The 115,343-nt window shown below is 70.1% G+C and carries 95 protein-coding genes (2 of these 95 cut by a window edge); 64 read left to right on the forward strand and 31 right to left on the reverse strand.

Annotated features, from left to right (window positions below; all coding sequences use genetic code 11):
• The 7 genes from ACGFIV_RS22210 to ACGFIV_RS22240 form a co-directional block, all read left to right on the forward strand.
• Nucleotides 1-31, forward strand: the end of a protein-coding gene (locus tag ACGFIV_RS22210) for an L-fuconate dehydratase (RefSeq protein WP_358547951.1). Its footprint begins 1,283 nt before the window's first position; 31 of the gene's 1,314 nt are visible here — the last part of the coding sequence; its start codon lies off the left edge, out of view; its stop codon occupies nt 29-31.
• A gap of 39 nt (nt 32-70) precedes the next feature.
• Nucleotides 71-817 (forward strand): SDR family oxidoreductase, encoded by a 747-nt coding sequence (locus tag ACGFIV_RS22215; protein ID WP_358547954.1) that lies wholly within the window; start codon nt 71-73, stop codon nt 815-817.
• A 142-nt stretch (nt 818-959) separates the two neighbouring features.
• On the forward strand, nt 960-1,991 hold the full coding sequence (locus tag ACGFIV_RS22220) for a sugar ABC transporter substrate-binding protein (protein ID WP_358547957.1): 1,032 nt from the start codon (nt 960-962) through the stop codon (nt 1,989-1,991).
• Entirely contained in the window at nt 1,991-3,490 is a 1,500-nt protein-coding gene (locus ACGFIV_RS22225; protein ID WP_358547960.1) for a sugar ABC transporter ATP-binding protein, read from the forward strand. Before ACGFIV_RS22220 ends, ACGFIV_RS22225 begins: the two co-directional genes overlap by 1 nt.
• A complete protein-coding gene (locus ACGFIV_RS22230; RefSeq protein WP_358547963.1) occupies nt 3,487-4,530 on the forward strand; it encodes an ABC transporter permease in 1,044 nt (347 codons plus the stop codon). The genes ACGFIV_RS22225 and ACGFIV_RS22230 overlap by 4 nt, the downstream gene beginning before the upstream one ends.
• Before the next feature lie 130 nt (nt 4,531-4,660).
• Nucleotides 4,661-5,638 (forward strand): aldo/keto reductase, encoded by a 978-nt coding sequence (locus ACGFIV_RS22235; protein WP_358547966.1) that lies wholly within the window; start codon nt 4,661-4,663, stop codon nt 5,636-5,638.
• A gap of 28 nt (nt 5,639-5,666) precedes the next feature.
• Nucleotides 5,667-6,512, forward strand: a complete 846-nt coding sequence (locus tag ACGFIV_RS22240; RefSeq protein ID WP_358547968.1) for an amidohydrolase family protein — start codon at nt 5,667-5,669, stop codon at nt 6,510-6,512.
• A 50-nt stretch (nt 6,513-6,562) separates the two neighbouring features.
• Here ACGFIV_RS22240 and ACGFIV_RS22245 read toward each other — a convergent pair whose 3' ends face one another.
• The 3 genes from ACGFIV_RS22245 to ACGFIV_RS22255 all read right to left on the reverse strand — a co-directional run bounded on the left by ACGFIV_RS22245 (nt 6,563) and on the right by ACGFIV_RS22255 (nt 7,903).
• A complete protein-coding gene (locus tag ACGFIV_RS22245) occupies nt 6,563-7,027 on the reverse strand; it encodes a hypothetical protein (protein ID WP_358547971.1) in 465 nt (154 codons plus the stop codon).
• Nucleotides 7,027-7,557, reverse strand: coding sequence for a helix-turn-helix transcriptional regulator (locus ACGFIV_RS22250; RefSeq protein ID WP_358547973.1), 531 nt, complete (start codon nt 7,555-7,557; stop codon nt 7,027-7,029). The genes ACGFIV_RS22245 and ACGFIV_RS22250 overlap by 1 nt, the downstream gene beginning before the upstream one ends.
• 151 nt (nt 7,558-7,708) lie before the next feature.
• Nucleotides 7,709-7,903, reverse strand: coding sequence for a hypothetical protein (locus ACGFIV_RS22255; RefSeq protein ID WP_358547976.1), 195 nt, complete (start codon nt 7,901-7,903; stop codon nt 7,709-7,711).
• A gap of 692 nt (nt 7,904-8,595) precedes the next feature.
• Between ACGFIV_RS22255 and ACGFIV_RS22260 the strand changes: the two genes are divergently transcribed.
• Complete coding sequence (locus ACGFIV_RS22260) at nt 8,596-9,180, forward strand: superoxide dismutase family protein (protein WP_358547979.1); 585 nt, start codon at nt 8,596-8,598, stop codon at nt 9,178-9,180.
• A gap of 35 nt (nt 9,181-9,215) precedes the next feature.
• Here the strand turns inward: ACGFIV_RS22260 and ACGFIV_RS22265 are convergent, their stop codons facing one another.
• From ACGFIV_RS22265 to ACGFIV_RS22280, 4 genes are all read right to left on the reverse strand, one after another.
• A complete protein-coding gene (locus ACGFIV_RS22265) occupies nt 9,216-10,838 on the reverse strand; it encodes a serine/threonine-protein kinase (RefSeq protein WP_392837387.1) in 1,623 nt (540 codons plus the stop codon).
• A gap of 76 nt (nt 10,839-10,914) precedes the next feature.
• Nucleotides 10,915-12,189, reverse strand: coding sequence for an MFS transporter (locus ACGFIV_RS22270; RefSeq protein ID WP_392837389.1), 1,275 nt, complete (start codon nt 12,187-12,189; stop codon nt 10,915-10,917).
• Nucleotides 12,190-12,284: 95 nt separating this feature from the next.
• Nucleotides 12,285-13,061 (reverse strand): CPBP family intramembrane glutamic endopeptidase, encoded by a 777-nt coding sequence (locus ACGFIV_RS22275; protein WP_392837391.1) that lies wholly within the window; start codon nt 13,059-13,061, stop codon nt 12,285-12,287.
• A 395-nt stretch (nt 13,062-13,456) separates the two neighbouring features.
• Entirely contained in the window at nt 13,457-14,938 is a 1,482-nt protein-coding gene (locus ACGFIV_RS22280) for a hypothetical protein (RefSeq protein ID WP_358547991.1), read from the reverse strand.
• Between the two features lie 461 nt (nt 14,939-15,399).
• On the opposite strand from ACGFIV_RS22280, the gene fxlM reads away from it, so the two are divergent.
• The 6 genes from fxlM (at nt 15,400) to ACGFIV_RS22310 (ending at nt 23,363) form a co-directional block, all read left to right on the forward strand.
• Entirely contained in the window at nt 15,400-16,644 is a 1,245-nt protein-coding gene (gene fxlM, locus ACGFIV_RS22285) for a methyltransferase, FxLD system (protein ID WP_358547993.1), read from the forward strand.
• 69 nt (nt 16,645-16,713) lie between these two features.
• A complete protein-coding gene (locus ACGFIV_RS22290) occupies nt 16,714-16,908 on the forward strand; it encodes an FxLD family lanthipeptide (RefSeq protein ID WP_358547995.1) in 195 nt (64 codons plus the stop codon).
• A gap of 77 nt (nt 16,909-16,985) precedes the next feature.
• Nucleotides 16,986-20,066, forward strand: coding sequence for a lantibiotic dehydratase (locus tag ACGFIV_RS22295; RefSeq protein ID WP_358547998.1), 3,081 nt, complete (start codon nt 16,986-16,988; stop codon nt 20,064-20,066).
• A gap of 8 nt (nt 20,067-20,074) precedes the next feature.
• Nucleotides 20,075-21,271, forward strand: coding sequence for a lanthionine synthetase C family protein (locus ACGFIV_RS22300; protein WP_358548000.1), 1,197 nt, complete (start codon nt 20,075-20,077; stop codon nt 21,269-21,271).
• Nucleotides 21,253-22,221 carry a thiopeptide-type bacteriocin biosynthesis protein gene (locus tag ACGFIV_RS22305; RefSeq protein ID WP_358548003.1) on the forward strand — a complete coding sequence of 323 codons (969 nt, stop codon included), beginning with the start codon at nt 21,253-21,255 and terminating at the stop codon, nt 22,219-22,221. The genes ACGFIV_RS22300 and ACGFIV_RS22305 overlap by 19 nt, the downstream gene beginning before the upstream one ends.
• A gap of 2 nt (nt 22,222-22,223) precedes the next feature.
• On the forward strand, nt 22,224-23,363 hold the full coding sequence (locus ACGFIV_RS22310; protein WP_358548005.1) for a hypothetical protein: 1,140 nt from the start codon (nt 22,224-22,226) through the stop codon (nt 23,361-23,363).
• Nucleotides 23,364-23,558: 195 nt separating this feature from the next.
• On the opposite strand, the gene ACGFIV_RS22315 is transcribed toward ACGFIV_RS22310, so the two are convergent.
• Complete coding sequence (locus ACGFIV_RS22315; protein WP_358548007.1) at nt 23,559-24,254, reverse strand: ATP-binding protein; 696 nt, start codon at nt 24,252-24,254, stop codon at nt 23,559-23,561.
• A 257-nt stretch (nt 24,255-24,511) separates the two neighbouring features.
• Here ACGFIV_RS22315 and ACGFIV_RS22320 point away from each other — a divergent pair, with 257 nt between their 5' ends.
• Entirely contained in the window at nt 24,512-25,366 is an 855-nt protein-coding gene (locus ACGFIV_RS22320) for a helix-turn-helix transcriptional regulator (protein ID WP_358548010.1), read from the forward strand.
• A gap of 24 nt (nt 25,367-25,390) precedes the next feature.
• Complete coding sequence (locus ACGFIV_RS22325) at nt 25,391-25,606, forward strand: DUF397 domain-containing protein (protein WP_358548012.1); 216 nt, start codon at nt 25,391-25,393, stop codon at nt 25,604-25,606.
• Nucleotides 25,607-25,698: 92 nt separating this feature from the next.
• On the opposite strand, the gene ACGFIV_RS22330 is transcribed toward ACGFIV_RS22325, so the two are convergent.
• From ACGFIV_RS22330 to ACGFIV_RS22345, 4 genes are all read right to left on the reverse strand, one after another.
• Nucleotides 25,699-26,370, reverse strand: a complete 672-nt coding sequence (locus ACGFIV_RS22330; protein WP_358548015.1) for a FadR/GntR family transcriptional regulator — start codon at nt 26,368-26,370, stop codon at nt 25,699-25,701.
• Nucleotides 26,371-26,435: 65 nt separating this feature from the next.
• Nucleotides 26,436-27,467 carry an MBL fold metallo-hydrolase gene (locus ACGFIV_RS22335; RefSeq protein WP_392837396.1) on the reverse strand — a complete coding sequence of 344 codons (1,032 nt, stop codon included), beginning with the start codon at nt 27,465-27,467 and terminating at the stop codon, nt 26,436-26,438.
• A complete protein-coding gene (locus tag ACGFIV_RS22340) occupies nt 27,464-28,624 on the reverse strand; it encodes a steroid 3-ketoacyl-CoA thiolase (RefSeq protein ID WP_358548021.1) in 1,161 nt (386 codons plus the stop codon). The genes ACGFIV_RS22335 and ACGFIV_RS22340 overlap by 4 nt, the downstream gene beginning before the upstream one ends.
• An 84-nt stretch (nt 28,625-28,708) precedes the next feature.
• On the reverse strand, nt 28,709-29,383 hold the full coding sequence (locus ACGFIV_RS22345) for a TetR family transcriptional regulator (RefSeq protein ID WP_358548024.1): 675 nt from the start codon (nt 29,381-29,383) through the stop codon (nt 28,709-28,711).
• A gap of 186 nt (nt 29,384-29,569) precedes the next feature.
• Here ACGFIV_RS22345 and ACGFIV_RS22350 point away from each other — a divergent pair, with 186 nt between their 5' ends.
• From ACGFIV_RS22350 to ACGFIV_RS22370, 5 genes are all read left to right on the forward strand, one after another.
• Nucleotides 29,570-30,655: an acyl-CoA dehydrogenase gene (locus ACGFIV_RS22350; protein ID WP_358548026.1), complete on the forward strand. Its 1,086-nt coding sequence runs from the start codon at nt 29,570-29,572 to the stop codon at nt 30,653-30,655.
• Nucleotides 30,655-31,809 carry an acyl-CoA dehydrogenase family protein gene (locus ACGFIV_RS22355; RefSeq protein WP_392837399.1) on the forward strand — a complete coding sequence of 385 codons (1,155 nt, stop codon included), beginning with the start codon at nt 30,655-30,657 and terminating at the stop codon, nt 31,807-31,809. Before ACGFIV_RS22350 ends, ACGFIV_RS22355 begins: the two co-directional genes overlap by 1 nt.
• Before the next feature lie 51 nt (nt 31,810-31,860).
• Nucleotides 31,861-32,811, forward strand: coding sequence for a bifunctional MaoC family dehydratase N-terminal/OB-fold nucleic acid binding domain-containing protein (locus ACGFIV_RS22360; RefSeq protein WP_358548032.1), 951 nt, complete (start codon nt 31,861-31,863; stop codon nt 32,809-32,811).
• Entirely contained in the window at nt 32,811-33,218 is a 408-nt protein-coding gene (locus tag ACGFIV_RS22365) for a MaoC/PaaZ C-terminal domain-containing protein (protein WP_358548035.1), read from the forward strand. The genes ACGFIV_RS22360 and ACGFIV_RS22365 overlap by 1 nt, the downstream gene beginning before the upstream one ends.
• Nucleotides 33,219-33,281: 63 nt before the next feature.
• Nucleotides 33,282-34,454 carry a lipid-transfer protein gene (locus tag ACGFIV_RS22370; protein WP_392837401.1) on the forward strand — a complete coding sequence of 391 codons (1,173 nt, stop codon included), beginning with the start codon at nt 33,282-33,284 and terminating at the stop codon, nt 34,452-34,454.
• Nucleotides 34,455-34,561: 107 nt separating this feature from the next.
• Here ACGFIV_RS22370 and ACGFIV_RS22375 read toward each other — a convergent pair whose 3' ends face one another.
• The gene (locus ACGFIV_RS22375) at nt 34,562-36,274 is read right to left on the reverse strand and encodes a hypothetical protein (protein WP_392837403.1); all 1,713 of its coding nucleotides are present in this window, start codon (nt 36,272-36,274) and stop codon (nt 34,562-34,564) included.
• 377 nt (nt 36,275-36,651) lie between these two features.
• Between ACGFIV_RS22375 and ACGFIV_RS22380 the strand changes: the two genes are divergently transcribed.
• From ACGFIV_RS22380 to ACGFIV_RS22395, 4 genes are read left to right on the forward strand one after another with little or no spacing between them, the layout of a single operon-like run.
• Nucleotides 36,652-37,698, forward strand: a complete 1,047-nt coding sequence (locus tag ACGFIV_RS22380; protein ID WP_358548044.1) for an ABC transporter ATP-binding protein — start codon at nt 36,652-36,654, stop codon at nt 37,696-37,698.
• Nucleotides 37,691-38,356 carry an ABC transporter permease gene (locus ACGFIV_RS22385; RefSeq protein WP_358548047.1) on the forward strand — a complete coding sequence of 222 codons (666 nt, stop codon included), beginning with the start codon at nt 37,691-37,693 and terminating at the stop codon, nt 38,354-38,356. Before ACGFIV_RS22380 ends, ACGFIV_RS22385 begins: the two co-directional genes overlap by 8 nt.
• Nucleotides 38,353-39,024 (forward strand): ABC transporter permease, encoded by a 672-nt coding sequence (locus ACGFIV_RS22390; protein ID WP_358548050.1) that lies wholly within the window; start codon nt 38,353-38,355, stop codon nt 39,022-39,024. Before ACGFIV_RS22385 ends, ACGFIV_RS22390 begins: the two co-directional genes overlap by 4 nt.
• Before the next feature lie 44 nt (nt 39,025-39,068).
• Entirely contained in the window at nt 39,069-39,980 is a 912-nt protein-coding gene (locus ACGFIV_RS22395) for an ABC transporter substrate-binding protein (RefSeq protein WP_358548053.1), read from the forward strand.
• An 85-nt stretch (nt 39,981-40,065) separates the two neighbouring features.
• Here the strand turns inward: ACGFIV_RS22395 and ACGFIV_RS22400 are convergent, their stop codons facing one another.
• A complete protein-coding gene (locus tag ACGFIV_RS22400; protein WP_392837406.1) occupies nt 40,066-41,982 on the reverse strand; it encodes a Xaa-Pro dipeptidyl-peptidase in 1,917 nt (638 codons plus the stop codon).
• Between the two features lie 565 nt (nt 41,983-42,547).
• On the opposite strand from ACGFIV_RS22400, the gene ACGFIV_RS22405 reads away from it, so the two are divergent.
• The 5 genes from ACGFIV_RS22405 to ACGFIV_RS22425 all read left to right on the forward strand — a co-directional run bounded on the left by ACGFIV_RS22405 (nt 42,548) and on the right by ACGFIV_RS22425 (nt 46,040).
• Complete coding sequence (locus tag ACGFIV_RS22405; RefSeq protein WP_392837408.1) at nt 42,548-43,144, forward strand: hypothetical protein; 597 nt, start codon at nt 42,548-42,550, stop codon at nt 43,142-43,144.
• Nucleotides 43,145-43,401: 257 nt separating this feature from the next.
• Nucleotides 43,402-43,647 (forward strand): hypothetical protein, encoded by a 246-nt coding sequence (locus ACGFIV_RS22410; protein WP_358548062.1) that lies wholly within the window; start codon nt 43,402-43,404, stop codon nt 43,645-43,647.
• Complete coding sequence (locus ACGFIV_RS22415) at nt 43,644-44,003, forward strand: hypothetical protein (protein ID WP_358548065.1); 360 nt, start codon at nt 43,644-43,646, stop codon at nt 44,001-44,003. Before ACGFIV_RS22410 ends, ACGFIV_RS22415 begins: the two co-directional genes overlap by 4 nt.
• Before the next feature lie 471 nt (nt 44,004-44,474).
• Nucleotides 44,475-44,954, forward strand: coding sequence for a flavin reductase family protein (locus ACGFIV_RS22420; protein ID WP_358548068.1), 480 nt, complete (start codon nt 44,475-44,477; stop codon nt 44,952-44,954).
• A gap of 192 nt (nt 44,955-45,146) precedes the next feature.
• The gene (locus ACGFIV_RS22425) at nt 45,147-46,040 is read left to right on the forward strand and encodes a maleylpyruvate isomerase N-terminal domain-containing protein (RefSeq protein WP_358548071.1); all 894 of its coding nucleotides are present in this window, start codon (nt 45,147-45,149) and stop codon (nt 46,038-46,040) included.
• 145 nt (nt 46,041-46,185) lie between these two features.
• Here ACGFIV_RS22425 and ACGFIV_RS22430 read toward each other — a convergent pair whose 3' ends face one another.
• Nucleotides 46,186-46,782, reverse strand: a complete 597-nt coding sequence (locus tag ACGFIV_RS22430) for a MarR family winged helix-turn-helix transcriptional regulator (RefSeq protein WP_358548075.1) — start codon at nt 46,780-46,782, stop codon at nt 46,186-46,188.
• A 60-nt stretch (nt 46,783-46,842) separates the two neighbouring features.
• Here ACGFIV_RS22430 and ACGFIV_RS22435 point away from each other — a divergent pair, with 60 nt between their 5' ends.
• Entirely contained in the window at nt 46,843-47,253 is a 411-nt protein-coding gene (locus tag ACGFIV_RS22435; RefSeq protein WP_358548078.1) for a cupin domain-containing protein, read from the forward strand.
• 212 nt (nt 47,254-47,465) lie between these two features.
• Here the strand turns inward: ACGFIV_RS22435 and sppA are convergent, their stop codons facing one another.
• The 6 genes from sppA to ACGFIV_RS22465 all read right to left on the reverse strand — a co-directional run bounded on the left by sppA (nt 47,466) and on the right by ACGFIV_RS22465 (nt 57,512).
• The gene (sppA, locus tag ACGFIV_RS22440) at nt 47,466-49,157 is read right to left on the reverse strand and encodes a signal peptide peptidase SppA (RefSeq protein ID WP_358548081.1); all 1,692 of its coding nucleotides are present in this window, start codon (nt 49,155-49,157) and stop codon (nt 47,466-47,468) included.
• A gap of 115 nt (nt 49,158-49,272) precedes the next feature.
• Nucleotides 49,273-51,522, reverse strand: coding sequence for a 1,4-alpha-glucan branching protein GlgB (gene glgB / locus ACGFIV_RS22445; protein ID WP_358548123.1), 2,250 nt, complete (start codon nt 51,520-51,522; stop codon nt 49,273-49,275).
• Between the two features lie 161 nt (nt 51,523-51,683).
• Complete coding sequence (locus tag ACGFIV_RS22450; protein WP_358548084.1) at nt 51,684-52,223, reverse strand: hypothetical protein; 540 nt, start codon at nt 52,221-52,223, stop codon at nt 51,684-51,686.
• 67 nt (nt 52,224-52,290) lie between these two features.
• The gene (locus ACGFIV_RS22455) at nt 52,291-53,721 is read right to left on the reverse strand and encodes an aminoglycoside phosphotransferase (RefSeq protein WP_358548087.1); all 1,431 of its coding nucleotides are present in this window, start codon (nt 53,719-53,721) and stop codon (nt 52,291-52,293) included.
• Nucleotides 53,718-55,454, reverse strand: a complete 1,737-nt coding sequence (gene treS / locus ACGFIV_RS22460) for a maltose alpha-D-glucosyltransferase (RefSeq protein WP_358548089.1) — start codon at nt 55,452-55,454, stop codon at nt 53,718-53,720. The genes ACGFIV_RS22455 and treS overlap by 4 nt, the downstream gene beginning before the upstream one ends.
• Before the next feature lie 30 nt (nt 55,455-55,484).
• A complete protein-coding gene (locus tag ACGFIV_RS22465; RefSeq protein ID WP_392837414.1) occupies nt 55,485-57,512 on the reverse strand; it encodes an alpha-1,4-glucan--maltose-1-phosphate maltosyltransferase in 2,028 nt (675 codons plus the stop codon).
• Between the two features lie 434 nt (nt 57,513-57,946).
• Here ACGFIV_RS22465 and glgP point away from each other — a divergent pair, with 434 nt between their 5' ends.
• The 14 genes from glgP (at nt 57,947) to ACGFIV_RS22535 (ending at nt 77,731) form a co-directional block, all read left to right on the forward strand.
• Nucleotides 57,947-60,547: an alpha-glucan family phosphorylase gene (glgP, locus tag ACGFIV_RS22470; RefSeq protein ID WP_358548093.1), complete on the forward strand. Its 2,601-nt coding sequence runs from the start codon at nt 57,947-57,949 to the stop codon at nt 60,545-60,547.
• Nucleotides 60,548-60,664: 117 nt separating this feature from the next.
• Entirely contained in the window at nt 60,665-62,818 is a 2,154-nt protein-coding gene (locus ACGFIV_RS22475; protein ID WP_358548096.1) for a glycogen debranching N-terminal domain-containing protein, read from the forward strand.
• A gap of 22 nt (nt 62,819-62,840) precedes the next feature.
• On the forward strand, nt 62,841-63,983 hold the full coding sequence (locus ACGFIV_RS22480) for a glycosyltransferase family 4 protein (protein ID WP_358548098.1): 1,143 nt from the start codon (nt 62,841-62,843) through the stop codon (nt 63,981-63,983).
• 69 nt (nt 63,984-64,052) lie between these two features.
• Nucleotides 64,053-64,826 (forward strand): enoyl-CoA hydratase-related protein, encoded by a 774-nt coding sequence (locus tag ACGFIV_RS22485; protein ID WP_358548100.1) that lies wholly within the window; start codon nt 64,053-64,055, stop codon nt 64,824-64,826.
• Nucleotides 64,827-64,983: 157 nt separating this feature from the next.
• Nucleotides 64,984-65,352, forward strand: a complete 369-nt coding sequence (locus ACGFIV_RS22490) for a hypothetical protein (RefSeq protein ID WP_358548102.1) — start codon at nt 64,984-64,986, stop codon at nt 65,350-65,352.
• Nucleotides 65,349-66,584, forward strand: a complete 1,236-nt coding sequence (locus tag ACGFIV_RS22495) for a DUF6395 domain-containing protein (RefSeq protein ID WP_392837418.1) — start codon at nt 65,349-65,351, stop codon at nt 66,582-66,584. Before ACGFIV_RS22490 ends, ACGFIV_RS22495 begins: the two co-directional genes overlap by 4 nt.
• Nucleotides 66,581-67,423 (forward strand): M55 family metallopeptidase, encoded by an 843-nt coding sequence (locus ACGFIV_RS22500; protein WP_358548108.1) that lies wholly within the window; start codon nt 66,581-66,583, stop codon nt 67,421-67,423. The genes ACGFIV_RS22495 and ACGFIV_RS22500 overlap by 4 nt, the downstream gene beginning before the upstream one ends.
• A 3-nt stretch (nt 67,424-67,426) precedes the next feature.
• On the forward strand, nt 67,427-69,055 hold the full coding sequence (locus tag ACGFIV_RS22505) for an FAD-dependent oxidoreductase (protein WP_358548111.1): 1,629 nt from the start codon (nt 67,427-67,429) through the stop codon (nt 69,053-69,055).
• Between the two features lie 3 nt (nt 69,056-69,058).
• Nucleotides 69,059-69,583, forward strand: a complete 525-nt coding sequence (locus tag ACGFIV_RS22510) for a YbaK/EbsC family protein (protein ID WP_392837422.1) — start codon at nt 69,059-69,061, stop codon at nt 69,581-69,583.
• Between the two features lie 401 nt (nt 69,584-69,984).
• Nucleotides 69,985-72,216 (forward strand): protein kinase, encoded by a 2,232-nt coding sequence (locus tag ACGFIV_RS22515; RefSeq protein ID WP_392837424.1) that lies wholly within the window; start codon nt 69,985-69,987, stop codon nt 72,214-72,216.
• Nucleotides 72,213-74,360 (forward strand): serine/threonine-protein kinase, encoded by a 2,148-nt coding sequence (locus ACGFIV_RS22520; protein ID WP_392837426.1) that lies wholly within the window; start codon nt 72,213-72,215, stop codon nt 74,358-74,360. Before ACGFIV_RS22515 ends, ACGFIV_RS22520 begins: the two co-directional genes overlap by 4 nt.
• Before the next feature lie 83 nt (nt 74,361-74,443).
• Nucleotides 74,444-75,667, forward strand: coding sequence for a serine/threonine-protein kinase (locus ACGFIV_RS22525; protein ID WP_358550815.1), 1,224 nt, complete (start codon nt 74,444-74,446; stop codon nt 75,665-75,667).
• Between the two features lie 321 nt (nt 75,668-75,988).
• Entirely contained in the window at nt 75,989-76,768 is a 780-nt protein-coding gene (locus ACGFIV_RS22530; protein WP_358550817.1) for an electron transfer flavoprotein subunit beta/FixA family protein, read from the forward strand.
• A gap of 9 nt (nt 76,769-76,777) precedes the next feature.
• Nucleotides 76,778-77,731 (forward strand): electron transfer flavoprotein subunit alpha/FixB family protein, encoded by a 954-nt coding sequence (locus ACGFIV_RS22535; protein WP_392837429.1) that lies wholly within the window; start codon nt 76,778-76,780, stop codon nt 77,729-77,731.
• Nucleotides 77,732-77,840: 109 nt separating this feature from the next.
• Here ACGFIV_RS22535 and ACGFIV_RS22540 read toward each other — a convergent pair whose 3' ends face one another.
• Nucleotides 77,841-79,055, reverse strand: a complete 1,215-nt coding sequence (locus ACGFIV_RS22540; protein ID WP_358550821.1) for an MFS transporter — start codon at nt 79,053-79,055, stop codon at nt 77,841-77,843.
• Between the two features lie 382 nt (nt 79,056-79,437).
• The gene (locus ACGFIV_RS22545) at nt 79,438-79,947 is read right to left on the reverse strand and encodes a TetR/AcrR family transcriptional regulator (protein ID WP_358550823.1); all 510 of its coding nucleotides are present in this window, start codon (nt 79,945-79,947) and stop codon (nt 79,438-79,440) included.
• A gap of 57 nt (nt 79,948-80,004) precedes the next feature.
• On the opposite strand from ACGFIV_RS22545, the gene ACGFIV_RS22550 reads away from it, so the two are divergent.
• From ACGFIV_RS22550 to ACGFIV_RS22560, 3 genes are all read left to right on the forward strand, one after another.
• Nucleotides 80,005-81,165, forward strand: coding sequence for a cysteine desulfurase family protein (locus tag ACGFIV_RS22550; protein WP_358550825.1), 1,161 nt, complete (start codon nt 80,005-80,007; stop codon nt 81,163-81,165).
• Between the two features lie 5 nt (nt 81,166-81,170).
• Entirely contained in the window at nt 81,171-82,106 is a 936-nt protein-coding gene (locus ACGFIV_RS22555; RefSeq protein ID WP_358550827.1) for a MerR family transcriptional regulator, read from the forward strand.
• A 309-nt stretch (nt 82,107-82,415) separates the two neighbouring features.
• Complete coding sequence (locus ACGFIV_RS22560) at nt 82,416-83,810, forward strand: DUF2079 domain-containing protein (RefSeq protein ID WP_392837433.1); 1,395 nt, start codon at nt 82,416-82,418, stop codon at nt 83,808-83,810.
• Between the two features lie 251 nt (nt 83,811-84,061).
• Here the strand turns inward: ACGFIV_RS22560 and ACGFIV_RS22565 are convergent, their stop codons facing one another.
• The 3 genes from ACGFIV_RS22565 to ACGFIV_RS22575 all read right to left on the reverse strand — a co-directional run bounded on the left by ACGFIV_RS22565 (nt 84,062) and on the right by ACGFIV_RS22575 (nt 87,314).
• Complete coding sequence (locus ACGFIV_RS22565) at nt 84,062-85,372, reverse strand: multiprotein-bridging factor 1 family protein (protein ID WP_392837435.1); 1,311 nt, start codon at nt 85,370-85,372, stop codon at nt 84,062-84,064.
• Nucleotides 85,373-85,527: 155 nt separating this feature from the next.
• Entirely contained in the window at nt 85,528-86,151 is a 624-nt protein-coding gene (locus tag ACGFIV_RS22570) for a 2'-5' RNA ligase family protein (RefSeq protein WP_392837437.1), read from the reverse strand.
• A 119-nt stretch (nt 86,152-86,270) separates the two neighbouring features.
• Nucleotides 86,271-87,314: a DUF695 domain-containing protein gene (locus tag ACGFIV_RS22575; protein WP_358550835.1), complete on the reverse strand. Its 1,044-nt coding sequence runs from the start codon at nt 87,312-87,314 to the stop codon at nt 86,271-86,273.
• 223 nt (nt 87,315-87,537) lie between these two features.
• On the opposite strand from ACGFIV_RS22575, the gene mnmA reads away from it, so the two are divergent.
• Nucleotides 87,538-88,608, forward strand: a complete 1,071-nt coding sequence (mnmA, locus tag ACGFIV_RS22580; protein ID WP_358550837.1) for a tRNA 2-thiouridine(34) synthase MnmA — start codon at nt 87,538-87,540, stop codon at nt 88,606-88,608.
• A 45-nt stretch (nt 88,609-88,653) separates the two neighbouring features.
• On the opposite strand, the gene ACGFIV_RS22585 is transcribed toward mnmA, so the two are convergent.
• From ACGFIV_RS22585 to ACGFIV_RS22595, 3 genes are all read right to left on the reverse strand, one after another.
• Nucleotides 88,654-89,289: an MBL fold metallo-hydrolase gene (locus tag ACGFIV_RS22585; protein WP_358550839.1), complete on the reverse strand. Its 636-nt coding sequence runs from the start codon at nt 89,287-89,289 to the stop codon at nt 88,654-88,656.
• 134 nt (nt 89,290-89,423) lie between these two features.
• Nucleotides 89,424-89,549 carry a hypothetical protein gene (locus ACGFIV_RS22590; RefSeq protein ID WP_358550841.1) on the reverse strand — a complete coding sequence of 42 codons (126 nt, stop codon included), beginning with the start codon at nt 89,547-89,549 and terminating at the stop codon, nt 89,424-89,426.
• Between the two features lie 119 nt (nt 89,550-89,668).
• Entirely contained in the window at nt 89,669-91,849 is a 2,181-nt protein-coding gene (locus tag ACGFIV_RS22595; protein ID WP_358550843.1) for a peptidase domain-containing ABC transporter, read from the reverse strand.
• A gap of 176 nt (nt 91,850-92,025) precedes the next feature.
• Between ACGFIV_RS22595 and ACGFIV_RS22600 the strand changes: the two genes are divergently transcribed.
• From ACGFIV_RS22600 to ACGFIV_RS22645, 10 genes are all read left to right on the forward strand, one after another.
• A complete protein-coding gene (locus tag ACGFIV_RS22600) occupies nt 92,026-93,033 on the forward strand; it encodes a methionine synthase (protein ID WP_392837442.1) in 1,008 nt (335 codons plus the stop codon).
• 142 nt (nt 93,034-93,175) lie between these two features.
• Nucleotides 93,176-93,628 carry a hypothetical protein gene (locus ACGFIV_RS22605; RefSeq protein ID WP_358550847.1) on the forward strand — a complete coding sequence of 151 codons (453 nt, stop codon included), beginning with the start codon at nt 93,176-93,178 and terminating at the stop codon, nt 93,626-93,628.
• Between the two features lie 192 nt (nt 93,629-93,820).
• A complete protein-coding gene (gene ligA, locus ACGFIV_RS22610) occupies nt 93,821-96,064 on the forward strand; it encodes an NAD-dependent DNA ligase LigA (protein WP_358550849.1) in 2,244 nt (747 codons plus the stop codon).
• A 266-nt stretch (nt 96,065-96,330) separates the two neighbouring features.
• Nucleotides 96,331-98,397 carry a putative bifunctional diguanylate cyclase/phosphodiesterase gene (locus ACGFIV_RS22615; protein ID WP_392837445.1) on the forward strand — a complete coding sequence of 689 codons (2,067 nt, stop codon included), beginning with the start codon at nt 96,331-96,333 and terminating at the stop codon, nt 98,395-98,397.
• A 169-nt stretch (nt 98,398-98,566) separates the two neighbouring features.
• Entirely contained in the window at nt 98,567-98,866 is a 300-nt protein-coding gene (gene gatC, locus ACGFIV_RS22620) for an Asp-tRNA(Asn)/Glu-tRNA(Gln) amidotransferase subunit GatC (protein WP_358550853.1), read from the forward strand.
• Entirely contained in the window at nt 98,863-100,353 is a 1,491-nt protein-coding gene (gene gatA / locus ACGFIV_RS22625) for an Asp-tRNA(Asn)/Glu-tRNA(Gln) amidotransferase subunit GatA (RefSeq protein WP_358550855.1), read from the forward strand. Before gatC ends, gatA begins: the two co-directional genes overlap by 4 nt.
• A gap of 17 nt (nt 100,354-100,370) precedes the next feature.
• On the forward strand, nt 100,371-101,702 hold the full coding sequence (locus tag ACGFIV_RS22630) for an AAA family ATPase (protein WP_358550857.1): 1,332 nt from the start codon (nt 100,371-100,373) through the stop codon (nt 101,700-101,702).
• Nucleotides 101,702-102,340, forward strand: coding sequence for a DUF4276 family protein (locus tag ACGFIV_RS22635; RefSeq protein ID WP_358550859.1), 639 nt, complete (start codon nt 101,702-101,704; stop codon nt 102,338-102,340). The genes ACGFIV_RS22630 and ACGFIV_RS22635 overlap by 1 nt, the downstream gene beginning before the upstream one ends.
• On the forward strand, nt 102,333-103,841 hold the full coding sequence (gene gatB, locus ACGFIV_RS22640) for an Asp-tRNA(Asn)/Glu-tRNA(Gln) amidotransferase subunit GatB (RefSeq protein WP_358550861.1): 1,509 nt from the start codon (nt 102,333-102,335) through the stop codon (nt 103,839-103,841). Before ACGFIV_RS22635 ends, gatB begins: the two co-directional genes overlap by 8 nt.
• Before the next feature lie 218 nt (nt 103,842-104,059).
• Entirely contained in the window at nt 104,060-106,174 is a 2,115-nt protein-coding gene (locus tag ACGFIV_RS22645; RefSeq protein WP_392837449.1) for a VanW family protein, read from the forward strand.
• 6 nt (nt 106,175-106,180) lie between these two features.
• Here ACGFIV_RS22645 and ACGFIV_RS22650 read toward each other — a convergent pair whose 3' ends face one another.
• On the reverse strand, nt 106,181-107,341 hold the full coding sequence (locus tag ACGFIV_RS22650) for a PQQ-dependent sugar dehydrogenase (RefSeq protein WP_358550865.1): 1,161 nt from the start codon (nt 107,339-107,341) through the stop codon (nt 106,181-106,183).
• A gap of 82 nt (nt 107,342-107,423) precedes the next feature.
• On the opposite strand from ACGFIV_RS22650, the gene ACGFIV_RS22655 reads away from it, so the two are divergent.
• The 5 genes from ACGFIV_RS22655 to ilvC all read left to right on the forward strand — a co-directional run bounded on the left by ACGFIV_RS22655 (nt 107,424) and on the right by ilvC (nt 114,854).
• Nucleotides 107,424-108,332 carry a 2-hydroxyacid dehydrogenase gene (locus ACGFIV_RS22655; protein ID WP_358550867.1) on the forward strand — a complete coding sequence of 303 codons (909 nt, stop codon included), beginning with the start codon at nt 107,424-107,426 and terminating at the stop codon, nt 108,330-108,332.
• Nucleotides 108,333-108,584: 252 nt separating this feature from the next.
• Nucleotides 108,585-111,230 carry an EAL domain-containing protein gene (locus ACGFIV_RS22660; protein ID WP_392837452.1) on the forward strand — a complete coding sequence of 882 codons (2,646 nt, stop codon included), beginning with the start codon at nt 108,585-108,587 and terminating at the stop codon, nt 111,228-111,230.
• Between the two features lie 230 nt (nt 111,231-111,460).
• Complete coding sequence (locus ACGFIV_RS22665) at nt 111,461-113,251, forward strand: acetolactate synthase large subunit (protein WP_392837454.1); 1,791 nt, start codon at nt 111,461-111,463, stop codon at nt 113,249-113,251.
• A gap of 40 nt (nt 113,252-113,291) precedes the next feature.
• Nucleotides 113,292-113,816 (forward strand): acetolactate synthase small subunit, encoded by a 525-nt coding sequence (gene ilvN, locus ACGFIV_RS22670; RefSeq protein ID WP_358550873.1) that lies wholly within the window; start codon nt 113,292-113,294, stop codon nt 113,814-113,816.
• A 51-nt stretch (nt 113,817-113,867) separates the two neighbouring features.
• The gene (gene ilvC / locus ACGFIV_RS22675) at nt 113,868-114,854 is read left to right on the forward strand and encodes a ketol-acid reductoisomerase (protein ID WP_358550881.1); all 987 of its coding nucleotides are present in this window, start codon (nt 113,868-113,870) and stop codon (nt 114,852-114,854) included.
• Between the two features lie 80 nt (nt 114,855-114,934).
• Here ilvC and dacB read toward each other — a convergent pair whose 3' ends face one another.
• Nucleotides 114,935-115,343, reverse strand: partial view of a D-alanyl-D-alanine carboxypeptidase/D-alanyl-D-alanine-endopeptidase gene (dacB, locus tag ACGFIV_RS22680; RefSeq protein WP_392837457.1) — the 3' portion only. Its footprint extends 1,151 nt past the window's final position; the window shows 409 of its 1,560 coding nt (coding positions 1,152-1,560); its start codon lies off the right edge, out of view — the gene reads right to left on this strand; it ends in the stop codon at nt 114,935-114,937.

Raw genomic sequence — 115,343 nt, forward strand, 5'->3', positions numbered from 1 at the left:
CGCGGAGAGCGGCGCTCTGGAGTCGGCGTGAGGCCGGAGAAAGTGCCGGAGGAAGAGATGGAGAAGTCAGATGAGTGAGTTCGGCGGACTCACCGCGCTGGTCACCGGCGGCGGTTCCGGCATCGGCCTCGCGACGGCGACCCTGCTCGCCGACCGGGGTGCCCGGGTGGCATGCCTGGACGTCAACCCGCCGGGCGATCCCTTCTTCGGCGTCAAGGCAGACGTCACCGACGACGCCGGGGTGCGCGCGGCGGTCGCCGGCGCGGCGGAGCGCCTGGGCGGCATCGACATCCTGGTCAACAACGCCGGAATCGGCGCGGCGGGCACGATCGAGCAGAACCCCGACGAGGAGTGGTTCCGCGTCCTCGACGTGAACCTCCTCGGCATCGTCCGGGTGACGCGGGCGGCGCTGCCGTACCTGCGGGAGTCCGCCCACGCGTCCGTGGTCAACACCTGCTCGATCGCGGCCACCGCCGGTCTGCCCAACCGGGCGCTCTACAGCGCGTCCAAGGGCGCCATCCTGTCGCTCACGCTGGCCATGGCGACCGACCACCTCGTGGAGGGCATCCGGGTCAACTGCGTCAACCCGGGCACCGCCGACACTCCGTGGGTGCAGCGACTGCTCGCCGCCGCGCCGGATCCCGACGCCGAACGCCGGGCGCTGGAGCGGCGCCAGCCCATGGGGCGGCTCGTGAGCGCCGAGGAGGTGGCCGCCGCGATCGCGTACCTGGCGAGCCCCCTCGCGAGCGGTACGACAGGCACCGTGCTGGCCGTCGACGGCGGCATGCACGGGCTACGCCCCCGCCCGAAGTCCTAGGGTTCATCAAGCCCCTGGCGCCGGAGACCCGACCGGCGGCTCAACAGATGAGACAGACCCGGGCCGCTCTCAGGAGCGTCCCGCCCCCCCAACTCCCGTTGAATAGAGGCGACAAGTGAAAATACGATCGTCGGCCACGTGCGTGGCTCTTTTCGCGGTCACCATGACGCTGTCGGCATGCGGGTCCACCGGCTCGGCGACCCCCTCGGCCTCCGCCGGGGCCGGTTCCGCCGCCACCGGTGGCAAGGTCGGCGTCGACTTCCCCCGCGCCGACTCGGACTTCTGGAACTCCTACAACAAGTACGTCCCCAAGCTGGCGAGCGAGCTCGGCATGGACCTGATGCCGCCCACCAACTCCCAGAACGACGTGTCCAAGCTGGTGTCCAACACCCAGGCGCTGGTGAGCCAGGGCGCGAAGGCCATCGTCATGGCCCCGCAGGACACCGGGGCGATCGCCACCACGCTCGACCAGCTCGCGAGCAAGAAGATCCCGGTCGTCACCGTGGACACCCGGCCCGACAAGGGCGAGACCTTCATGGTGGTCCGCGCCGACAACCGGGCGTACGGCGAGAAGGCCTGCAAGTTCCTCGGTGAGCAGTTGAAGGGCAAGGGCAAGGTCGTCGAGTTCCAGGGGTCGCTGGCGTCGGTCAACGGCCGTGACCGCTCGGAGGCGTTCGCCGAGTGCATGAAGGCGAACTACCCGGGCATCACGGTCTTCGCCGAGCCGACCGAGTGGGAGGGCACCAAGGCCTCGGCCGCGTTGCAGACCCGCCTCACCCAGCACCCCGACATCAACGGCATCTACATGCAGGCCGGCGGCGTGTTCCTCGCCCCGACCCTGCAACTGCTGAAGTCCAAGAACCTCCTGGTGCCGCCGACCGACCCCAAGCACATCTTCATCGTCTCCAACGACGGCATCCCGCAGGAGTTCCAGGCCATCCGGGACGGCGAGATCGACGCCACGGTGTCCCAGCCCGCCGACCTGTACGCCAAGTGGGCGCTCTCGTACGCCAAGGCGGCGCTTGAGGGCAAGGCCTTCGCTCCCGGGAAGACCGACCACGACAGCACGATCGTCGACGTGGGCGGCGGCCGGCTGGAGGACCAGCTCCCCGCGCCGCTGGTCACCAAGGACAACGTCGACGACCGCAACCTCTGGGGCAACCAGGTCAAGTGATGCCGGAATCCACCACCCCGGCCGTGGAGGCCCGGAGCGTCACCAAGCGCTTCGGGCCGACGACGGCACTCGACGACGTGGGGATCGTCATCGGACAGGGCGAGACCCACGCGCTGGTCGGCCGGAACGGGGCCGGCAAGTCGACGCTGGTCTCGATCCTCACCGGCCTCCAGCGTCCCGACCAGGGCGAGGTGCTCTTCCAGGGCGGCCCCGCCCCCGGCATCGCGGACCGTGACGGCTGGCGCGGGCAGGTCGCCTGCGTCTACCAGAAGTCCACGATCATCCCCACGCTCACCGTCGCGGAGAACCTCTTCCTCAACCGCCAGGCGGCCCACGGCCCGATCAACTGGCGCTCGCTGCGGGCCCGCGCCCGCGACCTGCTCGACCAGTACGGCGTGGACGTCGACGCCGGCCGCCTCGCGGGCGACCTCGACGTCGAGCAGCGCCAGCTCCTGGAGATCGCCCGTGCGCTGTCGTTCGGCGCGCGGTTCATCATCCTGGACGAGCCGACCGCGCGGCTCGACGGCCCGGCCATCGAGCGGCTCTTCGACCGGATGCGGGCATTGCGGGCCCAGGGCGTGACGATGATGTTCATCTCGCACCACCTGGAGGAGGTGTACGAGGTGTGCCAGTCGGTCACGGTCTTCCGCGACGCCCGGCACATCCTCACCAGCGCCGTCGGCGAGCTTCCGCATGACGAGCTGGTCGCGGCCATGACAGGGGAGGCCGCCGCCGGCTACCAGGCCCGCGCCCGTACGGCCGACGCCAGGGCGAAGGTCGTGCTCAGCGCGGAGAAGCTGTCGCTGGCCGGGCGCTACCAGGACGTGGACCTCACCGTCCGCGCAGGGGAGATCGTCGGGCTCGCCGGCTCGGGCAGCAGCGGCAAGATCGGCCTGGCGGAGACGCTGGTCGGCCTGCAGGCCGCCGACAGCGGTCAGGTGACGATCAACGGGGGCCGTCCCCGCCCCGGGGACGTCACCTCGGCGCTGCGCGCGGGGCTCGGGTTCGTCCCCGAGGACCGTCATAAGGAGGGCTTCGTGCCGTTGCTCTCCATCGCCGAGAACGCGACCCTTCCGATCGCCCACAAGCTGGGACGGTTCGGAGCGGTCTCCCCGGCCGCGCGGCGGGCGAGGGCCGAGCGGATGATCGACGAGCTGGCCATCAAGACCACCGGCCCGTCCCAGCCCGTCGGGGATCTCTCCGGGGGGAACGCGCAGAAGGTGGTCATGGCGCGCGCGCTCGCGGACGACCCGACGGCGCTCGTCGTGATCAACCCGACCTCGGGGGTGGACGTGCGGGCGAAGCAGGCGCTGCTCGGCGCCGTCGAGGACGCCGCAGAACGGGGCGCGGGAGCCGTGCTGGTCTCCGACGAGCTGGACGACCTGCGCATCTGCGACAGGGTCGTGGTGATGTTCCACGGCCGGGTGGTCAAGGAAGTGCCACGGGGCTGGGCCGACGCCGAGCTCGTGGCGGTCATGGAAGGTGTCGACGCACGATGACTGAAACGACCGTGGCCTCACCCGGCACACCGGGCGGACCCCCCGGCTCTGCGGGCAAGACGCGTTCGGGACCGCCCGTGGTGCGGCTCGCGCGGTTCCGCGACCTCGCGCTCGTTCCCGCCATCCTGGTTCTGATGGTCGTAGGCGCGCTGCTCGAACCGGCGTTCCTCAGCGGCGACAACCTCACCAACGTGCTCCAGCAGCAGACCGAGCTGTCCCTGCTGGTGCTGGCGGAAGCGATGATCCTCATCGCCGGTAAGTTCGACCTGTCACTGGAGTCCACCGTGGGGCTCGCCCCCGCGCTGGGCGTCGGGCTGGTCATCCCGGCGGCCTCCAACGGCCTCGGCACCGACTGGCCGGCCGCGCTCGGGATCCCGATCTGCCTGCTGATCGGCGTGCTCATCGGCGCCTTCAACGGGCTGCTGATCCTGCGGTTCAAGCTGTCGGCGTTCATCGTGACGCTGGGCATGCTGATCGTGCTGCGCGGCCTGCAGATCGGTTTCACCGGCGGGCAGAACCTGTTCGCGCTGCCCGAATCGTTCCTGTACCTCGGCAACGCGCGCTGGCTCGGGCTTCCGGCGTCGATCTGGATCTGCGGGGTCGCCTACCTCGCCGGCATCGTCACCCTCGGATATTTCCGGCACGGCCGGTCGATCTACGCCATCGGCGGCAACGTCGACGCGGCCCGCGCGGCGGGCGTACGTACCGACCGGGTGGTCTGGGTGGTGTTCATGATCGGCGGGTTGCTCGCGGCCCTTTCGGGGCTGCTGATGACCGGCCGGCTCGGCTCGGTGTCGGCCGCCCAGGGCGACGGCATGATCTTCACGGTGTTCGCCGCGGCGGTCATCGGCGGGGTCAGCCTCGACGGCGGCAAGGGCACGTTGTTCGGCGCGCTCTCTGGCGTGCTGGTGCTCGGCCTGATCAACAACATCCTCACGCTGGCCGGCGTCTCGGCGCAGTGGATCCAGGCCATCTACGGAGGAATCATCCTCGTCGCCCTGATGCTGGCCCGGGTGACCAGCGGAAAGGCGCAGGACTAGGTGGGCCGGGCCGCACGTACAAGGAAGCGAGGGACGTCGTGACGCAGTGCCTCGCCCTGCGCACCCGGCTCAGGCCGGGATCCGATGGATGCCGCTCGTGGAGGCCGGTCCGATGACGAAGGAGACGTGAGTGGAGCACGGGATCGTCGGCCGGGGAGCCCGGGTGACCGCGTTCGGGCTTGGCACCGCGCCGATCGGCAACCTGTTCTCGGCGATCAGCGACGAACAGGCCGGGGAGACGGTCGAGGCGGCCTGGGCCGCCGGGGTCCGCTACTTCGACACCGCCCCGCACTACGGGCTCGGGCTCTCCGAGCGCCGTCTCGGCGCCGCGCTCCGCGACAGGCCGCGTGAGGCGTACACGCTGTCCACCAAGGTGGGCAGGCTGCTGGTGCCCTTCTCGGCCGGCGGGCGCGACGACCAGGGATTCGACGTGCCCGCGGCATACCGCAGGGTCTGGGACTTCTCCCGCGACGGGGTACGCCGCTCGATCGACGAGAGTCTCGAACGCCTGGGACACGACTCGCTCGACATCGTCCTGATCCACGACCCCGACGACCACTGGGCGGAGGCGGCCGGCGAGGCCTACCCGGCGCTGGCCGAGCTCCGCGACGAGGGCGTGATCAAGGCGATCGGGGTCGGCATGAACCAATGGGAGCTCCCGGCGCGCTTTGTCAAGGAGACCGACCTCGACCTGGTCATGCTCGCCGGGCGCTACACCCTGCTCGACCAGTCGGGCGCGGCGGAACTGCTGCCACTCTGCGAGGCGCGCGGTGTGTCGGTGTTCGCGGCGGCGGTGTTCAACAGCGGGCTGCTCGCCACGCACGACGCCACAGGCACGTACGACTACGGGCCCGCGCCGAGTGACCTGGTCGAGCGGACACGGCGCATCGCCGCCGTCTGCGAGCGGTACGACGTGACGCTCCCGCAGGCGGCCCTGGCCTTCCCCGCGCGGCACCCGGCCGTGACCTGCGTGGTCGCCGGCGCCCGATCGGCCAAGGAGGTCGAGCGCAACGCCGCCCTGGCCACGACCCCGGTCCCCGCCGCCCTGTGGACCGCCCTCGCCGACGAATCCCTGATCCCCGCCCCGGCCACGCACCCCCACCGATGATCGCCGACCCGACCATGGAGACCCATCGATGATCGACGCGCACCACCACCTGTGGGACACCACGCGCCGCGAGTACCCGTGGATGGCGGGCGAGGCGCTCGCGCCGCTGCGCAGGCCGTACGGCATCGACGACCTGCGGCGCGAGACCACGGCGGCGGGCGTCGAACGCACGGTTCTGGTCCAGACGACCAGCTCGGCCGAGGAGACCGAGGAGTTCCTGGCGACCGCCGCCGCGTCGGGCGGGCTGATAGCGGGGGTCGTCGGGTGGGTGGACCTGACCGATCCCGGCGTCGCCGACGAGCTCATGCGGCTGCGCACCGGCCCGGGCGGCGACCTGCTGGCCGGCATCCGGCACGCCGTGCAGGACGAGCCGGATCCCGCGTGGCTCTCCCGCCCGGACGTACGGCACGGCATCCGTGCGGTGGGTCAGGCCGGGCTCGCGTACGACCTGCTCGTGCTCACGCCGCAGCTCCCGGCGGCCATAGAGATCGTCAGGGACCTGCCGGGGGTCCGCTTCGTGCTCGACCACGCGGCCAAGCCCCCGATCGCGTCGGGCGCCACCGAGCCGTGGGCGAGCGGGATCAAGGCCATCGCCGAGTCGCCCAACGTGACCTGCAAGCTGTCCGGCCTGGTCACCGAGGCCACCTGGACCGACTGGGACTCCCCCCGCGTCGCCCCCTACGCCGACCACGTGCTGTCGTGCTTCGGCCCCGACCGCGTGATGTTCGGCTCAGACTGGCCCGTCTGCGAACTCGCCGCATCGTACGGACAGGTGACCGACCTGGCCCGCGCGCTCACCACCGCCCTCAGTGAGAACGAGCGCGAACAGTTCTTCACCACCACAGCGCAGACGGCGTACGCCTTGCGTGTTTGATCGGGGTCCCGGTCCGCGCGAACCGAAAGGGAAAGGTGCGGGGTCTCTTCCTAGCCGGTGACATCCGGTTTGAGGCCACGGGCAGGACGGAGCATCGGCAACTGGAAGCCGTGTACGCGCAGGCGGCCCAGGACCGTCTGCAGTCCCTCACGCATGTAGGGGTACACCTCCACCCAGGCAACCTGGTCACCGAACACCTTTAGCGAGGGGGTGCCTTCGGTGAACGCGGCCTCCCGGCCGGAGTCACGGGGGCCGTAGGTCACCACCATCGATATGGCGAACGTGACAACGGTCTCGTCATCGTCGTCCAGGACCTCGCCGGTCAGGTCGAACTTGTAGGAAAGGGAGCCGTCGGCGGTGGCGGCCGCCGCGCGGAGCTCCAGCTGAAGCCTGGACCCGCTCCCAGGCTTCAGCCTCTCCCCGGAGAAGGCCACGGGCGCGATGTCCTGCAACTCGACGCGGTCGCTGATCCTCTTGACGAGATCGGCGGGGTCTTCTCCCGCGTGCTCGCTCATCACGTCACCAGCGAGCTCGTGCCGAGAGAGATGTACTGGTCCGGAGAGGGAACTCGTGGATCCATGGGGTGTACTTCGGCCTCCAGCCGGATGCTCTCCGTGCTTCCGATGGGTGCCGACTTCCATTGGATCAGCAGGGGGCGCCCCTCGGCCTCGCCCGTCAGGAAGACGCCGGATGAGGTGGCCTGAGGGCGCTTGACGCGCCAATCGTGGCTCACCGGGCGTACGGCACGTTGCTCGACCGCGGCGCGTCGTGGCTCACCCGCGGGCACCAGTCGGATGTCCGCTTCGAACCCCATGGCGTGCAGGTAGTCCGCGAGGGTGTCTATCCGGAGGTTTCCGTCTCCGCGGAAGACCTGGTTTACGGCCGAACGACGAAACCCGAGCCGCTTGGCGAGATCACTCTGCGAACCCCCGAACAACTCCAGGGCCTGATGGAGAATCGAGAGAACTTCATGACGGAGCCGGGCCGCTGCCAGAGCTCTGGCACCCCTTGTGGTGGCCGCGAACCGCTCATACAGGTTTCTCACGACGCCAGATCCTCCTTCCTCACCCAGATGGCCTCGTCTATATGCATCCTCGGTGTCTTCAACGACCTCTTGAGGAACCCGCTGGTGATACGGATGGCGTTGGCAGGGGAGGCGGGGACGTCGAAAAATGGCAGCCGGACATCGCCCGCTTTTATCTCTTTATGCCATCACGAAGGTCGTTGAGCTCACGAGGAATGGCGAGCGAGCCTGTGTATGCATATCGCTCGAATCTCACGAGGATATCGGCGAGCCGTTTCGCGTCCTTCTGGCTGCGCGATTTTTCGAGCCTCGCGATGAACGCGTCGGCCCTGGCCTCTCCTTCACGGGTGCGTGCCGCCTCGATCATCTTGGCCGACCCCCGTTCGTAGTAGATGCGACCGCAATCGGGACACGCGCTTCGCTGTACAGTCAAAACTGTACCTCCTGGGGGGCCGCTTGTCTTCAGTAGAAGTCAAAGGATCAACCTTGACACAGAAGATTGCGATGGTGTGCTCGATTGCCGCTAATGCCCTGGATTCCAGGGCTCCCGCAGGGGCTAATTAGCCGCCTTGTAGTGGAATGTTCTGTATGCGCACTCGTACGAACGCATTGCTGCCGCTGGCCGTCGGGTTTGGCACTGCCTAGGTTTGGGGGAGTAAGCGGCGCCCGATATTGTGTCTTGTGGATTGCCGAAATTTGGTACCTGGGTATATTGCCTGGTTGATCTGTCATCGCTGCCGCGGCGTTCTGACGCGAGGTTCGCCTGTAAGACCATGAGTCGGTCCTGATCCGATGCCGCCGTCGCTCCGGATCGGGTGGGCTTGATCGCCAGGGTGTCGTTGCCGGTGCGTTCGCTGGGGCTGGTCGATCGGGGTTCCCGCGATCGTCGATGTCCATTCCAGGGGTGGAGCGCTCGGAAGGGTCCGGGGGTGGCCTCTGGTCGACGTGGCTGGTGATTGCGTACTTTTAGCGTGGTATTGGCTGAAATTAGCCCGATGTCGGGTATATCTGAAAATGCTGCCGAAGGGGCGGTCTGAATAAAGCGGGGGAGATCTCATAATGGTGGTGCGCAATGGGGTCGCGGCCATGTTGCTGCCGTTGGCGTTGCTTGATACGGGCGCCTTGGTCGCGAAAGCTCAGGCGGAGCCTGTGAGCACTGGTTCGGAGCCGGTACTGGCGCTGGGGAGATTTGGGGCGTATGTGCCGGGGCAGGTGGCCGTCACCTACGACCAGAAACTCGTTCCCGCCGGTGCCGCGGCGGCCGTGGCGTACGTGGCCTCGGGGGACGCGCTCGCTTACGTGCAGTTGAAGGCGCATGGGCTTCTTCCGAACCGCAAGTACGGCGCGCACGTGCACAACAACAAGTGCGGAGCGAAGGGCGACGACGCGGGGCCGCACTACCAGCACACGCAGGATCCCGTCACTCCCTCCACCGACCCCAAGTACGCGAACGCGCGTAACGAGATCTGGCTGGACTTCACGACCGATGCCCAGGGCAATGGATCGTCGCGCGCGGCGATGGACAGGAAGTTCACCGACCGGCATCCGCAGTCGGTCGTGATCCATGCCGAGCACACCCACACCGGAGCAGGTCACGCCGGCCAGGCGGGCGCCCGCCTCGCCTGCGTCGACGTCGGTTTCTGAGACGCGGCCGGGGACGGGGGCACGGGTGGGCGTGGTCAGGAGGATCGGGAGGCGGTGCCGGTGTAGCGGGAGGATGTCTCGCCCGGTCGGGTGACGCTGAAGGCCACCTGGTCGGAACCCTCGGGGGAGATCTCCACCGTGCTGGGGTAGCACTGGTCGCCCCGCACCTGGTCGAGCCGGAAGGCCGCCGTCGTGGCCTGTCCTTCGAGCCTGGTCAGCCGGCCCGTGCAGTGCAGGTCCGCACCCCACCGCATGGTCCCCGGCCCTGTGGCGCCCTTCAGCCAGATCTCCACGGGGAACACCCGCCCGGCGGTCGGATGCTGGGCGCTGCCGGTCCACCGGCCCGCGTACGTGAAGCCGGCGGGCGCACCCGGAGAGGCGTCCCTCGTAGTGACGAGGTCCGCCGCCCACAGCGTGACCCCGATCGCCGCGGCCGAGAGGACGGCGACCACGGCGACGAGTGCGCGCCACCTGGTGGCCGGACGGGCCGCGAGACCGGGGCTGGTCTCCGGGTGGCCATGACCGCCTACCTCCCGCCCTGAGGTGACGGTGGCCAAACCCTCGTGACCGGCGGTCCGCGGTGCGAAGGTGAGGGTCGAGGGGCCCTGGTGGTGGTCGTCCTCGGGGGTGAAGGTCAGGGTCGAGGGGCCGTCGTGGCCGGGTTCCAACGGGGTGAAGGTGAGCGTTGAGGGGCCCTGGTGGGGGGCCTCGGCCGGGGTGACGGGGTGGTGGTCGTCTTCGGGGGTGAAGGGGAGTGTCGCCGGGCCGTCGTCCACGGTGGAGGGGGGCTGTGAGGCCAGGGAGGCGCCGGTTTCCAGCACCTCGCCGGGCGACTGGGCCGGGAGGGGCGCCGCACCCTGGCCGAGGAGGCGACGCAGCACATCATCGGCGCTCGGCCGCAGGGACGGGTCCTCGGCCAGGCAGGCGACCACGATTTCGCGCAGGGGCCCGGTGAGCGCGTCGAGGTCGGCCTCGCCGAACAGGATGCGGCCCAGGGTCGCCTCGAAGGAGTCGGCGGCGTACGCGTGCCGGCCGCTGGCGGTGAAGGCGACCGTGAGAGCCCATCCGAACATGTCCGCCGAGGGCCCGGCGCGCTCACCCTTGAGCTGTTCCGGCGACAGGTAGGCGGGCGTGCCGATCGGCACCCTCCCCGTGGTGGCCGTGGTGTTCATCAGCCGCGATACGCCGAAGTCGATGACGCGCGGCCCGTCGGGGCCGAGCAGGACGTTCCCCGGCTTGAAGTCACGATGGACGACGCCCGCGCCGTGGATGGCCGCCAGCGCGGTGGCGGTGCCGACGGCCAGGCGGTCGAGCGAGCCGCCCGTACGGGGGCCCTCCGTCGTGATGTGCTGCTGGAGCGAGAGGCCGTCCACGTACTCGCTGACGATGTACGGCCGGTCGCCGTCGAGGTCGGCGTCCAGCACCTGGGCGGTGCAGAACGGCGCCACCCGCCGCACCGCCTCGACCTCGCCGATGAACCGGCGGCGCGACTTCTCCTCGTCCAGCCGTGAGTGCATCAGCTTCACCGCGACGGGGGAATCGTTGGGGGAGCGGCCGAGGAACACGACCCCCTGGCCGCCCCTTCCGAGCCGTCCCTCCAGCCGGTAGCCACCGAGCTGCTCGGGGTCTTCGGCGCGGAGGGGGGCCAGGTGAGACATGTGCAATCCCTACCAGATGTGGCACCTTCGATCGCGGATGGACGCAGATCCGCCACGCGACGGGCAGGGACCGGCGTCAGGACGGCCGGTGCTCCGTGGCCTTCGTCTCCTCGGGCTCGGAGGCGGGCCGGGCCTGGTAGCGGGCGAAGGCGGGCAAGGTCAGGCCGATGAGGGCGGCGCCGGCGATGGTGGTCAGGCCACCGCTCACGGCGCTGAAGGTCGGGGACACCAGCGATCCGACCGCGCCGGCGCGGAAGTTCCCGAGCTCCGGGCAGCCCACGCCGACGACGTGGTTGGCCGCGCTGACCCTCCCGCGATAGCGGTCGGGCGTGGCGACCTGGACGATGGTCGTGCGGAACACCACGCTGAGCACGTCGGCGGCGCCGGCGACGGCGAGCAGGGCGAGGGCGAGCCACAGGTCGTGGGCCAGGCCGAAGCCGGCGAGACCGGCGCCCCAGACGGCGCCGGCGGCAAGGATGGCCAGTCCTTGGCGGGACACCTGCCCGACCCATCCGGACAGTGCCGTGCCGAGGATGCCGCCGACCGCGACCGCGGAGGTGAGCAGGCCGAGCGTCTCCGCCGCACCACCGAAGCGCTCGGCGTTGATCACGGGAAAGAGCGCGAAGGGCATCCCGAGGATCGTGGCGTTCATGTCGGCGAGGAACGCTCCGCCGAGGATCCGGTTACGGCCGATGAACCGCAGCCCCTCGCCGACCGCTCGCAGGCTGGGCCGCGTGCCGCCGCCCTCGGGCGGCATGGCCGGCAGCCGGGCGATCCCGTACAGGGCCGCGGCGAAGCTGAGCATGTCGACGAGGTAACACAGCTTCAACCCTCCTGCGGCGGCTATCACCCCGGCCAGAGCGGGGCCGATCGTCGCGCTGAAGTGGAAGGTGAACATATTGAGCGCGGCTCCGGCGGGAACCCGTTCGGCCGTGAGCAGCCGCGGCAGGAAGGTGCTTCTCGCGGGACCGTTCACGGCGCTCAGCACGGACTGGACCGCGACCAGGCAGTACAGCAGCCACAACTGGTCGAGGTCCATGAACGCCTGCACCGCGAGCACGGCCGACACTCCGGCCAGGCAACCGCTGGTGACCAGCACCAGCTTCCGGCGGTCGAAGGCGTCGATGAGCGACCCTCCGGCCAGCCCGAACACGATCGCGGGCAGGGCCGAGGCGAGGCCGACCGCGCCGACGGCGATCGCGGAGCCGGTGAGGACGTACACCTGCAGGACGACCGCGAAGCTCGTCATCTGACCGCCGACCGCCGACAGCGTCGACCCCGCCCATAACCGCCGGAAGGCGGGTGACTCCTTCAGGGGCCGGATGTCCATGAGCAGGCGTCGCTCAGCCATGGCCTTCTCTTTCAGGGGGCGTCAGTGCCGGCGCGGGCTTTTCGCACAGGGCGGGCCTCTCGCGGTCCGCTCGGCTCGCGCGCCGTCCGGTCAGCTTAGGGGGGCGCGGCGTCGTTCGCAGGGGTCCTGGGGCGGCGCAGGAGGATGAGGCCGAAGACCAGGAGGATGACGTCCTGGGCGACCAGGATGGGGATCTTCGGGACCGCTCCTGTGGCGGCGAACAGGTCGGTGGCCATGTGCAGGACCATGAGCGGCCAGATGGTGCCGGTCCGATGGCGGAGCGCGGCGTAGCCGACGCCGAAGCAGAACGCGCCGACCGCCTGCGAGGCGACGAGGGCGGGGTTCTCGCGGAAGAGGATGTTGCTCAGGTGGGCGGCGCCGAACAGCGCCGAGCCGAGCAGGGCGGAGCTCAAGACCCCTGTCGGACGCAGCACGTGGGGGATGACGCCACGCCACATGGCCTCTTCCATGAAGCCGGTGAGGGCGTATCCGACCACGAGCATGGTCAGCAACCCGGGCTCGACGGGAGCGAAGCCCGCCACCAGCGGGGTGAAGACGAGGAGGGCCGGGAGGACGAGCAGGCGCAGGTCGCGCCACTGCCGCGGCGGGGTGAAGCCGGCCGCGTGCCATCCTCCGAAGCGCATCACGAGCACCGTGACCAGGACGACGAGAGGGATCATCGTCACGAGCGACTGGGCCGTCCCCGACCAGTGCGGCACGATCGCCTTCACGGCGAGGCCGGCGACGAAGGTCGTCAGCATATACCCGACATAGAGCAGCAGTGCGCGTACGCGGGGGCGGCGGGCGAGGTGGGCTGCGGTGCGGAGGCGTCCGCGCGGCTGGGGGGCGACGGCCGGGCCGGTCGTGGTCATTGCGGGTTCCTTGCGGTGGCGCTCAAAACGTACATATAGGGCAGACGTGACACCCTATATCTGGATAGGTGGCATGGGGAGAGGGAGTATGTTTCATCGCAGAAGCTGATATATCGGGCTAAATAGCGACAGAAATCCAAGCCGCCGAAGTGGTTCCACGACCTGGGACCACCGCGCGCATCGGCGGTCGCGCCCCGGCTACGAGACAGCCCCGTCCCCTGCCAGACGAGAGTCGGACGCGCGGGGACCTGAAAGGCTCTCGATCAGCGAGCGGAGCACGGCGTTGCCCGGCCTTTGGAATGGCCTGGCGCCCGTCGAGTACGTTGATCAGCGCCAGCGCGCACGGGCTCGCGGAGCGAGTTGCGGGAGAGTGCCTGGGCGAGGCACAGATGGGTTCAGGCGGTTGTGAAAGCTTCGGCGAACTCGCGGACTTTGGGCTGGTTAGGCCATCTTTGGGTGAGCTGGGTATGCAGGGGGCGGAGCTCAGCGACGACGTGCAGTGATCTAGCGCGGTGGGCTTCGGAGAGGGCTGCAAGGGCAGCGATGGCGGCGGCGTCGGGGGTGTCGGTAGCGGCGTGAGCGGTGCCGATGCGGGCCAGGTGCAGAGCGCGGTCGCGATGGTGGGTGGTCGGAAGACCGGTCAAACGGGCGTTGAGGATGGTGATGGCATTGGCGGGCTGTCCGCCGACCATGTAACAGGTGGCACGTTGCAGGTCTGCCCAACCGGGGCCGTAGAAGCGCAGGTAGGCAGGCTCGTCGGGAGAGGCGGACTGGGCGAGCAGCGCGTCGGCGGCGTCGAGTTTCGCGGTGTCGATGATGCCGGTAGCGGCGCTGCTACGTGCTTGGTAGAGGTGTGCGACAGCCTCCAGCGCAGGGGGGATTGTCCACAGTGTGCGGGCACGTTCGGCCAGGTTGTTCGCGCCTTGGTGATCTCCGGCGTCCAGAGTTACGGAGGCGTTGCGGAGCACCATGTAGGCGGCCATGGCCGTGTCTCCACCTGCGATCGCCCAGCTGGTGGCCCGCTCGGACCAGCGTCGGCAAAGGGTGAGGTCGCCGCGTTCGCGATGAAGCCAGCTGATGTGTTCGGCGAATTCGGCTTTGACCAGGCGTAGTTCCGTCTGGGTGGCCGGGGCGGAGGCGTCGAGGAGGGCGTCGATGTCGCGGAGTGCTTCGACCAGCGCGGTGATGTGCTGGGCGGGGGCCATGAGGTGGTGGCCGGCCTGGTGCGCGGCGAGCGTCGCGCGGAAGCGACCGGTGGGACCGGTTTCTGCCGATGCGGGGAGGGCGAAGGAGGCGGGCAGGAGCGCGGCCAGTCCGCCGGTGGCGATGAGGGCGGCGAAGTCCCTCCGGGTCAGTTTCAAGATCAGGATCCCTTCGCCGATTCCGGTATGGAGTGTCACAACGGCGTCGACGTCTTCAGGGTACGGGCCGGCGGGCGGGATGGGCAGTTCGGAGAGCAGGTCGCTGAGGACGGAGTAGGGCACGGTGACCGGGGAGCCGGCCGGGCGTCGGCGTGGCCCGACTAAGAGGTCGTCGATCAGGCACCCGTATAGCCCGGCCAGTCGCTGCAAATCCAGCATGGACGGCGGGCGTGCCGAAGCCGAACGGGATGTGCCAGGGCCGCCCCATTTCTCCCAGTAGGAAATGTTCTTCGCGGTCTTGACGACCGGATCGGGGAATCGGGCGTTGAACGCGTCGGCGGCTTGGGATTGTGACATACCGTTCGCATGCCGATAGGCGGCCAGCGAGGTGAGGCCAAAACGCTCGAACAGGGCAGCGGCGATCTGGTCGATCGGGGTGTTCTCGCGCCGCAGGCTCTGGGCCAGGTCCTTAATCTGCCCGAGGTGTGCGGCTGCGGTCATCTCACCGTCCTTCACGCGTGCATGTTCGCAGGACTCACCTCAACGGTAGCGTCTTGGGCCGTGTCACGCTGTCCCCCAATATGGGGGACAGCACGACCCTGTGCTCCTCCGGATTGGGGGAAGGCAGATCCTCGGCAGAGCAGTTGGATGAGAGATGTCCAGCAACACCGAGAGGACCGCCCTGTGATTGCCCCGCATCTATCTGCCCGGCCTCGGATCGCGTCGGACCCTGCCATGAACGTTCTGCCGGCACCCGGCGTGGTTGAGCCAAAAGCTCGCCGCTCTGCTCGCCGAGGGCCACCAGCTCGCAGGCGGTCGGCGCGTCGTTCCCCTCGTCGAACAGCGGGTCTCCAGCGGTCGTAGCTGAGTGGTAGAAGGCTTCTACGTGACACCGATCGCCACGGCGGCGGCCGAAGGATGGCCCGAGAAGCCAGTCGGCCTGCCAAACCGGCACACATCAAGACAGGGAGTGCCGCATGACTCAGACGGTTGAGATGTCCGAAGACTCCGACCAAGCGGGGAAGATCCGCGATGCTCTGACGGATAAGCTGCGTGCCAAGGGCTTGATCACGTCGCCGGTAGTAGAACGGGCCTTTCGTGTGGTGCCGCGGCACGAGTTCGCTCCGGCCGGCACATCGCTGGAGGTCGCCTACAACGCCGACGACTCGGTGACGACCAAGACCGACGAGCACGGCGCGGTCACCTCCTCGATCAGCGCGCCGTTCATCCAGGCCAGGATGATCGAGCAGGCGGAGATCGGGCCAGGCATGAGCGTGCTGGAGGTCGGATCCGGGGGTTACAACGCCGCGCTGCTGGCCGAAGTCGTCGGCCCGGAGGGTCGTGTCGTCAGCGTGGACATCGACCCGGAGGTGACCGCCCGGGCCAGTGCCCTGCTGGACGCGGCCGGGTACGGCAGCCGGGTCCGGGTCGTGCTGGCCGACGCCGAGCACGGTGTCCCCGAGCCCGGGCCATTCGACGCGATCATCGTGACGGTCGGAGCGTGGGACATACCGTCGGCCTGGCTGGAACAGCTGGCCGGGGACGGAGTGATCGTCGTGCCGCTGCGAATGAACGGGATCACCCGCTCGATCGCGTTCCACCAGCAGGGAGACCACCTGGTAAGTACGTCCGCCGAAGTGTGCGGGTTCGTCCCGATACAGGGCGACGGGGAGCACTCCGAGCGGGTCTTCCTGCTCCCTGACGCCCAAGGCCGCAACGTCAAGTTGCGGTTCGACGACGGGGTACCGCAGGAGCCGGGCCTGCTGGACGGGGTGCTGGCGACCGAACGTACGGCGGTGTGGTCCGCCGTCACGATCAATCACGGGGTGTCGTTCGCCGACCTGCACCTGTGGTTCGCCGGTTTCCTGCCCGGCTTTTGCAAGCTGGCCGCCGACAAGGGGACCGAGCTGGACCAGGAGCGGGGGAACTGGTTCCCCTTCGGTGTCGTGCGGGGAGACTCCTTCGCCTACCTGGCGGTGCGCCCGGCCCTGGAGGGCGCCGGAGTGGAGTTCGGGGCGCGCGCCTACGGGGCGCACGGCAAGGCGGCCGCGACCGCGATGGTCGAACAGATCCAGGCATGGGACCGGCAGGCCCGGTACAGTCCGGCGCCCACGTTCGCCTTCTGGCCGACTGGCAGCAACCGCGCCCAGATTCCTGACGGCTCGGCGGTCCTCAACAAAACCCATGGTCTGGTCACGATTTCCTGGCCCACAGTGGGCTGAGCAATCGCGCGCACGCGCGGGCCAGGATGCACCACACCCAACCCCCTATGGAATGAGGAGTGTGATTCGATGGCTCCATCGCTGACCCTCGACGCCACCGAGGCCCTGGACTCCACGGCCGCCGCCGACGAGGAGTTCGAGCTGGACATGCGCGTGGTGGAGGCCACCACGCCTCTAGTGATCATGATGTGTGACACCAACGACGGGTGCGGCAGCACGTGCGGCACCAGCGCGTGCAGCACCAGCTCCAACGACCCGGTCTGAACCACCATCCCTCTGCCGCCGGTGCCTGAGTCTGGCGCCGGCGGCGCGGTTCATCCCCGGCTGAGGAGGCGATCACGGTGACCGTACCACTGCGCTACCAGCACACCGGCCTGGTGATGGTGCGCGCGACGACAGACCCAGGCGACCTGGACCCGCCGACGCACCTGGAGGTGTCCGACCCGGCCGCGATCGAGCACGAAGGCCGGGCATGGCTGGCGAAGCTGTGGTCCCGCGGCGAGATACGCGAGGCGCTGCGGATGGCCAGCCCCGTCCTTGGGGCGCGCATTGACCAACTCCTCGCCGAAGGCACCGGCCCGGCGCCCGTCAAGGAGCTGCGCCGTGCCATCGTGTCCGCCGCGTCCTACCTGTTGCGCTGGCAGCGGCGCGCTACCCCGTTCGGGCTGTTCGCCGGCGTCGCCCCCGCCATGGTCGGGCCCACCATGGCGAAGGTCGGCGCCGAGCACCGGGCGGTGGTGCGGGCGGACGCCGAGTGGCTCACGATGCTGATCGACCAGGTCGAGCGGCACCTGGAGTTGCGCGCGCGGTTGATGGTGATGGCCGACAGCGCCGGGATTGTGCGCGATGGCCGCTTCATCGTGACCGCGCGGGCACAGGTGGGTGCCCGGACTCCCGGGCCCTTGCGTGATGCGTCGGTACGCCACACCCGGCCCGTGCAGTTCGCGCTGGCCAGGGCCGCCTCGCCGATTCAGTTCGACGCGCTCGCCGTGGAGTTGGCCGCCCGGTTCCCGGGCACCTCACCGGACAAGGTCCGCGCCTTGCTGCACGGCCTGGTCGACCAGGGCATCCTGATCACCAGCCTGCGTCCGCCGATGACGGCCGCCGACGGGTTGGCCCACCTGATCGGCGCGCTGCGCGCAGCCGGCGGAGAACGACTGACCGACATCGCGGCGCTGCTATCCCGACTGGAGGAGATCAGCGAGCAACTGGCCCGCCACAACGCCTGCGCCGACCCCGGGAAGGCCGCAGCGATCCGGGTATCGGCCACCGAACAGATGACCGCGCTCGCCCCCGGCGCCGGGCACGTGCTGGCCGTCGACGTGCGGCTTGACGCACAGATCGCCATCGCCGAGCGCGTGCTGTCGGAGGCCGCACGCGTCGCCAGCGTCCTGGTGCGGCTGACCACTCAACCGTTCGGCTCCGCAGCTTGGCTGGACTACCACGCCCGGTTCCGTACCCGCTATGGGCCCGGCGCTGTGGTGCCGGTGCGGGAACTGGTGGCCGACTCCGGGCTCGGTTACCCCGGCGGGTACCTCGGCGCGCCGCGCGCCCGGCCCGGCTGGCGGGTGCTGACCGAGCGCGACGCCGCTCTGCTGGAACTCATCCAGAAGGCCGTACTGGAGGGGGCCGAGGAGATCGAGCTGACCGAGGCCGACGTCCAGGCGCTGACGGTGGGCGAGCACGCCGACATCGTGCCGCCACAGCGCATCGAGCTCGGCGTCACACTGCACGCCACCTCCACCCAGGCGATTGAGGCCGGAGAGTTCGAGCTGCGCGTCATCGCCGCGCCCCGCGCTCATACCAGCATGGCTGGACGGTTCGCCTACCTGCTCGACGACGCCGACCGCGAACGGTTGGCCGCGTCCTTCACCACAGACGACGAGGACGCCGAAGTCGCGGTGCAGTTGTCCTTCCCCCCTCGCCGACCGCACAACGAGAACGTGGTGCGCGTCCCACGGCTTGTCCCCGACGTGGTGTCCCTGTCGGAGCATCCTGATAACGGCGTGATCGGCGTGGAGGACTTGGCCGTCACCGCCGACGCCGACCAGATGTATCTGGTTCAGCGGTCCACCGGGCGGCGCGTGGTCCCCCGGATACCGCACGCGCTGGACACCTCCCTCCAGAGCCCGACCCTGGCCCGGTTCCTCGCCGAGGTCGCTGACGCACGCAGTGCGGTATTCGGCCCCTTCGATCCCGGTGCCGCCCGTACCCTGCCTTACATTCCGCGTATCCGCTACCGGCGCACCGTGCTGGCCGCTGCCCGTTGGATTCTCACCTCCACCGACCTGTTGGGCACCTCGGCATGCGAAGCCTGGGATGCGGCGCTGTACTCCTGGCGGCAGCGGTGGCGGGTCCCGGCAAGGGTCGTGTTGTGCCTGGCGGAGCTGCGTCTGCCGCTCGACCTGGATCAGGGACTGGACCGCACCCTCCTGCGGACCCGGTTGGACAGAACCGGGCGGATCGAGCTGCAAGAAGACGGCGCGCCCGGCGGTCAGAGCTGGATCGGGAGGCCGGCAGAGCTGCTGATCCCGATGACCGCGATCACCCCTCCGCAGCGCAGGCCCCCGGCAACCGCAGCGCCGGGAGCTGTCCTTCGGCCGGGTGGCTCCGCTTTGGTGCACGCCCAACTGGTGGGCAACCCCGCACGGTTCGACCAGATCTTGACCACGCACTTGCCCGCGTTCGTCGACGAGTTCCCCGGGCTGGTCGAGCGCTGGTGGGTGCGGCGGCACCGCGACATGATCCGGCCCGAGACCGATCAGCACCTCGCCCTGTTCCTGCGCCTTGCCTCCCCCGACCAGTACGGACCGGCGGTCGCGCGCCTGGCCGGCTTCGCCGCCGACCTGGAGGCGCGCGGCCTGCCCGCCCAGCTCACCCTTGCCTCCTACCCGCAACATCTCGCCCGCTACGGCGAAGGCCCAGCGCTGGCAGCGGCCGAGCAGGTATTCGCCGCCGACACCGCGGCCGCCATCGCGCAGATCACGATGGCTGAGGCCGCCGGGCTTCCCGGCCAAGCCCTGGCCGCCGCGTCGATGGCGCAACTGGCCGCGGCTTTCGCCCCGGACACCGAATCCGGATACCGGGCGCTGATCCAGTGCCTGAAACAGGGCAGTGGGCCGTTGGAGCGGACGCTCCGCGACCACGCACTCCACCTGGCCGACCCCGCCGATGGTTTCCAGGCCGTCCGCGCTGCGCCGGGCGGCGACGCGGTGGCCGCCGCATGGCGCGCCCGGGATGCGGCGCTGACCTGCTACTATCGCGCGCTCGCCGAGCAGCGCGACCCGGCCACCGTGCTGCGCACCCTGCTGCACGAGCACCACGTGCGGGCTCTCGGCGTCGACCCGGTGTTTGAGAAGATGACCGGCCGCCTGGCCCGCGCGGCCGCGCTGCGCCGTCTGGCGCTGGCGGGTGCCCGGTGAACCCCGGCGTGAACACCGGCCTGGTGGCGCTCACCGCCGACGAGGCGACCGGCCAGTCCCTGGCGACCGGGATGGCCGGGGCCGCACTGCTGCATATCGAGCGGGCCCTGAACGGCTCCGGGGATTGGGCGAGCGCACGCGCGGCAATCCAGCAGGCCGCGGCCGGGCCGATCGACACTGCCGAGCACGCGGGACTGTTCTACGGGGCGCCGGCCATCGCCTTTGTGCTGCACGCCGCAGCCTCGGACGGGCGTCCCCGCTACCGTGCGGCGGCCACGACCCTGGATGGGTACGTACTCCGCCTGGCTCACCGGCGCCTGGCCACCGCCGCAGGCCGGATGAAGCGCGGCGAGACGGCAACGTTCGGCGAATACGATCTGTTCTACGGGCTGACGGGAATCGGCGCGCTGCTACTGCGTCATATGCCCGGCAGCGACGCACTCGCCGACGTCCTGCGCTACCTCACCCGGTTGACACAGCCGCGCCACCAGGATGGGCTTGAACTGCCGGGATGGTGGGTGGCGCACGACCCGGACCCGATCCTGCCGACCCCCGGAGGGCACGCGAACTTCGGGATCGCGCACGGCGTGGCGGGCCTGCTCGCCCTGCTTGCACTCGCCACCGCACGCGGCCATGTGGTCGACGGCCAAACCGAGGCGATCGAGTACCTGAGCGCCTGGTTCGACCGGTGGCGGCAGGACTCGGCTGAGGGGCCGTGGTGGCCGCAGTGGGTCACCCGCCAGGAGCTGCGCACCAGCCGCCTCGCCCAGGACGGGCCCGGGCGACCGTCCTGGTGCTATGGCGCGGTCGGGATCGCCCGCGCCCAGCAGCTCGCCGCCATCGCCACCAACGATCCGACCCGTCGCAAGGTTGCGGAGGAGGCCCTTGCCGCTTGTCTGACCGACCGGCAGCTCCACCGGATCACCCAGATGGGACTGTGCCACGGAATGGCCGGGGTGTACCAGACAGCCTACCGGGCTGCCCGCGACGCGCAGAGTCCCACGATCGGGGCACGGCTTCCTGCGGTGGCCGCCGCGCTGACCAGGTACGCGACCGCCACTCAGAACCACAGCGACGACATCGACGACATCGGCATCGGGACCGGGTTGCTGACTGGAGGCGCCGGGGTGGGCCTGGCGCTGGAAACCACGCGGCACACCACGCCGCCACGCTCGGGATGGGACGCATGCCTGCTGATCGTCTGACCGCCGCCCCGCCCTATCAGATCGCAGCAGGCGTGGGCGCGGTGCTCGCGGGCGCCAGCCTTGAGTCCACTGCGACCGCCAGCGGCATCGACCCCGCAGACCTCGCCGAAGCCCTACAGGTGTATCAAGCCGCCGGGCTCGCCGCCCTTGAGCGGCGCGCGGACAAGCAGTGGTATCAGCTGCGCGTTCAGTTCCCCGACTGGAGCACCGCTGAGAGCGCCGGCGCGGCGCGGCTCGGGCCGGGCCTGGACCAGCTCCAAGCCAGTGGAGCCGTGGCCGGATGGTGGTTCCTGCGCAAGCACCCCTGCTGGCGGGTTCGCCTGCGCGGCGCGGACACCGCAGAAGTGGACGGGGTGTTCGACGAGCTGACCGCAGCCGGGGTGCTCACCCGCTGGTGGCCGACCGTGTACGAGCCCGAAACCACCGCCTTCGGCGGCCCGGCCGGAATGTGCGCCGCCCACGACCTGTTCTGCGCCGACAGCCGCGGCGTGCTGAACTACGCCCGCCAGAGCGCACCGGGCCTGGGCCGCCGAGAACTGTCGGTCCTGCTGATCAGCGCCCTGCTGCGCGCGGCCGGGCTGGACCGGTTCGAATGCGGCGACGTCTTCGACCGGGTGGCCCAGCTGCGCCCCGCACCCTCGCATGCCGATGTCGCGCGCGTTGATGAACTGGCCACCAGCGTGCGCACCCTGCTGGCCGTACCCGCACAGGCCGGCAGCGCGCTGTTCGCGCCCGGCGGTCCGGTCGCGTTCGCCGCGCCCTGGATCGCCGCGTTCGAAGCCGCCGGCAGCCAGTTCGGCCACGCGGCGGCGGAGGGCAGGCTTGACCGCGGGGTGCGCGCCGTCCTCACCCACGTTCTGATCTTCCACTGGAACCGGTTCGGCCTGTCGGCCACCACTCAAAGCATCCTCGCCCGCGCAGCGACCGCAGCCCTCCTGCCTCGGAGCTGACCATGGACATCACGACGCTGAGCGCCGCCGCGCGCCGCTTCCCGCTCCTCGGCCGCCCCCGCCCGGCCTGCCCACCGCTCCCCGAGCGGGTGAAGGAGATCTGCGAGATCGCAAGCACCGCCGGACAACAAGGCGCGGACGTCATGCACCACGCGGCGCACGCCCTGAACAAGGCCGCGCTGCTGGCCAGCGACTGCGGCCTAGAGGACCTGGCCCGCGACCTGTGCTGGCAGCACATCAACCTCTACCGAGTGGCAGGCCTCCGGCTCACTGTGCGGCAGGCCAGGTACATGCTCGAACCCGTCCTCAACCTTGCCCGGCTCCAAATCCGCGCCGACGCCGGCGGGCAGGCCCTGCGACTTCTGGAAGCGATGTACCAGGCTGTCACGGCGAACACCGACCTGGTCGTCGACAGGAACACACTGCCGCTGGCCAATCTCACGGGCACGCGACAGGAGCACCGCAACCTGCGCGAATGGGTCTGGATGCACTATCTCGCGGACGGGATCCGTGCCCTGGCTCTCGCAGGCCGCTGGGACGACGCGGTCGCCCACGCCGAAGCACACCGGGGGATCGGACGGCACCTCATGGAGGGGCGGCAAGCCACGATCATCGCCCACTGCCTACACGGTGCCCTGCCAACGGCCCGCGCGGTACTGGCGGACAGTACGCCGACGCAACCGTGGGAACATCAGGTCGCTTCCTGCTTGAATGTGATGTGCGCGGACCCAAACAGGGCATCGATCAGCCAGGAAGTCGCAGCGATGGTCCGACACTTCCTCGAACAGGAGCCGGTGCCCGGCTACGCGGTCTTCCGGGCTCGGCTCGGGCTGACCGTGGTCAGCCTCGCTGGCGCCGCTGACCCGGAGGCGGCCGACGGCGTACTCGCCCGGGTGACGGCCGAGGCGATCGAGGCAGGTGATGGATACGCCGCACGCGACATGCTGGGTTATCTCAGCACCCGCACGGGCCTGACGAACATGCAGCGCGATGCGCTGTCCGAGCTGGTGACCCGCTCCGGGCTGGGATCTGGGACGCTGCCAGAGTCTCTGCTCAATTCGCTCGTCAACTCGGCGGAGGTCGCGAAAGAGGCGTTGGCCGCGTCGATGGTGCGGCCGGATCGTCCGGCCATCAGGCCATGACGAGGTCAGAGAGGTCTGAGCAGGGGGCGTCTCGGTCGTAGCCGTACCAGAGGCGGTCGGGGCGGTGCGGCAGGCTGGCTAGGTCGTGGGAGTAGGGCGGGCGGCCACACCAGCGGCAGCTGAGCGGCATGGGTGGCCGCTCAGGGTGCCAGCGGACCCGGATGACACGCGGGTTTCTGCTGAGGTTGTGCAAAGTCAGACCCCAGGGGCTGGAGTCGGTGACAACTCGGCCCAGGTAATGGTCTTGTGACGGCCGATGGTGAAGTCCCAGCACTCCGCCACCGCGTCGATTAGGCGCAGGCCCCGGCCTCGAAGATCAAGCTCGTCTAGCGACCCGGCCCAGTCCGGCAACTCCACCCCGTCCAAGGGGCGGAGCCGGGGGACGCCTTCTCCTCCGTCGTCGATCACCTCGATACGTACCCGGGTGCCGACGTGGAGGACATAAACCGTGACGGACCCGCCCGGAAGCGACGATCGCGAATGTTGAACGCTGTTGGACACCAGCTCGGAAACCACTAGCATCGCCGAGTCCAGCACCGGATCCCCGCTGAGCAGTTTCCGTATGAACGTCCGCGCCACACTCACCTGATCGGGGTTTCCGGCGAAGGTGATGAAGCCCGCGATCGTCCGCGGGGGCGGCGTCGGATCGCCCTCACGGCACCAGCCTTCGTGTCCGACCTTGTCCTCCGCGCCGATCCGGCGGGACTCACCCGAGCAGGTAGCCCGTACCGCCGGGACCAGCCCCAGGTTCTCACCGCTGCTGACAGGTGAGTGGCGCGTGAGCGGTACCTCGTTGTGGAGGCCGTTGATGCCCGCCACCTCACGTTCGAGCACTTGCAGCGCCCGCACCCCCGCGCCCAGCAGCTCGACTTGCCTGACCTCTTGTCTCACCTGCGACCTCCTTGCATTCGTGGCTGCCTTGCCGGAGTTCCGAGCAGGTGTCTTTCCACGTCCAGACGCGAGCTGATGTCACCTTGCGCCTCCACCTCAACCCCTTCCTTCATGCCGCATGCATCCGGAGAGTGTTGTTCCGGTGACCAAGAGTCTTACATGGGCTGTGAATATTTACATGGGTAATGGTGAAAGTTGGCAACGCTGGGTAGGCGTTAGGTAGCCTTCTGCAAGATTCAGTGGCATGGGGTGATCGCATGAGCATCAAGCGCGGCATGACTTTGCGTGCGCAGTGGCTGGGGCGTGAGCTCAGAGAGTTGCGAGAAGCCGCTGGGCTGACGGCCAGTGAGGTCGCTGGCTACATCGAGCGCACAGGAGCCACTGTCAGTCGATTCGAGGCCGGCCTTTACCCTGCCCGGACTTCGGATGTCCAGGTCCTGCTGAACCTCTACGGCGTAGATGATCCGCAGCGGAGGGACAACTTGGTGCGACTTGCGACCGAGGTATGGCAGACAGGGTGGTGGGAAAGCTATTCAGACGCTCTGTCTAAGAACACCATTGACTACGCCTGGATAGAGTCGCGGGCTCGACTTGTCCGCTCGTTCGATGCGTTGGTCGTCCCCGGCCTGTTACAGACCCGCGCGTACATGGAAGCGGTGATCAGCGCTGCTGATCCCGATGCGTCTGCCGAGCAGATGATGTCGTGGGTACGGTTCCGGCTCACACGTCAGCAGGTACTCACCGACCGTGAACCGCCTCACATCGAGGCCATTCTGGACGAGAGCGTCCTACATCGTGCGCCTGGGGCATTGGAGACCATGGCGTCGCAGCTTTCATACCTGATAGACCTGGCCGAACGCCCCACCGTCGACATCCGAGTGCTGCCTTTCGCGTCCGGAGCACATGCCAGTCCTGAAGGCGCCTTTATGATCTTCGAGTTGCCGTCACCTTACCCGGATGTCGCTTTCGTAGACACTCCCGCAGGCGGCATCTATGTTGAAACGCGGGGCGTACAACGGCTTGAGACGAAATATCGGCACATCAGGCGCAGAGCGTTGGACCCGGATGAATCTGTCGGGCTGATCCGAGCCGCTGCGGACAGGTACGCATAGACCCCCTAACTAGTAGGAGAGAGCATGTCGACTGAGTCACGGGCTGAGGTTGCGTGGCACATCAGTAGTTTCAGTCCCAATGGGGGTGGTGACTGTGTTGAAGCCGGTCCCGTTCTCGACGGGAGTGGGCGGATCGCCGTACGGCACAGTCATCAGCCCGATGGTCCAGCCATCCTCTACACCCAGTCCGAGTGGAAGGCATTCCTCGCAGGTGTCCGCATCGGCGAGTTCGACTTCTAAGCGTGCTTATCCGTTCGGTGTGGCCGCCCTTGGTCAGCGTCTTTCGAGGAAGGTGGCCTCCTGCTGAGCGCCGCCGCGAGGCCTGGTGGAGGTCACAGGGCCCTGCGGAGCCATTCTTCGACGCCGGCGACGTGAACGGTGGCCCAGGCGCGGGCGACGTCGGGCTGGTGGCCGGCGATCGCCTCGTAGATCGCCATGTGCTGCTCCCTGGTCTTCACGGTGGCCCCCTCCTGGGTGAGGCCCCGCCAGATGCGCGCCCGGGTGGTGGGACCCGACAGGCTCTCGATCAGCGAGCAGAGCACGGTGTTGCCCGACCCCTTGGCGATGGCCTGGTGGAAGTCGAGATCGTTGGCCACGAGCTGCTCGATGTTGGGGTCCTCCGGCAGGGCCTCAAGGATCATCCGCAGTTCCTCGACGCCCTCCGGGCTCATGTTGGCCGCGGCCATCGCCGTCGCCGACGGCTCCAGGATGCGGCGGACCTGGAAGAACTCCAGCACGGTGTCGTCGCGGTGGAAGTCGACCACGAACGAGAGGGCGTCGAGGAGCAGCCGGGGCTCAAGGCTCGTGACGTACGTGCCGTCGCCCTGGCGCACGTCCAGCACGTTGATCAGCGCCAACGCGCGCACGGCCTCGCGGAGCGAGTTGCGGGAAAGGCCGAGCCGTTCGGCGAGGTCGGCCTCCTTCGGCAGCCTCGCGCCGGGGGCGAGCTCACCCGAGACGATCATTCCCTTGATCTTGTCGATCGCCGCGTCCGTGACCGCCACGGAGTCACCACCCCTAGAGTTGCGCAGTTCAAGCCCATACATCCGATGTCTAGGAGTGTATGCCGTCAGTGTGTCGCGGCTGTGAACCGTACGGGATCGCCGGGAGCACCAGGCTCGCGACGGATCAGGCCGCGGACCTCCAGCGTGCGCAGGTGCGCGGCCGCCTCGCCCGCCGCCATGCCGCGCTGCATGGGCGCGAGGTCGGCCCAGGGGCGATTCCAGGTCATCCGCTCGGCGACGTCCCAGATGGTCGGTGAGGCCGGGGAGAGCCCGGCCAGCAGCTCGCGCACCTGGACCAGCTTGTCCTCGTGGTGGGCGCGGATCTCGGCCGCGCGGGTGCCGACGTCGGGGAACGTCCACTCATGGGCGGGAAGGGCCTCGGCGCTCCCGAGGCCGCCCACGCGCTCCAGGGAGGTCAGGAAGTCGCCCAGCGGGTCGACGTCGGTCCTGTCGTACGGATAAATCCCGATATGGGGGGTGATGCCAGGCAGAACGTGGTCCCCGGTGAAGAGCCGGTCCGCGTCCTCCAGGTGCAGGCAGACGTGGCCGGGTGTGTGTCCGGGGGTCCAGACCGTACGGAGCCTGCGGCCGGGCAGGTCGATCAGGTCGCCGTCCCTGAGCTCCAGGTCGGGTACGGCGGGTGGGTCGGGACGGCCGGACAGGGCCACCGCGTCCGCGTCCGATCCCGCGCCCGCCCGGCGCATCATGTCGGCCTGGAAGTTGCGGTGTGACCCCTCGGCCAGCTCGTGGATCAGCCGTACGAGCGCGGCGTCCGCCTCGTGCATGGCGATCCAGCCGCCGGACTCCTCGCGCACCCGCCCGGCGAGCCCCGCGTGGTCGGGGTGGTGGTGCGTGACGACCACCCCGCGCACCGTGCGGACGTCGATGCCCAGGGTGGCGAGCCCGTCCCGGAGCGCCAGCCAGGCGTCCTCGTGGTTCCACCCGGCGTCGACCAGCACCGGCCCGGCCGGGGACTCGACGGCGTACACCAGCGTGTACCCGAGGGGGTTGCCGGGGATCGGCACCGGGACGCTCCACACCCCGCCGCCGAGGTCGGCGGGCCGCTGCGCGCTGTACGGCCTGCGGCGCGTCTTCACACGCGCTCAAGAACGGTCGCGGTCGCGAGGGCGCCTCCGGCGCACATCGAGACCAGGGCGGTCGAGGTGTCGGATCTCTCCAGCTCGTGGAGGGCCGTGGTGATCAGGCGCGAGCCCGTCGCGCCCACCGGATGGCCGAGCGCGATGGCCCCGCCGCTCACGTTGACGTGGTCCATGTCAGGCTGGTGGACACTCGCCCACGACAGCACGACGGCGGCGAACGCCTCGTTCACCTCGAACCTGTCGATGTCGGCCACCTTCATGCCCGACATGGCCAGCGCCTTGGCGGTCGCGTCCACCGGCCCGTCCAGGTGGTAGTACGGCTCGGCGCCGACCAGGGCCTGGGCCAGGATGCGGGCGCGCGGGCGCAGGCCCTGCCGGGCGGCGGCCTCCTCGCTCATCAGCAGCACGGCCGCCGCGCCGTCGGAGATCTGGGACGACGTGCCCGCGGTGTGTAACGCGTTCTCGCCGAGCACCGGCTTCAGCCTGGCGAGCCCCTCGGCCGTGGTCTCGCGCAGGCCCTGGTCCCTCGCGACCGTACGGCTCTCACCCGTCGGCCGTCCGTCGTCGTCCAGCACGGGGGCGGCAACCGGGATGATCTCGCGCTCGAACCGGCCGTCGGCCCACGCCTTGGCCGCGAGCCGCTGTGACCGCGCGCCGAACGCGTCGAGCCGCTCGCGCGTGAGCCCCCGGCGCTTCGCGATGCGCTCGGCCGCGTTGAACTGGTCGGGCATGTCGATCGACCAGTCGTCAGGCCGGGGCTTGGCGGGGAGCACGTTGCTGCCGAGCGGCTGGCGGCTCATGGCCTCGACGCCGCAGGCCACGCCGGCGTCGATGACGCCCGCCTGGATGAGCGCCGCGACCAGGTGGACGGCCTGCTGGGACGAGCCGCACTGGGCGTCCACGGTCGTCACGCCCGTCTGGTACGGCAGGCCCGCGTACAGCCAGGCGTAGCGGCCGATGTGCCCGCCCTGCTCGCCCGCCTGGGTCACGCACCCGGCGAACGCCTGGCCGATGGTCGAGGGGTCGACGCCGGACTTCTCGACCACGCCTCTCATGGCCGTCGCGAGCAGCACCTGCGGTTTGAGCCCCGAAAGCCAGCCGGCGCGCTTGCCGATCGGGGTGCGTACGGCCTCGACGATCACCGGCGTGCCCATGCGGGCCTCCTCAACGTCCGAACGTTGTTCTAGCCGAGACTGTAACGGGTTCTATTTTGACGTGGAAGTCCCCGGTGGCGGGGCTCAGCGGCCGAAGTCGCTGAGCAGGCGCCCGGCGGCGATCTCGATGCGGCGCTGGATCTGCTCGTAGGTGCGGCGGCCGCGCAGCATTTCGAGCAGCTCGTGCACCCAGATGCTCGCCAGCGAGCCCGCCAGGGCGAACTCCTCCTCGGTCGCCGACTGCGCGGTGAGGCCGTTGCCCGACACGCGCAGGAGCAGGCCGGCCATGCGGTCGCCGAAGGGGGTGTCGACCTCGGCCATGATCAGTGAACGGATCAGCGCGTCGGCCAGCTCGGGCTCGCGCATGAGACCGCGGGTCGCCCGCATGAGCACGTCGACGGCCCTGCCCGCGGGGGAGGCCGCGCTCGGCGGACGCCGCTCGATGCTGCTCTCAAGCAGGTCGAGCTCCTCGCCGACGACCGCGACCACCAGGTCCATCTTGGAGGGGAAGTAGCGGTAGAGAGTGCCGAGGGCCACCCCGGCGCGCTCGGCGACGGTCCTCATCTGCATGGCCTCCACGCCGCCGCGTGACGCGAGCGCGGCGGCGGCCTGGACGATGCGCTTGCGCCGCTGGTGCTGGCTGCGCGTGCGGACGCCGGAGGAGACCGGGGCCGCCGGAGGCGGGTGCGCCACGTGATCGTCGCCGTCGGGCCCGGTGGGCGCCGGGACGGCTGTGGTGCCGGCATGCGGAGTGCGCATAAGAACACGTTACCGGATTACTCGCAGGTAGGCCTTGTTACTCACCGGTCACAACGAATGCCGGTCTTCCATGACGTTTGTGTTGCGAGCAGATATCCGGTGGTCTCTCCGGAAATGCCCCTGGACAGATATTAGAATCTGTTCTAGTTTGCGGCTGACCAGGTCATGCCACCCCCTGGAGCGACGATGGACTTCACCCTGGACGAGACGCAGGCAGAGCTGAGGGAACTGGCCGCGCGCCTGTTCGGCCGGGAGGCCACGCAGGAGCGGCTCGCGGACCACGAGAAGGGCGGGCGGCCGTACGACGCCGGGCTCTGGGAGGGGGTGGCGCAGGCCGGGCTGATCGCCGCCTGCCTGCCCGAGGAGGCGGGTGGCGCCGGGCTGGGCGCGGTGGGGCTGGCCGTGATCCTGCGCGAGGCTGGGACGAAAGTGGTCCCGGCCCCGATCCAGGACAGCCTGGTCGCGGCGATGGTGATCGGCCGGTACGGGTCCGCGGAGCAGCGCGAGAGGCTGACCCGCCTTGCCGAGGGCGAGATCGTGCTGACCGCCGCGCTCCTGGAACCGGGGCGGGACCTCGGCGCGACGCCCCTGACGACGTCCCGGCGATCGGGCGACGGATGGGTGCTTTCCGGACGCAAGACCATGGTGTCCTACGCCGCCGAGTCCGAGGCCATCCTGGTGCCCGCCGAGACCGAGCACGGCACCGGCCTGTTCCTGGTGAGGCCCGGGGACGCGGCCGTACAGGCCGTGCCGGCCTCCACCGGAGAGCCCACGGCGGCCGTCGTCTTCGACGACGCCCCCGGTGAGCCGGTCGGCGAGCCAGGAGGCGCGGCGTACGGCACGCTGCGGCTGCTCATGCTGGTCGCGATCACCGCCAGTGCCTCCGGCGTGCTGGCGGGGGCACTGGAGCTGACGACGGAGTACATCAAGACGCGCAAGCAGTTCGGCCGCGCGCTGGCCGAGTTCCAGGCGGTGACCGTGCAGATCGCGGACGTCTACATCGCCGGGCGGGCGCTCGACGTGGCGGTCTGGTCGGGCGCGTGGCGGGTCGACGCCGGCCTCGACGAGGAGGCCGAGCTGGACCTGGCCGTCGCGGCGCACACTGTGACCGACGCCGCGCTCGCCGGCCTGTACACCTGTCAGCACCTGCACGGCGGGATCGGCCTCGACGTGACGTACCCGCTGCACCGCTACTTCGCCTGGGGCAAGCATCGTGCCCACCTTCTCGGTGGCGTGGAGGCCCGGCTCGACACGATAGGAGCGCTCGTCTGATGCTGATCGACCTCACCTCCGAGCAGAAGCGGCTCCGTGCGGAGCTGCGCGACTACTTCACCGCGTGCCTGACCGGCGAGGACCGCAGGAAGATCGCCCAGGACCCGTTCGGCCAGGCGTACATCGAGCACTGCCGCAGGCTCGGCCGCGACGGCAAGCTCGGCCTCGGCTGGCCCAAGGAGTACGGCGGCGCCGGCCTCGGGCCGCTGGAGCAGCAGATCTTCGCCAACGAGATCGCCCGCGCCGAGGTGCCGTACCCGATCATCACGCTGCAGACGGTCGGCCCCACCCTGATGCAGTACGGCACGGCGGAGCAGAAGGAGTTCTTCCTGCCGAGGATCCTCGCGGGGGAGTGCCACTTCGCCATCGGGTACAGCGAGCCGGGAGCCGGGACGGACCTCGCGTCCCTGCGCACCACGGCCGTCAGGGACGGGGACCACTACGTCGTCAACGGGCAGAAGATCTTCACCTCGGGCGCGCACTACGCCCAGTACATCTGGCTGGCCGCGCGTACGGACCCGGAGGCCAAGAAGCACCGGGGCATCTCGATGATGATCGTCGACACCACCGATCCGGGATACTCCTGGACGCCCATCATCACGATGGACGGGCGCCACCACACCAACTCGACCTACTACGCGGACGTGCGTGTGCCCGCGGACATGCTGGTCGGTGAGGTGAACAAGGGCTGGGACCTCATCGTCAACCAGCTCAACCACGAGCGGGTCACGCTCGGCCCCGCCGGGAACATCGCCCATGTGTACGACAGGTTCGTCGCGTGGGCCCGGCGCACAGGGGCGATCGAGGAGCCGGCGGTGCGGCGGGCCATCGGGCGTGTCTACGCCTACTTCCGCACCAACGAGCTGCTGAACTGGCAGGTCGCGGCCAACATGGACCTCGGCTGGCTGGGCGCCCCCGACGCCTCAGCCACCAAGATCTACGGCTCCGAGCGCATGCAGGACGTCGGCAGGATCGTCGGCGAGGTGCTCGCCCGGTACGGCGACCCGTCCGACCCGGAGACCGCCGCGTTCGTCGACGTGCTGGACCACGGGGTCAAGGGCGCGGTCGTGCTGACCTTCGGCGGCGGGGTGAACGAGGTCCAGCGCGAACTGATCGCGATGCTCGGCCTCGGCCTCCCGCGACCGCCTCGATGACGCCCTTCCCATGACCCGGCCCGAGGGCCACCGCAGCGCTGAGGAGAGACAGTGACGGTTGAGTCGAGCGTCCACGAGCGGCTGACCGCCCTGGCGGAGCGGCAGATCGCGGCGGGTGAGGTACGGGGGGTCGCCGCCACCGACCCGGTGAACCTGCCGATGATCCACCACTGGACGGACGCGATGGGGGACGCCAACCCCGTCTACACCGACGAGAAGTTCGCCGCCGGGAGCGTACACGGGGAGATCGTCGCGCCGCCCGCGATGGTCCAGGTGTGGACGATGCCGGGGCTGCGGCGCGACAAGGGCGTGGCGAGCCCGGTGGACGGCGTGCTCGCCCTGCTGGACGAGGACGGCTTCACCGGGGTCGTGGCCACCAACTGCGAGCAGACCCACCACCGCTACCTGCGGCTGGGGGAGCGGCTCACCCCCGCCACCCGGATGACGGGCCTGTCGGGCCCGAAGACCACGGCCCTCGGTGTCGGATATTTCGTGACATGGGTGGTGACCTGGTACTCCGAGGCCGAGCCGGTGGCGGAAATGATGTTCCGGGTACTGAAGTTTCGCCCCCGGGAGAAGAAAGCAGCGCCCGAAGCGCGGGAGCCGTACCCCCTGAAGCCGGCCGTCAACAGGGACACGGCGTTCTTCTGGGAGGGTGTGCGGCAAGGCGAGCTACGGATCCAGAAATGCGGCGACTGCGGCGAACCGCGGCATCCGCCGGGGCCGGTCTGCCCGTCGTGCCGGTCGGTCAACCGGTCGTACACCGTGGCGAGCGGGCTCGGCGAGGTCTACAGCTTCGTCGTCCACCACAACCCGCCCGTTCCCGGGATCCGGACGCCTTTCGTGGTGGCCGTGATCGAACTACTCGAAGGTGTGCGCATCGTCGGCAACGTCGTGGGATGCGCGCCAGAAAAGGTGGGTATCGGTATGCCGGTGCGTGTGACATACCGCGAGATGGACGACGACCTCGTCCTGCCGTTGTGGGAACCCCGGGAGCCGTGATGCGCACATTGACGGAAGACGAGATCGAGTGCGGGGCGGCGCTCCCGCTCCTGCGCGTCGAGCTGAGCCCGACGATGGTCATCTCGACGGCGCTGGCCACCATGGACTACACACCCGTACACCACGATGTGGAGATCGCGCAGGCTCAGGGCTCCAAGGACATCTTCCTGAACATCCTGACGACCATGGGGCTGGTCGAGCGCTACGTCACCGACTGGGCCGGGCCCGAGGCGCTGATCCGTGGCATCAACGTCCGGCTGGGCGTGCCCGCGTACGCGGGTGACGCGATCACCTTCAGCGGGACGGTCGCGTCGCGCGAGGGCCGCGAGGTCTCCGTCGACGTGCGCGGCACGGTCAGCCTGGGCGACCACGCCACCGGCACCGTCCGCTTCTTCCTCCCCGGCTGAGCCGCCGCCGGCGGAGACGTCGCCAGGGCTGTCACAAGGGTCGCCATCAGAAGGGCACATCACGTGTACTCGCTTTCCGGCCGTACGGCCGTCGCGGGCGTCGGCGCCACCGAGTTCTCCAAGGATTCCGGCCGTTCGGAGCTCCAGCTCGCCGCCGAGGCCGTCCTCGCCGCGCTCGACGACGCCGGGCTGCCGCCGTCCGAGGTGGACGGCCTGGTCACCTACACGCAGGACAGCAACCAGGAGATCTCGGTCGCCCGCGAGGCCGGGATCGGCGACCTGTCGTTCTTCTCCCGGGTCCACTACGGGGGAGGGGCCGCGTGCGGGACGGTCCTGCACGCCGCGATGGCCGTCGCGACCGGGGTGGCGTCCACCGTCGTCTGCTACCGGGCCTTCAACGAGCGGTCCGGGCGCAGGTTCGGCCAGCCGGACGCCCGGCTCGGCGGCGAGCCCTCGTCGCAGGGCATGGAGATGAGCTGGCACGTGCCGTACGGGCTGATGACGCCGGCCGCCTGGGTCGCGATGTTCGCCCAGCGGTACATGCACACCTACGGCGCGACCTCGGAGGACTTCGGCCGGGTGGCTGTGGCGATGCGCCGCCACGCCGCCGCGAACCCGGCGGCGTGGTTCTACGAGAGGCCGATCACCCTGGAGCAGCACCAGCGGTCGAAGTGGATCGTGGAACCGCTGCACCTGCTGGACTGCTGCCAGGAGAGCGACGGGGCCGTGGCCCTGGTCGTCACCTCGGCCGAGCGGGCGAGGGACCTGCGGCGGTCCCCGGCGATCGTCACTGCCGCCGCGCAGGGGTCGGGGGCGGGGCAGATGATGATGACGAGCTTCTACCGCGATGACATGTCCGGCCTGCCGGAGATGGGGGTGGTGGGACGCGGCCTCTGGGAGATGTCGGGAATGTTGCCTGATGACATCCAGACCGCCATTCTCTACGACCACTTCACGCCATTCGTGCTGAGCCAGCTGGAGGAGCTGGGGTTCTGCGGCAGGGGAGAGGCCAAGGACTTCATCGCCGGCGGCGGCATCGAGATCGACGGTCACCTGCCGGTGAACCCGCACGGCGGGCAGCTCGGCGAGGCGTACATCCACGGCATGAACGGCATCGCCGAGGCCGTGCGCCAGATCAGGGGAACGTCCGTCAACCAGGTGCCCGGCGTCCAGAACGTGTTGGTCACCGCGGGCACCGGCGTCCCGACAAGCGGCCTCATCCTCTCCCAGGACTGACCGCTCGTCCGGCGACGTCTCCCAAGGAGACGCCTCTGACGGTAAGCCCTCTGAAGGTGAGCCCTCTGACGGTGACGCCTCTGAGGGTGACGTCGGCCGGACGTCGGTCAGGGGGTGACGATCGTGGGGACCGCGAAGAACACGATCATCGCGATCGCGACGCAGAGGATGAACCCGGCCAGCTCCCAGAGCCAGTCGTAGTGGTGCTCGCCCAGCTTGATCGGCTTGGGCCGGTCGTGCCGGTGTGGCCGCGCCGCCTGCCCGGGTTCCTTCCCCGCCGCCGTGGCCCGCTTGGGCACACTCACCGCCGTGGCCGTCGGGGGCTCGGGGTCAGGGTCCGGGGTGGGCAGGCCGTCCACCACGGTCTGCTCGGCCGGCTCCGCCGGCGACGTGTCGCCGGACGCCGGGGACCCTTCGCCGGCAGCGGTCTCTGTGGACGCACTCGTCTCGGTAGAGGTAGGCGTCTCAGCGGACGTGAGCGTTTCGGCGGACGTACGTGTCTCGGCGGACGTACGTGTCTCGGCGCCGGTCGTTTCGGTGGTGGCGAAGGTGCGCCGGAGGGTGGGCCAGTTCCTGGTGGCCAGCGCCTCGCTGAAGGACGACTTCGCGGGCGCCGGGCCGCGCCCGGTATGTGACGAGCCGTCCAGGGCCGGAGCGCCGTCCTGCGGGGGAGCCGCAGGCCCCGTCGACGCCACCAGGGAGTCGGGAAAGACGGTCGGCGGATCAGACGCCGCGACCAACACGTCGGGGGCCGTCAGCACGTCCGGGACCGCCGGTACGTCCCGGACCGTCGGCTCGGGGACCGCGAGTGTCTCCGGGACTGCCAATGCCTCGGAAACCGCTCGTGTCTCTGGGACTGCCAGTGTCTCCGGGACCGTAAGGGTCTCCGGGGTTACCGGGGCGGTCAGAGGAACCGGAGCGGTCAGGGGAACCGGGGCGGCGAGGGGGGCCGGGGCGGACTTACCAGACCGGCGGCGGCGGGATCTCGGGAGACCGTTCGGTGCTCCGGGGCGTGATGCCCGGATCCTCGGCATCGGCTCGGTGGTCGCCTCGTGCCCGGATCCGCGGCCGGGCTCGGGAGGCGACAGCTCCTTGGCGGGGAAGACGCCGGTGTTGGTGATGGGATCGGGCTCGGCGAGGGGCAGCGGCCACCTGGGCGTGGTTGGCCAGAGCCGCTTGCTCGCCGATCGCGCGCCACCGCCGGCCGTACCGGTCTCTGCGGGGATCGCGCTGAGGATCGACACCCGCAGGGCCCCCGACGGCCGGCGCCAGGGCAGCCGGGCCAGGGCATCCTCGGCGGGCCCGATCGCGAGGCCCGCGTACACCTCGGCCACCTGCGGCGGCACGACGGCTCCTGACCGCGTGGCGGTCACGGCGGCGGCGAGGGAATGGGTGAACCGCCGGCGGGCGGTGAGCTCAAGCTGCTCGGCGGTGTCGGCCGCGACGTCGAGGACCCAGGCCAGCTCGGCCGTGTCCAGCCCGCAGACCGCCGACAGCAGGAGCACCTCGCGCTGGTGGGGGCGGACCTCACGTACAGCCCGCTCGACCAGCGCGGTCGCGGGGTCGGCGACGGGATCGACCGACGGCGGGACGTAGGTGACGTCGCGCCGGTAGATCTCACGGCGCGCGAGCGCGTAGAGCGCGGCGCGCGGGGGCTCCACCACCGGAACATTGGTGAGAACGGCCGTCAGCGCGTCGGCGGCGGAGGCGGTGTCGCCGAGCTGATCGTGGCAGTACGCGAACAACCCGGCGGCGTGACGGTCGTAGAGCTCGGCGACCAGCTCGCCCCTGGGGCGCTGATCGATGAGCGATGAAGTCACAACCGCTCCTCTGGAATTCTCGTGCGGGCTGGAAGGTTTGGCCTGGCTGAGGGGGATAGGGAGGGGGAGCCAATCATGCCAAGGCCCTCCCGGGGAGTCGCACTAATCGATGCCACTTTGATAGATATCGCGAAAGTACCAGGAAGAAGCGGCCGGACAGCGAACATTCGAACCTTTCTGAAATGCTGACAAGTCGGTATGACGGTTGTCTTGGGACAGATTGCTGAAGATCCCCATAGGGTGTGTCGGGAAAGATCAAGTGGACCTGCGGTCGGACCGTCACCTACCGTGGGGGCTGCCGAGCGGGTGGTAGCTGCGCGCAGCCGACTCGACGATTCCGGGCCACGCGGTCCCGGCCGAGAAGCACGAGGTCGTGCGTGATCACATTTGAAGGCGTAACCAAGCGCTATGGCGACGGCACGGTAGCCGTCGACAACCTCAACCTCCAGGTTCCCACCGGGGCCATAACCGTCTTCGTGGGGCCGTCCGGCTGCGGTAAGACCACGTCGTTGCGCATGATCAACCGCATGATCGACGCGACCGAGGGGCGCATCCTCCTCGACGACCAGGACATCCGGAAGATCGACCCGCCGACCCTGCGCAGGGGCATCGGCTACGTCATCCAGCAGTCCGGCCTGTTCCCGCACCGCAAGATCGTGGACAACGTCGCCACCGTGCCCTACCTGCTCGGATGGGACAAGAAGAAGGCGCGCGAGCGGGCGATGGAGCTTCTTGAGCGCGTCGGGCTCGACACCAAGCTGGCCGGGCGCTACCCCTTCCAGCTCTCCGGCGGCCAGCAGCAGAGGGTCGGGGTGGCGAGGGCCCTCGCGGCCGACCCACCGGTGCTGCTCATGGACGAGCCGTTCAGCGCTGTGGACCCCGTCGTGCGCACCAGCCTGCAGGACGAGCTGCTCCGGCTCCAGGCCGAGCTCCAGAAGACGATCGTGTTCGTGACCCACGACATCGACGAGGCGATCAAGCTGGGCGACACCGTCGCGGTGCTGCGCGTCGGCGGTCACCTGGCGCAGATCGCCGACCCCGCGACCCTGCTCGCCGAGCCCGCCGACGCCTTCGTCGAGGGGTTCCTTGGCAAGGACCGCGGCATCCGGCGCCTGTCCTTCGTCCCGGCCAGCGGCATCGAGGTGCGGTCCGAGCCCGGCGTGGCCGGCTGGTCGGTGGTCCTGGACGACGACAACCGGCCGACCGGGTGGCGTGCGGACGGCGCCGGCGGCGTGAACGGGCTCCAGCCGTTCGGGACCTTCGACCTGAAGAAGGACTCCCTGCGCGCCGCGCTCGACGCGGCGCTGCTCGCGCCGTCCGGCTGCGCGATCGCGGTGGACGGCGACGGCAGGTTCGCCGGGGTCGTCACCAGGGACGCGCTCGACGCGGCCCTCATCCGGAGCACGGGGGTGGCCGATGGGTGACGGCGAGCCGCTGGTCCGCTGGGACTGGATCGGCCGCAACTGGCCCAGCATCCAGACGCTGCTCGTCGACCACGTCGTCATGGCGGTCGTGCCGGTGCTGCTGGGGCTGGTCATCGCCCTGCCCCTGGGCCTCGCGAGCGCGCGCTGGCGCGTGCTCTACCAGCCCACGGTCGGCCTGATGAACGTCGTCTACTCGCTGCCCTCGCTGGCCGTCTTCATCGTGCTGATCCCGCTGACCGGGCTGGCGGAGCGGGCCACGGTGATCATCCCCTTGACCTTCTACTCCCTCGCTGTGCTGATCCCGTCGGTGGTGGACGGGCTCGGGGCGGTGCCCGACCACGTGCGCCAGTCGGCCGTGGCGATGGGCTTCGGGCCGTTGCGGCGGCTGCTGCAGGTCGAGCTGCCCATCGCGGTGCCCGTCGTGCTCGCCGGCCTGCGGGTGGCGACGGTGTCCAGCATCAGCCTCGTCAGCGTCGGCGCGCTGGTCGGGCGGGGCGGGCTCGGCTACCTGTTCATCGACGGATGGCAGCGCCAGTTCTACACGCCGATCGTGGTGGGCATCGTGCTGGTCGTGGCGCTCGCCGTGCTCGCCGACGGCCTCATCGTCCTCGCGCAACGCCTGCTGACCCCCTGGGCCCGTGCGAGGAGGACGACATGAACTGGCTGATCGACTTCTTCGGCGACGCGGCGAACTGGTCGGGTCCCGGGGGCATCCCCACCCGGCTCCTGGAGCACATCGAGTTCTCCGTGGTGGCGCTGTTCCTGTCGATGGTCGTCGCGATCCCGCTCGGCCTGCTGATCGGGCACACCCGGCGGGGCGCCGTCCTCGTCGTGGTCGCCGCGAACGCCGCCCGCGCGCTGCCCACCCTGGGCCTCGTGGTGCTGATCGTGCTGCTGGCCGGGGTCGGCACGACCTGGCCCGTGCTGATCCCCCTGGTGGCCCTCGCGATCCCCCCGATCCTGGTCAACACCTACGAGGGCATCCGGGGCGTCGACGAGGACCTGCGCGACGCGGCGTACGGCATGGGCCTGCGCGGCCGCCAGGTGCTGACGAAGGTGCTCGTCCCGGTGGCGTCGCCGCTGATCCTGCTCGGCCTGCGCGTCGCGGCGATCCAGGTGGTCGCGACGGCCACCGTCGCCGCGTACGTCGGCCTGGGCGGGCTCGGCCGTTACATCATCGACGGGCTGGCGACCAAGGACTTCCCGAGCACGATCGGGGGAGCGGTCCTCGTCGCCGTGCTGGCGTTGATCGTGCAGCTCGCCTTCTCGCTGCTGCAGCGCGTGGTGGTCTCCCCCGGGGTGAGCCAGCGCGTGAGGGTCCGCTAATCTCTACATTACCCCCTGATTTGGAAGGGAATTAAATGAGGCGAATGATCACCACCGCGGCGGTCGCTCTGACCGCGGTGTTCACCCTAGGCGCGTGTGGTGGCGGGGACCCGCTCGACACGACCAGCAGCGTCAGCGCGGCCCCCAGCGCGTCCGGTTCCGGTGGCGGCTCCAAGGTCGTCATCGGTTCCGCCAACTTCCCCGAGAACGTCCTGCTCGCCTCGATCTACTCCCAGGCCCTCACGGCCAAGGGCGTGCAGGTGGAGGAGAAGTTCAACATCGGCAGCCGTGAGGTCTACTACGACCAGATCAAGACCGGCGCGCTGACCGTGCTTCCCGAGTACAACGGCGGCCTGCTCAGCTTCATCGACCCCAAGAGCACCGCGGCCAGCACCGATGACGTCAACACCGAGCTCAAGTCGAAGCTCCCCGCCGAGCTGGAGCTCCTCGACTCCTCGACCGCCCAGGACAACGACTCATTGACGGTCTCCAAGGAGACCGCCACGAAGAACAACCTGACGACCATCGAGGACCTGGCCAAGGTCGCCAAGGACTTCGTCGTGGGCGGCCCGCCCGAGTTCAAGAAGCGCCGCGAGGCCCAGTTCAAGGACGTGTACGGTCTCACGTTCAAGGAGTGGAAGCCGACCGACGCGACCACGGCCGACGCGCTCAAGAGCGGCACGATCCAGGTCGGCAACGTCTTCACCACCGACCCCAAGCTGCTGATCAACGGTCTTGTGTCGCTCCAGGACCCGAAGAACGTCTTCAGCGCCCAGAACGTCACGCCGCTGATCAACAAGGCCGGCGCCGACGACACCGTGCGCACGACCCTGAACGCCATCTCCGCCAAGCTCGACACGAACGCGCTGGTCGACCTGATGAAGCGCGTCGCCGTCGACAAGGACGACCCGCCCGCGGTCGCCAAGGACTGGCTCACCCAGAACGGTCTCGTCTGACCTCGCCGAGGCCCGCCACGACGCGAGCCGGGGCCCGCACCGTGAAGGTGCGGACCCCGGCTTTCTGTTCAGTAGAGGCGGTTCATCAGTAGAGGCGGTTCTCAGGCACGGGCAGGTTCTGCTGCTGCGGGCCGTGCCACTTGACCTTGTCCTTCGCCAGGTCGAGCAGCAGGGAGCCGAGGGCGAGCGGGAACTGCACCTTGCTCTTGCTGAGGTCGATGGTGACGTTCGCGCCTGTGGCCCTCTCGCCGCTGTAGGTCGAGTCGGTTCCGGCGATCACGAAGCCCAGGCGGTGACCCTTCTTGAAGACGTAGTCCTGCGGCAGGGTCTCCCACTTGACCGTGCCGTACTCACCCGGGGTCATCGGTGAGGACGTACTGAGCGAGTCGCGGTTCTGCACGTCGATCCAGCCGCGTGCCACGATCTCCAGCGGGCGGGTGGCGAGGTTGTTGACGACCTTCCTGTAGCAGCCGTCGTCGGAGGCCGTGCTCTCGCCGTGGCAGGTCTCCTCGGTCAGGGTCGTCACACCCTGCCCTCGGCGCCAGTCGATCCGGGTGTCCTCGCCGAAGTCGACGATGAGCGCGGTCAGGTTCGACGTGGGCTTGTCGAGGGCGACGCGCAGGTCCACGACGGGCGTACCGGACAGGCGCAGGTCCACCGGCAGCGCACCGGTGGTGTACGCCACCCGTCCCGGCTTGTCGGTGCCGACGTCGGCCACCATCGCGTCCTCGGACTGGCGGACGTCGGTGAACGTGGCCGTCGTGTTCTTCTTGGCGGGGAGCAGCCCGAGCGAGCCGTCCGCCGCGGGGTGGAGGGGGATCTTCACGGCGAGCGGCGCGGGCCAGTCGGGCTGGGTGATCCAGCCGGTCGGGGTGGTCTGCACGTCGGCGCGGGGCTCGCGCATGATGCCGTTCTGCACGCCGAGCAACCAGAAGTCGAACCAGCGGTGCAGCGTGTCGACCCACAGGTCGCGGCGTCCGTCGAAGTCGAAGGGATCCACGTGCTGGTACTGCCCGACCCAGATCTTCCGGGGCACCTTCCTGTCGGCCAGGGCCTGCCACCACTTGGAGAAGTTGTCCGGCTTGACGTTCAGGTCGTTGACCGTGTGCACGGCGAAGACGCTGGCGTGCACCTTGGAGGCGTCGGCCAGCGAGCCGGCGATGTAGTCGCGCTCGGCCCAGAAGGCGTTGTAGTTGCCGGTGTCGTCGCCGTCCTCGGCGTCCAGGCGCGCCCGTGCCGAGGCGCACTTGGCGATCGGGTCGGTGTCGATGACCCTCGCCAGGTACGACATGTAGTCGAAGTTGTAGATCACGCCGTTGGAGCGCTGGTACTTGTACCAGGAGCTGATCGCCGAGATCGGGACGATGGTCTCCAGCCCCTCGACGCCGGTGGCCGCGACGGCGTTGGCCAGCGTGCCGTCGTAGGACTTCCCGATCATCGCGGACTTGCCGGTGGTCCAGTCGGCGACCGCCGGCGTGCCGTCCTCACGGTAGGCGGTGGCCCGGCCGTTCAGCCAGTCGATGACGGCCTTGCCGCCCAGTACGTCGGCCCGTCCGCCGACGTCGGGACACCCATCGGACCTGGTGGTGCCGATCATGTCGACGTTGAGCACCGCGTACCCGCGCGGGACGAAGTAGTTGTCGTAGAACAGGGGGAACTTGGCGAGGTTCCCCTCCGCGTCGTAGACCTTCCGTTCGGCCTCGTTGCCGCGACCGGAGTTGTCGTAGTACGGGCTCTCGTCGATGATCACCGGCACCTTGAGGGCGGGGCCGGACTCCTTGGGCCGGATGATATCGACCCGGACCCGGTCCAGGTTCCCGTCGGAGTCGCTGTCGACGCTCGACTCGACGTACACGTGCTCGCGGACGGCGTCGGCGTAGGAGAAGACCGGTTGGGTCCGTCCCTGCGCGATGGTGATGGAGGGGTCGGCACTCGCCTGGGCCGGCGTGGCGACCACCACGACCAGGGCGAGGGAGGCAAGGACTGCTCGTAGCTGGGGCACTCGAAGTCTCCTGGGGGTGTGGGGAAACACCCACAATCTCCACGAGTGTCCATAAAGCCAGCAAGATCCCTTTATGCGTTCGACATCACCTTGGTCCTGGTATGTGATATATCATTCGCCTGCCCGCGAGCTGCCGTGGTGCCTTCTTCACGGTGATGGGGACCTGTCGCCTTGCGCGATTCAGGTTGAAAACGGGCGGTGTTAGCCTGGCTGTCGAAGCCCCTCGACGATCACCGCCTGCCCTCCCACCCTGGACGCGTTCACAATGAATCGCATTCGCGCCACCACGATGGCCGCGGCCATGACCGTCCTGACCCTCGCCGGGTGCTCCCCGACGCCGGGCGAACAACCCCCGGCACCGCCGACGTCGAGCGGTGAAACTCCCGCACCCGCGACATCGAGCGGGGAAAGCCCCGCACCCGCGACATCGAGCGGGGGGACCCCGGGGCCGGTGACATCGAGCGGGGAAAGCCCCGCATCTGAGGGCGGGGAAAGCCCGCGACCCGCGACCGGTCGCCAGATGGTCGCGCTGTGGAACACCTACGGCGGGTTCGCCGGGAACCGAATGAGTAAGAGCGATCCCCCCGCCCTCGCCGTCTTCGGCGACGGCCTGGTGGTCGCCGACGCCGACCGCGGCCTTTCCCTGAAGGCGAGCGAACTCACCGATCTCCTCCGCGCGCTCCGCGCGGACCTGGCCTCACAACCCGCCACCGCCGACCCGGCCGGGGTGTCCCAGATCGCCGACGCCCGCACTGTCGTGCTGGGCGTCCAGGTCGACGGTGCGATGCATACGGTGACCGCGTACGCCCTCGACGAGACCCGCTCCGATCGCGGCTATGCCGATGGGCTGTACGACGCGCGTGACCTGCTGGGCGCGCTGGCCGACCGGGTGAACCGCGAGGGAAGCCCCTACACGACCGACCGGGTACGCCTGATCGCGCAGCCCCGCCCCGGGCAGACCGGCGAGAAGTGGCCCTCCTCGATTCCGGAGCCGTCCGCCTCGGACGAGGGCGGCTTCGAGAAGATCCTGAAAGGCACCCAGGCGGCGGACGCCCGCCGCGTGTTCACACGCGCGCGGCAAGCCGGAGCCTGGCCCGTCTACCGCGACCACCAGGGCCGCCCCTTCGCCGTCACCTGGCGATACGTACTGCCCTCAGAGTGACACGACCGACGGTGCCCCCGTACGCCGGCATGGTCCACGGCGACCAGGTGAGCCTGGCAGTTTCGTCACCGCCGTTCGAGAGCATCTCGTACGGCGGGCCATTCCTCCTATATGACGCGCCTTCCACGTCGAGCCGTTGATCGCTCCCCCTGTTCGCCTTGATCACCATCACAACGGGCACGCCACGGGCGTGCTGAGACGTTCTTCTGCCGTCTGATCGACCCAACAAGCCTGGTTGTGTCTGACATAATATGGGTATGAAGAAGTTGCGCTTCTACCGGTCGGCACGGAAGCACCGCATCGGGCGGGCGCATGCCCTTCATGTGATCCGGTCTGGACCGCCGGCTATCGTTCCGGCAGCCGACCCGGGCCTAGAGGACCGATGGGTGTGGATCGGCCAGGACGATCGGGGCATCGAACTGGAAGTGATCGGCATCCTCACGGACAAGTACCTAGTGATCATCCATGTGATGCCGACCGCGCTGAGGAGGAAGAAGCCATGACCGAGCACGAGGCAGCCTGGCCACCCGAAGACATCGAACTGGTCCTGGACCACGACTCCGAAATCGACAGTGACCTCGAAGAGATCTACGACAGCAAGGGCAACCGGATCACCGACGAGTACGTTGATGACGCGATCGCTGACGTTCACCGGGCGATCGACGAGGGTCGTGTGCCCGTACCGACCGGTCGTGGCGGGCGTCCGTCACTGACGGGCGAGGGCACGCACTCACCGAAGGTCTCGTTCCGGGTACCCGAGGAATTGCGCGAACGCGCGAAGGCTCGCGCCGAAAAAGAGGGCAAGACGGTCTCCGCGCTGGCTCGAGAAGCCTTCGAGCAGTTCCTCAGGGCAGGTTGACTTTCAGACCTCAGAGCGGCTCGGTCGATGGCGGAAAGGCTATCGACTGAGCTGGCTTTGGAGCCCTCGGCGCATTGACTCCAGCTCTGTGGCGACCTGGTCTACCTCAGTCGGCCGGTGGGCCGTCCAAAATGACTCGCCGAACCAACGATCAAAGACCGCGGCGACGACACTCTGCGGTGATCACTTCGTTTCCTCGTACCAACACGACGAGGTCTTGTATCTCCGAGTCGTGCTCGTCAAGAGGCGCACCGTCCTCCAGCAACCCCTCAGGTCAAACAGATTGATTAGTCGCCGGACTGATTCACACAACGGGTCATCGTCCACCTACTCGTGGCCGCATGCATGCTACGAGAACATCCCCAGCACGTAGCTCCGGACTTTCCGGCATGAGGCTGTTCTGTACGACCCGATCCGCGGCTCCGGAGGCGGGGCGGCGCGCTGGGGTGATCGGTGGTAGGAGTGGGGGCCATGAACGAGTTCACGGAGGCGATGAGGCAGCTCGTCGCGGGGGTGGCCGTGGTCACCGTGCACGATGAGCGCGATGACATCGGCACGACGGTCACCACCTTCTCCTCCCTGTCGGCCGATCCGCCGATGGTCATGCTGAGCCTCATCTCCTCCGGCTACCTCTGTGAAGTACTGCTCCGCCAGGACCTCTGGGCGGCGAGCCTGCTGTCCGGCGGCCAGGCCGTGATCGCCAGCCGGTTCGCCACTCCGGGCCGTCCCAGCGCGCGCCTGCTGCTCGCCGGGACGCCCCACCACCGGGGCGCGCGGACCGAGGCCTTCATCGTGGACGGCGGCGTGGCCGCGCTGGAGGCCGAGACCGCCCGGGTGATCCCGGCCGGAGACCACACCCTCTTCCTCGCCCAGGTCCTCGCCGTCGACTACGTCGACCCCTCGCTCCCGCCCCTCGCACGCATGCGCGGCCGCTACCGTCCGGTCAACTGACGCGCTTCGGAACCGGTGGCTCAGGTCGCTTCCAGCGTCAGAGCGCACATGAGAAGAACCATGGTTTCGGGGCCGGGTGTTAGCTTGGCCGGGGCTCTGCCGTGAGGCGGGCGGGAGCGCGGTGCCGGACGCCGGGCGGTTCGGCTGCGACAGGTGCCGCGGTGGTCTTGGACGAGGTTCCGTGGAGGGCAAGTGGTCACACCCATCACGCGAGGCCAGTGGGACGCGGTGCGCGTGTCTCTCAGGGAAGCCGGTGGCCGGTTCGCCGAGATGGTGGCCTCCGCCCGCGAGCCGCACGCCATGGCGACTCGTGAATGGACCGTCGTGGAGAGCGCCGCCCACGTGGCCTCAATCGCCCGGTGGTACGGATCCATGCTGAGGTTCGACAACGGTCCCCACCCGTTCCCCACCATCAAGGACGCGCTGCTGGCCACCACCGTGGACACCGTCAGCGATGTCAACGACGTGGCTCTGGGGCTCTTCCCTGAGCGGGATCAGCACAGGCTGGCCCATCTGCTGCGGACCTCCATCGACGAGATCCTGCGGGTGACCGAGGGCCTCGACCCGGCGCGGCCGGTCATCTGGCTCGGCGACTCCCGGGTTCCCCTCGCCGGGGTGCTCGCCCATCTGGTGAACGAGCTGCTGGTCCACGGATGGGACATCGCCTCCGTGACGCGGACGCGCTGGGTGATGCCGCCGAGGGAGGCCGCACTCTTCTTCGACCTGTTCCTCGTCGGGATGATCCAGGGGGACGTGGGGCGGCTGCTGGACACGGGCGAGCCTGCCCTCGACCGGCGCATCGCCGTCCGGTTCCACTCCAGGTACACGACCCCCGTGACCCTGGTCCTGCGCGATGGGCGAGTGTCGATCGAACAGCCCGGCCCGGACACCGACGTCCACCTGTACTTCGATCCGGCCGCGCTCAACCTGATGCTGTTCGGCCGGATCGGGCGGACGCGAGCCGTGGTCACCGGCAAGCTGGCCGTGTGGGGCCGCCGCCCGTGGCTGCTGCCGGCGTTCCTCCGTACGGTGCGCCTGCCGACCAACGCGCGACCGCGCTCCGCTGACGAGCCCGTCGGCGCCTAGCGCGGAGGCGGCGACCTGTTTGCTCAGGGTGTCCGAGCCCCTTGATCTCGCTGAATCTGGATACCGCATCAACATCACCATCCGCTCCCTCGCCGGCTCACACCGCCGACCGGCGGAGCCCGCAGGGTTGTGATCGAGTCCGCCGTCAGCCGCCGAACCAGCCAGGGATGTCCAGGCGGAAGAAGTCGGGTGGGGTCACAAGGCGGAGGTCGGATTCGAGGGCGCGGAGGCGGTCCTCGCCGAGGGTCTCGGCCCAGCCGGCCCGGAGCTCGTCGAAGATGCGGGCTGATCGGAGGAGACTGTCGACGCCGCGCTCGGTGAGCCGTACGACCTTGCGCCGGGCGTCGTTCGGGTCGGTGCCGCGCTCGACGTAGCCGATGCGTTCGAGCGCGTCGATCGTCTTGCCCGCCGCCTGCTTGGAGACTCCGAGCCTGCGCCCCAGGTCCGCCGCCGTCATGCCACGCGTGCCGATGGCCTGCATGACGAACCCGTGCATCGGCCGCACGTCGGGGTGGCCCTGGCGCGCGAGTTCGGCATGCAACTCGTCGATGAGGACGCGGAACCCCAGGAACAGTCGCAGGGGCAGCTCGAACCCGGGAGGCGCGGGCGGCACCTCGGCCCGGGGAGGGGCGGGTGGCACCTCGGCCCGGGGGGAGGGCGACGTCTCGGCCTCCGAGGGAGCTTCGACCTTGCCGCCGGTGAGGGCCGTGGCCGATCCGGCGCGCGGGGGCTCAGTTGACACGATGGACAACCTCGTTCACTATATAGACAACCACATTGTCCATTGTAGGAGATGTTCGCGATGCCCATCATCCGCAACGCCGAAAGCCGCGTAACCGAGACCCCCAACGCCGTCATGACCACGTTCGCCTCGCCCACGCAGGGAGGGGCGGGCCTGTCCGTATGGCGCGTGGACATGCGTTCCGGTCAGACGGGCCCCCTCCACGCCTTCGACACCGAGCAGGTGTGGACGTTCCTGTCCGGAGCCACGACCGTCGTGCTCGACGGAGAGAAGCTGGACATGGAGCCGGGGGACACCCTGGTCATACCCGCCGACGTGCGCCGCCAGGTCTTCGCGGGCGAGGACGGCATGACCGCGATCGTCGCCGCGCCGGCCGGCAGCCGGGCGTACACCCCCGACGGTCCCATCGACGTCGCACCCGCGTGCGCCCTGCCCGACGGCGACAAGCTCGTGCCCGCCTGGGTGGCGTGACAAGCATCCAGGAACCACCCGTACGCCGGTCACCCGCCGCAACCGGCGCCGACTTCACAGCCCCTCACCCCGCCGTACCGGCGCCGGTTCTTGGCAGCACCGGTGGCGGATGGGGTGGGCGGGCACCGTCCTAGGCAGGCGCGGCGGGCCTGGTCAGTGGGTTGGCCGTTGGCGGAGGGGCGGGCGTCGTCTCAGGGGGGCGGCGCGGTAGGTCAGTGGATCGACCACCAGCCGGGGAGGATCAGGGGGCCGTACGCCGGGAGTCCTAGTTGGGTGGCCAGGTGGGTGAGGGGGCCCCAGGCTTCCAGGCGGATCTGGCTCAGGGCGGCGGCCTTGTCGTCGCTTGAGTCCGGCGGGCGGAGCCGCTCCAGGGGGTGCATGCGCGGATACGAGCGCACCGGGGCGTCCTTGGGCAGGTTGACCCTGCTGCGGGCCAGCGCCAGAGCGTCCTCCAGGCCGCCCAGCTCGTCGACCAGGCCACCGGCGAAGGCGTCGGCACCCGTCCAGACACGGCCGCGCGCCAGTTCGTGAGCGCGGTCGCGGTCGATGCCACGGCCCTGGGCGACCTTGCCAACGAAGTCGTCGTAGATGCGGTCGAGCCAGGCGTTGACCCGCTCCCACTGCGGCTCGGAGTAGGCCCGGCTCGGGGAGAACATCCCCGAGTTGACGCCCACGTCGACCGACTCGGAGGTGACGCCGATGCGGCCGAGCAGCTCGCCCACCGCCGGCTTGCCGCCGAACACGCCGATCGAGCCGGTCAGCGTGCCGGGCTGGGCGACGATGACGTCGGCGGCCATGGAGACGAAGTATCCGCCCGACGCGGCGAGGTCGCCCATCGAGATGATCACCGGCTTGCCTGACCTGCGGGCGAGCACGACCTCACGCCAGACGGCGTCCGAGGCGACGTACGACCCGCCGGGGCTGTCGACGCGGAACACGATCGCCTTGACGTTGTCGTCGCGGCGGGCGGCACGGAAGGCCGCGCAGATCGTGTCGGACCCCATGGCGCCCCCGCCGCCGAGCGGGCTGCGACCGCTGCGGCCGAGGCGGATCATGCCGTTGCCGTGGATGAGCGCGATGACCCGCTCGCCCGGATGCGGGAGCTTCCTGGTGAGGGCGCCCTTGGCGTACCGCGAGACGAACAGCAGCAGGTCGCCCTCGTCGCGGACCTCGTCGTACACCTCGTCGCGGTAGGCGAGCTTGTCGACCAGCCCGGCGGAAAGCGCCTCCGGCCCGATGAACGGCCCCTGGTCGATGAGCTCGCGCACGCGCTCGGGAGGCAGGCCGCGCCCGTCGGCGATGCCGGACACGATCTGCTCGATGACGGACTCGGCGATGCGGGCGGCCGACTCGCGGTGCGCCTCGGTCATGTGATCTTGGGTGAACATGTTGGCCGCGGTCTTGTACTCGTGCCGCTGGCCGATCTGGTAGTCGACACCGATCTTCGAGAGCGCGTTCTTCACGAAACGCTGCTCCATCGAGATGCCGGTGAGCCCGACGTCGCCCGACGGTTGCAGGTAGATCTTCTCGAAGGCGCTGGCCAGGTAGTACGGCACGGTGCCCGCGCCGAACTCGCCGAACGTCTCGGCGTAGGCCACCGTCAGCTTGCCGGCGGCCCGGAGCTGGACGACGGCGGTGCGCAGCTCCTGCACCATGGCCAGCCCCATGGGCCGTCCGCCGAGCTTGACGACGAGGCCCTTGACCCGGGGATCCCTGCGTGCACGGCGCAGCCCCTCCAGCACGTCGGCGAGCCGGGTCCTGCGCATGGCGAGGACGGCGCTGAGCGGATCGGACGGCGGGCCCTCCGTGAGCCCCTCGGTCAGATCCAACTCCAGAACCAGGGGGGCGGTGCGCCGCTGCCGGAACCGGTCCACCGTGTCCAAGATCGCTTTCGTCGCGTCCATAGCGACACCCTAGGCGACGTTCCGGCCCAACAGGCGCGTGCTTCCGCGTCTGGTCGCGCCGTCTTGCGCCGGCGTCAGTGCACCGAGGTCCCGGGAGCCCATCGGTGCACTGGCGTCACGGAGATTCAAGTACGGGCCGCGGCTCGTCGGCGGGGAGCGCGCTGAACGGGACGGCCTGTGCCTCCGTGGCTTCGGATGTGGTCTCCGTCAGGGGAGGGCCGGAGTAGCGGAGCCAGAGGGCGCCGAGGGGTGGGACCCGGAGACGGGTGGAGTACGGCAGGCCGTGCCAGGGCTCCTCGACGGCGTCCACGGAGCCGAGGTTGCCCACCCCGCTGCCGTAGTAGTTGTAGGCGTCGGTGTTGATCACCTCGTCCCAGCGGCCCCCGGCGGGCAGGCCGATCACGTAGTCCTCGTGCGGCTGCCCCGAGAAGTTCGCCACGCAGGCCACCATCGACCCGTCGTCGCCGTGACGCAGGAAGGAGAAGACGTTCCCCGAGGCGTCGTCGGCGTCGATCCACTGGAAGCCCCTCGGCGAGTGGTCCTGCGAGTGCAACGCGGGCGTCTCGGTGTACACGCGGTTGAGGTCGCGGACCAACTGCTGCATGCCCTGGTGGGGCTCGAAGTCGAGCAGCCACCAGTCGAGGCCGCGCTCCTCGGACCACTCGGAGCCCTGGGCGAACTCGCCGCCCATGAACAGCAGCTTCTTGCCGGGATGCGCCCACATGAACGCGAACAGGGCCCGCAGGTTGGCGAAGCGCTGCCACTCGTCGCCGGGCATCTTGCCGAGCAGCGAGCCCTTGCCGTGCACCACCTCGTCATGGGAGAGGGGCAGCACGAAGTTCTCCGAGTACGCGTACATCAGCGAGAACGTCATCTGGTGATGGTGGTACTGGCGGAACACCGGCTCGTGGTGGAGGTAGGCCAGGGTGTCGTGCATCCAGCCCATGTTCCACTTGAAGCCGAACCCGAGCCCGCCCAGGTGTACGGGCCGGGAGACGCCGGGCCACGCGGTCGACTCCTCGGCGATCGTGACGATGCCGGGCGCCTCGCGGTAGGCCACGGAGTTCATCTCCTTGAGGAACTCCACGGCGTCCAGGTTCTCGCGCCCGCCGTAGACGTTGGGCGTCCACTCGCCGTGGCGACGGGAGTAGTCCAGGTACAGCATCGAGGCCACCGCGTCCACGCGCAGGCCGTCGATGTGGAACTCCTTGAGCCAGTAGACCGCGTTCGCGACCAGGAAGTTGCGGACCTCCCGGCGGCCGAAGTCGAAGATGTACGTCCCCCATTCGGGGTGTTCGCCGCGCCTCGGGTCGGCGTGCTCGTACAGGGGCGTGCCGTCGAACCGGGCCAGCGCCCACGCGTCCATGGGGAAGTGGGCGGGCACCCAGTCGAGAAGCACGCCGATGCCGGCCTCGTGCAGCTTGTCGACGAGGTGGCGGAACTCGTCGGGGCTGCCGAAACGCGAGGTGGGTGCGTAGTAGGAGGTGACCTGGTAGCCCCAGGAGCCGCCGAACGGGTGCTCGGCCACCGGCAGGAACTCCACGTGCGTGAAGCCCATGTCCTTGACGTAGTCGACGAGCTGGGTCGCCAGCTCCTTGTAGGTCAGGCCGGGACGCCACGAGCCGAGGTGTACCTCGTAGGCGCTCATCGGCGCCCCCATCGCGTTCGTCTCGGCGCGCCGGCGCATCCACTCGTCGTCCTGCCACGTGTACGCGGACCCGTCGACGATCGACGCGGTCGCCGGCGGACGCTCGGTGCGCCGGGCCATCGGGTCGGCCTTGGACCGCCAGACGGCGTCGGCGCCCAGGATCGAGAACTTGTAGTGCTCGCCCACCCCGACACCCGGGATGAACACCTCCCACACCCCGGACCGGCCGAGGGACCGCATCGGATGGCCCGAGCCGTTCCAGTGGTTGAAGCCGCCCTCCACGCGGACGCCGAGCGCGTTCGGCGCCCAGACGGCGAAGGCCGTGCCGTCCTCGTCGTCGTGCCGCATGACCCGGGCCCCGAGCACCTCCCACAGGCGCTCGTGGCGGCCCTCGCCGATCAGGTGCAGGTCGACCTCGCCCAGGGTGGGCCAGTGCCGGTACGGATCACCCGTCTCGTACGTCTCGGCGCCCGGGTAGGTCACCCGCAGCCGGTAGGCGGGGATCTTGTCCACGCCGGGCAGCGTCACGCCGAAGACGCCGTGGGCCTCGTGGGGCATTTCGTGGGTGCTGTCCTCCAGCACCAGCTCGACTCTCTCGGCGAGTGGCTTGAGCGCCCGTACGGTCAGACCGTCGGGGGAAAGGTGCGCGCCCAGGATCGAGTGTGGATCGTGGTGCGCGCCGCCGGCCAGCCGGTTCAGGTCCAGGTCCGCGTTCATCAGATCGCTCACCGCTCCTCGGCACCGTGATTGCTTTTATGAGCTAACCCTGCCCCACATCGCGGGGCCAACCCATGTTGTTGCCCGGATCACACCATGGGGACGGCAAACGTGCACCTCGCGGGGTCACGGATGGCTGCGTCCGCCCACTTCAGGCGGTATCACCACTTCAGCACGTGGACGCTGCCCTCGGGCATGCCGACGATGATCCGGCCGATGTCGAGCTGCTCGCCGCCCGGGAACCACACGAAGAGCTGGAGGCAACGGCGGGTCTCGCAGCCGTGCCGCCGGAAGACCAGGGAACGTACGCGCAGGTCGGCGGCGGACGCCGGCGGCCTGCCCGCCGCCCTGGCGTACGCGTCGCGCACCCTCTGGCCGAGCACGGGATCGGCGAGCAGCAACTCGGCGGCTCGGGCCTCCTCCCACCTGGTGGGGGCGGGTGACGTGGCGGGATCGCCGGGGGTGGTGCTCGGGGAGGGCAGGCCCCGGGTCTCGTCCTCGCGCCGCCGGGCACGGGTCTCGTCCCGGTGGCGGGTGCCGGGATCATCCTTGTACGCGGTGTCGTGCCCGGCGCCGGCGGGTGGCGCGGGGGTCTCGTGCCGCCCCGGCCAGACCAGCGCCACCGTCATGACCGCGCCCATCACCGCGGACAGGGTGGCGCCCGCCGCCGCGAGCGTGACCGCGAGCCGCCTTCGATCCATCGACCACCGCCTTCACGCCAGGTACCCATCTGGCTACGGATCGTATCGAAGGATGAAGGCGGTGCGGTCACCGCACGGCGTGGGTGAAGGCCGCGAGCGGGATGGGGAGCCAGGCCGGGCGGTTGCGGGCCTCGTAGACCACCTCGTAGGCGGCCTTGCTCAGCTCCAGCGCGCGCAGCAGCACGGCGTCGTCGCCGCGGATCCGGCCGCCGCCCGCCGAGTACCCCGCGATGAAGGCCGCGCGGTTGCGCTCGGACCATTCGGCGGCCCGGAGCTCCAGGGACTCGGCGTCCGGGTGGTCGGACAGCAGGTGACGCGCCGCGTAGTCGAAAGACCGGAGCATGCCCGCGACGTCCCTGACCGGGGAGTCCAGGGCCCTGCGTTCGCTCAGCGGCTGGCCGGGCTCGCCCTCGAAGTCCAGGACCACCCACTCGCCGGGCGTGCGCATGACCTGGCCCAGGTGGTAGTCGCCGTGGACGCGCTGGACCATGATCGGCCGGTCGATGTCGGCCAGTAGGTCGAACGCCTCGTGGGCGACCCGCGCGTGGGCGGCGAGCTCGGGCACCTCGGCGATGGCGGCCTCCAGGCGGCGCCTGAACCCCTCGGCCATCCGCTTGACCTCGGGGGCCTCCACCACACTCGTGGGGAACGCCGCGGCCAGCTCCTTGTGCAGGTGGGCGGTGGCCATGCCGAGGCGGTGCGACTCGGCGGCGAAGTCCCCTCCCGCGTCGCCCGCCTTGGTGCCGGGGAGCGAGCCGTACAGGTCGCGCACGCTGGTGAGCGCGAGGGCCCAGCCGTCGCTGGCGGTGGGAAGGAACTCCTGGGTGAACGCGAGCGTGGTGTTCTGGCCGTCGACGTCGGCCTCGATCCAGCCGTACGGTCTGGCGATGTTGGGGGAGCCGCGCTCCGCGAGCGCGGACACCACTTCCAGCTCCGGGTTCACGCCGGGGACGAGCTTGCGGAACAGCTTGCAGATGTAGGCGTCGCCGAACACCAGCGAGGTGTTCGACTGCTCGCCGCCGAGCACGAGGCTCCGGGGCGAGGTGTCGATCTCGGTGCCCGGCATGTGGCGGAAGCGGAGCGCGCCGAGGTCGGCGTCCGCGGCGATCGCCGTGAGCAGGACGCCGGTGACCTCCGCGTCATGGACGGCGTCGTAGGCGAAGCCTTCCGCGGTCTCGCCGATCGCGACGTGCTTCAGCCGCTGGGGAAGCTCCGGGCGGAAGCCCACAAGTAGCTGGTAGCGGTCGGTGTGCGTGTCCTGCCTCACGGTGATGACCAGATGGCGCAGGCAGACTCGATCGCCGGCCGAAGGCCTCGCCGAGTCTTCCGTGGTCCTGGAGGAACCCGCCACATCGCTGTGGAAGGATTCTGCAGGACCACGAAGGGGTAGCGGGGTGGCGGCCTCGACGGCCAGGTCGGTGATCGCGCGGCCCTTGCCGGCGAACCACCGCTGATGGGTGATCCAGCCGGCAAGTAGCTCTTCGAGAGTATGTGTCACGTCTCCTCGGCTGCTGCGCTCGTGGGCGGAAGGGTGAACCAATAGAACCCATGCCCAGGAAGCGTCAAAAGATACGGAAGCTCGCCGATCGGTGGAAATGGAACCCCACCGGTGCACTCCACGGGCGTGACGCTCTCGAACCTGCGCAGGTCCAGCTCCACCGGCTGGGGGAAGCGGGACAGGTTGTTGACGCACAGGACCCTGTCGTCGCCGAGCTCGCGGACGAACGCGAGGACGCTCGGGTTGGAGGAGTTGAGCTCGGTGAACTCGCCCAGCCCGAAGACGGGGTGCCGCTTCCTGATCTCGATCATCTTCTTGGTGAAGTGAAGGAGTGAGCCCGGATTCTTCTGCTGCGCCTCCACGTTGAGCGCCTGGTACCCGTAGATCGGGTCCATGATCACCGGGAGGTAGAGGCGGCCGGGGTCGCAGTCGGAGAAGCCCGCGTTGCGGTCGGGCGTCCACTGCATCGGCGTGCGGACGCCGTCGCGGTCACCCAGCCAGATGTTGTCGCCCATGCCGATCTCGTCGCCGTAGTAGAGCACGGGGCTCCCCGGCAGGCTCATGAGGAGGGCGGTGAACAGCTCGATCTGGTTGCGGTCGTTCTCCAGGAGCGGGGCCAGGCGGCGGCGGATGCCGACGTTGGCCCGCATGCGCGGGTCCTTGGCGTACTCGGTGTACATGTAGTCGCGCTCTTCGTCGGTCACCATCTCGAGCGTGAGCTCGTCGTGGTTGCGCAGGAAGATGCCCCACTGGCAGTTCTCGGGGATCTTCGGCGTCTGGGCCATGATCTCCGAGATCGGGTAGCGGGTCTCACGGCGCACGGCCATGAAGATGCGCGGCATCAGCGGGAAGTGGAAGGCCATGTGGCATTCGTCCCCGCCGGTCACCGGGTCGCCGAAGTACTCGACGACGTCGGCCGGCCACTGGTTGGCCTCGGCGAGCAGCACGCGGTCGGGGTAGAGGCGGTCGACCTCGCTCCTTACCCGCTTGAGGTACTCGTGGGTCTGCGGGAGGTTCTCGCAGTTGGTCCCCTCCTGCTCGAACAGGTAAGGGATGGCGTCCATCCGGAACCCGTCGATGCCGAGGTCCAGCCAGAAGCGCAGGACCTCCAGCATGGCCTCCTGGACGTCCGGGTTCTCGTAGTTGAGGTCCGGCTGGTGGTGGAAGAACCGGTGCCAGTAGTACTGCCCGCGGACCGGGTCGTACGTCCAGTTGGACGTCTCGGTGTCGATGAAGATGATCCGCGCGTCGTTGTACTGCTCGCCGTCGTCCGACCAGACGTAGAAGTCCCCGAACGGCCCGGTGGGGTCGTGCCGGGAGGCCTGGAACCACGGATGCTGGTCGCTGGTGTGGTTCATGACCAGGTCCGCGATAACCCGCATGCCGCGTTTGTGCGCTTCGTCGACGAGCTTGACGAAATCCCCGAGATCCCCGAAGTCCGGGAGAATCTTCATAAAGTCGGAAATATCGTATCCGCCGTCTTTAAGCGGGGACTCGTAGAGTGGCAGAAGCCACAGACAGTCGACGCCGAGCCACTGGAGATAATCCAGCTTGTTGATGAGGCCGCGGATGTCTCCGGTACCGTCCCCGTTCGAATCCGCGAATCCTCGGATGAGGACTTCGTAGAAAACGGCGCGTTTGTACCAGTGTGGATCGCGCGGCTTTTCGTGTGTGAAGGTGTTCGGGACGGGCTGAGGCGTCAAGCTCACCTGTGGACTCCCCGCTGTGCTCATGCTCGCTTTTCCGCCGCTGTCGCCATGTGCCTACACCTGGCTGGTCGGCGTCGCTCGCAGTGTGAGGACGTGTGCTGGATTGATGTGCGGATCGAGGCGCACGTAGTTGGCCTGCCGCCAGTGGAACGAGTCGCCCGAGAGCTCATCGTCCACGACGAATTCGGCGCCCCAATCGAGGCCGAGGCCGGGCATGTCCAGCCTGACCGTCGCCTCGTGCGTGTTGTGCGGATCGAGATTGACGACGACCAGAACGACATCGCCTAGGCCGTGCCGTCGTGTGGACGGGTCGTAGGCGCCGGGCAGCCGCTTTGAGAAGCAGATCATGTCCGGGTGGTCGACGCTGTGGAAACGTAGGTTACGCAGTTCCTGGACCGCAGGGTGTGCTCTTCGGAACAAATTAAGTTGGGTGATGAAGGGCGCCAGGCTCCGGCCCTCGCGTTCCGCGGCGGCCCAGTCACGTGGTCTGAGCTCGAATTTCTCGCTGTGGAGATATTCCTCGCTGCCCGGTCGTACCGGGGCGTTCTCGGCGAGCTCGTAGCCCGCGTAGACCCCCCAGGAAGGTGACGCCAACGCCGCCAGCACCGCCCTGATCTTGAACGCCGGCACGCCGCCGTTCTGCAGGTACTCGTGCAGGATATCCGGGGTGTTGACGAAGAAGTTGGGCCGCAGGTAGTACGAGGTCTCGTGCGAGAGCTCGGCCAGGTACCCCTCAAGGTCGGCCTTGGAGTTCTTCCAGGTGAAGTACGTGTACGACTGGTCGAAACCGATCTTGGCCAGGCCACGCAGCATCGGGGGACGGGTGAACGCCTCCGACAGGAACAGCACGTCCGGGTCGGTGGAGTGGATGTCCGCCAGCAGTTTCTCCCAGAACCCGACCGGCTTGGTGTGCGGGTTGTCCACCCGGAAGATCCGGACGCCGTGGTCCATCCAGTGGCGGACGACCCGCCGGACCTCGGTGTAGATGCCCTTCGGGTCCTTGTCGAAGTTCAGGGGGTAGATGTCCTGATACTTCTTCGGCGGGTTCTCCGCGTACGCGATGGAGCCGTCGGCCCTGATCGTGAACCACTCGGGGTGGTCCTTGACCCACGGGTGGTCGGGGGAGCACTGCAGGGCCAGGTCGAGCGCGATCTCCAGGCCCAGCTCACGGGCCCGCCGCACGAAGACGTCGAAGTCCTCGAAGGTGCCCAGATCAGGATGGATCGCGTCGTGCCCGCCGTCCTCGGAGCCGATCGCCCAGGGGGAGCCCACGTCGTACGGCTCGGGGTGCAGGGTGTTGTTGCGTCCCTTGCGGAAGGTCTCGCCGATGGGGTGGATCGGAGGCAGGTAGACGACGTCGAAGCCCATGCCGGCCACGGCCGGCAACCGCTCGGCCGCCGTCCGGAAATTTCCGGACTTGGGGATGGCGCCCTCTTCGAGGACGGCCCCCTCGGACCTGGGGAAGAACTCGTACCAGGAGCCGAACAGGGCCCGCCTCCGGTCGACCCGGATGCGGTACCTCGGCGCCCTGGTCACCAGATCGCGGAGCGGGTGGGAGGCGAGCACGCTCGCGGTCTCGGGGAGCTGCGCCAGGGCCAGCCTGGCCCGGGGATCGAGGTCGTCGTCCCGCAGCCGGTCGGCCACCGCCTGGAGCGCGGCCCGGTGCGTGCAGTTGTCGCAGCCGGTCGGGCGCACGGCCTTCGCGGCGCGCGCGAATATGCGCGCCCCCTCCTCGCACATCAGGTCGGTGTCGATGCCACGGGGGATCTTGATCCCGGCGTCGTGCAGCCAGGTGGCGACAGGGTCGCTCCAGGCTTCGACGCGGAAGTGCCAGTTACCCTCCGTGGGCAGCGTGACCTCCGCGGCCCACCGGTCGGTGCCGGGCTCGACCTCGCGCATGGCCGTGAGCCGCTGGCGCTTGCCGTCGGGATCGACCAGCACGACTCCGGCCGCCACCGCGTCGTGTCCCTCGCGGAACACGGTGGCGCTGATCTCGAAGGTCTCGCCCGCCGCTGCCTTCGCGGGCCACCGCCCGCACTCGACAACAGGGTAAATTTCCTGTATTGGGATTCGTCCGATCATCGCGTCTCAAGGTAGCGGCGACGCACCGGGCGCCGCCGGGAATTGTGAGGGCAAGGAGTGATCTTTGCTTTCAAGTAGGTCCCGGCTTGATGCCGGTGTATGGGTAGGCGCGGTCGTATTCACCCCCGGCGTGACGGATGTCATCTCGGGGGATCGGAGGTGGATCCTGAGGCTCTTACATGGGACTGCCCCCATAGTCCCTCTTCAAGCCTGCCCAAGGGAAGTTAGGGGTGCCCCGGACGGCTTATGTCCCTGAGAGTTGCCATCTGAGGGGGGGAGTCGTTCATGATCAAGTTGAGATCACATTGACCGGTCCGCTTTAGTGATGTTTGAGCATGTAGGGGAGTGGTGAGAGCGAAACGCATGAGATCTGGTAGGCGCACAAGAGTGTTTCGGTCGCGCGTCGTGGCGCTGAGTAACTAGGGTCTGGCCCCGTGAGAGCAATACGCAGGTTCACCGTCCGTACCGTCCTTCCCGTGGAGCTGGCCGCCCTCGGCGAGCTCGTGCAAAATCTGCGCTGGTCCTGGCACCCGGAGACCATGGATCTGTTCGCCGAGGTGGATCCCGACACCTGGGAACGGGTCGGGCACGACCCGGTCGCGTTGCTCGGAGCGGTGCAGGCCGACAGGCTGGCCGAGCTGGCGCGTGATCGAAGGTTCCTCCGCAGGCTCGCCGACGCCGCGGACGACCTGCGGGAATACATGACCGCGCCCCGCTGGTACCAAACCCTGCCCGACGCCCCCGCGGCCATCGGCTACTTCTCGCCCGAGTACGGCATCGCCGCCGCGCTCCCGCAGTACTCCGGAGGACTCGGCATCCTCGCGGGCGACCACTTGAAGGCCGCCAGCGACCTCGGTGTGCCCATCCTCGGCGTGGGGCTGCTCTACCGGCACGGCTACTTCACCCAGTCGCTGTCGGCCGAGGGCTGGCAGCAGGAGCACTACCCGAGCCTCGACCCCGGCGGCCTGCCCCTGAGCCTGCTGAAGGAGGAGGACGGCGCCCCCGCCCGCGTCGCGATCCCCCTGCCCGGCGGGCGCACGCTGCACGCGCAGATCTGGGTGGCCCAGGCGGGCCGGGTCCCGCTGCTGCTGCTCGACTCCGACGTGGCCGAGAACGACAACGCCGCCCGCGACGTCACCGACCGGCTGTACGGCGGCGGCACCGACCACCGGCTCATGCAGGAGCTGCTGCTCGGCATCGGCGGGGTGCGCGCGCTGCGTGCCTACTGCCGTATCACCGGGCACCCCGAGCCCGAGGTCTTCCACACCAACGAGGGCCACGCGGGCTTCCTCGGCCTCGAACGCATCCGCGAGCTGACCGAGCACCGGCTGTCCTTCGAGGAGGCCCTGGAGGCCGTCCGCGCGGGCACGGTGTTCACCACGCACACGCCCGTCCCCGCGGGCATCGACCGGTTCCCCGCCGAGATGATCGAGAAGCAGTTCGGCGGCGACAACGCCTGGCCGACCGTTCCCGTGGAGCGCATCCTCGCGCTCGGAGCCGAGCCCGGCTCCCCAGAGGCCGGGGCCGACGCGGTGTTCAACATGGCCGTCATGGGCATGCGGCTTGCCCAACGGGTCAACGGTGTGTCCGAGCTCCACGGCGAGGTCAGCCGCGAGATGTTCCAGGGGCTCTGGCCGGGGTTCGACCTGGACGACATCCCGATCGGGTCGATCACCAACGGCGTCCACGCCCCCACCTGGGTCGCGCGCGAGGTGATGGAGCTCGCGGGCAAGGAGCTTCCCTCGCTGATCGAGAAGGCCCAGGGCTGGGAAGGGGTGCAGAAGCTCTCCGACGAGGACATCTGGGGCATCCGCGGCAGGCTGCGACGCCAGCTCGTCGACGCCGCACGCGACCGGCTGCGGGCCTCCTGGCGCGCCCGGGGCGCCTCCACGGCCGAGCTGGGCTGGATCGACGAGGCCCTCGACCCCGAGGTGCTGACGATCGGCTTCGCGCGGCGGGTCCCCTCCTACAAGCGGCTCACGCTCATGCTCAAGGACCCCGACCGGCTCAGGGAGCTGCTGCTCGACCCCGAGAAGCCCGTCCAGATCGTGATCGCGGGCAAGGCGCACCCGGCCGACGAGGGCGGCAAGAAGCTCATCCAGCAGATCGTGAAGTTCGCCGACAGCGAGGACGTGCGCCACCGCATCGTCTTCCTGCCCGACTACGACATGAACCTCGGCCAGCTCATGGTCCAGGGCTGTGACGTGTGGATGAACAACCCGCTGCGCCCGCTGGAGGCGTGCGGCACCTCCGGCATGAAGGCCGCGCTCAACGGAGGGCTCAACCTCTCCATCAGGGACGGCTGGTGGGACGAGTGGTACGACGGCAACAACGGCTGGGCCGTCCCAACCGCCGACGGCGTGGAGGACCCCGACCGCCGTGACGATCTGGAGGCGGGCGCGCTGTACGACCTGATCGAGCGAGAGGTCGCCGACCGGTTCTACGACCGCGCCGACGGCACCCATCCCCGGCGCTGGCTCGACATGGTCAAGCACACGCTCAGCTCGCTCGGACCGAAGGTCCTCGCCGGGCGCATGCTCCGCGACTACGTCGTCGACCTGTACGCGCCGGCCGCCGACTCGGCGCGCGATCTGTCCAAGGGCGACCACAGCAAGGCGCGCGAGTTCGCGGCGTGGAAGCTGCGGGTCACCCGCGCCTGGCCCGGCGTCCGGGTGGAGCACATCGAGGCGTCGGGCATCGGGGACACCCCCGAGCTCGGGGCGGCGATGGAGGTGCGCGCGACGATCGCGCTCGGCGAGCTGTCCCCGGACGACGTGAGCGTCCAGGCCGCGTACGGCAAGGTGGGCGGGCACGACGAGCTGATCGGCCCGTCGTACGTCACGCTCCAGGTGGACGCGGTGGGCGACGACGGCAAGGCGACCTACACCGGGGTCGTGCCGCTCGACCGCACGGGCGCGTTCGGGTACACCGTCCGGGTGGTCCCCGCGCACCCGCTGATGTCGTCTCCGGCGGAGCTGGGCCTCATCACGGTGCCCGAGGAGCCCGTCGGGATGACGAACGGGACTCTCCGCTAGGAGCCTTGGAGGGCATAACACCACAAAACGGGCAAGCTATCCCGAATGTACTGGCTGCCGACTGGGCAGGGCTGACGGAGGCAACGCGATTTCATCCGTGAAGGAGCGTGATCCGCCGTGGAAGGCTGGACATTCGAGGGACAGCCGGGAGCCCTGGGCGACACCACGACCACGCTGGTCGAGGGGGGATCGTTCTGCGTATGCGAGCAGAACGGCGACATCCTGCCGGGCGGGGCCCAAGGCGTGTACTACGCCGACACCCGCCTGGTGTCCCGGTGGGAACTGCGCGTCGATGACGCCCCCCTTGAGAGCCTGAAGGTGGTGCCGGGGGAGCCGTACCACGCCACCTTCCTCGGACGGACCCCGCCCCGGCCCGGCCGGGCCGACAGCACGATGCTGGTGATCAGGGATCGCTACGTCGGCGGCGGCCTGCGTGAGGACGTCACGCTGCGCAACCTCGCCGACGAGGCCGCGGGATGCCTGGTCACCCTGATGGTCGCCTCCGACATCGCCGACCTGTTCGAGGTCAAGGCCCACCGCATCCAGTGGGTGACCGACGTCGAGACGATCGTGGACAGCACCGGGCTGAAGATCGTCTCGGCGAGCCGGTCCCGGGGGGCGCGGGTCATCGCCGACTCCGAGGGGGCGGAGTTCAACGCGATACCCGGCCTGCTGACCTTCAGGACCGTCGTGCCCGCGCGCAGCGAGTGGCGGGTCACCCTCCAGGTGAACCCGATCCTCGACGGGGAGGAGGCGCCCGCCTGGTTCTCCGCGCGCCGCCCGGTCGAGCACGCCGAACCGGCCATGCGCCTGGCCGAATGGGTGCGGAGCAGCCCGGCCATCAGCACCACGAACGTCCCCCTGGCCCAGGCGCTCCGCAGGTCGAGGACGGACCTCGGCAGCCTGAGGCTTTTTGAGAAGGACCGCCCGGAGGAGCTTCCTTCGATCGCGGCCGGCGCGCCCTGGTTCATGACCCTCTTCGGCAGGGACTCCCTGCTGACCTCGTGGTTCGCGCTCCCGCTCGACCAGACCCTGGCCCTCGGCACGCTGCGCCGCCTCGCCGAGCTCCAGGGCACCAAGGTCAACCTGCTCACCGAGGAGGAGCCCGGCAAGATCCTCCACGAGCTCCGGTACGGCGTGGAGCCGGGGGCGCCCGCCTCCGCCGGAGGCCAGCCGTACTACGGGTCGGTCGACTCCACCCCGCTGTTCGTCATGCTCCTCGGCGAGCTGCGGCGCTGGGGCCTGGCCGGTGACGACGTACGGCGGCTCCTCCCGCACGCCGACGCGGCACTCGGCTGGATCGAGGACTACGGCCAGTGCGAGCGGTTCCTGTGGTACCGGCGCAAGACCGACCGCGGCCTGGTCAACCAGGGGTGGAAGGACTCGTTCGACGGCGTGAACTACTCCGACGGCAGCCTTGCCAGGGCTCCGATCGCCCTGGCGGAGGCCCAGGGGTACGTCTACGCGGCCTACATCGCGCGCGCCAACCTCGCCCACGAGGAGGGGGACGCCGAGACCGAGGGGCGCTGCGAGAAGCAGGCGGAGGCCCTGCGGGAGGCGTTCAACGAGCGGTTCTGGATCCCCGAGCGGGGCTACTACGCGATGGGGCTCGACGGGGAGGGGCGCCTGATCGACGCGCTCGCCTCCAACATGGGCCACTGCCTGTGGACGGGGATCGTGGACGAGGACAAGGCCCCGTCCGTGGCCGAGCACCTGGTGTCGCCGGAGATGTTCAGCGGGTACGGCGTGAGGACCCTGGCGACCGACATGGGCGCCTACAACCCGATGAGCTACCACAACGGGTCGGTCTGGCCGCACGACAACGCGATCATCGTGGCCGGGCTGATGCGCTACGGCTTCGTCGAGGCGGCCCAGCGGATCGCCGAGGGGCTGCTGGAGGCGGCGCAGGCGTGCGCCGGGCGGCTCCCCGAGCTGTTCTGCGGGTTCGGGCGTGAGGAGTTCCCTGCGCCCATCCCGTACCCGACCTCGTGCGCGCCCCAGGCGTGGGCCGCGGCCACACCCATCCACCTGGTCAGGTCGCTGCTGCGGTTCGACCCGTGGGTGCCCTACGGGAAGGTGTGGGTGGCGCCCGCGCTGCCTGACGGGTTCGGCCTTCTCCAGGTGTCGAACCTGCCCCTCGGTGAGGCCAGGCTCATGGTGAAGGTGCAGGAAGGCGACGACTCCGCCACCGTCTGCGGGCTCCCCGGGGGAGTCCAGCTGATCAACGAACCGCGCCCGCCGACGGCGGTCTCCGCGCCGGACCGTGACTGATTTCGCGACGTCACGGAGGGGTATGAGCACTCCGGGGATCCGGCTGGAGGTGCGCTCCGACATGGCCACATCGATCGGCGTCTTTGGGCGGCGGCACGCTCCGCGACAGGCCGGAGGCTCTGGAGGCCTGCATATCGCCATGGTGGCGCCGCCGTGGTCGGAGGTGCCGCCCAAGGGGTACGGCGGCATCGAGGCGATGCTGTCCGACCTCGTCGGCGGCCTGATCAGGCTCGGCCACGATGTGACCCTCATCGGGGCGGGCAGGACCACGACCAAGGCACCCTTCCTGCGCACCTACAGCCGCGCGCCCTCCGAACGCATCGGCGAGCCGATGCCGGAGGTGCTGCACACGGCCATCGCCGCCCGGCTCCTGGCCCAGCTGGACGCCGACATCGTTCACGACCACACCCTCGCGGGGCCGCTCACCGCCCTGGGCAGGACCGCCCCGACCGTCGTGACCTGCCACGGGCCGGCCGACGGGGAGCTCGGGGAGTACTACCGCACCCTGGGCGACCGCATCTCCCTGGTGTCGATCTCGCTCGCCCAGCGGACCTACGCCCCCGACCTCAACTGGGTCGGGCAGGTGTACAACGCCGTTGACACCCGCACGTTCCCCTACAGGGAGCGCAAAGAGGACTGGGTCCTGTGGATCGGGCGGTTCGCCGGGGACAAGGGGGCCCATCTGGCCATCGACGCGGCGCGCGCGGCCGGCCGGCGCATCGTGCTCGCGGGCAAGCTCGTCGAGCCGGCCGAGTTCGCCTACTTCAACGAGCACGTCCGCCCGAGGCTCGGGCCGGACGCCCGGTACGAGGGCGAGGCCAACATCGTGCGCAAGCGCCAGCTCATGGCGGCGGCGCGCTGCCTGCTCTTCCCCATCACCTGGCAGGAGCCCTTCGGCCTGGTGATGATCGAGGCCATGGCCTGCGGGACGCCCGTGGTCGCCCTCGGGCTCGGGTCGGTGCCCGAGGTGGTGGTCGACGGGGTCACGGGGTTCGTCCGGCGGTACCCTCACGAGCTGCCCGCCGCCATCGAGGCGGTCGACGGGCTGCGCCCCTCCGACAGCCGCGCGCACGTGGAGCGCGACTTCGACGTCATGTCCATGGCGACCGGGTACGAGCGGGTCTACCGCGAGGTCGTCGCGCGCGCCGGGGTGCCGATCCGCTGATCGCGCCCGCCCGTATCGTGGTGGTGCCGCGCTCCCGGGATCGGGGCGCGTACCACTGAGGAGGGCGTCATGACGGAGTTCGTACGTGTCGAGGCCGGCGGCGGGGTCGCGACCATCCGGCTGGACCGGCCGAAGATGAACGCCCTCAACGGGCAGGTCCAGCGGGAGCTGGCCGCGTGCGCCCGCCAGGTGGACGCCGACCCGGCCGTGCGCGCCGTGGTCATCTACGGGGGAGAACGGGTGTTCGCCGCAGGGGTGGACATCAAGGAGATGGCCGACATGACGTATGCCGATATGTCGGCACACTCGGGGGAGCTCCAGGCGTGTTTCACCGCCGTGGCGAAGATCGGCAAGCCCGTCATCGCGGCGATCACCGGCTACGCCCTCGGAGGGGGCTGTGAGCTGGCCCTCTGCGCCGACTTCCGCATCGCGGGCGAGGGCGCCAAGCTCGGCCAGCCCGAGATCACGCTCGGCATCATCCCGGGCGCGGGCGGCACCCAGCGGCTGCCGCGCCTGATCGGCCCGGCCAGGGCCAAGGACCTCATCTTCACCGGGCGCCACGTGGGCGCGGCCGAGGCGCTCGCCATCGGCCTGGTCGACAAGGTCGTCCCCGACGCCGACGTCCACGCGGAGGCGCTCGCCCTCGCCGAGCGGTTCGCGGACGGCCCGGCCGTCGCGCTGCGCGCCGCCAAGCAGGCCGTCGACCACGGGCTCGACGTCGACCTGACCACCGGCCTGGAGATCGAGCGGCTGCACTTCTCCGGCATGTTCGCCACCGAGGACGCCCGCGCCGGGCTGCGCGCGTTCGCCGAGAAGACCAAGCCCGAGTTCACCGGCCGCTGACCGGCTCGTACGGCCTGCGGGCACGCCGCCGCGGGAAGGGCGGACGGCGGGCGTGCCCGTAGCACCGGGCCGGGGCGGTGCCACCATGGGGAATATGACATAACGGTATTCATCGGCAGTTCGGAGAGATCATGGTTTCCCGCTAAGGTGACCGATCATGTCGCGGTTTGTAATGCGCGTCCTGGCGCCTCTGCGGGTCCGGCGCGCCATACTTGGCCGGTTGGACGGCCGTTACGTGACGCGGGCCGATCACCGGCAGGACGTCCGGGATTCCCTGTGGGAGGTCCAGGCGCTGAAGCGGGAGGTCACGGCGCTGCGGCGCGAGGTCGACCAGCTCCGTCGGCGTGCTGCGGGCCCGACCGCGCCCTCCACCGACCCGAAGCTCGCGGCCAGGGTCGAGGACGCCCACCGGCTCGCCACGGAGACGGCCTCGGCCGTCGACCACGTGCTCCAGTCCGAGGTCCTGATCTGGCAGGCCATCGACGCGATCCGCGAGGCCGGGGGCTCGGAGAAAGCGGCCCCATGAGGGTGGGCTGGGCGGTGGACGGCGATCTCTGGAGGCTGCGCCTCCGGCTGGATCCCGGTGAGGACCTCACCGGCACCGTCACCGACGGCCAGCGGGTGGAGCTCGCCACCGACACCTGCCACCTGCGGCTGCCGCGTTCGACCGGTGAGGCGTCCGTCCATCCTGACCTGCGGGCACTCGCCGCGTGGACGGTGGTCGCGCCCTGGACGTCCGGCAGGATCGTCTTCGACCGCCCCATCTCCTCCGAGCTGGCCGCGGCCCTCCACAGCGGCTGGGGCGTCGAGGCGGGACCGGCCGGCGAGTCGCCCCGGACGCCGGGGACCCGGCTCGCGATCTCCTACAGCGGCGGCGCGGACTCGGTGGCGGTGGCGGCGATCCTGCCGGACGCGCCCCTGGTCCACTTCCGCAGGGTGAGCCACCCCCGCGTCCCCAACCGGTGGACGCACTACCGGTCCGACGTGCTCGCCGGCCTTGCCCGGAAGACCGGCAGGGACGTGACCACCGTCGAGTCCGACCTGGAGTTCCTGCTGCGGCACCCGCGCCCCGGGTATCCCGAGCACCATGCCGTCATGGCCGGCGCGGTCCTGCTGGCCGGGGCCATGGACCTCGGCGGCGTGGCGCTGGGGTACGAGATCGGCTCGCGGTGGCTCGGCGGCGGCCGGTACGTCCACAGGTACACCCCCGACAACCCCATGTGGTCGGCCCACGGGCCGTGGGGACGCCTCTTCGCCGCCGCGGGGCTGCCCCTGGTCCTCCCGGTGGGCGGGATCAGCGAGGCCATGACGATGCGGCTCGCGCTCGGCTCCGAGCTGCGGGACCAGGTGCGCTGGTGCCTGCGCGGCGACAGCGACGGCCCGTGCGGCCGGTGCGGCAAGTGCCTGTACAAGGAGCTCATCCAGGCCGCCATCGAGCGGCGCCCGATGAAGACCACGATCACCGCGGACCGGCCGGTTGCGCGCAAGTGGCAGCAGCCGCCGCCGTACGGGGGCCAGGAGATGATCGAGTACGGCTGCGCCCACGTGCCCGGCATCGAGGACACCCCCTTCGCGAGGGCCGCCGGGTACCTCGGGGCGACGCGCGAGTCCACCTTGTGGCTGGAGCGGTGCTACCCTCCGGCCGTCGAGGAGATCCCCGAACCATGGCGGAGGGGGATCGAGTCGACCATGCTTGACGAGTTCGGGTTCATGAACGCGGAGGACATGGAGCGGGTGGAGAGCTGGGGACGGCGATGAAGGTTTACCTGTCGGTCGACATGGAGGGCGTGACCGGGCTAACCGACCCCGAGGAGATGCACGCCGGGGGCCGGGGCTACGAGCGCGGCTGCGAGCTGATGACCGCCGACGCCAGTGCCGTGATCGCGGGGGCCTTCGAGGCGGGCGCCTCCGCCGTGGTCGTCAACGACGCCCACGGATCGACCAAGAACCTCCGCGTCGACCTGCTCGACGCGAGGGCCTCGCTGATCCGGGGCCCGGGTAAGCCGATGCGCATGGCCCAGGGGCTGACCGCCGACTTCCAGGCCGCCTGCTTCGCCGGGTACCACGCCCGGGCCGGCGTCCAGCACGGAGTGCTCAACCACACGTGGATGGGCAAGGAGATCCACAACGTCTACCTCAACGGCGAGGTCTGCGGGGAGACCCGGCTGGTGGCCGGGCTCGCCGGGTTCCTCGGGGTGCCGGTCGCGCTGGTGACCGGTGACGAGGCGGTCTGCGAGGAGGCCCGCGCGCTCCTCGGCGACGTCGAGACCGTCGCGGTCAAGAAGGGCATCGACAGGTTCTCCGCCGAGCTGCTGCCGCCCAGCGTCGCCCAGGCGCTGATCCGGGAGGCCGCCGCCCGGGCGCTGAACCGCCTGAGCGACTTCCGGCCCCACGAGGTCGCGCCTCCGTTCACGCTCGGGGTCGAGTGGAACTCGACCGCCATCGCCTCGGGCTGCGCCCTCGTCCCCGGCGTCCGGCTGGTGGGCCCCCGGCACACCGAGTTCACCACCGAGGACTTCCGCGACATCATGGGCCTGCTCGGCGTCTTCGCGACGCTCGCGGGCCAGGTGGCCTGCGGCAGCGGCGTGTACGGCTGACCCATGGAGACCGATGGGTTACCAGGGCGTGACCGGCTGACGCGCAGGTCGCTGCTCGTCGGCATCGGCGCGGCCGGTGGCGCCGGCGCCATGTACGCCGCGATGGGGGTGCTGGGACTGGCCCCCTCCAAGGAGACGGCGCCCGTGCGCCCCGTCGGCGGCGCGGGAGCCCCGGCCCCGTACGTCCCGCCGCAGCCCTCCGACTTCTCCCTGCGCGGCGGGGGTCCGGCCAGGGTGCTCGTGCTCGGCGCGGGCGTGGCCGGGCTGGCGTGCGCGTACGAGCTGGGCAAGGCCGGGTACGACTGCACGGTCGTCGAGGCCCGTGACCGCGTGGGCGGGCGCAGCCTGACCCTGCGCGGCGGGGACGCCGTGACCGAGCTGCCGGACACTTCGGGTGCGGGCGGTGAGACCCAGCGGGTCGCCTTCGGGGCCGGCACCTACTTCAACGCGGGACCGGCCCGCATCGCCCAGTGGATGGTGACGCTCGACTACTGCCGCGAGCTGGGCGTCCCCCTTGAGGTCTTCGTCAACAACAACGCCGGCGCCTACGTCCTCACGGCCGGCATGAAGCGGCCCGTGCGCGCCCGTACGGCCCGCGCCGACGCCTACGGGTACATCTCCGAGCTGCTGGCCAAGGCCACCGACGCGGGGGCGCTCGACGCCGAGCTGACCGGCGCCGACAAGGAACGGCTGCTCGACTTCCTCTCCGAGTTCGGGGAGATCGGCCAGACGCGCGGGTACACCGGCGGCGAGCGGCGGGGGTACCGCGTGAACCCGGGAGTCGGGCCGGGCACCCCCCTCGGCCCGCCGCCCTCGCTCACCGAGATCCTGAGCCAGGGCCTCGGCCGGATGCTGACCATGGACGCGGGCTACGAGCAGGCGATGCCGATGTTCCAGCCCGTGGGCGGGATGGACTCCATCGTCCGCGCGCTCGCGGGACGCGTCGGCGCCGAACGCATCAGGACCGGCACGCGGGTCACGAAGATCACGAACCGGCCCGAGGGGGTCGAGGTCGCCGTCGAGAACGGGGCCCCGCTGAAGGCCGACTACTGCGTCGCGGCGCTCCCCCCGCACCTGCTCGCGAAGATCCCGGGCAACCTCGGCGCCGACGTCAGGGCCGCGCTCTCCGCCCCCGTCCCGCTGTCGGCGGGCAAGCTCGGCCTCGAATTCGGCCGTCGCTGGTGGGAGATCGAGGACCGCGTGTACGGCGGCGCCACCGAGACCGACCTGGACGTGGGCCACATCTGGTACCCCTCCTACGGGTTCCACACCGAGCGCGGCCTGATCGTCGGCTACTACAACACCGGGCAGGACGCCGAGAGCTACGACGGGCTGCCGCACCGTGAGCGCCTGCGCCGGGCCCTGGTCCAGGGACGGAAGGTCCACGGAGGCAGGTACGGCCAAGACCTGCTCACGAGCGTCTCGGTCGCCTGGCGGCGGCAGCCGCACATCGAGGGCTCGTGGGTGCGCTGGCCGTCGATGAACGGGTTCTCGCTGCTCCAGCGGCCCGCCGGACGGGTCTACTTCGCGGGCGACTGGCTCACCCACCTGATCGCCTGGCAGGCCGGGGCCTTCGAGTCCGCCCGTAAGGTGGTGACCGAGCTTCATCACCGCGTACTGAAGGAGGGGTGACCCATGAGGCTGGGCACGCTCGACTGGGTGCCCGCGGGGGAACGGCGCGACCTGCTCGCCGACCCGGTGGCCCGGGCAGTTGCGACCATGACCGACGAGGTCGCGGTGGCGCCCATCGACCCGGCACTCGCCGACACCGCCGCCTTCTGCGAGCGGTACGGCGTGGGGCTGGGGGAGTCGGCCAACTGCGTGATCGTGGCGGCGAAGCGGGGCGGCGAGACGCGCTACGCCGCCGTCATGGTGCTCGCGACGACGCGCGCGGACGTCAACGGCGTGATCCGCCGGCACCTGGACGCCCGTAAGGCCTCCTTCGCCCCGCAACGGGAAGCCGTGGAGATGTCGGGCATGGAGTTCGGGGGCATCACGCCCCTCGGCCTGCCCGACGACTGGCCCGTGCTCGTGGACGCGGAGGTCGCGCGGCAGCCGTACGTCGTCATCGGCAGCGGCATCAGGGGCTCCAAGCTGGCGCTCGCCGGTGAGGCCCTGACCCGCCTGAAGACCGCCGACGTGGTGGCACTCGCCCAGTGAGGTGTCCGCCCTGTAAGACTTTCCGGATATGGGAAACCCTGGGGGCCGCTTTATCCGTTGTACTACCGGGAATGTGGCCTCCTGGTTCATCTCATGGGCGGGGTTTAAGCCGGTATGGTGCTACGTGCCGTCAAGAACCGCGGGCGGATGCCCGCGGAGTGCTCTCATCGCCACTATGGGCCGAAGGGAGAGAGCGGTAGCCGCACGGGGGCGGTCGGCTACCGGTCGGCTGGCAACGGGGGTTGCCCGCCGCGATGGCAGCCGGCTCTGTCGGCGGGCCACGTCATCAATTGCCGACCGGTGTTTTCCGGTATGGGCATTGCGCAAAGTAAGCGAAATGTGACAATTGGAGCAAGGCGCTTCACTCCGGACACCAATGCCGGGGCACCGCCGGAGATCAGATGAATCAGGACGACCGATTGGGCCCCTACCGGCTGCTCCGGCGGCTCGGTGAAGGCGGCATGGGCGTGGTCCATCTCGCCCTCGACTCCCAGGGCAGGCAGGTCGCCGTCAAGGTCCTGCGCGCCGAGGTCACCGGGGACGACGTGGCGCGCCGCAGGCTCGCGCGCGAGGTCGAGACCATGCGCCGTGTGCGCAGCAGGCACATCGCCGAGGTCGTCGACGCCGACGTCACCGGCAGCCGCCCCTACATCGTGACCCGTTACGTCCCGGGCAAGCCCCTGGACGACACGGTCAAGCAGGACGGACCGCTCGCCGTCGGCCCGCTGCTGCGGCTCGCCTATGGTGTGGCCGATGCCCTCGCCACGGTGCACGCCGCCGGGATCATCCACCGCGACCTCAAGCCCGGCAACGTGCTGATGCTCGACGGCGAGCCCGTGCTGATCGACTTCGGCATCGCGCAGGCCGTCGACGCCACCCGGCTGACGCAGACCGGCATGTTCATCGGCACCCCCGGCTACCTCGCCCCCGAGATCATCGAGGGACACGAGGCCGGGCCGGAGGTCGACGTCCACGCCTGGGCCGGCACGATGCTCATGGCCGCCACGGGCCAGCCGCCGTTCGGCAAGGGCACGCTGGAGATGGTGTTCTACAACATCACCGCGGGCAAGGCCAACGTCGACGCCGCCCCGGCGATCCTGCGGCCGCTGCTCCGCGCGGCCTTCCAGCGCGAGCCGGCCAGGCGGCCCACCGCCGCCGAGCTCGCCGCGCAGCTCTCCCGGCTCGTGCCTCCGGGCCCGGGGCAGGGCCGTCCAAACGTCCCCGACGAGATCCTCACGGTTCCTGACATGTCGGGAAATCCGGCCACGGGGACGGCCATGCGCCCCGGGGTGCCGTCTCCGGGCACGCCGGTCGCACCGGCCAAGCCCGCCGAGGAGTACGTGTCCCTGCTCGGCGAGGCGCCGCAGAGCCCCGGGGCCGTGGCAGGCGACCCGTGGCCGACCGTCCGCGTGACCGGCGACGAGCTTCGCAGGGCCGGCATCTCCCGCGAGCGGCCGGTCTCCACCGACGCGCCCGGTGCCCGCCCGGGCACCGGGACCCAGGGCACCGGGGCCCAGGGCACCGGGGCCCAGGGCACCGGAGCCCAGGGCGGCGGGGTGCGAGGCGCCGGGATGCAGGGCGGCGGAGTCCAGGGCTCCGGGGTGCAGGGCTCCGGGGAGGGCCAGGTGCCCACCCGGTACGCCCCGCCGACGCCCGCCCAGCCGTGGAAGGCCGCCCAGCCCGCGCCGCTCGACCAGGGCGAGGTGCCGACGCGGCGCGTGAGGCCCGAGGAGCTGAGCGACCTCGACGTCCAGGCCAAGCCCTACCGCGCCACCCCGGCGTCCCCGGCGGGGCCGGCCGGGCCGGTGCCGCCGCCGCGCTCGCACCAGCGGCCCCCGGCCGCGCAGGCGTCCCCGGCAGGGCCCCCCGCGCGGCCGTACCACCATCAGGCGCTCTTCGAGCAGGCCCCCGACCTGTTCGAGATGACGCCGCACGTGCGGCAGGAGCATCCCGCGCCCTACGTGCCGACCGTGCACCTCCCGCCGGAAGCGACGCACGGCTTGGGGCAGCACCAGGGCCACGGCGACGACCTGCTGCGGCGGTCGCCGGTGTACGGCGTGGCGAGCGTGCTGGCGCTGTTCGTCGTCGTCGGCGCCGCCGTGGTGGTCCCGGTCGTGGTGACGGCGCTGGGGGTCGTCGCCGCCATGCTCCTCAGGGCCGCCGACATCGCCCAGCCGAAACTCGCCACCAGACGCCCGGCCTCCGCCGCCGCCTCCGACGTGCTCCGCGTGCTCGGGCAGCCCGGGGCGCTGGCCAAGTCCATCGGCGTGACCGTCGCGCTCGTGCCGTACGCGCTGATCCTGGGCGTGCCGGTCACGCTCGTCCTGACCTTCCTCGTGAAGTCGTCCGGGAGCATGGCTCTGAGCTGGGGGGTCGCCGTCTCCCTGTGGGTCATCTGCGCGGGGCCGGGCGTCGAGGGGCCGGGCCGCCAGATGACCAGGGCTCTGGCCGCCGCCTTCCCCTCCAAGGGCGCCGCGGCGGCGATCACCGTGATCTTCGGCCTTGCGGCCGCGCTCGTGGCCGTCTACGCGGTGAGCCTGCTCGTCATGCCCGCCGGGGAGGCAGTCTGGAGTCCGGTGGACGTGTCCACCTGGCTCGATCGATTGGAAGGCCTTCAAAGGAAGGCAGGATGACGGGGGAAACGGTGCCGGAGACGCTGGACAGACTCGGTCCCTACCGGCTGTTGCGCCGGTTGGGCGAGGGCGGCATGGGCGTCGTCCATCTCGGCCTCGACCAGGAGGGCAGGGAGGTCGCCGTCAAGGTCCTCCACCCGCACGTGGCGGCCGACCTCAAGGCCCGCGACCGCCTGACCCGCGAGGTCGAGACCATGCGCCGGGTGCGCAGCCCGCGCGTCGCCGAGGTGCTCGACGCCGAGCTGACGGGGGCCACGCCCTACATCGTGACGAGGTTCGCGCCCGGCCGCACGCTGGAGGAGACCGTCCTTTCGGACGGCCCGCTGTCCGCGCGCGAGGTCATACGGCTGGCGCGCGGCCTGTCCGAGGCGCTGATCGCCATCCACGCCGCCGACGTCATCCACCGCGACTTCAAGCCGGCGAACGTCATGCTGGTCGACGGCGACCCGCTGGTCATCGACTTCGGCATCGCCCACCTGGTCAACGCGACCCGGCTCACGCAGACCGGCATGTTCGTCGGCACCCCCGGCTACCTCGCGCCCGAGATCATCAGGGACGAGGGGATCACCCAGGCGGCCGACGTGCACGCGCTGGCGGCCACGGTGTTCTTCGGGGCGACGGGCAAGCCGCCCTTCGGGTCGGGCTCGTTCGAGATCGTCTGCTACAACATCATGGAGGGCCGGGCCAGCATCGACCAGGCGCCCCCGTGGCTGCGTGGCTGGCTGCGCGCCGCCTTCGCGGTGGACGCGGGCGCCCGGCCGAGCGCCCAGGGCCTGCTGGCGATGGCGAGGTCCCTCGACCCGAGCGTGACCTCCTTCCAGGAGGGCCCGCCGGCGCGGACCGGCCACACCCGCAGGCTCGACACCGTCCAGGGGAGCGGGCAGGTCCCCGACGGCACCCGTGTGCTCGACGGGTCCGTCCCGGACGCCACCCACGTGCTGAACGGCGCCGCCTCCGACGGCACGCATGTGCTGAACGGCTCGACACCCGACGGCACCCACGTGCTGAACGGCACGGCGGCCGACCGCGCGCTCGACGACCTCCCGCCGACCAAGCGTACGAAGCCGGCGTCCGAGGACAGCTACTCCGACCTGCTGCCCCCCGTGCGGTACGCCGAGGCCGAGCGTGAGCGCCGGCGCGGCAACCGCGCCGCCGCGCCGCCGCCGGCCCCGCCCGCCGCGCCCGCCGCGCCCGCCGCCTTCCTGCCGCCTCCGGGCGGCCCGGGGTTCGCGCCCCCTCCGGCCTACCCGCCCGCGCCGTACGGGCATCCCGGGCAGCACGCCCCGGCGCCCTACGTGGACCAGCGGGTGGCGGGCTATCCTCCGCCGCCGCCCATGGGGCCCGCCACCCGGGGCGTCGCGCCCCCGCCGACCAACGCCCGCCCGCACCTCCCCGACCAGGGGCGCGGCCCGTACGCGCCAGAGCAGGGCCGGGGGCCGTACGCGGCCGAGCAGGAGCGAAGGCGCGAGCCCGACCGCCCGCGCTACCGCACCGGGCACCCGCTCCTCGCGGCCCTGATGCTGGTCGTCGCGCTCGCGAGCGCGCGCATGCTCCCCGTGCTGGTCGGCGTCCTCATGGTCGTCGTGGCCCTGTGCCTGCGCGTCGGCGAGTACCTCTGGAGCGACCTGGCCGAGCGCCGCTCGGTCCGGGGGAACAGCGCGAGCGATCCGCTGCTCGCCGTGCTCGGCACGCCGTGGGCGTTGATCAAGGCCGCTCTCATGACGGTCGTGGTCACGCCGCTGGCGGGGATGTTCGGCCTGTGCGTGTGGGGCGCGCTGTACTTCCTCGGCGGGATGACCACCGACGCCGCCGCCTCGTGGGCGGCCTCGGCGTTCGTCGGGGGGCTGTTCCTGCTGCCGGGTGGCGGGCCGCCGCGCAAGGCCGTGGCCCGCACGCTCACCGCCGTGATCCGCAGCCCGGGTGCGGGGATGGTGGCGACGATCATCGTCGGCACCCTGGCGTTCTTCGCCGTGGTGACCGCGATGTCCGCCGTTCCCTCCTGGATCCCCTGGCAGGCGCCGTCGAAGGCGATCAGCGCTCTGAGCGACCACGCCAGGAGCAGCGCCATGGGTCTCATCGGCGGCCTGGTCAAGGACCTCATGAACAACCTCGGCCTCGGATTCCTCGCCTTCTGGAGTAAATGACCTGGTCATCGTTTCCTCGATCGCGACTTTGGAAAAAGGTTCGCCGAGGGCGCGATCGCGTAGACGGGGCCGGAAGGAGTGCCATGAGCGTGCCGACGGCTGGTCAGCTCGGGCCCTACCGCCTGCTGTCACGGCTCGGAGCGGGCGGGTTCGGCGAGGTCCACCTGGCGCTCGACCCCGAGGGGCACACGGTCGCGGTCAAGGTCCTGCATCCGCACGTCGCGGCCGACGAGGCGGCGCTCGCCCGGCTGGGCCGCGAGGTCGAGACCATGCGCCGGGTGCGGGGCCCGCACATCGCGGAGGTGCTCGACGCCTCCCTGACCGGCCCCCGGCCCTACCTCGTCACCCGGTACGTCCAGGGCCGGTCCCTGGCGGCGGTGGTCTCCACCGGGGGCCCGCTGCGGGGCGAGGAGCTGGTTCGGCTGGCGCGCGGGCTGGCGGAGGCGCTGGCGTCGATCCACGGAGCCGGCATCGTGCACCGCGACCTGAAACCGGCGAACGTCATCATCGGCGACGGGGAGCCCCACGTCATCGACTTCGGCATCGCGTACGCGCTCGACTCCGCCTCGGTGACCGCCTCGGGCGCCGTGCTCGGCACGCCCGGATACCTCGCGCCCGAGGTGCTGGAGGGCGGGGAGGCGGGTCCCTCGGCCGACGTGTTCTCCTTCGGCGCCACCGTGGCCTACGCCGCCTCGGGACGGCAGCCGTACGGCACCGGGCCGGCGACGGCGGTGGCCTACCGCGTCGTCCACCACGAGCCCGACCTCGATGAGGTGCCCTCGTGGCTGGTGCCGCTGCTGGGCGAGTGCCTGCGGGCCGACCCCGCTGCCCGGCCCACGGCGGCGCAGCTCTGCGCCAGGCTGGGCGTCGTGGCGCCGCAGGTGTCGGTGCCCCCGGCGCGGCGGCCCGTCTCCGGGGTCCGCGAGCCTCCCACCCAGGAGTGGAGGCCGGGCGCGCGGGAGGCCTCCGGTTCCGTCGACGAGGCGCTGGCCCGGCATCGCGAGAAGGTGCGCAAGCGCTGGGTGGTCGGCACGGGCGTCGTCTCCGGGCTGGTCGCCGCCGCCGTGCGGGCGTACGTACCGGAGATGTCCCTGCTGGTCCTCGCGGCGTACGGCATCGGGGTGCTGGTCGACGCGGGGCTGGGCGTCGCGGCCAGAGCGCGGGCGCGCGTGGTGTTCGACCTGGTCGGCGGGGCGGGTACGGTCGGTCTGTACGCCGCGCTGACCGCGCTGTTCAGCCCTTCCACGTTGCTGCTCGCCCTGGCGACGGTGATGGTCGTGCTCGTGATGGTCGCGTTCGCCAGCTGATCCGCCGTGCGCGGAAGCTCTGGAATAAGGTTCGGTAGGGTGGGAAATGAAGGTCGCGAGAGCCGGTACGGCTGCGAGTTTGCCCCTAAGCTACTAGCGGGTAACATAACGGGAGGAAGGGATGGTCCCCGACACGGAGATCGTCCCGGGCCACCCAACGTCACGGCGCCCCAGGGCGCATGACAGTCTGGAGGCGGCTCCCGGTGCCGGTCACCGGGGCAGCCCGCACGACGTGTGCGTACCCCACGTGCACGTGCCGAGGAATCGGCGCCAGCCCAGCGATGTGGTGGCGCCTGTGAAACGGGAGGTCGGCCACCGGCCATGAACATCGTCGTCTGCGTGAAGCAGGTCCCCGACACGGCGACCGAGCGCAAGCTGAGTTCGAAGGACAACACGCTCGACCGTGACGCCGCGGACGGTGTCATCAACGAGCTGTGCGAATACGCCGTCGAAGAGGCGCTGAAGATCAAGGAGGCCCACGGCGGCGAGGTGACCGTCCTCACCATGGGCCCGAGCAAGGCCTCCGACACGATCCGCAAGGCCCTGGCGATGGGCGCCGACAAGGCCGTCCACCTCCTCGACGACGCCCTGCACGGCTCGGACGCGCTGTCCACCTCCTACGCCCTGGCCCAGGCGCTGAAGAAGATCGGTTTCGACCTGGTCATCCTCGGCTCCGAGTCCACCGACGCCCGCACGGGCGTGCTCGCCGCCATGCTGGCCGAGCGCCTCGGCGCGCCGCAGCTCACGCTGGCGAGCAAGGTCGACATCGACGGGTCCGCCATCAAGATCCAGCGGGTCACCGACTACGGCTTCGACAGGGTCGAGGCCACGCTGCCCGCCGTCGTCTCCGTGGTCGAGAAGATCAACGAGCCGCGCTACCCGTCCTTCAAGGGCATCATGGCCGCGAAGAAGAAGCCGGTGGAGACCCTCGGCGTCGCGGACGCGGAGATCGACACCTCCCAGGTCGGCCTGGGCGGCGCCTGGAGCGAGGTGGCGGAGTTCGCCGTCGCCCCGCCGCGCGCGGCCGGCACCATCGTCAAGGACGAGGGCGACGGCGGCTCCAAGGCCGCCGACTTCCTCGCGTCGAAGAAGTTCATCTAAGGGGGACCGATGGCTGAGATTCTGGTTCTCGTCGAGCACGTCGACGGCGCGGTCAAGAAGGTCACCCTGGAGCTGCTGACGCTGGCCCGCTCGCTGGGCGCTCCCTCCGCGGTGTGGGCCGGTCCCGGTTACTCCGCGGACGCCAAGGCCAAGCTGGCCGAGTACGGCGCGGAGAAGGTCTACGTCGCCGACTCCGCCGAGATCACCGACTACGTCGTGGCGCCGAAGGCCGAGCTGCTGGCCCAGCTCGTCTCCTCGGCCTCTCCGGCGGCGGTCCTCGTGGCCGCGACCGCCGAGGGCAAGGAGGTGGCCGGGCGCCTGGCCATCAAGACCGACTCCGGCGTGCTCACCGACGCGGTCGGCCTCGGTGACGGCTTCGTCGCCGAGCAGTCGATCTTCGGCGGCGGCGTCAACGTGAAGTCCAAGGTCGTCAAGGGCACCCCGATCGTCGCGGTCCGCCCGAACTCCACCGCCCCCGAGGCCTCCGCGGGAGCGGCGGCCGAGGAGCAGGTGTCGCTCTCGCTGTCCGACGCGGCCAAGACGGCCAGGGTCGTCGAGCGCGTCGTGCAGGAGAAGGGCGCCCGCCCCGAGCTCGCCGAGGCCGCGATCGTGGTCTCCGGCGGCCGTGGAGTCGGCTCGGCCGAGAACTTCTCGATCATCGAGAGGCTGGCCGACGCGCTCGGCGCCGCCGTCGGCGCCTCGCGCGCCGCGACCGACGCCGGGTGGTACCCCCACCAGTTCCAGGTGGGGCAGACCGGCAAGACGGTGTCGCCGCAGCTCTACATCGCGGCGGGCATCTCCGGGGCCATCCAGCACCGGGCCGGCATGCAGACCGCCAAGACGATCATCGCGATCAACAAGGACCCTGAGGCTCCGATCTTCGAGCTGGCCGACTTCGGCGTCGTGGGCGACCTCAACCAGGTCGTCCCGCAGCTCACCGAAGAGGTCGACAAGCGCAAGTAACCACCTCGCCCGCCGACGGCGGTCACACGTGGAGAGGACGGCGCCGCACCCGCGAAGGCGGGGGCGGCGCCGTCCGCTTCCTGGCCGGGCGCCGGTGTGACCGTCGTGGTCACGCGGCCAGCTTCAGGGGCTCCCTGTCCGCGAGCTCGTGGATCTCGGCGCCGTCCGTACGCGTCTCCGTACGCGTCTCCGAGCGGGGCAGGAAGCGCGCGGCCACCGCGATGAGCACGCCCAGCACCACCGCCACACCGAGCGCCACCCGCAGCGTCGCGGCGTGGCTGATGAAGCCGATCACCACGGGCCCGAGGAGCAGGCCCGCGTACCCCATCGCACCGGTCTGGGCGATGGCCGGGCCCGGGTTGCCGGTGGCCGTACCGGCCAGCGAGATCGCCATCGGCGAGACCGTCGCGACGGCGAGGCCGATGAGGATCATCCCGCCGACGGCGACCACCGGGGACGACGTGGTGATCACGAGCGCGAAGGCCGCGGCCGTGGCGAGCCCGGCGGCGATGATCAGGCGGCGGGCGCCGAACCCGGTGCGCAGCCGGTCGCCGGTGAGCCGGGAGACCAGCATGCCCGCCTCGAAGATCGGGTAGCCGAGGGCGGCGACCGCCTCGGGCGCGCCGATGGTGTCACGCAGGAACAGGCCGTTCCAGTCCGCGACGGCGCCCTCGACCATGAAGGCGCCGAACGCGATCGCGCCGAGCAGGTACACCACCGGGGGCATCCGCCGCCTCGTCTCGCCGGATCCGGTCTCGGTGGACACCGGGTCCGGCAGGAAGCCGCGGCTGAGCAGATACGCTCCGGGGGCCGACACCAGGGCGACCGCCGCCAGGTTGGCCGTGAACGACACCCCGGCCGAGATGGCCACGGTGCCGAGCAGGCCGGCCGACATGGCGCCCACGCACCAGCCGGCGTGCATGCCGTTCATCAGCGGGCGGCCGTAGGCGCGCTCCACCGCCGAGCCCTGCGCGTTCATCGCGACGTCCACGGCCCCGAAGAACATGCCGAACAGCCCGGCCGCGACCACCATCCACGGGAACGACGGGGCGAAGGCCACCCCGAGCAGCGATGCCGCGCAGAGCGGAGCCCCGACCCGCAGGACGGAGCGGCTGCCCGCCCGTGCCATCACCCCGCGCATGGACTGCATGGTCACCAGCGCCCCGAGCCCCCACGAGAGGAGCACGACGCCGACCGAGGCCTCGGACAGGCCGAGTTTGTCGGTCAGCGCGGGGATGCGCACGGTGAACGTGCCGCACATGAGGCCGGCGAGGACGAAGGTGAGGATCGCCCGGGAGCGGGCGGTCCTCAGGTCGCGGGTCATCACAGGGTCCTTTCAAGGGTTCTGCACGAGGGCGTAAGGGTGTGTGGATACGTGGGGGGTCTGCCGCTCCTGGCACGCCGTGGTGGCGCGCGACGCCGTCGCTGGTCAGGCGGGGCCGTACCAGGGGCGCGTCCGGGTTGGGGAGGCACGCCTGCCGGGCCGGGGCGCGGCAGGGAACAGCCTGCCCTGCTCAGGCGGACGGGGGGAGTACGGAGCCCGGCCCCCGGGTGAAAGACCGGGACCGGCCGGAGGCGGCCCGGGTCAGGCGGGACCGCGCACGGGGACGGCCCTTCCTGGAACGGCCCGGAAGGGTGAGCGCCAGGGTCAAGGGCTCTTGAGGAGCCTCAGGAGGGTCAAAAGCTCTTGAGAAGCGCCGGGAGGGTCAAGGGCTCGCGAGAAGCGCCAGGAGCCCGCGGTGGAGCTCCTCGTAGTGGGCCTCGCCGTAGAAGCCCGGGTCGTGGGTCACCACATCCCACAACCCCTCGCACGCGAGCCGGACGATCTGCGCCGCCATCGGGTCGGCCTCGGTCTCCATGCCCTCGCGATGCCACCTGGCCATCGCCTCGCGCAGGGGCGCGAGCAGCTCGGGGTCGCCGGCCGCGCCGGTGACCACCGCCCAGCGTCTCAGGCGCCCGCTCTTGATCGCGATGAACGTCGCGGCGAGGTAGGCCCGGGTGTAGGTGCTTTCGTCCTGGGATGCGACTAAGTGGTCGAAGTCGGCGACGAGCCGCTCGATCATGCCCTTGACCAGGGCCTCTTTGGTGTTGAAGTGGTAGAGGAGACCGCCTTTGCTCACGCCGGCGCGCTCGGCCACGGCCGACAGGGTCAGGCACGGGGCCCCCTGATCGGCTAGCAGCCTTTCCGCCGCGTCCAAAAGCTCATCTTTCCTCACATCCGGAACTATACCGTCCAGACGGTACAGTCGCAAACTGGGTACCCTGGGTACGTCATGGCATACCTAGACCACGCGGCGACCACGCCGATGCTCACCGAAGCGATCGAGGCGATGACCGCACAGCTCGTGCGCGTCGGCAACGCCTCGTCCCTCCACGCGGCGGGCCGCCGCACTCGCAGGGTCGTCGAGGAGTCGCGCGAGACCATCGCCGGCGCGCTCGGAGCACGGCCGAGCGAGGTCGTCTTCACCTCCGGCGGCACGGAGGCCGACAACCTCGCCATCAAGGGGCTCTTCTGGGCGCGCCGCCAGGCCGCGGGGGCCGACCGGGTGCTGATCAGCGCCGTCGAGCACCACGCGGCCCTCGATCCCGCCCACTGGCTGGGCGACCGGCAGGGCGCGTCCGTCGAGCTCCTGCCCGTCGACGAGTACGGCCGCGTCCATCCGGACACCCTCCGGGCGGCGATCGAGAGCGATCCCGGGCGCGTCGCCGTGGTCAGCGTCATGTGGGCCAACAACGAGGTCGGCACTGTCCAGCGGATCCCCGAGCTGGCGGCGATCGCCCGCGAGCACGGCATCCCGTTCCACACCGACGCGGTCCAGGCCGTGGGGCAGTTGCCGGTCTCGTTCGCGGAGTCGGGCGTCGAGGCGCTCACCCTGTCCGGGCACAAGCTCGGCGGCCCGATGGGCGTGGGAGCGCTGCTGCTGGCGCGCGGCGTCGACCCGGTCCCGGTGCTCCACGGCGGTGGTCAGGAGCGCGACGTGCGCTCGGGCACCTTGGACGCCCCGGCGATCGCCGGGTTCGCCGCGGCCGTACGGGCGGCGGTGGAGCAGCGGGAGGAGAAGGCGGCCCGGCTGCGGGCCCTGCGCGACGAGCTGATCGCCAGGGTCAGGGAGGCGGTGCCCGACGTGATCCTCAACGGCCATCCCGGCGAGCGCCTTCCCGGCAACGCCCACTTCTCTTTCCCCGGCTGCGAGGGCGACGCGCTGCTGATGCTGCTCGACGCCAAGGGCATCGAGTGCTCCACGGGCTCCGCCTGCTCCGCGGGCGTCGCCCAGCCGTCCCACGTGCTGCTGGCCATGGGGTCCGACGCCGTACGGGCGCGCGGGTCGCTGCGGTTCACCCTCGGCCACACCTCGACCAGGGCCGACGTGGACGAGCTGGTCGAGGTGATCGGCGGCGTCGTCGAACGCGCCCGCCGCGCCGGTCTGACGTAGGCCTCATGGGCCACGGGACGTACACGATCGGGCAGCTCTCCAAGCTCTCCGGGCTGCCGGTGAAGACGATCAGGTTCTACTCCGACGTCGGCGTCCTGCCCGAGCGGTCACGCACCCCGGCCGGCTACCGGATGTACGGCGAGAGCGACCTGGCGAGGCTGGAGCTCGTCCGCGCCCTCCGCGACATCGGCGTCGACCTCGCGACGATCCGCTCCCTGGGCGAGCGCGATCTCCGTCAGGTGCTCGCCCTGCACCTGCGCTCGGTGGAGACCCAGCTCAAGGCCCTGCAGCGCACCCGGGCCGTCCTGCGGGCCACACTCGACCGGGGCGACACCTCAGAGGCCGACCTGCGCAGGCTCAACACCCTCGGCCGCCTCGGGGCCGCCGAGCGCGAGGCGATGATGGACTCGTTCGTGGCCGAGGTCGGAGGCGGGATCCGCGCCCGCGAGCAGTGGCTGACGCGGCTGAGGGAGGCCATGGTGCCCGAGCTGCCCGCCGAGCCGACGATCGAGCAGCTCGACGCGTGGCTGGAGCTGGTCGAGCTGCTCTCCGACGACGACTACCGGGCGAGTCTTCGCCGGCAGAGCACCGGCTTCTGGGAGAAGCGGCAGCGGGCCGGGAAGCCTGACGCGGCGGGCTGGGATGAGGTCAACGAGGCCGTGGTCGAGACCGCGCTCACCGCCCTCGACGAGGGGGTGGAACCCGCATCCGCCGAGGCGGGGCCGATCCTCGACCGGCTGGTGGCCCTGCTCGGCACGATGCACGGCGAGGCCGACACCCCGGAGTTCCGGCGGTCGCTCTCGCGGGGCTACGAGGAGCACGACCCACGTGCCGTACGCCACTGGGAACTGGTGGCCACGATCCAGAACACCCCATGGCCACCCCCACAAACCCGCGCCCACACCTGGATCGCCGAGGCCCTACGCCTCAACCTCCCCTAACCCGTACTTGATGCCGAAGGCACGCCATTTTGTGCTGCAATTCCGCGTTTGCGTCGTTGAGGTATGACACACTATTCGACTCATGGCGGATATCCATGATTGTGTGAGGTTGATCCGTCGGTGCTTGAGATTCGAAGCGCCCTCATTGGTGCAGGCTTGTCGTCGCAACCGGTCGGGCTGGGATGATTCTCTCATTGCCGACGTCGGTCGCACACCGGAAATCGTGGGATGATCCGCGTCATGTCTACGCGTCGATCTCCTATGTGTCTCCACCACGGTCTTGTAGGAACCCTTACCTTATTAGCCTTCTTGGGATACTCACTGCTTGGGCTGGTCAAATTCTACACATTCCGGACAGGAATCTATGACCTGGTCATCTTCGACCAGGGTGTACGAGGGTATGCGAACTTCGGTCCCCCCCTGTCGTTCGTGAAGGGGAACTGGCAGGAGCTCGGATCGGCATTCTCCCTGCTAGGGGATCACTTCTCGCCGATCCTCGCGTTGCTGGCTCCGCTGTACTGGATCCATAACGGCCCGCAGACGCTCATCGTGGCGCAGGCTGCCCTTCTCTCCCTGGCAGTGGTGCCCTTCTGGACTTATGTCAAGCGTGTACTCGGCGCAAGAGCCGCATATCTGCTCGGTGTCGCCTACCTCTTGTCCTGGCCCGTCGCCGAGGCAGTGAACTTTCACTTCCATGAGTACGCCTTCGTACCGCTGATCACCGCAATTCTGTTCGAAAGACTGCAGGCCCGGCGTCGATCGCACGTGCTGGCGGCGGCAGTTGCCCTACTCATGGTCAAGGAAGACCTGGCGCTCTTCGTCATCGGTCTCGGGGTGAGCCTTCTCCTCGTCCACGAATGGCGCCGTACAGGCACTGTGATGATCGCCACCGGCGTGGGGTTCCTGTGGCTGACCAGCAACGTGATCATGCCCGCCTTCGGTGGTGACCCCGCCCGTTACTGGTACTACAGCGAGTGGGGCAGAACCCCCGGCGCGGCAGTCACACGCATCATGACCCGGCCCCAGGAGATCCTTAGCGTTCTTTCCACCCCGGACACCAAATTGTGGACGCTTCTCCTGCTCATTGCTCCTCTCCTTTTCCTTCCACTGCTGTCGCCCTATGTCCTGGCGCCCGCCGCCTTGCTGGCCGAACGCATGCTTGCCACCGATCCCGGCGCCGCCGGCTGGTGGGGGACGCGCTACCACTACAACGCCGCGATCGTGATGGCCCTCTGCTGCGCCGGCGTCGATGGAGCGGTGCGGCTTCGCCGGGCCGTTCAAGGACGGCGATTGAACTGGTTCACCCCGACTTGGACCGTCGTAACAGCGGTCGTAGCAGTTGGTATCGTGCCCTTCTTCGCATTCGGAAACGTGTTCATGCCGAACTGGTACAAGGCCGGTCCCCGATCCGCAGCGGCTGTGGAAGCCATGCGCCAGATTCCGGACGACGTCCTCGTAGAAGCGGCGAGTGCCGTCGGTCCGAACATGTCGGCTCGTACAAAGGTCGTGGCCTGGGCTGCGAAGACCGCAGCACGTCCCGAGCGTGCCCCATGGATTCTGGCTGACCTCAAAGAAAAGCAGCCGCACTTCGATTCGCTCCAAGACCAGGCTGCGGACGTCGAACTGCTGCGACAGCGGGGATACCATGAAATCTTCTCGCGAGACGGATATGTCGTCCTTTTTGATCCGTCATCGGCAGGTTAGTGGGCGTGGGATATATGCGCGTGCTGTGTCTGCGTCGCATAGGCCCTACGCAACCTGACGATGATGAAAGCGGGGGTGATGCCGGGCCGCGACCTTTTCGGCCAGCGCTCCGCGAAGCTCATCGGCGCTCATCGTGTCCAACATGGCGCCTTCTTTCTGGCCAGGCCGCCGCCGCGTCCACAGGCGCCACCAGGTGATGCGGTGACGGGATGAAACTCGACGGTCAGCCCAAAGCCGGATGTATTTAGTATTCAGGCGTTTTGCGGAGGCGTGCCGGTCAGGAGCGTGTGGAGTTCGATGGCGGACGGGCGAGTCCGCTGGTGGGGAGGGACGGCGCGCAGGACCAGGTTGGCGGTTTCGATCACGTGGTGGCTGCGGTAGGCGGGAGTGACCGCGTCGATCGCTTTTGCCGCCTGACGTAGGCCCTCGTCGATGCCGCCTTGGGTGACCGTGCACAGTGCACTGTGCAGTTGGATGTTGACGAGGTACACGTAGTCCCGCGTGGCCTTCAGCACCTTCTCCCGGGCAGTGCCCGCCGCGGAATCGTTGCCCACTCCGGCGTACACCCAGCTTTCCGCGAAGTGGAGCCCATCTGGCTTCCAGAAGCCATACCGATCTGTGCCGCCCTGTTCCGCGGCCTTGTGCAGGGTGACCAGCCTCCCGAGTGCTTCGTCGTGCCTGCCGAGCATCGACAGCGCCTTCGCTTCGGTGGTCAACAGCTTGAGGTAGGGCTTGTCGGTGAGCTGCTGGGCACTGCGGACCATGCGCAGGATCGTTTCCGGGTCGCGTTGGCCGTAGAGGCCGTGGCCGGTTTCCTCAGCCCGGACGAGGAGGCGGAGCGCCAGGTCCCCCGAGGCGTCGGCCGCCTGACGGGCGCTGTACCACCAGCGGATGGCCGTGCCGTGATTGCCCAGCCGGGTCAGTGCGTTGGCCTGGAGCGAGGAGAGCATGGCGGTGATGCGCTGGAGCTCCGTCACCTCGGCCGGAGTGGAGACCCGGGACTGGCCTCGGACCGTCATCAGGTCGATGAGCAGGTCGGCTGCGACCTGGACGGGAGGGCGGGTACGCAGGGCGTGCAGGTGGTCGGCGCAGGCCAGTTCCCAGTCTTCAAGGGCTCGGTGGGGGTGGCCGAAGGAGAGGTCGAGGAGTCGGCGGAAGGGTTCGGTGGAGATGCCCAAGCCGCTGAGCGTGCCGAGGTCGGCGAGGAGGTGGAGGGCGGCTCGACGTTCCATGTCGTCGTCTCCAATGCCGTCAAAAGTATTTTTCGGATATCTACCCGTGTGGTGTTCTGCTGATTCGGTGGTGGTTTTCAAGGCGATGAGTGTGTCGTACAGGGCGGTGAGGATGCCGTGTGCGCCGTACACCTGGTCGAGGCGGTGGATCATGTCCGGCGGGGGAGTGCGTTCGCCGCGTTCCCATTTGGCGAGGTTGGAGAAGTCGGTGTACATCTGTTCGCCGGCTCGGCGTAGCCCGAGGTTGGGTCTGGCCTCTGGGCAGCGGCGCATGACGGCGCCGAACAGGTGCCAGGCCGAGGCGTGCGGGTCGATCGGGTCTGCGGTCACGGCGCCCCTCGCGATCGTGCTCCGGCACGGCCCCGCCCGGACCGCGCCCCTGTGTGCCTCCAACCACCTTCGATCACTCCTAATTATCGTGCCGCTACCTTGGGTAATGTGCGGGAATCGTGCTATCCCCCGCCTCCTGGCCGGCGTTCCGTGACTCAGGCCTCGCCCAGCGGGACGGAGGCGTACGGCTCCCACTCGTACATTCGGCGGTCGCGGCCGAGCACGATCAGTTCCGCTGTGTCGATGCGGGCCAGGGCAGGCGAGGCGTCAACCGCGTCCAGTGCTTCGCCGATGGGGGCTGCCGGGCCGGTGGCGTTGCTGTAGGCGATGGTGATGTGGGCGGCGAAGCCTTCCTCCGGCTCGGGTACGGCCGGCCAGACCTCGGCGATGGCCTGGCGGATGGCCAGCCGTACGGCAGCCACGGGCGCGGCGGGGGCCGCTTCCCAGCGGACGGCCTCCGGGGTGATGCGCGGCGAGTCGAGCTTGATCTCGAAGGCGGGCACCGCCGAGAGGCGCCGGATGGCTGCGTCCACGATCGCGCGCACGTCCTGTTCGCTGACCTCGTCGACGAAGCCGAGCCCCTGCATGGTCAGGTGCAGCCATTGATCGGGCACCAGGTCCAGGCCGTCGACGCCGGTGAGACCGTGCCGGTAGGCGTGGGCGAGGCGATGGACGTCGGAGGCGTGCTGGAAGGTGACGTGCCAGGTGTAGAAGCGGCGCCCGATACTCCAGCCGGGCCGCCACCACCAATGGTCTGTCATCTGCTGCTGATCACTCACGCGTTCTCCTCACATTCTCCCGCGTGGGCGGAGTGAAGGGGAGCCTCGGGGGTCGCGCCTTGCTTCTTGGTATCGCGCCCGGGTCGGGTTGGGAAGGAGGGTCGGGGCGTGGGTCAGTTTCAGTTGAGGAAGGGGGAGATGGCGATCCAGCCGGGGTCGGTGGTCACCTCGACGTCGGGTGAGCCTTCCTTCCAGCTCGCGGCCAGGTCGCCGACCCGCGACGCCGCGTCTCCCGAAGGGTCGGCGTAGACGTGGAGCACGCGGGTGCCTTCCGAGCTCACGTGGACGGCGAGCACGGCGGTGCCGTCCAGGCGGTCGAGGCGCTGGGCCAGCCGCTCCTCGAACTCGCGGAGCGCGGCCGACGACGCCCCGGCGGGCAGGCCGTCGTCATCGGCCTCGGTGTACGGAAGCGTGATCGCGATGTGCTGGTCGAGCAGCGGGTAGTCGACCGGGCGAAGGGGATGGCGTGCGGTGGCGATCAGGGGTGCCCCACCGGCCGTCTGGCCCTCCATGAGCGCCCACTGGTCCCGCGGGTACTCGGAGGCGAGGTCGGCGACCACGGCGGGGAGGTGGACGGCGGGCACGGCGTCCAGGGGCTGGAAGGTGGCGGCGACGATGTCGCCCACCCAGCGGGCCACCTCGTCCTCGCCGAGCAGCCAGTCGAGGGCGAGGACGGCCGCCTCGATGCGGGTCTCGTCGACCAGGTCAGGAAATATCGGGTGATAGGCGGTGACGTCGATGCGCGGCGTCCCCTTGGGCACCCGCAGCCCGAGCACCAGCTTGTCGAGCGCGAACTCCCGCCCGCCCACGTCGAGGGTCAGGTCGATGGCGCCCGGGTTGGCCTGCCGGGACGGGTGGAACTCCCACACCGCGTCGGCCGGCGGCGCGGCGAGCGCCCAGCGGTGGGCCAGCGGCCTGAGCTCGGGGTTGCCGGCCGCCGAGACCACCAGGGCCTGCCGCGCGGCGCCGCCGGGCGCGATGTCCCAGACCAGCCCCGGATCGAGGGCGGTGACCGCCGGAACCAGCTCCTCGGCGAGCCCTGGGCCGTCGCCCGCCTCAAGCAGGGCGTCGATCCTCGGCCGGGCCTGCGCCCACCACGCCCAGAAACCGGCGATCGCCTGGACCGGCTCACCCGGCTCGTTCTTACGCCCGAACAGTCGCATGGCACTCGATCCTCCCAGGTGTCCGGCGCCTGTGCCAACGCCGGCCGCCGCGGGGCGCGGAGATCTCCGGTGGCCCGCCGGCATCGCAGGGGCGCGGAGATCTGCGGGTGGCTGTCGGCGTCGCGGGGGGCGGAGATCTGCGGGTGGCCTGTCGGCGTCGCGGGGGCGCGGAGATCTGCCGGACGCCCGCCGGCGTCGCAGGGCGGGTAACCTCGACGGTGTTATGAGTCTTCGTGTGCTTGCCGCCATGTCCGGCGGCGTCGACTCCGCGGTGGCGGCCGCCCGCATCGCCGAGGCCGGCCATGACGTCACGGGCGTCCACCTCGCGCTGTCGTCCAACCCGCAGTCCTACCGCACCGGCGCGCGGGGCTGCTGCACCCTGGAGGACTCCAGGGACGCGCGCCGCGCCGCCGACGTGATCGGCATCCCCTTCTACATCTGGGACATGGCCGAGCGGTTCCACCGCGACGTCGTCGAGGACTTCGTCAACGAATACGCCGCCGGCCGCACTCCCAACCCGTGCCTGCGCTGCAACGAGAAGATCAAGTTCGAGGCGGTGCTCGACCGGGCGCTGGCGCTCGGGTTCGACGCGGTGGCCACCGGCCACCACGCCCGGCTCGAAGACGGCGTGCTGCGCAGGAGCGTCGACCCCGGCAAGGACCAGTCGTACGTCCTCGGGGTCCTCACCCGCGAGCAGCTCTCCCACGCGATCTTCCCGCTGGGCGGCTCCACCAAGGCCGAGGTCCGCGAGGAGGCCTCCGCCCGTGATCTCGCGGTGGCCGACAAGCCCGACAGCCACGACATCTGCTTCATCGCCGACGGCGACACGCGAGGCTTCCTGGCCGAGCGGCTGGGCGCCGAGCAGGGCCCGATCGTCGACGAGGCGGGCACCGTCGTCGGCACCCACGCCGGGGCCTTCGGCTTCACCGTGGGCCAGCGCAAGGGCCTGCGCATCGACCGGCCGACCGCCGACGGCCGCCCGCGCTACGTGCTGTCGATCGAGCCGGTGTCCAACACGGTGACGGTGGGCCCGCGCTCGTCCCTGTCGGTCAGCTCCATCGTGGCCGAGCGCCCGGTCTGGAACGGCCCGCTCGCCGAGCCGTACGAGCCGGTGGCGTGCCACGTGCAGCTCCGGGCGCATGGCGAGGTGTACGGCTGCCGCGCCCAGCTCTCGGGCGGCGTGGTCCACATCGAGCTCGAAAGCCCCGCCACAGGGGTCGCGGCGGGCCAGGCGGCCGTCCTCTACAGCGGGGACGCCGTCATCGGCTCCGCCACCATCGCCACGTCCTCCTGAGGCCCCCTGGGGTTCTTCTGAGGCGCCCGGGTGAGGCGGGTGGGGTCAGCCGCCCAGGACCACGCTCTCGCCGGTCTTGAGGCGGCGGAAGTCGCCTCCCTGCGCCTTGCCCCGGCGGTCGAGGAGGCCGTCGACCAGCATCAGCCCGATGTCGTTGTACAGGCCGTCGTGGATGGAGTAGGCGCGCCTGGGCGCCACCTCCAGCAGGTAGTCGACCATCTCGGAGGCCTTCATCCACGGGCCGCTGGTCGGCGTGAGCAGGGTGCCCACGGGCTGCCCCGGCACGGTGAAGGCGTCTCCCGGGTGGAACACCTCGCCGTCGACCAGGAAGCCGACGTTCTGCACCACGGGCACGTCGAAGGCGATCACCGCGTGGTCCCTGCCGACCACCCCCACCTCGAAGCCCGCCGCCGTGAACGAGTCGCCGTCCCCGATGACGCCGACCTTGGCGCTCAGGCCCTCCAACTGCCTGGCGACGGCCGCGCAGGTCCAGATCGGCACGTCCGGTCCGAGGGAGGCGAGGCGCTTGACCTCCAGGTGGTCGAAATGCTCGTGGGTGATGAGGACGGCGTCCGCCCCGTCGAGCGCGGACTCCTCGGTGAGGCCCCCGGGGTCGATGACCAGGGTGGCCCCGTCCTTCTCCAGTCGCACGCACGCGTGGCCGTGTTTGGTGAGCTTCATCTTCCCATCATGGCCCTCGCCTCGTCCGCTGAGGGACCCGAGGGACCCGAGGGCCTGAAGCGGCGACCTCGCTCCAGGCCCCTTGTGAACGGATAACCGGCTTCCGGGTTCAGGTCCCGGTCACCGGGGTTGCCTCAGACGGAGACGCAGATGCCGGGCGGGTCGATGTAAATGCCGACATCCACCCTGACCTGGCCACCGCTGAGCTTGTCGAGCTCGGTGTCGTCGAGCACCTGCCCGAGCATCTCCGGGTTGTTCACGTTTGGCCCCTCCTTTCGCTGCTTTGGGGAACGCCCCCAACAGCATCTAGATCTACGAGGCCACGCTTGGAATCGGCTTGGATCAGGCTTAACTGCCCCTGGTGACGGCTATCCGAGGGTCAATTCCCCGTCCTGGCCGAGGCGAGGTCCTGGCCCTCGACCAGGGTCACGTACTCCCCGCCGAGGGCCATGAGGTCGTCGTGACGGCCGCGCTCGACGATCCGCCCCTCACGCAGGACGAGGATCATGTCGGCGTCCCTGACCGTGCTGAGCCGGTGGGCGATCACGATCCGCGTCTGCCGCAGCCCGGACAGCCGGGCCTCGATGCCGGCCTCGGTGGCGGTGTCGAGGTGGCTGGTGGCCTCGTCCAGAACCAGCATCCGAGGCTCGGTGAGCAGCGCCCTGGCCAGGGCGAGCCGCTGGCGCTGGCCCCCGGACAGGCCGTGGCCTTCCGACAGCGGCGTCTCGTACCCCAAAGGCAGGTGCGCGATGTCCTCGTCCACGCAGGCCAGCCGGGCGGCGGCCACCACCCGCTCCATCGGGGCGGACGGGTCCCCGAGGGCGATGTTCTCCCTGATCGTCCCGGTGAACAGCGCGGGCTCCTGGGTGACGACCCCGAAACGGCGCCGCAGCGCGGGCATCTCCTCCGCCGCCACGGGCACGCCGTCGTAGCGCACCTCGCCTTCCGCCGGCGTGTACAGCCCGAGCAGGACCCTCGCCAGGGTGCTCTTCCCCGAGCCGGAGCGGCCGACCAAGGCGATCTTCTGGCCCGGCTCCGCCCTCAGGGAGATGTCGCGCAGCGTCCAGGCGCCCCTCGGGTCGTACCGGAAGCCGACTCCGCGCAGCTCGACGTCTCCCCGGAGGTCCGGAGCCCTTCCCGCGCCCGCCTCGTGGCCGGTCACCCCCATCTCACTCTCCGGGTCGCTGTCCAGGATGTCGGCCAGCCGTGCGATCGCCGCTCCGGCGACCTGCAGCCGTTGCAGGGCGCTCATCAGCGAGTTCAGCGGGGTTACGGTGGCGAGCCCGATGGCGTTGAGCGCAAGCAGCGTGCCGAGGGTCATGCTGTGGTCGATCACCCTCCAGGCCCCCACCCAGAGCAGGGCCATGGGCGTGAGGAGATGGATGGCGTTCTGCACGGCCGCCATCCCGCCGATGGCCGTCGTGCTCCGCGCGCCGGCGTTCAGTTGCGCCGTGAGCAGACCGGACCACCGGTCCATCACCCGGGACTCGGCGCTCATGGCCTTGAGCGACTCGATCCCCTTGATGGACTCGATGAGCCGCCCCTGGGCGTCGGCCTGGGTGGCGAGCTGACGCTGCATGAGCGCGGCCGTACGCCGCCTGTTGCCGAACAGCAGCAGCGCGTGCGCGGCCACCGCGGCGAGCAGGCACCCGCCCAGCACGGGATCGCCCACGGTCACGAGCGCTACGTACACCAGGGTGAGCGGTCCGTCCAGCATCGCCGGGAGCACCTGCCCGGTCGCCAGCTCCCGGATCGCCGTGACGCCCTGGATCCGCGTCACCAGATCGCCGGTGCCCCGCTGGGCGAAGAAGCGGTACGGCAGGGCGAACATGTGGCGTACCACTTCCGTGGTCAGGTCGCGGTCGGCCCTGACCTGGAGCGCGGTGAGCATCCGTACGCGCAGGTAACTCAGGAGCAGCTGCGTCGCCGCGGCGACCGCGATGCCGGCGCCGACGAGGGGCAGGAGCCCGGTGCCGCCCGAGGGCAGGATCCGGTCGACGATCACTCCCGATGACAGCGGCAGCACGAGGCCGAGCGCCTGGAGCAGCAGCGAGGCCAGCAGGACCAGGCCGACCAGGCCACGCGAGCGCCGCAGGACGTCGGCGGGCATCCTCCGCCGCCATGGGCGCGTGGGGATGCCGAGCCGCCGGGGGCGGAAACCGGGTCCGGGCGTGGGCACGAGCACGACGCCGTTGAACCCGGCCGCGAACTCGGCGGCCGTCAGCCGCAGGCGGCCCAGCGCCGGGTCGATGATGGTCACGTGGCCGCGCCGGGCCCGCTCGACGACCACGAAGTGCGCGGGATTCCAGTGGGCGATCGCGGGGAGGGTCAGATCGGCGACGCGTTCTGGCGCGATCCTGAGCGCGACCGTGTCCATGTCGTACTCCCTGGACACCGTCACCAGGGCTCTCGCGGTCAACCCGTCGCGCGAGACGCCGGCCCTCTCGGTCACCTCGCGGGTCGTCGTGCGCAGGCCGTAGTGGTCCAGCACCATGGTCAGGCAGGCGGGGCCGCAGTCGGTCAGCATGTTCTGCCGCACGACCCGCATACGGCGGCTCACGTGGTTTCCTCTCGTCGTCGTCACAGGGGTGCCGGTGCCGCCCGCGGTCGGGGCCGATGTCGCCGGTCACGACTACAGATAGGAGGAGGTCCTTGGAATCGGCTTGCGTCGCACTGGCCCGCGCCGCCGCGGTCTCCCGTGCCGTCCGTCCCGAGGCGCTTCTAAGCTTGCGCCTTGTGAGCGAGTTTCCGTGGAACGCGGCGAGTGCCACCGGGGTGGGTTCCCACCCCGGTGATGACCATGTGGAGACGCTGCGCATGGTGTTCGGGGAGCTTCCCGACCTGCCGTACCTCCCGGAGCTGCCTGATCGGGGAGTGGGCGCGGACATGGTCGGGCGTACCGCGTCCCTGCTCGTGGAGCTGCCGGTGGAGGTGCAGCCGTCCGGCTGGCGCTTCACCGACCGTCCCGGACGCGACGTCCGCCGCGCCAGGGACCACCTGAACCGCGACCTGGACGCCCTGGAGGAGGTCACGCAGGGGTACGAGGGGCCGTTCAAGATCCAGGTGTGCGGGCCGTGGACTCTCGCGGGCGCCATCGAGCTGCGCTACGGCGACAAGACGCTCGCCGACCCCGGAGCGGTGCGCGACCTGACCGACTCGCTGGCCGAGGGGCTGGCCGCGCACCTCGCGGCGGTGCGCGCGCGGATACCGGGCGCGCGGGTCGTGGTGCAGGTGGACGAGCCGGGCCTGCCGGGGGTGCTCGCCGGCACCGTGCCGACCGCCTCGGGATTCGGGCGGCTCGCCGCCGTCGAGGCCCATACCGCCTCCGAACGGCTCCGCGTCGTGCTGCCCTCCGATGCCTTCACGATCGTGCACTGCTGCGCGCCCGACGTGCCCTTCGGCGTGCTCCGTGCGGCCGGGTTCGGCGGCCTCTCGCTGGACGCGCGGTTCCTGCGGCGCCGCGACGAGGACCGCCTCGGCGAGGCGATCGAGGCGGGGACGGCGTTCTTCCTCGGCGTCGTCCCGGGCACGGACACGAAGCTCGCGGACGTCGACGTGATCGCCAAGCCGGCCACCGAGCTGTGGCGCAGGCTCGGCTTCGATCCGTCGCGGCTCGCCGAGCAGGTCGTGCTCACGCCGTCGTGCGGGCTCGCCGGAGCCTCTCCGGCGTACGCGCGGGCCGCGCTCGCCCGGTGCCGTGACGCGGCGCGCGTGCTGCGGGACGACCCCGGCGACGCCCGGTGATCGCGGCCATCGCGGTGATCGCGGCGGGGGGATCGCGGCCGGTAGCGGCGGGCGTTCCTGTGCAAGTTCGGTCAAGTTCGCTGCAAGGTCGCTGGTCTATCTCTTGAGGTGGTAACCGACCACGTCTTCAGGAGAGAAAGTCATGCACAGCGGTCTTCGCGTACTGCTCGGGCTCACCACCGCCGCCGCCCTGGGCCTCGGCCTGCCCGCCGCCGCGTCCGCCTCGGCGGGCGCTTCCTCCACGAGCCGGGCGTCCGCCGCCGAATCATGGTCCTGGGGGCCCACCGCCTCGTCCGACCGCAAGGGATGGGCGGGTGGCAAGATCCGTTCGACGAACTCCGGCCTGCGGATCACCGGAGACCTGTACGACGCGGGCGGCGCGCGCACGTGCTCCTGGTTGAAGATCAAGTGGCTCACGGACAAGGGGAAGTACCGCACGGCCACCTTCAGGAACTGCTCCCAGTCGCGGGCCCTCGCGTTCCGCGTGAACGCCGGGTACATGCTGAGCTCCACGGCCAAGGTCTGCCGGGGCACCTCCAAGAAGGTCACCGGCAAGTGCTCGCAGTGGGAGGGCGTCTGGGCACAGGGGGGCTGAGTTCCGGCCGTCCCGTCCCATGAGCGCGGGTACGGCCGAGGTTGACAGCGGCGGTCGTTTTGTACGGAAATGTCGGTGGTGGATGGCATGGTGGAGGTAACGATTCCCCAGGTAGACCGCATTCGCGGAGGCGTGAGCACTCGTCGCTGGCCGTAGCGTTCTCCTTGGGTTCGACCGACGAGGGGAGACGGCATGGCTGCCGAGGTGGAGGGCGTGCCGGTGGACGCACTGGAGCGTCACGCCGAGCTGGCCGAGCTGGCCGACGACGCCAACTGGCGCTACTACGTGCTCGACGCGCCGACGGTGAGCGACGGTGAGTACGACGCGTGGATGCGCGAGCTGCGCGAGCTGGAGGAGGCGCATCCGAGCCTGCGTACGCCCGACTCGCCGACGCAGAAGGTCGGCGCGCCGATCTCCACCGACTTCACGCCCGTGCAGCACCTCCGGCGGCTCGAAAGCCTCGACAACGCCTTCAACGACGCCGACCTCGCGGGCTGGCAGGCCCGCGCCGAGCGGCTCGTCGAGGCCGACCCCGGGCCGTACCTCTGCGAGCTGAAGATCGACGGGCTGGCGATCGCCCTGGTGTACGAGAAGGGCAGGCTGGTCAGGGGCGCCACGCGGGGCGACGGGCGCGTGGGCGACGACGTGACCGCGAACGTGCGCACGATCGCGAACATCCCCCACCGGCTCACCGGTGACGACGTTCCCGACCTGCTGGAGGTCAGGGGCGAGGTCTACCTCTCGGTCGAGGGCTTCGAGAAGCTCAACGAGCAGCTCGTGGCGGCGGGCAAGGCCCCGTTCGCCAACCCCCGCAACTCGGCGGCGGGGTCCCTGCGCCAGAAGGACCCGCGCGTCACCGCCCAGCGCGCGCTCGGCATGATCGCGCACGGCGTCGGCACCTGGGAGGGCTCCCCGCTCCCGGCGACGCAGTCGGGGGTCTACGAGCGGCTGAAGGAGTTCGGGCTGCCGGTCAGCGACCTCTACAAGGTCGTCGGGAGCCTCACGGAGATCGACGAGTTCATCGAGCACTACCGGCAGCGCCGCCACGACACCGCGTACGAGATCGACGGCGTCGTGGTGAAGGTCGACCGCATCGAGCTGCAGCGGCAGCTCGGCTCGACGTCGCGCGCGCCCCGGTGGGCCATCGCGTTCAAGTACCCGCCCGAGGAGGTCAACACCAAGCTCCTCGACATCCAGGTGGGCGTCGGCCGCACGGGGCGCGTGACGCCGTACGGCGTGATGGATCCCGTCGTCGTCGCCGGGTCCACCGTGGAGCGGGCGACCCTCCACAACGCCTCGGAGGTCGCGCGCAAGGGCGTGCTCATCGGCGACACCGTGGTGCTGCGCAAGGCGGGCGACGTGATCCCCGAGATCGTCGGGCCGGTGACCGCCCTGCGCGACGGGAGCGAGCGCGAGTTCGTCATGCCTACCCACTGCCCCGAGTGCGGCACCGAGCTGCGGCGCATGAAGGAGGCCGACGTCGACATCCGCTGCCCCAACGCCCGCTCGTGCCCGGCGCAGCTGCGTGAGCGCATCTTCTTCGCCGCCGGCCGGGGAGCGTTCGACGTCGAGGGCCTCGGCTACGTCGCCGCCACCGCGCTGACGGCCCCGCTGCCTCCGCAGGAGCCGCCGGTCCGCACCGAGGCCGACCTGTTCGACCTGACGATCGACCGGCTGCTGCCGATCAAGTCCGTCGTGCGCGACCAGGACACCGGCCTGCCCAAGACCGATCCCGAGACCGGCGAGCCGAAGGTCGTCACGTTCTTCGCCAACATGAGCGGCGAGCCGAGCAAGAACGCCGAGCACATGATGGAGCAGCTTGAGCTGCGCAAGTCCCAGCCGCTCTGGCGGGTGCTGGTGGCCCTGTCGATCAGGCACGTCGGGCCGACGGCGGCGCAGGCCCTGGCCTCGGCGTTCCTGTCACTCGACCGCGTCTTCGGCTCCTCGGTCGAGGAGCTCGCCGTGGTCGAGGGGGTCGGCCCCACCATCGCCGCGTCCATCCACGAGTGGTACGCCGAGGACTGGCACCGCGAGATCGTCGAGCGCTGGCGCCAGGCCGGGGTGCGCATGGAGGACGAGCCTCCCACCGGGCAGGGCCCGCAGACCCTCGCCGGGCTGACATTGGTGGTCACCGGCACCCTCAAGGGCTTCACCAGGGACGAGGCCGGAGAGGCCATCCAGAGCCGCGGCGGCAAGGTGACGAGCTCGGTCTCCAAGAAGACCGCCTTCGTGGTCGCCGGCGAGAACGCCGGCTCGAAGTACGACAAGGCGCTGAAACTCGGCGTCCCCATCCTCGACGAGGACCGTTTCCAGGTCCTGCTCGACCAGGGACCGGACGCCGTCACCCCGGCAGAGCCCGGGGAAGTGCCCGCCGAGCCCAAGGAGACGCCTACCCCCGAGGCCGGAGAACTCTCCCGTGAGGAGACGCCGGCCTAGCCCGGGAGGACGCTCGCCGGGGCCGGGAGGATTCCTTCCCGGCCCGCGTGATGGGACCCGTCATGGCGCCCATGAGGGCTTGATCCGAACTTTTCCGCCCTAGACGGATATTTCCCGAAAAATTTGTCATCCGTCATCGTCGCTCGTCACGAACAGGAAGAGCTGGAGCGCCGAAATTGCCGGTGACGGAACGTGCCCAACCGGTTTCGCGAAGTGGCCCAGAGGTCGTACCCTCCCATAGTGACCTCTTGGGGGTTTACTTGCCTATGACGGACCCATCCGACACGCGCGACACCGCACCTCGGCCCTTCTCCCCGCTCTGGACCTACCTGACCGGGGTCGTCGCCACCGGGCTCGTGGCGCTGCTCGTCGCCGAGGTCCGGCTCGGTTTCAGCGAGCTGGCCACCCTGGCGCGCACCCCGCTGTTCTGGATGCTCGTGGCCCTGGTCGTGCTGGGAGAGCTACGGCCGATCGTGGTCTCCACCTCGCGCCTGGCCGGGGGCACGGCGACCTCGACGCTGTTCACCTTCGCGGTTCTGCTCTACCACGGTCTGTCCGTCGCGGTGCTGATCCACTCGCTGGCGCTGGTCGTGAGCGGTCTGTCGCACCACAGGGCCTGGCACCGCACGGTGTTCAACGTCGCGCAGGTCTCCCTGGCCTCCACGGCGGCCGGAGTGGTGCTGGCCGCCTTCGGGCACCACCCCCATCCGGCCACGCCCTGGGTGCCCGAGGGCACCGACATCATGGCGGTCGCGCTCGCGGCCGTGGCCTACTTCGCGGTGCGCGGCGTCCTGGTCTGCGGGGCCGTCGCGCTGCACGAGCGCCGGCCGCTGCTCCGGGTGATCCGCACGACGATCGGGCACCAGAGCCTCGTGTACGCGGCCCTCCTCGGGCTGGCCCCGCCGGTCGTGGTCGTCATGAGCCACTCGACCGCGCTGGTCCCCCTGTTCGTCGCCCCGCTCGCCACGATGTACTTCACCGCGTCGCTGTCGGTGCGCCGCGACCACCAGGCCATGCACGACGGGCTGACCTCCCTGCCCAACCGCAAGCTGCTGATCCTTCGTACGGAGGAGGCGCTTGCCGAGGCGCGCGAGGACGTGCGGGTGGGCCTGCTCCTGCTCGACCTCGACCGGTTCAAGGAGGTCAACGACACCCTCGGCCACCCCGTGGGCGACCGGCTGCTGCAGATCGTCGCGCACCGGCTCACCCACAGCGTGCGGCCGGGCGACGTCGTGGCGAGGCTCGGGGGCGACGAGTTCGCCGTGCTCCTGCCGACCGTGCGCGACTCCGTCGCCGCCCGCGAGGTGGCCGCCCGGCTGAGGGCCGCGCTCACCGAGCCCGTACGGCTGGAGGGCATGACCTTCGACCTTGACGCCTCCATCGGCATCGCGCTGTACCCCGACCACGCGCCCGACTTCGAGCTGCTCCTCCAGCGGTCCGACGTCGCGATGTACTTCGCCAAGGAGGGCCGGACCGGGGTCGAGGTCTACCTCGCCGAAAAGGACCGCAACTCGCCCGAGCGGCTCAACCTCCTCGGCGACCTGCGCAGGGCCGTCGGCGGGAGCGAGCTGGAGCTGCACTACCAGCCCAAGATGAGCCTCTCGTCGGGCGAGGTGCAGGGCGTCGAGGCGCTGCTGCGGTGGTGGCATCCCGACCGGGGGCCGGTCTCCCCGGCCGACTTCATCCCGCTCGCCGAACAGTCGTACCTCATGCGCCAGATCACCGAGCACGTGATCGACGCCGCGCTGGAGCAGGCGGCCCGCTGGTGGCACTCGGGGCTCAACGTGCCCGTCTCGGTCAACGTGTCGGCCCGTGACCTGCTCGACTCCGCGCTGCCCGACCAGCTTGAGGCGGGACTCGACCGCCTGCGGCTCCCCGCCGAGGCGATCCAGCTTGAGGTGACCGAGCGCATCCTGATGACCGACCAGGCCTACAGCTCCGACTCGCTGCACGCGCTGGTCGCGCTCGGGATCCCGCTCGCGCTCGACGACTTCGGCACCGGCTACTCCTCGCTGGTCCGACTCCAGCGCCTCCCGGTGCGCGAGGTCAAGATCGACGGGTCGTTCGTCCAGCGGCTCGGGAAGTCGGTGGACGACGAGCGCATCGTCCGCTCGATCGTCGACCTGGTCAGGTCCCTCGGCCTGCGGTCGGTGGCCGAGGGCGTCGAGACCGAGGAGGTGGCCCAGCGCCTTCGCGACATGGGCTGCGACTCGGGCCAGGGATGGCGGTTCGCCGAGCCGATGCCGGCCTCCGAGACGACCGCCTGGCTCCGCGAGCGGCTCAGCTCGCCCTCGTACGACCGCTGCGAGTCCGCCGAGGTCACGACCCTCTAGGGCTTTCGCCCGGCCGGTGCGGGCGTGGAGATCCCCGGCTACGCGGGGCCCGCGGCCGTCCGACGCGCACATGGCCTCGGAGAACCATGGTTAATGGTTCGGCCACGTTCGGTCACGAGCCCTAGGATGACACTGTCCAATTGCCATCCATGAAACGGGTTAACGACTCATGTCCGCCATAACCCGCGACGAGGTCGCTCACCTCGCCCGGTTGTCCCGGCTGGCGCTGGCCGACACCGAGCTCGACCACTACGCCGCGCAGCTCGATGTCATCATCGGCGCGGTCGCGCGCGTCGCCGAGGTCGCCACCGACGACGTGCCGCCGTCCTCACACGCGCTGCCGCTGACGAACGTCTACCGTCCCGACGAGGCACGGCCCAGCCTGACCCCGGAGCAGGCGCTGGCGGCCGCTCCGGCCGTCGAGGACGACCGTTTCCGCGTCCCGCGCATCCTCGGGGAGGAGGCATGAGCCTCACCCGCAAGACCGCCGCCGAGCTGGGCGCCCTGATGGCCTCCGGCGAGGTCTCCGCCGTCGAGGTGGCCCAGGCGCACCTCGACCGCATCGCCGAGGTCGATCCCAAGGTCAAGGCGTTCCTGCACGTCGCCACCGAATCGGCGCTGGAGCAGGCCCGCGCGGTGGACGCCAGGCGCGCCGCCGGCGAGGAGCTCGGCCCGCTCGCGGGCGTGCCGATCGCGCACAAGGACGTCTTCACGACCAAGGACATGCCGACCACCGCCGGGTCGAAGATCCTCGAAGGCTACCGCCCGCCGTACGACGCGACGGTGACCGCGCGCCTGCGCGAGGCCGGCCTGGTGATCCTCGGCAAGACCAACCTCGACGAGTTCGCGATGGGCTCCTCCACCGAGAACTCCGCGTACGGCCCGTCCCACAACCCGTGGGACCTCGGCCGGATCCCCGGCGGCTCCTCGGGGGGTTCGAGCGCCGCCGTGGCCTCCTACCAGGCCCCGCTGTCCACCGGCACCGACACGGGCGGCTCGATCCGGCAGCCCGCCGCCGTCACCGGCATCGTCGGGATGAAGCCCACCTACGGCGGTTCCTCGCGGTACGGCGTGATCGCCTTCGCCTCCTCACTCGACACCCCGGGCCCGTTCGCCCGCAACGTGCTGGACGCGGCGCTGTTGCACGAGGCCTTCTCCGGCCATGACGTGATGGACACCACCTCGATCCACGCCGAGGTGCCGCCGGTCGTCGAGGCCGCGCGCCGCGGCGATGTCGCGGGGCTGCGCGTCGGCGTGGTCAAGGAGTTCGGCGGCGAGGGCTACCAGCCGGGCGTGCTGGCCCGCTTCCAGGAGGCCGTCGACCTGCTGGAGTCCCTGGGCGCCAAGGTCGTCGAGGTCTCCTGCCCGAGCTTCACCTACGCCCTTCCCGCCTACTACCTCATCGCCCCGTCCGAGGCCTCGTCCAACCTCGCCAGGTTCGACGGCATGCGCTACGGGCTGCGCGTCGGCGACGACGGCACCCATAGCGCCGAGGAGGTCATGGCGCTGACCCGCGCCGCCGGCTTCGGCTCCGAGGTCAAGCGGCGCATCATGATCGGCACCTACGCCCTGTCGAGCGGCTACTACGACGCCTACTACGGCTCGGCGCAGAAGGTCCGCACGCTGATCGCGCGTGACTTCGAGGCCGCGTTCCACCAGGTGGACGTCCTGGTCTCGCCGACCACGCCCACCACCGCGTTCCCGATCGGCGAGCGCGCCGACGACCCGATGGCGATGTACCTCGCCGACCTGTGCACGATCCCCGCCAACCTCGCGGGCAACGCCGCCATCTCGGTGCCGTGCGGCCTCGCCGACGAGGACGGCCTCCCGGTCGGCCTCCAGATCATGGCCCCGGTCCTCGGCGACGAGCGCTGCTACCGCGTGGGCGCCGCTGTGGAGAGGGCCTTCGAGGACCGCTGGGGCGGCGGCCTGCTGTCCCAGGCGCCGACGCTCTAGAGAGGAGGGACGGCGGCATGATCACCCGCATCGAGATCGACGGCTTCAAGTCGTTCGAGAGCTTCGCCCTCGACCTGCCGCCGTTCCTCGCCCTCATCGGCACCAACGCCAGCGGCAAGTCCAACCTGCTGGACGCCCTGACCTTCGTCTCCACGGCGGGCGTTCATGGACTGGACGCCGCCGTGGCCGCGGTTCGCGGCGACGCCCGGAGTCTGTTCCGGAGGCGCGGCGACGGCATTCGAGTGGACAGGATGAGCTTCGCTCTGGAGTTCATCCTGGGAGGGCTACCACAGCACGTGCCCAACCGCTGGCGTTACGAGCTCGATCTCGTTTGGGCCGAGCCCGAAGACGAGCTTGAGGGGATAGCCGTCCGTGGACAGCGACTCGTGGGGCTCTCTGCCGATCAGGACAGGTGGAGAGGTCTCGACGGCATGGCGCCGGAATGGGTCACCAGCGGATTGATCAGACACAAGGCCTCACGGGTCATCGAGATCCCCTCTGAGCTGCCCGCGTCATTCCCGGAGTCTTCGGGCCTGCTGTTGTACATGACGAGGGGGCCCAAGCGGGACAGGTCCGGCGCACAAGCGTCGAACGACCCCTCCTCTCTTTTCTCTGCATTGCTGGTCGAATTCGCGGGGGTTCGGTTCCTTCATCTTGAGGCCGGCGCGCTTCGTCAGCCCAGCGAACTGGGGGGCCCTCGGCACATGACCGCGGCTGGGCGTGACCTGCCCAACTACCTGCGGCACCTGGCCAGGGAAACCGGCTCGAAGAGTTGGCCGCTGGGAGTGGTCGGCGAGATAAAAATGCATCTCGTCGGCCTCGTGAGGGAGGTAAGCGACTTCGCCATCCTCGAAGACGAGCGCCGCAGGGATGTGCGGCTGGAGTTCTCGTCGCCGTATGAGCAGGGGCTAGGGGCCGACCTGGCCTCCGACGGCACGCTGCGAATGCTGGCCATCCTGGCGGTCCTTCATGATCACGGGACCATGGCCGTCGAGGAGCCGGAGAACGGCGTCTTCCCTGAACGGCTGCGGCAGTTGCTCGGCCTGGCCCAAGGTCTGGTGACCGATCTGCGCGAGCCTCCGGAGCGCGACGATGACGGATCTTCTGTCCGTTATCGTCAGGCGATCTTCACCAGCCATTCGCCGGTGGTGCTCGACGCGGTGCCGTACGCGAACATCGCGTTCCTCGACATGACCACCGTTCTCGAAGACGGGAAGGCCAGCAGGGTGAGCCGTGTGAGATGGCTCAGAGAGGGCGGCGGCCCCGTGAGGGTCGAGGGCGAGCGGTGGCCCCGGGTCACCGATTCGGAGCTGAACAGGTTCCGGGCCGGTTTGGAGGAACCGGTCTGATGCGGAGTCTGAGCTGTGTGCTCGTCAGGGAAGGCATCTCGGACGACTGGTACCTGCCGATCCTGCTGCGCCGGGCGCTTGAGGTCATGGTCGTCGAGCGTTTCCCCGGCTGCCGGGAGGTCCAGGAGGTCAGGAGTCTGCCAGAGGCGGGCAACCAGCATCCCGACCCTGTGCTGAAGTCCCTGGAGCAGGAGCGCGGCACCTTCGACGTGGTGCTTTTTCACCACGATGGGGCTCCGGCCGCCAAGTCGGATGAGGTCATCGGGAGGATGCGGAAGACGTGGGAGGACAGCACGTTCACAGAGCCCCTCGTGGCGGTCGTGCCGGTGCGCGAGACCGAGGCGTGGCTGCTCGCCGACTACGGGGCCCTGGTCAAGGTGCTGGGCCGCCAGAGACTGGCGGCCAGACTCGTCTCAGGTCCGGCCGTGGAGTCCTGCCGTGATCCCAAGGCGGTCCTGGAGGGGCTGCTGAAGGACGAGGCCGGGATGAATCCCGGCAGGCGTGGCGTGCTTCGCGGCTTCTTCGTGTCGGTGGCGGAGACCGCTGACATCAGTGAAATGAGGAAGGTGCCTGCCTTCCGGCAATGGTGGAATGACATGATCGAAGCTCTGGAAGGATTGGGTTACCAGCATGGTTGAAACGGCGACCGTCATGCCGTACGACGAGGCGCTTGAGCGTTTCGCGCCGGTGATCGGCCTGGAGACCCACGTCGAGCTGGGCACGACGTCCAAGATGTTCTGCGGGTGCCCGACCACGTTCGGCGCGCCGGCGAACACCCACGTCTGCCCGGTCTGCCTCGCGCTGCCCGGCGCGCTGCCGGTGGCGAACGACAAGGCCATCGAGTCGACGATCCGCATCGGCCTGGCGCTGAACTGCACCATCGCCGAGTGGTGCCGCTTCGCCCGGAAGAACTACTTCTATCCGGACATGCCGAAGAACTACCAGATCAGCCAGTACGACGAGCCGCTGTGCGTCAACGGGTACCTCGACGTCGAGGTGGGCGGCGAGACGGTCAGGGTCGAGATCGAGCGGGTCCACCTGGAGGAGGACACCGGCAAGTCCACGCACGTGGGCGGCGCCACGGGCCGCATCCAGGGCGCCGACTACTCGATCGTCGACTACAACCGGGCGGGCATCCCCCTCGTGGAGATCGTCACCAAGCCCGTCGAGGGCACCGACCGGCTCGCCCCCGAGGTCGCCAAGGCGTACGTCACCGAGTTGCGCGAGGTGATGCGCACTCTGGGCGTCTCCGACGTGCGCATGGAGGAAGGCTCCATGCGGTGCGACGTCAACGTCTCGCTCATGCCCCGGGGGTCGAGCGTGTGGGGCACCCGCACCGAGACCAAGAACGTCAACTCGCTGCGAAGCGTCGAGCGGGCGGTGCGCGGCGAGATCGAGCGGCAGGCGGCGATCCTCGCCGACGGCGGCAGGATCGTCCAGGAGACCCGCCACTTCCACGAGGACACCGGCGCGACCACGCCCGGCCGGTCCAAGGAGGAGGCGCAGGACTACCGCTACTTCCCCGAGCCCGACCTGCTGCCGATCGCCCCGACCCCCGAGTGGGTCGAGGAGCTGCGGTCCGAGCTTCCCGAGCTGCCGACCGTGCGGCGCAGGCGGCTCCAGGCCGAGTGGGGCGTCTCCGACCTCGACATGGCCGCGATGCACAACGCCGACGCCATCGGCCTGGTGGAGGCGACGGTCACGGCCGGCGTGCCCGCGGCCGACGCGCGCAAGTGGTGGATGGGCGAGCTGGCGCGGCGCGCCAACGAGGCAGGCACCTCCCTCGCCGACCTGCCGATCACGCCCGCGCAGATCGTGCGGGTCGTCGAGCTGGTGGCGTCCGGCGCGCTGAACGACAAGCTGGCCCGCCAGGTGCTCGAAGGCGTGCTCGCGGGGGAGGGCTCCCCTGACGAGGTCGTCGAGGCGCGCGGCCTGCGCATCGTCAGCGACGAGGGCGAGCTGTCCTCGATCATCGACCAGGTGCTCTCCTCGAACGCCGACGCGGCCGACAAGGTGCGCTCCGGCAAGATCGCCGCGGTGGGCGCGCTGGTCGGCGGTGTGATGAAGGCCAGCCGTGGCAAGGCCGACGCCGGCCGTGCCCGCGAGCTGATCCTGGAGAAGCTCGGCGTTTCCGAGTAACACCCCGGCCGTACGGCCGGGCGCACGGGCTCCGCGCACGTTCGCGGGGCCCGTCGTGCCGTCCGGGGCCCGCCGTACCCCCTCGTACTTAGTACGTGTACAAGCGGGAATTCTCTATACCTGGGACTGGATTCATCCAAAGATGTAGAGGAATTTGCGAGTGATGTTGGTTTAGGGTGATGCGGGGGAACCGGTACGGAGCGGGAGGAGACGAGGGCGTGCGGAACGCCGGAGCGTCCATCGACCCGCCGCCCGACCCGTTCGCGGCGGTGCGTCCAGACTCCCCCGTCGCATTGCCCGTCGACCGCCAGTATTCGAGGGACAGTACGCCCGCGCGTCCCGCGGGCGGGCGCAAGAAGCTTCCCCCAGGCGTTTCGCCCCTGCCGCCCGGCGTGTCGCCCGACATCTTCGCGCGGACGCCGCCGTCCGGGATCGGCGGGCCGGGCCAATCGGTGACCCTGCCTCCTCCCGCGCCTCCGGCCGAACCGTGGCCCATGACCGCGAACGTGCGGCTGCGCAGGAGCGCCGACGATCCGGCGGTCGAGCCCTCGGTCGTCATCCTGCCCGAGCCGTCCGAGCCTCGAAGCAGGTTACGGGTCTTCCTGATCCTCACGGGCGGGCTCGCCTTCCTCTTCCTGCTCGCTTACGCGATCCCCGCCACGTACATGTGGGGCAGGGTGCTGCCCGGCACGCACGTCGCGGACGTACACATCGGGAGCCTGACCGAGACCGAGGCGATCGACCGCATCCACCAGCGCTTCGACGGCAACGACCACGAAGCCGTCGGCCTCATGCTGGACGGCCGGCGGGTGGGGGCGCTCGACCCGCGCGACGCGGGGCTGACGATCGACGTGGAGGCCACGGTCGCCGACGCCAAGACCGGGTTCCCCAGTCCCCTCGCCGTCTGGCATTCGCTCACCGGAGATCGCGTCCTGCCGCTCCGGATCTCCACGAACTCCGCCAAGCTGAGCCAGCGGGTGCGCAAGATCGCCAAGCAGGTCGACCGGCCCGCCCACGAGGGGGCGATCGTCTACAAGGGAACGACCCCGCAGATCATCCCTCCCAAGGAGGGCGTCGTCCTCGACCAGAGGGCCACGGGGGAGGCGATCAAGCGGGCCTTCGTCAACGCCCCCGCCTCGGTGTCGCTGCCGGTGATCCCCGTACGTCCGAGGGCGGGCAAGGCCGCGTTCGACGGCCATCTGGAGATGGCGCGACGGGCGGTGTCGGCGCCGATCGTCCTGGCGAACGGCAGCAGGCGGGTGACTCTCTCCCCGCCGGTCATCGCCGCCCACCTGAGCTTCGCGGCCGACCAGCGCGGGGTGGTACGACCCCGGTTCGACGCCTGGACGGCCGCGGCGGGCCTTTCGACCAGGCTTGTCGGCGTCGCCGAGACACCGCGAGAGGCGGGGTTCGTCATCGAGGGCGGCGCGCCGAAGCTCGTACACGCCCGCACGGGCAAGGGCGTCGACGCCGCCAAGCTCGCCGCCGCGGTGGCCGACGTGGTCACGGGGGGCGGAAGCCGTACGATCCCGGTCTCCCTCGCCATCACCCAGCCTCTCCTCACCGACGAGGCCGCCATGAAGCTCGGCGTGAAGGAGCAGATCGGTTTCTTCACGACGTACTTCCCGTGCTGCGCCGCCAGGGTGACCAACATCCACAAGGCCGCCGACCTCGTGGACGGCCGGCTGGTGAAGCCGGGGGAGACGTTCTCGCTGAACGAGGTCGTCGGGAAGCCGGACGCCGCGCGTGGGTTCGTCCCCGCGCAGGCCATCGAGGACGACCGCCTGGTCATCGCCGTCGGCGGAGGCGTCTCCCAGCTCGCGACCACCATGTACAACGCGGCGTACACCGCCGGCATGGAGGACGTCGAGCACACCGCGCACGCGTTCCACGTCTCGCGCTACCCCCCCGGGCGGGACGCGGCGGTGTCGTATCCCGAAACCGACCTGCGGTGGAGGAACGACACGGAGCACGGCGTCCTGGTCGAAGCCTCCTACAGCGCCACTTCCGTGACCGTGACCCTGTGGAGCACCAAGCGGTACGACCGGATCGACGTAGAGACCTCCGAGCGGTCCGACGTGACCCAGCCGGAGAGCAAGTCCGACAGCGACCCCGGTTGCCTCCCGATGGAGGGCGCGCCGGGATTCACCGTCACGGTCACCCGGGTCTTCTACGAGGACGGCGAGGTCGTCAAGCGCGACCGGCCCGAGACCACGGTGTACGAGCCGCAGGCGAAGGTGACCTGCGTACACGCGCGCACGACCCCGATCGCAGGGTCCGCCGGGCGCGAGAGTCCGAGCCCGGACACCATCGTGGAGCCGCTGCCGGGGTGACCCCCCTCAGCTCATGGGGATGATCAGGATGCGGTCGTCGCCCTCCCTGGGGGAGCCCCGCCCGTCCTTGTTGCTGGTCGACACGTACAGGTTGCCGTCCGGCGCCGCCGCGACGGCCCGCAGCCGGCCGAACCGGCCCTCGTACCGGGGGATGGGCTTGCCCACCTGGCCGGAGGCGGACAGCGGGATCTGCCACAGCCGCGTCCCGCGCAGCGCCGCCACCCACAGCGACCCGCCCGCGTAGGCCATGCCGGACGGGGACGACTCGTCGGTGGACCAGGTCAGCAGGGGGTCGACGTACTGCTTCTGGCCGCCGAAGCCCTCCACCGCGGGCCAGCCGTAGTTCCTGCCCTTCTTGATCAGGTTGACCTCGTCGTAGGTGTTCTGGCCGAACTCCGAGGCGTACATGCGGCCGGAGGGGTCGAAGGCCATGCCCTGGACGTTGCGGTGGCCGTAGCTCCAGATCACGTTCTGGAACGGGTTGCCGGGGGCGGCCTTCCCGTCGGTGGTCATGCGAAGGATCTTGCCGCCCAGCGAGCCGAGGGCCTGGGCGAGGGGACGGTCGCCGGTCTCGCCCGTCGAGGCGTACAGGTACCCGTCGGGGCCGAACGCGAGCCGCCCGCCGTTGTGGATGCTTCCCTTGGGGATGCCGCTGAGGATCGTCTCGGGGTCCTTCAGGCCGCCGTCGTAGCGGTAGCGCACGATGCGGTTCTCGGTCGCCGCCGTGAAGTACACGAAGACATGGTGATCCTGCGTGAACTTCGGGGAGACCGCGACGCCGAGCAGGCCGCCCTCCCCGCTCGCGGACACGCCGTCGACCACCCCCACCGGGCTGGTCTCCCCGGCCGGGGTCACCCGCAGCAGGCGCGCGGAGTCGCGTTCGGTCACCAGCGCGTCGCCGCCGGGCAGGAACGCGATCGCCCACGGCACGGACAGCCCCTCGACGAGCGTCCGGGGCTCCCCCGGCTCCTTCTGGGGAAGGGAACTCGCCGGAGGGGACGGTGTGCCGCCCTCCTCGCCGCCTCCGCGCGCCGCCGTCCCGGGGGTGCATCCGGCCACCAGCGCCACCGCCGTGATCGCGGCGAACGCCCGCCGGGCGACCGCGGCGCGCCAGTGGGTGGTGGCTCGGGGCTCGATATCGCGGGAACAAAAGGTTCGGTTCGACATAGTGGACCTCCTCCGTGACTCCATACTGGTGCTGGCGTCACGAGGTTCCCGGCCCAGTAGGGGGTCGTTAGGCTTGACGGTCATGAAGATTTGGGCTCCCTCGCAGGCCGTCGTCGAAGTTCTGACCGATCTGCCCGACGTCGACTGCGTCCTGTACGACGGTGGCCCGCGGCCGCCCGAGGGGGCCGAGGAGATCGAGGTCTGGGTTCCCCCTCTGGTGCCCCCGCGCCAGACCCCGGAGCTCCTTGGCCGCATGGCCAAGCTGCGTCTGCTGCAGACCGTCACGGCGGGCGTGGAGGCCTACCGCCCGCACCTGCCCGACGGGGTCGTCCTGTGCAACGCGCGGGGCGTGCACGAGGCCGGGACCGCCGAGTGGGCCGTGGGCGCGATGATCGCGGTGCTGCGCGACTTCCCCGCCTTCACCGGCGCCCAGCGCCGGGGCGAGTGGGCCTACCGCTACACCAGCGCCCTGGCCGACGCGACCGTGCTGATCGTCGGGTACGGCTCCATCGGCCAGGCCCTGGAGCGTCGCCTCGACGGGTTCGAGGTCGACGTCGTACGGGTGGCGAGCACCGCCCGTGAGGGCGTCCACGGGCAGGACGAGCTTCCCGCCCTGCTGCCGGAGGCCGATGTGGTGGTGCTGCTCGTGCCCTCCACCCCGGGCACGGCGGGCCTGGTGGACGCCGCGTTCCTCGCGAGGATGAAGGACGGCGCGGTGCTGGTCAACGCGGCCAGGGGCCCCGTGGTCGACACCGGCGCGCTCGTCGCCGAGCTCCAGCGGGGCCGGATCAGGGCCGCGCTCGACGTGACCGACCCCGAGCCCCTTCCCGAGGGACATCCGCTCTGGACGGCTCCGGGAGTCTTCATCACGCCGCACGTGGCCGGCAGCACGCCCGCCTCGATCCGGCGCGTGCGCAAGCTCGTACGGTCTCAGATGCTGAGATATTTGTCCGGGGAGCCGCTGAACAACGTGATCACGGGGTCCTACTGACACGCTTGACATGTCTTTCTGACTCGGACCGATAGGAAAGCAAACCCAGACCGTGGCTGCCTCGTGACCTCCGCTGCGTACCGTGAATCTCACCACGCGAACCGTTCGCGGGCACCACGGCGGTTATCAGATCGGTGACGACTGGGCGGTTGTCGCCCCTTCCGCCGCCGGGCGGGCGCGACACTGGCGACGTGACAGGGATGAGCCGCATGGGCGACGACGTTGAACGGCCTTCGTGACCCAAGGGTCCCGTTGACCGCCGCCGCCGGGCTCGGCGCGGTGGGCCTCGCGGCTGCCCTTCTCGTCGGCGGGTCCTCCACCGTCGTCACCGCGGTCGCGGGAGTGGTGGCGGGACTCCTCGCCGTCGTCTCGCTGTTCGTGGCGGCCATACACACCGCCCCGCCTCCCCCCTCCTCGTCCTGGCGCTGGCTCGCCGGGGGGGCGATCACCTGGCTGGCGGGCGTCGGCCTGCGGCCGATCGCCGAGGGCACACCCTTCGTGCTGACCTTCGCCGATGTCCTGCTGCTCGTGGGCACCCTGCTGCTCGCCATCGGATGCGGCGTCAGCGTGGGGCGTCCCGCGTACGGCAGGTCGCTGCTCCACTACGTCTCCAGCGCTTACGTGAGCGCCGCGTCCCTCTTCACGATCTGCTGGGTCGTGCTGCTCGCGCCCGCCTACGCCAAGGCCGAGGAGCCGAGCACGCTGGCCCTGCCCGTGGTGTGCCTGCTCATGACCTGTGCCGTGGCCCCCGCCGTGCTGGCCGCCCGCTCCGGCGGACGGCGGGCGGGCATGGCCGCGCTCGCCGTGCTCGCGGCGATCACCGTCGGGGAGCTGGCCACGGCCGTCGGGCGGCTGACCGCGGGCGGCACCCCGCCGCTCGTCGCGGGCATGTTGGCCCCGGTCACCTTCCTGCTGCTCGCCGCCACGCCCTGGGCGAGCCGCGCCTGCGCCAAGCCGGTACGGTCCGCGCCCTCCTCCGTGGTCGACGGCGCGCCGCTGGCCCTGGCGGGCGTCGCCGCCGTCGTCCTGGTCGTACGCGTGCTCGCGGGCCGGCCCGACGACCCGGTGCCGGTGCTGCCGATCATCGCGGGCTCGGTCGTGGCCGTGCTCCTCGCCCGGGTGTTCGTGCTGGCCCTGGAGACCGCGAGCATGCGCGGCACCGTGGAGTCGGGCGAGCGGCGGCTCATGCACCTCGCCGAGAGCGCCGGCGACCTCGTCCTCGTCTGCGACCCCGAGGGGGTCGTCCGCGAGATGGGGTCCGGGGTCGAGGAGCTTTACGGCTACCGCCCGGAGGATCTGGTCGGCACCTCGATCTTCGACTACGTGCATTCGGAGGACGCTCCCTCCGTCCAGGCGGCGCTGCGGGCGATGTCGGCCGAGGAGGAGTCCTCCGCCGACCGCCAGAGCGCCTGCAGGGTCGCCTGCCGGGTACGCGCGGCCGACGGCACCTGGTGCCCCGCGGAGTCCGTCGCCACCCGGCACCCGCGCGAGGGCGAGGATCTCGTCCTCATCTCCACGCGCGACGTCAGCGACCAGGTCGCCCTGCGCAACCAGGTTGCCCACCTGACCTTCCACGACGGTGTGACCGGCCTGCCCAACCGCGCCTACTTCGAGGAGCGCACCCGCGAGGTGCTCGCCCGCAGGGGCACGGGGCGCACGGCCGTGGTCTTCGTCGACCTCGACGGGTTCACCGGCGTCAACGACTCCGTGGGCCACGCCAGCGGCGACTACCTGCTCAGCCAGGCGGCCCGGCGGCTGCGCGCGGCCGTACGCGCGGACGACACGCTGGCCCGCTGGGGCGGCGACGAGTTCGCGGTGCTCCTGGAGTCGGGCAGCTCGGGCGGGTCCGGCGCGTCGGGGAGCTCGGGCACGGCGGACGCGCAGATCGCCATCGACCTCGCCGAGCGGCTGGTGCGCGCGGTGTCCTCAGAGCCCTTCCGGGTGGCCGACCGCGACATCGCGCTGACCGCCAGCGTCGGGGTGGCGTTCGCCGAGGACGGCGTCCCCGCCGGCGACCTCATCCGCAACGCCGACGTGGCGATGGCCAGGGCCAAGGAGCTCGGCGGGCGCCGGGTCGAGGTGTTCGCCGCCCACATGCACGCCGACGTCGTACGGCGGCTTGAGCTGGCCGCCGACCTCCAGCGCGCGCTGCTCGCCAACCAGTTCGCCGTGGAGTACCAGCCGGTGGTCGACCTCGCGACGTCGCGGGTGACGGCGGTGGAGGCCCTGGTGCGCTGGTGGCGGGGGAGCACGTTCGTCCCTCCCCAGCAGTTCCTCGGCGCCGCCGAGGACACCGGGCTGATCGTCCCCCTGAGCGAGTGGATCCTGCGGGAGGCCTGCCGCGAGGTCGCCGGCTGGCGGGCGTCGTCGTGGGACATCGGGCTCTCGCTCAACCTGTCCAGCCGCCAGATCACCGATCCCCGGTTCGTCGAGACCGTCGAGGAGGCCCTCGCCGAGAGCGGCCTGCCCGCGAGCGCCCTGACCCTCGAAGTCATCGAGGAGATGCTCGTCGAGGACGCAGAGGAGATCATCAACCGCCTGTCGGAGCTGCGCGCTCTCGGCGTGCGGCTCGCGATCGATGACTTCGGCACCGGGTACGCGTCCCTCGCCCTGCTCCGCAGGCTGCCCGTCGACATGATCAAGATCGACCCGTCGTTCGTCTCGGGTCTCGGCCGCGATGAAACGCTCACCCTGCTCACCCGCACGATCGTGCGGCTCGGCCACGATCTCGGGCTGATCGTCGTGGCCGAGGGCATCGAACGTCCCGAGCAGCTTGAGCTCCTGCGTGAGATGGGCTGCACCCGAGGTCAGGGCTATCTGGTGGCCAGGCCCATGGCGGCGAGAGGGGTCGACTCGCTGATGCGTACGAGCCTGTCGCCACTCCAGAACACCGCTTAGCTTTCTCCCTCCGAGATCCCATATTGTGAGACATGTGTCCGGGGATTTGACACGTCGGATGTGTCAGGGGCTATCGTTGCGGCATGCGTATCACTGGGGACCTCATCGCCGGGCTCTCGCGAGCCTGGCTTGACAGTGTAGTACTTCGCCGGCGCGCGGGTCGCTGACGAAGAGTCCCCAGCCTGCGCGCCAGCCCCAGCACCGCCATACCGGCGGGCGGGGCATTTTTTATGGCCACACCCAGCTCAGCCACGCAAGGAAACGAGCCGATGACCGAAGAGATGACAGGTGCGCAGGCCCTCGTCCGGGCACTGGAACAGGTCGGGGTCGACACGGTGTTCGGGATCCCCGGCGGTGCCATCCTGCCCGCCTACGACCCGCTCTACGACTCCACCAAGCTCAGGCACGTGCTCGTACGTCACGAGCAGGGTGCCGGCCACGCAGCCGAGGGGTACGCCCAGGCGACCGGGCGCGTCGGGGTGTGCATGGCCACCAGTGGTCCCGGCGCCACCAACCTCGTGACCGCCATCTCCGACGCCTACATGGACTCGGTGCCGATCGTCGCGATCACCGGCCAGGTCGCGTCTCCTCTGATCGGCACGGACGCCTTCCAGGAAGCCGACATCTCCGGCATCACCATGCCGATCACCAAGCACAACTTCCTGGTCACCGACGCCGACGACATCCCCCGGATCATCGCCGAGGCATTCCACATCGCCTCAACCGGTCGTCCGGGCCCCGTGGTGGTCGACATCTCCAAGGACGCGCTCCAGGCGAAGACCACCTTCGCGTGGCCGCCCACGATGCGCCTGCCCGGCTACCGTCCGGTCACCCGGCCGCACTCCAAGCAGATCAGGGAGGCCGCGCGCCTGATGGTCGAGGCCAAGCGGCCGGTGCTCTACGTCGGCGGCGGCGTGCACAAGGCGCGGGCGTCGGCCGAGCTGGCCGAGCTGGCCGAGCTGACCGGCATCCCCGTGGTCACCACGCTGACGGCCAGGGGCACCTTCCCCGACAGCCACCGGCTGCACCTCGGCATGCCCGGCATGCACGGCACGGTCGCGGCCGTCGGCGCCCTCCAGCGCAGCGATCTGATCGTCGCCCTCGGCACGCGCTTCGACGACCGTGTGACCGGCCGGCTCGACAGCTTCGCCCCGCACGCCAAGGTGATCCACGCCGACATCGACCCGGCCGAGATCTCCAAGAACCGCCACGCGGACGTCCCGATCGTGGGCGACTGCCGGGAGGTCCTCACCGACCTGGTCGCGGCCGTCGAGCACGAGCACACCGAGGGTCGCGCCGGCGACTACGCCGCCTGGTGGACCCTGCTCCAGGGCTACAAGGACACCTACCCCCTCGGGTACGACCAGGCCGAGGACGGCTCGCTGTCCCCGCAGTACGTCATGGAGCGGCTCAGCGAGATCGTCGGGCCGGACGCCTACTACCTGGCGGGCGTGGGCCAGCACCAGATGTGGGCCGCGCAGTTCGTCAAGTACGAGATCCCCGGCACGTTCATCAACTCGGGCGGCGCGGGCACCATGGGCTTCGCGGTCCCGGCCGCGATGGGCGCCAAGATGGGCCGGCCCGAGGCCACGGTGTGGGCCATCGACGGCGACGGCTGCTTCCAGATGACCAACCAGGAGCTCGCCACCTGTGCCATCGAGGGCGTGCCGATCAAGGTGGCCGTCATCAACAACGGCAACCTCGGCATGATCAGGCAGTGGCAGACGCTGTTCTACAACGAGCGCTACTCGAACTCCGACCTGAAGACGGTCCGTCGCATCCCCGACTTCGTGAAGCTGGCGGACGCGTACGGTTGTGTCGGCCTGCGGTGCGAGCGGCCAGAGGACGTCGACGCGACGATCCGCAAGGCCATGGAGATCAACGACGTGCCCGTGGTCATCGACTTCGTCGTCCACAAGGACGCCATGGTCTGGCCCATGGTCGCGGCGGGCACCGGCAACGACGAGATCAAGATCGCACGGGACATGGCTCCCGTGTGGGACAACGAGGAGCTGCTGTGAGCCGCTTCGCACGCCTGACGGGTTTCGCGGGAGGGAACGCATGAGCCGCCACACGCTGTCGGTTCTCGTCGAGAACAAGCCGGGCGTCCTCGCCCGGGTCGCCTCGCTGTTCAGCAGGCGGGGCTTCAACATCGACTCGCTGGCCGTCGGGCCGACGGAGCACGCCGACGTCTCGCGGATGACCATCGTCGTCAGCGTCGCCGAGCTTCCGCTGGAGCAGGTCACGAAGCAGCTCAACAAGCTGGTCAACGTGATCAAGATCGTCGAGCTCGACTCCTCCCAGTCCGTGCAGCGGGAGCTGACGCTGATCAAGGTCAGGGCCGACGCCGAGACGCGCGGCAACGTGCTGGAGCTCGTGCAGCTCTTCCGCGCCCGCTGCGTGGACGTCGCCACGGACGCGGTGACCATCGAAGTCACCGGCACGCCGGACAAGCTCGACGCCTTCATCAGGGTGCTGGAGCCGTTCGGCATCAAGGAGCTCGTCCAATCGGGCATGGTGGCCATCGGCCGCGGCGCCCGTTCCATCACCGACCGCTCGCTCCGGGCCCTGGACCGCAGCGCTTGAGCGCGCGGGCGCGAGCCGTACGAAATCACGAAAGGCAAGCTAGTGACTGAGATCTTCTACGACGACGACGCCGACCTGTCGATCATCCAAGGTCGGCACGTGGCCGTGCTCGGGTACGGCAGCCAGGGCCACGCCCACGCGCTGTCGCTCCGGGACTCCGGCGTGGATGTCCGGGTGGGCCTGCCCGAGGGCTCCAAGAGCCGCGAGAAGGCCGAGAACGACGGCCTGCGCGTCGTCAGCCCGGGGGAGGCGGCCGAGGAGGCCGACCTCATCATGATCCTCGCGCCCGACCACATCCAGCGTCACCTGTACGCCGAGCACGTCGCGCCGAACCTCGTCGAGGGCGACGCGCTGTTCTTCGGGCACGGCCTCAACATCCGCTACGGCCTCATCGACGCGCCCGAGGGCGTCGACGTCGCCATGGTGGCGCCCAAGGGCCCGGGCCACCTGGTCCGCCGGCAGTTCACCGCCGGTCGCGGCGTCCCGGTCCTGGTCGCCGTCGAGAAGGACGCGACCGGCGACGCCTGGCCGCTGGTGCTCTCGTACGCCAAGGCCATCGGCGGCACCCGCGCCGGCGCGCTCAAGACGACCTTCACCGAGGAGACCGAGACCGACCTGTTCGGCGAGCAGGCCGTGCTGTGCGGCGGCGTGTCCGAGCTGATCAAGACCGGCTTCGAGACGCTGATCGAGGCCGGCTACCAGCCCGAGGTCGCCTACTTCGAGTGCCTCCACGAGATGAAGCTCATCGTCGACCTCATGTACGAGGGCGGCATCTCCAAGATGTACTGGTCGGTCTCCGACACCGCCGAGTACGGCGGCTACTCGCGCGGGCCGCGCGTCGTCACCTCCGAGACCAAGAAGGAGATGGAGCGCATCCTCGGCGAGATCAAGTCGGGTGAGTTCGCCCGCGAGTTGGTCGAGGAGTTCGACGGCGGCCAGAGCAACTTCCGCAAGTACCGCGAGGAGCTGGCCGAGCACTCCATCGAGAAGACCGGCGCCAAGCTCCGCCCGATGATGAGCTGGCTCAAGGAGAAGTAACCCTTCCCCTTCGCCTGACCGGCTCCGTCCCCTCGCGCGAGGGGACGGAGCCGGTGGCGTTCGCGGGCGTCAGTGCCGGTTCAGCACTGGACGGGTTTGAGCCACGAGCATTCGAGGTCGCTGTCGCTTCCCTGGGGGTCGGCGGTCCTGAGCTGGACGGTGGCGTCGACCGGGGTGTCCCGCTTGAAGCGCGCGAGGCGGACCGCGATGGAGTCCTCCAGGGTCTTGGGGCTTCCCGTCAGGTAGTTGTTGGTCAGGATCGAGAACACCAGCGGCTCGCCGTCGGCGCTGGTGACGTAGCCCGACAGCCCGGTCACGCTGGTCAGCGAGCCGGTCTTGGCGTGGACGTTGTTCGCCGCCGGGGTGCCCGCCATGCGGCTGCGCAACGTCCCGCCGGTGAAACGGTCGGAGTTGCCGGCGATCGGCAGGGCGTCGTACCACGTCGTGAACCACGGCTTGGAGCGCATGGCGATGAGGAAGCCCGTGAGC

The sequence above is a fragment of the Sphaerisporangium sp. NPDC049003 genome (assembly GCF_043197795.1).
Classification (GTDB): domain Bacteria; phylum Actinomycetota; class Actinomycetes; order Streptosporangiales; family Streptosporangiaceae; genus Sphaerisporangium.

Bases quoted from the DNA above. Each gene is read 5' to 3' on its own strand.
- ACGFIV_RS22215 (WP_358547954.1), top strand. From the start codon at position 71: ATGAGTGAGTTCGGCGGACTCACCGCGCTGGTCACCGGCGGCGGTTCC.
- ACGFIV_RS22225 (WP_358547960.1), top strand. From the start codon at position 1,991: ATGCCGGAATCCACCACCCCGGCCGTGGAGGCCCGGAGCGTCACCAAG.
- ACGFIV_RS22230 (WP_358547963.1), top strand. From the start codon at position 3,487: ATGACTGAAACGACCGTGGCCTCACCCGGCACACCGGGCGGACCCCCC.
- ACGFIV_RS22240 (WP_358547968.1), top strand. From the start codon at position 5,667: ATGATCGACGCGCACCACCACCTGTGGGACACCACGCGCCGCGAGTAC.
- ACGFIV_RS22245 (WP_358547971.1), bottom strand. From the start codon at position 7,027: ATGAGCGAGCACGCGGGAGAAGACCCCGCCGATCTCGTCAAGAGGATC.
- ACGFIV_RS22255 (WP_358547976.1), bottom strand. From the start codon at position 7,903: ATGATCGAGGCGGCACGCACCCGTGAAGGAGAGGCCAGGGCCGACGCG.
- ACGFIV_RS22260 (WP_358547979.1), top strand. From the start codon at position 8,596: ATGGTGGTGCGCAATGGGGTCGCGGCCATGTTGCTGCCGTTGGCGTTG.
- ACGFIV_RS22265 (WP_392837387.1), bottom strand. From the start codon at position 10,838: ATGTCTCACCTGGCCCCCCTCCGCGCCGAAGACCCCGAGCAGCTCGGT.
- ACGFIV_RS22270 (WP_392837389.1), bottom strand. From the start codon at position 12,189: ATGGCTGAGCGACGCCTGCTCATGGACATCCGGCCCCTGAAGGAGTCA.
- ACGFIV_RS22275 (WP_392837391.1), bottom strand. From the start codon at position 13,061: ATGACCACGACCGGCCCGGCCGTCGCCCCCCAGCCGCGCGGACGCCTC.
- fxlM (WP_358547993.1), top strand. From the start codon at position 15,400: ATGACTCAGACGGTTGAGATGTCCGAAGACTCCGACCAAGCGGGGAAG.
- ACGFIV_RS22290 (WP_358547995.1), top strand. From the start codon at position 16,714: ATGGCTCCATCGCTGACCCTCGACGCCACCGAGGCCCTGGACTCCACG.
- ACGFIV_RS22305 (WP_358548003.1), top strand. From the start codon at position 21,253: ATGCCTGCTGATCGTCTGACCGCCGCCCCGCCCTATCAGATCGCAGCA.
- ACGFIV_RS22310 (WP_358548005.1), top strand. From the start codon at position 22,224: ATGGACATCACGACGCTGAGCGCCGCCGCGCGCCGCTTCCCGCTCCTC.
- ACGFIV_RS22320 (WP_358548010.1), top strand. From the start codon at position 24,512: ATGAGCATCAAGCGCGGCATGACTTTGCGTGCGCAGTGGCTGGGGCGT.
- ACGFIV_RS22325 (WP_358548012.1), top strand. From the start codon at position 25,391: ATGTCGACTGAGTCACGGGCTGAGGTTGCGTGGCACATCAGTAGTTTC.
- ACGFIV_RS22340 (WP_358548021.1), bottom strand. From the start codon at position 28,624: ATGGGCACGCCGGTGATCGTCGAGGCCGTACGCACCCCGATCGGCAAG.
- ACGFIV_RS22345 (WP_358548024.1), bottom strand. From the start codon at position 29,383: ATGCGCACTCCGCATGCCGGCACCACAGCCGTCCCGGCGCCCACCGGG.
- ACGFIV_RS22350 (WP_358548026.1), top strand. From the start codon at position 29,570: ATGGACTTCACCCTGGACGAGACGCAGGCAGAGCTGAGGGAACTGGCC.
- ACGFIV_RS22355 (WP_392837399.1), top strand. From the start codon at position 30,655: ATGCTGATCGACCTCACCTCCGAGCAGAAGCGGCTCCGTGCGGAGCTG.
- ACGFIV_RS22365 (WP_358548035.1), top strand. From the start codon at position 32,811: ATGCGCACATTGACGGAAGACGAGATCGAGTGCGGGGCGGCGCTCCCG.
- ACGFIV_RS22385 (WP_358548047.1), top strand. From the start codon at position 37,691: ATGGGTGACGGCGAGCCGCTGGTCCGCTGGGACTGGATCGGCCGCAAC.
- ACGFIV_RS22390 (WP_358548050.1), top strand. From the start codon at position 38,353: ATGAACTGGCTGATCGACTTCTTCGGCGACGCGGCGAACTGGTCGGGT.
- ACGFIV_RS22395 (WP_358548053.1), top strand. From the start codon at position 39,069: ATGATCACCACCGCGGCGGTCGCTCTGACCGCGGTGTTCACCCTAGGC.
- ACGFIV_RS22405 (WP_392837408.1), top strand. From the start codon at position 42,548: ATGAGTAAGAGCGATCCCCCCGCCCTCGCCGTCTTCGGCGACGGCCTG.
- ACGFIV_RS22410 (WP_358548062.1), top strand. From the start codon at position 43,402: ATGAAGAAGTTGCGCTTCTACCGGTCGGCACGGAAGCACCGCATCGGG.
- ACGFIV_RS22415 (WP_358548065.1), top strand. From the start codon at position 43,644: ATGACCGAGCACGAGGCAGCCTGGCCACCCGAAGACATCGAACTGGTC.
- ACGFIV_RS22420 (WP_358548068.1), top strand. From the start codon at position 44,475: ATGAACGAGTTCACGGAGGCGATGAGGCAGCTCGTCGCGGGGGTGGCC.
- ACGFIV_RS22435 (WP_358548078.1), top strand. From the start codon at position 46,843: ATGCCCATCATCCGCAACGCCGAAAGCCGCGTAACCGAGACCCCCAAC.
- sppA (WP_358548081.1), bottom strand. From the start codon at position 49,157: ATGGACGCGACGAAAGCGATCTTGGACACGGTGGACCGGTTCCGGCAG.
- glgB (WP_358548123.1), bottom strand. From the start codon at position 51,522: ATGAACGCGGACCTGGACCTGAACCGGCTGGCCGGCGGCGCGCACCAC.
- ACGFIV_RS22450 (WP_358548084.1), bottom strand. From the start codon at position 52,223: ATGGATCGAAGGCGGCTCGCGGTCACGCTCGCGGCGGCGGGCGCCACC.
- treS (WP_358548089.1), bottom strand. From the start codon at position 55,454: ATGAGCACAGCGGGGAGTCCACAGGTGAGCTTGACGCCTCAGCCCGTC.
- ACGFIV_RS22465 (WP_392837414.1), bottom strand. From the start codon at position 57,512: ATGATCGGACGAATCCCAATACAGGAAATTTACCCTGTTGTCGAGTGC.
- ACGFIV_RS22480 (WP_358548098.1), top strand. From the start codon at position 62,841: ATGAGCACTCCGGGGATCCGGCTGGAGGTGCGCTCCGACATGGCCACA.
- ACGFIV_RS22485 (WP_358548100.1), top strand. From the start codon at position 64,053: ATGACGGAGTTCGTACGTGTCGAGGCCGGCGGCGGGGTCGCGACCATC.
- ACGFIV_RS22490 (WP_358548102.1), top strand. From the start codon at position 64,984: ATGTCGCGGTTTGTAATGCGCGTCCTGGCGCCTCTGCGGGTCCGGCGC.
- ACGFIV_RS22495 (WP_392837418.1), top strand. From the start codon at position 65,349: ATGAGGGTGGGCTGGGCGGTGGACGGCGATCTCTGGAGGCTGCGCCTC.
- ACGFIV_RS22500 (WP_358548108.1), top strand. From the start codon at position 66,581: ATGAAGGTTTACCTGTCGGTCGACATGGAGGGCGTGACCGGGCTAACC.
- ACGFIV_RS22505 (WP_358548111.1), top strand. From the start codon at position 67,427: ATGGAGACCGATGGGTTACCAGGGCGTGACCGGCTGACGCGCAGGTCG.
- ACGFIV_RS22510 (WP_392837422.1), top strand. From the start codon at position 69,059: ATGAGGCTGGGCACGCTCGACTGGGTGCCCGCGGGGGAACGGCGCGAC.
- ACGFIV_RS22515 (WP_392837424.1), top strand. From the start codon at position 69,985: ATGAATCAGGACGACCGATTGGGCCCCTACCGGCTGCTCCGGCGGCTC.
- ACGFIV_RS22520 (WP_392837426.1), top strand. From the start codon at position 72,213: ATGACGGGGGAAACGGTGCCGGAGACGCTGGACAGACTCGGTCCCTAC.
- ACGFIV_RS22525 (WP_358550815.1), top strand. From the start codon at position 74,444: ATGAGCGTGCCGACGGCTGGTCAGCTCGGGCCCTACCGCCTGCTGTCA.
- ACGFIV_RS22530 (WP_358550817.1), top strand. From the start codon at position 75,989: ATGAACATCGTCGTCTGCGTGAAGCAGGTCCCCGACACGGCGACCGAG.
- ACGFIV_RS22535 (WP_392837429.1), top strand. From the start codon at position 76,778: ATGGCTGAGATTCTGGTTCTCGTCGAGCACGTCGACGGCGCGGTCAAG.
- ACGFIV_RS22540 (WP_358550821.1), bottom strand. From the start codon at position 79,055: ATGACCCGCGACCTGAGGACCGCCCGCTCCCGGGCGATCCTCACCTTC.
- ACGFIV_RS22550 (WP_358550825.1), top strand. From the start codon at position 80,005: ATGGCATACCTAGACCACGCGGCGACCACGCCGATGCTCACCGAAGCG.
- ACGFIV_RS22555 (WP_358550827.1), top strand. From the start codon at position 81,171: ATGGGCCACGGGACGTACACGATCGGGCAGCTCTCCAAGCTCTCCGGG.
- ACGFIV_RS22575 (WP_358550835.1), bottom strand. From the start codon at position 87,314: ATGCGACTGTTCGGGCGTAAGAACGAGCCGGGTGAGCCGGTCCAGGCG.
- mnmA (WP_358550837.1), top strand. From the start codon at position 87,538: ATGAGTCTTCGTGTGCTTGCCGCCATGTCCGGCGGCGTCGACTCCGCG.
- ACGFIV_RS22585 (WP_358550839.1), bottom strand. From the start codon at position 89,289: ATGAAGCTCACCAAACACGGCCACGCGTGCGTGCGACTGGAGAAGGAC.
- ACGFIV_RS22605 (WP_358550847.1), top strand. From the start codon at position 93,176: ATGCACAGCGGTCTTCGCGTACTGCTCGGGCTCACCACCGCCGCCGCC.
- ligA (WP_358550849.1), top strand. From the start codon at position 93,821: ATGGCTGCCGAGGTGGAGGGCGTGCCGGTGGACGCACTGGAGCGTCAC.
- ACGFIV_RS22615 (WP_392837445.1), top strand. From the start codon at position 96,331: ATGACGGACCCATCCGACACGCGCGACACCGCACCTCGGCCCTTCTCC.
- gatC (WP_358550853.1), top strand. From the start codon at position 98,567: ATGTCCGCCATAACCCGCGACGAGGTCGCTCACCTCGCCCGGTTGTCC.
- gatA (WP_358550855.1), top strand. From the start codon at position 98,863: ATGAGCCTCACCCGCAAGACCGCCGCCGAGCTGGGCGCCCTGATGGCC.
- ACGFIV_RS22630 (WP_358550857.1), top strand. From the start codon at position 100,371: ATGATCACCCGCATCGAGATCGACGGCTTCAAGTCGTTCGAGAGCTTC.
- ACGFIV_RS22635 (WP_358550859.1), top strand. From the start codon at position 101,702: ATGCGGAGTCTGAGCTGTGTGCTCGTCAGGGAAGGCATCTCGGACGAC.
- gatB (WP_358550861.1), top strand. From the start codon at position 102,333: ATGGTTGAAACGGCGACCGTCATGCCGTACGACGAGGCGCTTGAGCGT.
- ACGFIV_RS22650 (WP_358550865.1), bottom strand. From the start codon at position 107,341: ATGTCGAACCGAACCTTTTGTTCCCGCGATATCGAGCCCCGAGCCACC.
- ACGFIV_RS22655 (WP_358550867.1), top strand. From the start codon at position 107,424: ATGAAGATTTGGGCTCCCTCGCAGGCCGTCGTCGAAGTTCTGACCGAT.
- ACGFIV_RS22665 (WP_392837454.1), top strand. From the start codon at position 111,461: ATGGCCACACCCAGCTCAGCCACGCAAGGAAACGAGCCGATGACCGAA.
- ilvN (WP_358550873.1), top strand. From the start codon at position 113,292: ATGAGCCGCCACACGCTGTCGGTTCTCGTCGAGAACAAGCCGGGCGTC.